The organism is Nitrospira sp. (assembly GCA_015709715.1).
GTDB lineage: Bacteria > Nitrospirota > Nitrospiria > Nitrospirales > Nitrospiraceae > Nitrospira_A.
On sequence record CP054184.1, the window covers coordinates 1,660,684 to 1,776,026 of the forward strand.

At 61.5% G+C, this 115,343-nt stretch carries 108 protein-coding genes and 3 pseudogenes (2 of these 111 only partly in view); 45 read left to right on the top strand and 66 right to left on the bottom strand.

Annotated elements, in window-relative coordinates; translation table 11 throughout:
• The 4 genes from HRU82_07880 to asnS all read right to left on the bottom strand — a co-directional run.
• Nucleotides 1–708 carry the beginning of a penicillin-binding protein 2 gene (locus HRU82_07880; GenBank protein QOJ34867.1) on the bottom strand. It extends 1,011 nt beyond the left edge of the window, so 708 of the gene's 1,719 nt are visible here — the first part of the coding sequence; its start codon is at nucleotides 706–708; its stop codon lies off the left edge, out of view.
• Nucleotides 708–1,040, bottom strand: coding sequence for a cell division protein FtsL (locus tag HRU82_07885; GenBank protein QOJ34868.1), 333 nt, complete (start codon nucleotides 1,038–1,040; stop codon nucleotides 708–710). The genes HRU82_07880 and HRU82_07885 overlap by 1 nt, the downstream gene beginning before the upstream one ends.
• The gene (gene rsmH, locus HRU82_07890; GenBank protein ID QOJ37149.1) at nucleotides 1,037–1,942 is read right to left on the bottom strand and encodes a 16S rRNA (cytosine(1402)-N(4))-methyltransferase RsmH; all 906 of its coding nucleotides are present in this window, start codon (nucleotides 1,940–1,942) and stop codon (nucleotides 1,037–1,039) included. Before rsmH ends, HRU82_07885 begins: the two co-directional genes overlap by 4 nt.
• 325 nt (nucleotides 1,943–2,267) lie before the next feature.
• A complete protein-coding gene (gene asnS / locus HRU82_07895) occupies nucleotides 2,268–3,560 on the bottom strand; it encodes an asparagine--tRNA ligase (protein QOJ34869.1) in 1,293 nt (430 codons plus the stop codon).
• A gap of 136 nt (nucleotides 3,561–3,696) precedes the next feature.
• Between asnS and HRU82_07900 the strand changes: the two genes are divergently transcribed.
• Nucleotides 3,697–4,788 carry a hypothetical protein gene (locus tag HRU82_07900; protein ID QOJ34870.1) on the top strand — a complete coding sequence of 364 codons (1,092 nt, stop codon included), beginning with the start codon at nucleotides 3,697–3,699 and terminating at the stop codon, nucleotides 4,786–4,788.
• A gap of 17 nt (nucleotides 4,789–4,805) precedes the next feature.
• On the opposite strand, the gene HRU82_07905 is transcribed toward HRU82_07900, so the two are convergent.
• The 9 genes from HRU82_07905 to HRU82_07945 form a co-directional block, all read right to left on the bottom strand.
• Nucleotides 4,806–5,834, bottom strand: a complete 1,029-nt coding sequence (locus HRU82_07905) for a hypothetical protein (GenBank protein QOJ34871.1) — start codon at nucleotides 5,832–5,834, stop codon at nucleotides 4,806–4,808.
• A 4-nt stretch (nucleotides 5,835–5,838) separates the two neighbouring features.
• Nucleotides 5,839–6,336 carry a YajQ family cyclic di-GMP-binding protein gene (locus HRU82_07910; GenBank protein ID QOJ34872.1) on the bottom strand — a complete coding sequence of 166 codons (498 nt, stop codon included), beginning with the start codon at nucleotides 6,334–6,336 and terminating at the stop codon, nucleotides 5,839–5,841.
• 48 nt (nucleotides 6,337–6,384) lie between these two features.
• The gene (locus tag HRU82_07915; protein ID QOJ34873.1) at nucleotides 6,385–8,394 is read right to left on the bottom strand and encodes a carbon starvation protein A; all 2,010 of its coding nucleotides are present in this window, start codon (nucleotides 8,392–8,394) and stop codon (nucleotides 6,385–6,387) included.
• Nucleotides 8,395–8,460: 66 nt separating this feature from the next.
• Nucleotides 8,461–9,453: a flippase-like domain-containing protein gene (locus HRU82_07920; protein ID QOJ34874.1), complete on the bottom strand. Its 993-nt coding sequence runs from the start codon at nucleotides 9,451–9,453 to the stop codon at nucleotides 8,461–8,463.
• Entirely contained in the window at nucleotides 9,446–10,897 is a 1,452-nt protein-coding gene (locus HRU82_07925; protein QOJ34875.1) for a CDP-alcohol phosphatidyltransferase family protein, read from the bottom strand. The genes HRU82_07920 and HRU82_07925 overlap by 8 nt, the downstream gene beginning before the upstream one ends.
• Nucleotides 10,898–10,916: 19 nt before the next feature.
• Entirely contained in the window at nucleotides 10,917–11,636 is a 720-nt protein-coding gene (locus HRU82_07930; protein QOJ34876.1) for a phosphocholine cytidylyltransferase family protein, read from the bottom strand.
• The gene (locus HRU82_07935; protein ID QOJ34877.1) at nucleotides 11,633–12,727 is read right to left on the bottom strand and encodes an aminotransferase class V-fold PLP-dependent enzyme; all 1,095 of its coding nucleotides are present in this window, start codon (nucleotides 12,725–12,727) and stop codon (nucleotides 11,633–11,635) included. The genes HRU82_07930 and HRU82_07935 overlap by 4 nt, the downstream gene beginning before the upstream one ends.
• A gap of 43 nt (nucleotides 12,728–12,770) precedes the next feature.
• The gene (locus tag HRU82_07940) at nucleotides 12,771–13,349 is read right to left on the bottom strand and encodes a sulfopyruvate decarboxylase subunit beta (GenBank protein QOJ34878.1); all 579 of its coding nucleotides are present in this window, start codon (nucleotides 13,347–13,349) and stop codon (nucleotides 12,771–12,773) included.
• Nucleotides 13,346–13,867, bottom strand: a complete 522-nt coding sequence (locus tag HRU82_07945; protein QOJ34879.1) for a sulfopyruvate decarboxylase subunit alpha — start codon at nucleotides 13,865–13,867, stop codon at nucleotides 13,346–13,348. Before HRU82_07945 ends, HRU82_07940 begins: the two co-directional genes overlap by 4 nt.
• 128 nt (nucleotides 13,868–13,995) lie before the next feature.
• On the opposite strand from HRU82_07945, the gene HRU82_07950 reads away from it, so the two are divergent.
• The 4 genes from HRU82_07950 to HRU82_07965 all read left to right on the top strand — a co-directional run bounded on the left by HRU82_07950 (nucleotide 13,996) and on the right by HRU82_07965 (nucleotide 19,692).
• On the top strand, nucleotides 13,996–14,538 hold the full coding sequence (locus HRU82_07950; protein QOJ34880.1) for a hypothetical protein: 543 nt from the start codon (nucleotides 13,996–13,998) through the stop codon (nucleotides 14,536–14,538).
• Between the two features lie 11 nt (nucleotides 14,539–14,549).
• Nucleotides 14,550–15,083: a hypothetical protein gene (locus tag HRU82_07955; GenBank protein ID QOJ34881.1), complete on the top strand. Its 534-nt coding sequence runs from the start codon at nucleotides 14,550–14,552 to the stop codon at nucleotides 15,081–15,083.
• Between the two features lie 214 nt (nucleotides 15,084–15,297).
• Entirely contained in the window at nucleotides 15,298–16,470 is a 1,173-nt protein-coding gene (locus tag HRU82_07960) for an efflux RND transporter periplasmic adaptor subunit (protein ID QOJ34882.1), read from the top strand.
• A 42-nt stretch (nucleotides 16,471–16,512) separates the two neighbouring features.
• Nucleotides 16,513–19,692 carry an efflux RND transporter permease subunit gene (locus tag HRU82_07965; protein QOJ34883.1) on the top strand — a complete coding sequence of 1,060 codons (3,180 nt, stop codon included), beginning with the start codon at nucleotides 16,513–16,515 and terminating at the stop codon, nucleotides 19,690–19,692.
• A 54-nt stretch (nucleotides 19,693–19,746) separates the two neighbouring features.
• Here the strand turns inward: HRU82_07965 and HRU82_07970 are convergent, their stop codons facing one another.
• Nucleotides 19,747–20,091: an SCP2 sterol-binding domain-containing protein gene (locus HRU82_07970; protein QOJ34884.1), complete on the bottom strand. Its 345-nt coding sequence runs from the start codon at nucleotides 20,089–20,091 to the stop codon at nucleotides 19,747–19,749.
• A gap of 21 nt (nucleotides 20,092–20,112) precedes the next feature.
• Nucleotides 20,113–20,556, bottom strand: a complete 444-nt coding sequence (locus tag HRU82_07975; GenBank protein QOJ34885.1) for an S-adenosylmethionine decarboxylase — start codon at nucleotides 20,554–20,556, stop codon at nucleotides 20,113–20,115.
• Nucleotides 20,557–20,710: 154 nt separating this feature from the next.
• Here HRU82_07975 and HRU82_07980 point away from each other — a divergent pair, with 154 nt between their 5' ends.
• Nucleotides 20,711–20,896, top strand: a complete 186-nt coding sequence (locus HRU82_07980; protein QOJ34886.1) for a hypothetical protein — start codon at nucleotides 20,711–20,713, stop codon at nucleotides 20,894–20,896.
• A 5-nt stretch (nucleotides 20,897–20,901) separates the two neighbouring features.
• Here HRU82_07980 and HRU82_07985 read toward each other — a convergent pair whose 3' ends face one another.
• The 12 genes from HRU82_07985 to HRU82_08040 form a co-directional block, all read right to left on the bottom strand.
• The gene (locus tag HRU82_07985; protein QOJ34887.1) at nucleotides 20,902–21,612 is read right to left on the bottom strand and encodes a hypothetical protein; all 711 of its coding nucleotides are present in this window, start codon (nucleotides 21,610–21,612) and stop codon (nucleotides 20,902–20,904) included.
• A 103-nt stretch (nucleotides 21,613–21,715) separates the two neighbouring features.
• The gene (locus HRU82_07990) at nucleotides 21,716–22,429 is read right to left on the bottom strand and encodes a site-2 protease family protein (GenBank protein ID QOJ34888.1); all 714 of its coding nucleotides are present in this window, start codon (nucleotides 22,427–22,429) and stop codon (nucleotides 21,716–21,718) included.
• The gene (locus HRU82_07995) at nucleotides 22,426–23,325 is read right to left on the bottom strand and encodes a DUF2167 domain-containing protein (protein ID QOJ34889.1); all 900 of its coding nucleotides are present in this window, start codon (nucleotides 23,323–23,325) and stop codon (nucleotides 22,426–22,428) included. Before HRU82_07995 ends, HRU82_07990 begins: the two co-directional genes overlap by 4 nt.
• 112 nt (nucleotides 23,326–23,437) lie before the next feature.
• A complete protein-coding gene (locus HRU82_08000; GenBank protein QOJ34890.1) occupies nucleotides 23,438–24,547 on the bottom strand; it encodes a DUF2914 domain-containing protein in 1,110 nt (369 codons plus the stop codon).
• A 48-nt stretch (nucleotides 24,548–24,595) separates the two neighbouring features.
• Nucleotides 24,596–25,657, bottom strand: a complete 1,062-nt coding sequence (locus HRU82_08005) for a hypothetical protein (GenBank protein QOJ34891.1) — start codon at nucleotides 25,655–25,657, stop codon at nucleotides 24,596–24,598.
• 45 nt (nucleotides 25,658–25,702) lie between these two features.
• A complete protein-coding gene (locus HRU82_08010; protein QOJ34892.1) occupies nucleotides 25,703–26,353 on the bottom strand; it encodes a hypothetical protein in 651 nt (216 codons plus the stop codon).
• Nucleotides 26,354–26,473: 120 nt separating this feature from the next.
• Nucleotides 26,474–27,103 carry a hypothetical protein gene (locus HRU82_08015; GenBank protein QOJ34893.1) on the bottom strand — a complete coding sequence of 210 codons (630 nt, stop codon included), beginning with the start codon at nucleotides 27,101–27,103 and terminating at the stop codon, nucleotides 26,474–26,476.
• A gap of 4 nt (nucleotides 27,104–27,107) precedes the next feature.
• The gene (locus HRU82_08020) at nucleotides 27,108–27,482 is read right to left on the bottom strand and encodes a hypothetical protein (protein ID QOJ34894.1); all 375 of its coding nucleotides are present in this window, start codon (nucleotides 27,480–27,482) and stop codon (nucleotides 27,108–27,110) included.
• A 12-nt stretch (nucleotides 27,483–27,494) separates the two neighbouring features.
• Nucleotides 27,495–27,827, bottom strand: coding sequence for a hypothetical protein (locus HRU82_08025; protein QOJ34895.1), 333 nt, complete (start codon nucleotides 27,825–27,827; stop codon nucleotides 27,495–27,497).
• A complete protein-coding gene (locus HRU82_08030) occupies nucleotides 27,824–28,114 on the bottom strand; it encodes a hypothetical protein (GenBank protein QOJ34896.1) in 291 nt (96 codons plus the stop codon). Before HRU82_08030 ends, HRU82_08025 begins: the two co-directional genes overlap by 4 nt.
• A 463-nt stretch (nucleotides 28,115–28,577) precedes the next feature.
• Nucleotides 28,578–29,534 carry an IS5 family transposase gene (locus HRU82_08035; GenBank protein ID QOJ34897.1) on the bottom strand — a complete coding sequence of 319 codons (957 nt, stop codon included), beginning with the start codon at nucleotides 29,532–29,534 and terminating at the stop codon, nucleotides 28,578–28,580.
• 106 nt (nucleotides 29,535–29,640) lie between these two features.
• On the bottom strand, nucleotides 29,641–29,808 hold the full coding sequence (locus HRU82_08040) for an addiction module protein (GenBank protein ID QOJ34898.1): 168 nt from the start codon (nucleotides 29,806–29,808) through the stop codon (nucleotides 29,641–29,643).
• A gap of 107 nt (nucleotides 29,809–29,915) precedes the next feature.
• Between HRU82_08040 and HRU82_08045 the strand changes: the two genes are divergently transcribed.
• Entirely contained in the window at nucleotides 29,916–30,998 is a 1,083-nt protein-coding gene (locus HRU82_08045; protein ID QOJ34899.1) for an IS630 family transposase, read from the top strand.
• Between the two features lie 149 nt (nucleotides 30,999–31,147).
• On the opposite strand, the gene HRU82_08050 is transcribed toward HRU82_08045, so the two are convergent.
• On the bottom strand, nucleotides 31,148–31,615 hold the full coding sequence (locus tag HRU82_08050) for a hypothetical protein (protein QOJ34900.1): 468 nt from the start codon (nucleotides 31,613–31,615) through the stop codon (nucleotides 31,148–31,150).
• A gap of 289 nt (nucleotides 31,616–31,904) precedes the next feature.
• On the opposite strand from HRU82_08050, the gene HRU82_08055 reads away from it, so the two are divergent.
• From HRU82_08055 to HRU82_08090, 8 genes are all read left to right on the top strand, one after another.
• Nucleotides 31,905–32,795, top strand: a complete 891-nt coding sequence (locus tag HRU82_08055; GenBank protein QOJ37150.1) for a polyprenyl synthetase family protein — start codon at nucleotides 31,905–31,907, stop codon at nucleotides 32,793–32,795.
• 104 nt (nucleotides 32,796–32,899) lie between these two features.
• Nucleotides 32,900–33,883, top strand: coding sequence for an NAD-dependent epimerase/dehydratase family protein (locus tag HRU82_08060; GenBank protein ID QOJ34901.1), 984 nt, complete (start codon nucleotides 32,900–32,902; stop codon nucleotides 33,881–33,883).
• Between the two features lie 20 nt (nucleotides 33,884–33,903).
• On the top strand, nucleotides 33,904–34,713 hold the full coding sequence (locus HRU82_08065) for a carotenoid biosynthesis protein (protein QOJ34902.1): 810 nt from the start codon (nucleotides 33,904–33,906) through the stop codon (nucleotides 34,711–34,713).
• 105 nt (nucleotides 34,714–34,818) lie between these two features.
• Nucleotides 34,819–35,436, top strand: coding sequence for a c-type cytochrome (locus HRU82_08070; protein ID QOJ34903.1), 618 nt, complete (start codon nucleotides 34,819–34,821; stop codon nucleotides 35,434–35,436).
• A gap of 20 nt (nucleotides 35,437–35,456) precedes the next feature.
• Nucleotides 35,457–35,774 carry a hypothetical protein gene (locus tag HRU82_08075; GenBank protein ID QOJ34904.1) on the top strand — a complete coding sequence of 106 codons (318 nt, stop codon included), beginning with the start codon at nucleotides 35,457–35,459 and terminating at the stop codon, nucleotides 35,772–35,774.
• A gap of 6 nt (nucleotides 35,775–35,780) precedes the next feature.
• A complete protein-coding gene (locus HRU82_08080; GenBank protein QOJ34905.1) occupies nucleotides 35,781–36,233 on the top strand; it encodes a phage holin family protein in 453 nt (150 codons plus the stop codon).
• Between the two features lie 167 nt (nucleotides 36,234–36,400).
• Nucleotides 36,401–38,218 carry a GAF domain-containing protein gene (locus tag HRU82_08085; GenBank protein ID QOJ34906.1) on the top strand — a complete coding sequence of 606 codons (1,818 nt, stop codon included), beginning with the start codon at nucleotides 36,401–36,403 and terminating at the stop codon, nucleotides 38,216–38,218.
• Between the two features lie 129 nt (nucleotides 38,219–38,347).
• Entirely contained in the window at nucleotides 38,348–38,716 is a 369-nt protein-coding gene (locus HRU82_08090) for a hypothetical protein (GenBank protein QOJ34907.1), read from the top strand.
• A 56-nt stretch (nucleotides 38,717–38,772) separates the two neighbouring features.
• Here the strand turns inward: HRU82_08090 and HRU82_08095 are convergent, their stop codons facing one another.
• From HRU82_08095 to HRU82_08150, 12 genes are all read right to left on the bottom strand, one after another.
• Nucleotides 38,773–39,366, bottom strand: a complete 594-nt coding sequence (locus HRU82_08095) for a DNA-3-methyladenine glycosylase (GenBank protein ID QOJ34908.1) — start codon at nucleotides 39,364–39,366, stop codon at nucleotides 38,773–38,775.
• Nucleotides 39,350–40,327 (bottom strand): deoxyhypusine synthase family protein, encoded by a 978-nt coding sequence (locus HRU82_08100; GenBank protein ID QOJ34909.1) that lies wholly within the window; start codon nucleotides 40,325–40,327, stop codon nucleotides 39,350–39,352. Before HRU82_08100 ends, HRU82_08095 begins: the two co-directional genes overlap by 17 nt.
• 24 nt (nucleotides 40,328–40,351) lie before the next feature.
• Nucleotides 40,352–42,376: a TonB-dependent receptor plug domain-containing protein gene (locus tag HRU82_08105; protein ID QOJ37151.1), complete on the bottom strand. Its 2,025-nt coding sequence runs from the start codon at nucleotides 42,374–42,376 to the stop codon at nucleotides 40,352–40,354.
• A 42-nt stretch (nucleotides 42,377–42,418) separates the two neighbouring features.
• Entirely contained in the window at nucleotides 42,419–42,850 is a 432-nt protein-coding gene (nikR, locus tag HRU82_08110; GenBank protein ID QOJ34910.1) for a nickel-responsive transcriptional regulator NikR, read from the bottom strand.
• An 87-nt stretch (nucleotides 42,851–42,937) separates the two neighbouring features.
• Nucleotides 42,938–44,011, bottom strand: a complete 1,074-nt coding sequence (locus tag HRU82_08115; protein ID QOJ34911.1) for a response regulator — start codon at nucleotides 44,009–44,011, stop codon at nucleotides 42,938–42,940.
• A 63-nt stretch (nucleotides 44,012–44,074) separates the two neighbouring features.
• A complete protein-coding gene (locus tag HRU82_08120) occupies nucleotides 44,075–46,843 on the bottom strand; it encodes a response regulator (protein ID QOJ34912.1) in 2,769 nt (922 codons plus the stop codon).
• Between the two features lie 15 nt (nucleotides 46,844–46,858).
• Nucleotides 46,859–47,446 (bottom strand): prepilin-type N-terminal cleavage/methylation domain-containing protein, encoded by a 588-nt coding sequence (locus tag HRU82_08125; GenBank protein QOJ34913.1) that lies wholly within the window; start codon nucleotides 47,444–47,446, stop codon nucleotides 46,859–46,861.
• Between the two features lie 7 nt (nucleotides 47,447–47,453).
• Nucleotides 47,454–48,089, bottom strand: a complete 636-nt coding sequence (locus tag HRU82_08130; protein QOJ34914.1) for a methyl-accepting chemotaxis protein — start codon at nucleotides 48,087–48,089, stop codon at nucleotides 47,454–47,456.
• Nucleotides 48,086–48,427, bottom strand: coding sequence for a hypothetical protein (locus HRU82_08135; protein QOJ34915.1), 342 nt, complete (start codon nucleotides 48,425–48,427; stop codon nucleotides 48,086–48,088). The genes HRU82_08130 and HRU82_08135 overlap by 4 nt, the downstream gene beginning before the upstream one ends.
• A gap of 201 nt (nucleotides 48,428–48,628) precedes the next feature.
• Complete coding sequence (locus HRU82_08140) at nucleotides 48,629–50,068, bottom strand: Do family serine endopeptidase (protein QOJ34916.1); 1,440 nt, start codon at nucleotides 50,066–50,068, stop codon at nucleotides 48,629–48,631.
• A 55-nt stretch (nucleotides 50,069–50,123) separates the two neighbouring features.
• Entirely contained in the window at nucleotides 50,124–52,778 is a 2,655-nt protein-coding gene (locus tag HRU82_08145) for a heavy metal translocating P-type ATPase (GenBank protein QOJ34917.1), read from the bottom strand.
• Nucleotides 52,779–52,806: 28 nt separating this feature from the next.
• On the bottom strand, nucleotides 52,807–53,451 hold the full coding sequence (locus HRU82_08150; GenBank protein QOJ34918.1) for a thioredoxin domain-containing protein: 645 nt from the start codon (nucleotides 53,449–53,451) through the stop codon (nucleotides 52,807–52,809).
• Nucleotides 53,452–53,546: 95 nt separating this feature from the next.
• Here HRU82_08150 and HRU82_08155 point away from each other — a divergent pair, with 95 nt between their 5' ends.
• Complete coding sequence (locus HRU82_08155) at nucleotides 53,547–54,095, top strand: Slp family lipoprotein (protein QOJ34919.1); 549 nt, start codon at nucleotides 53,547–53,549, stop codon at nucleotides 54,093–54,095.
• 79 nt (nucleotides 54,096–54,174) lie between these two features.
• Here HRU82_08155 and HRU82_08160 read toward each other — a convergent pair whose 3' ends face one another.
• The 20 genes from HRU82_08160 to HRU82_08255 all read right to left on the bottom strand — a co-directional run bounded on the left by HRU82_08160 (nucleotide 54,175) and on the right by HRU82_08255 (nucleotide 76,491).
• Entirely contained in the window at nucleotides 54,175–54,654 is a 480-nt protein-coding gene (locus tag HRU82_08160) for a hypothetical protein (protein ID QOJ34920.1), read from the bottom strand.
• Between the two features lie 18 nt (nucleotides 54,655–54,672).
• Nucleotides 54,673–55,017 carry a hypothetical protein gene (locus tag HRU82_08165; GenBank protein QOJ34921.1) on the bottom strand — a complete coding sequence of 115 codons (345 nt, stop codon included), beginning with the start codon at nucleotides 55,015–55,017 and terminating at the stop codon, nucleotides 54,673–54,675.
• A gap of 241 nt (nucleotides 55,018–55,258) precedes the next feature.
• The gene (locus tag HRU82_08170; protein ID QOJ34922.1) at nucleotides 55,259–55,567 is read right to left on the bottom strand and encodes a hypothetical protein; all 309 of its coding nucleotides are present in this window, start codon (nucleotides 55,565–55,567) and stop codon (nucleotides 55,259–55,261) included.
• A 202-nt stretch (nucleotides 55,568–55,769) separates the two neighbouring features.
• Nucleotides 55,770–56,300 carry a hypothetical protein gene (locus tag HRU82_08175; GenBank protein QOJ34923.1) on the bottom strand — a complete coding sequence of 177 codons (531 nt, stop codon included), beginning with the start codon at nucleotides 56,298–56,300 and terminating at the stop codon, nucleotides 55,770–55,772.
• 71 nt (nucleotides 56,301–56,371) lie between these two features.
• Nucleotides 56,372–57,490 carry a tetratricopeptide repeat protein gene (locus HRU82_08180; GenBank protein QOJ34924.1) on the bottom strand — a complete coding sequence of 373 codons (1,119 nt, stop codon included), beginning with the start codon at nucleotides 57,488–57,490 and terminating at the stop codon, nucleotides 56,372–56,374.
• A gap of 474 nt (nucleotides 57,491–57,964) precedes the next feature.
• A complete protein-coding gene (locus HRU82_08185) occupies nucleotides 57,965–58,210 on the bottom strand; it encodes a helix-turn-helix domain-containing protein (GenBank protein QOJ34925.1) in 246 nt (81 codons plus the stop codon).
• 245 nt (nucleotides 58,211–58,455) lie between these two features.
• Nucleotides 58,456–58,791: a hypothetical protein gene (locus HRU82_08190; protein ID QOJ34926.1), complete on the bottom strand. Its 336-nt coding sequence runs from the start codon at nucleotides 58,789–58,791 to the stop codon at nucleotides 58,456–58,458.
• Between the two features lie 114 nt (nucleotides 58,792–58,905).
• Nucleotides 58,906–61,137, bottom strand: a complete 2,232-nt coding sequence (locus HRU82_08195) for a TonB-dependent receptor (protein QOJ34927.1) — start codon at nucleotides 61,135–61,137, stop codon at nucleotides 58,906–58,908.
• A gap of 109 nt (nucleotides 61,138–61,246) precedes the next feature.
• Complete coding sequence (locus HRU82_08200) at nucleotides 61,247–63,223, bottom strand: S9 family peptidase (protein ID QOJ34928.1); 1,977 nt, start codon at nucleotides 63,221–63,223, stop codon at nucleotides 61,247–61,249.
• Nucleotides 63,224–63,391: 168 nt separating this feature from the next.
• Nucleotides 63,392–65,650: a TonB-dependent receptor gene (locus HRU82_08205; protein QOJ34929.1), complete on the bottom strand. Its 2,259-nt coding sequence runs from the start codon at nucleotides 65,648–65,650 to the stop codon at nucleotides 63,392–63,394.
• 71 nt (nucleotides 65,651–65,721) lie between these two features.
• A complete protein-coding gene (locus HRU82_08210) occupies nucleotides 65,722–67,095 on the bottom strand; it encodes an amidohydrolase family protein (protein ID QOJ34930.1) in 1,374 nt (457 codons plus the stop codon).
• A gap of 2 nt (nucleotides 67,096–67,097) precedes the next feature.
• Nucleotides 67,098–67,292, bottom strand: a complete 195-nt coding sequence (locus HRU82_08215) for a helix-turn-helix domain-containing protein (GenBank protein ID QOJ34931.1) — start codon at nucleotides 67,290–67,292, stop codon at nucleotides 67,098–67,100.
• 61 nt (nucleotides 67,293–67,353) lie between these two features.
• Entirely contained in the window at nucleotides 67,354–69,681 is a 2,328-nt protein-coding gene (locus HRU82_08220; GenBank protein ID QOJ34932.1) for a TonB-dependent receptor, read from the bottom strand.
• A 425-nt stretch (nucleotides 69,682–70,106) separates the two neighbouring features.
• Nucleotides 70,107–70,649 carry a TlpA family protein disulfide reductase gene (locus tag HRU82_08225; GenBank protein QOJ34933.1) on the bottom strand — a complete coding sequence of 181 codons (543 nt, stop codon included), beginning with the start codon at nucleotides 70,647–70,649 and terminating at the stop codon, nucleotides 70,107–70,109.
• A 12-nt stretch (nucleotides 70,650–70,661) separates the two neighbouring features.
• Nucleotides 70,662–71,924: an exo-alpha-sialidase gene (locus tag HRU82_08230; protein ID QOJ34934.1), complete on the bottom strand. Its 1,263-nt coding sequence runs from the start codon at nucleotides 71,922–71,924 to the stop codon at nucleotides 70,662–70,664.
• A 30-nt stretch (nucleotides 71,925–71,954) separates the two neighbouring features.
• The gene (locus HRU82_08235; GenBank protein QOJ34935.1) at nucleotides 71,955–73,166 is read right to left on the bottom strand and encodes a TonB family protein; all 1,212 of its coding nucleotides are present in this window, start codon (nucleotides 73,164–73,166) and stop codon (nucleotides 71,955–71,957) included.
• A 32-nt stretch (nucleotides 73,167–73,198) separates the two neighbouring features.
• Nucleotides 73,199–73,657 (bottom strand): hypothetical protein, encoded by a 459-nt coding sequence (locus HRU82_08240; protein ID QOJ34936.1) that lies wholly within the window; start codon nucleotides 73,655–73,657, stop codon nucleotides 73,199–73,201.
• Nucleotides 73,658–73,699: 42 nt separating this feature from the next.
• A complete protein-coding gene (locus tag HRU82_08245; protein QOJ34937.1) occupies nucleotides 73,700–74,977 on the bottom strand; it encodes an exo-alpha-sialidase in 1,278 nt (425 codons plus the stop codon).
• Between the two features lie 89 nt (nucleotides 74,978–75,066).
• A complete protein-coding gene (locus tag HRU82_08250; protein ID QOJ34938.1) occupies nucleotides 75,067–75,372 on the bottom strand; it encodes a hypothetical protein in 306 nt (101 codons plus the stop codon).
• Between the two features lie 66 nt (nucleotides 75,373–75,438).
• Entirely contained in the window at nucleotides 75,439–76,491 is a 1,053-nt protein-coding gene (locus tag HRU82_08255; GenBank protein QOJ34939.1) for a tetratricopeptide repeat protein, read from the bottom strand.
• A gap of 242 nt (nucleotides 76,492–76,733) precedes the next feature.
• On the opposite strand from HRU82_08255, the gene secA reads away from it, so the two are divergent.
• From secA to HRU82_08335, 16 genes and pseudogenes are all read left to right on the top strand, one after another.
• Nucleotides 76,734–79,436 carry a preprotein translocase subunit SecA gene (secA, locus tag HRU82_08260; GenBank protein QOJ34940.1) on the top strand — a complete coding sequence of 901 codons (2,703 nt, stop codon included), beginning with the start codon at nucleotides 76,734–76,736 and terminating at the stop codon, nucleotides 79,434–79,436.
• A 184-nt stretch (nucleotides 79,437–79,620) separates the two neighbouring features.
• Nucleotides 79,621–80,790, top strand: a complete 1,170-nt coding sequence (locus HRU82_08265; GenBank protein ID QOJ34941.1) for an SAM-dependent methyltransferase — start codon at nucleotides 79,621–79,623, stop codon at nucleotides 80,788–80,790.
• 12 nt (nucleotides 80,791–80,802) lie between these two features.
• Complete coding sequence (gene ndhC / locus HRU82_08270; protein QOJ34942.1) at nucleotides 80,803–81,174, top strand: NADH-quinone oxidoreductase subunit A; 372 nt, start codon at nucleotides 80,803–80,805, stop codon at nucleotides 81,172–81,174.
• A gap of 84 nt (nucleotides 81,175–81,258) precedes the next feature.
• The gene (locus HRU82_08275; GenBank protein ID QOJ34943.1) at nucleotides 81,259–81,738 is read left to right on the top strand and encodes an NADH-quinone oxidoreductase subunit B; all 480 of its coding nucleotides are present in this window, start codon (nucleotides 81,259–81,261) and stop codon (nucleotides 81,736–81,738) included.
• Nucleotides 81,739–81,765: 27 nt separating this feature from the next.
• Nucleotides 81,766–83,517 (top strand): NADH dehydrogenase (quinone) subunit D, encoded by a 1,752-nt coding sequence (gene nuoD / locus HRU82_08280; protein QOJ37152.1) that lies wholly within the window; start codon nucleotides 81,766–81,768, stop codon nucleotides 83,515–83,517.
• Nucleotides 83,518–83,640: 123 nt separating this feature from the next.
• Nucleotides 83,641–84,177: an NADH-quinone oxidoreductase subunit NuoE gene (nuoE, locus tag HRU82_08285; protein QOJ34944.1), complete on the top strand. Its 537-nt coding sequence runs from the start codon at nucleotides 83,641–83,643 to the stop codon at nucleotides 84,175–84,177.
• A gap of 10 nt (nucleotides 84,178–84,187) precedes the next feature.
• Nucleotides 84,188–85,495 carry an NADH-quinone oxidoreductase subunit NuoF gene (gene nuoF / locus HRU82_08290; protein QOJ34945.1) on the top strand — a complete coding sequence of 436 codons (1,308 nt, stop codon included), beginning with the start codon at nucleotides 84,188–84,190 and terminating at the stop codon, nucleotides 85,493–85,495.
• A gap of 20 nt (nucleotides 85,496–85,515) precedes the next feature.
• Nucleotides 85,516–88,185, top strand: a complete 2,670-nt coding sequence (nuoG, locus tag HRU82_08295) for an NADH-quinone oxidoreductase subunit NuoG (protein ID QOJ34946.1) — start codon at nucleotides 85,516–85,518, stop codon at nucleotides 88,183–88,185.
• Between the two features lie 24 nt (nucleotides 88,186–88,209).
• Nucleotides 88,210–89,277 carry an NADH-quinone oxidoreductase subunit NuoH gene (gene nuoH / locus HRU82_08300; protein QOJ34947.1) on the top strand — a complete coding sequence of 356 codons (1,068 nt, stop codon included), beginning with the start codon at nucleotides 88,210–88,212 and terminating at the stop codon, nucleotides 89,275–89,277.
• A 9-nt stretch (nucleotides 89,278–89,286) separates the two neighbouring features.
• A complete protein-coding gene (gene nuoI / locus HRU82_08305; protein ID QOJ34948.1) occupies nucleotides 89,287–89,862 on the top strand; it encodes an NADH-quinone oxidoreductase subunit NuoI in 576 nt (191 codons plus the stop codon).
• An 81-nt stretch (nucleotides 89,863–89,943) separates the two neighbouring features.
• Nucleotides 89,944–90,453, top strand: coding sequence for an NADH-quinone oxidoreductase subunit J (locus HRU82_08310; GenBank protein QOJ34949.1), 510 nt, complete (start codon nucleotides 89,944–89,946; stop codon nucleotides 90,451–90,453).
• 13 nt (nucleotides 90,454–90,466) lie between these two features.
• Nucleotides 90,467–90,772, top strand: a complete 306-nt coding sequence (gene nuoK, locus HRU82_08315) for an NADH-quinone oxidoreductase subunit NuoK (protein ID QOJ34950.1) — start codon at nucleotides 90,467–90,469, stop codon at nucleotides 90,770–90,772.
• Entirely contained in the window at nucleotides 90,769–92,664 is a 1,896-nt protein-coding gene (gene nuoL, locus HRU82_08320) for an NADH-quinone oxidoreductase subunit L (protein ID QOJ34951.1), read from the top strand. Before nuoK ends, nuoL begins: the two co-directional genes overlap by 4 nt.
• A 13-nt stretch (nucleotides 92,665–92,677) precedes the next feature.
• Nucleotides 92,678–94,147, top strand: a pseudogene (locus tag HRU82_08325) (NADH-quinone oxidoreductase subunit M).
• A gap of 95 nt (nucleotides 94,148–94,242) precedes the next feature.
• Entirely contained in the window at nucleotides 94,243–95,718 is a 1,476-nt protein-coding gene (locus HRU82_08330; GenBank protein QOJ34952.1) for an NADH-quinone oxidoreductase subunit N, read from the top strand.
• Nucleotides 95,719–95,751: 33 nt separating this feature from the next.
• Complete coding sequence (locus HRU82_08335; protein QOJ34953.1) at nucleotides 95,752–96,576, top strand: YihY/virulence factor BrkB family protein; 825 nt, start codon at nucleotides 95,752–95,754, stop codon at nucleotides 96,574–96,576.
• Nucleotides 96,577–96,604: 28 nt separating this feature from the next.
• On the opposite strand, the gene HRU82_08340 is transcribed toward HRU82_08335, so the two are convergent.
• On the bottom strand, nucleotides 96,605–100,018 hold the full coding sequence (locus HRU82_08340) for a DEAD/DEAH box helicase family protein (GenBank protein ID QOJ34954.1): 3,414 nt from the start codon (nucleotides 100,016–100,018) through the stop codon (nucleotides 96,605–96,607).
• Entirely contained in the window at nucleotides 100,015–100,821 is an 807-nt protein-coding gene (locus HRU82_08345) for a Fic family protein (protein ID QOJ34955.1), read from the bottom strand. Before HRU82_08345 ends, HRU82_08340 begins: the two co-directional genes overlap by 4 nt.
• Between HRU82_08345 and HRU82_08350 the strand changes: the two genes are divergently transcribed.
• The 4 genes and pseudogenes from HRU82_08350 (at nucleotide 100,702) to HRU82_08365 (ending at nucleotide 103,321) form a co-directional block, all read left to right on the top strand.
• Nucleotides 100,702–100,998 (top strand): transposase, encoded by a 297-nt coding sequence (locus HRU82_08350; protein ID QOJ34956.1) that lies wholly within the window; start codon nucleotides 100,702–100,704, stop codon nucleotides 100,996–100,998. The genes HRU82_08345 and HRU82_08350 overlap by 120 nt on opposite strands.
• Nucleotides 100,995–101,588, top strand: a pseudogene (locus HRU82_08355) (IS3 family transposase). Before HRU82_08350 ends, HRU82_08355 begins: the two are co-directional and overlap by 4 nt.
• A gap of 43 nt (nucleotides 101,589–101,631) precedes the next feature.
• A complete protein-coding gene (locus HRU82_08360) occupies nucleotides 101,632–103,005 on the top strand; it encodes an IS30 family transposase (GenBank protein QOJ34957.1) in 1,374 nt (457 codons plus the stop codon).
• 13 nt (nucleotides 103,006–103,018) lie between these two features.
• Nucleotides 103,019–103,321: a transposase gene (locus HRU82_08365; GenBank protein ID QOJ34958.1), complete on the top strand. Its 303-nt coding sequence runs from the start codon at nucleotides 103,019–103,021 to the stop codon at nucleotides 103,319–103,321.
• A gap of 30 nt (nucleotides 103,322–103,351) precedes the next feature.
• On the opposite strand, the pseudogene HRU82_08370 reads toward HRU82_08365, so the two are convergent.
• From HRU82_08370 to HRU82_08385, 4 genes and pseudogenes are all read right to left on the bottom strand, one after another.
• Nucleotides 103,352–103,906, bottom strand: a pseudogene (locus HRU82_08370) (Fic family protein).
• Between the two features lie 221 nt (nucleotides 103,907–104,127).
• The gene (locus tag HRU82_08375; GenBank protein ID QOJ37153.1) at nucleotides 104,128–105,228 is read right to left on the bottom strand and encodes a restriction endonuclease subunit S; all 1,101 of its coding nucleotides are present in this window, start codon (nucleotides 105,226–105,228) and stop codon (nucleotides 104,128–104,130) included.
• Nucleotides 105,229–105,326: 98 nt separating this feature from the next.
• Nucleotides 105,327–106,880: an SAM-dependent DNA methyltransferase gene (locus HRU82_08380; GenBank protein ID QOJ34959.1), complete on the bottom strand. Its 1,554-nt coding sequence runs from the start codon at nucleotides 106,878–106,880 to the stop codon at nucleotides 105,327–105,329.
• A gap of 60 nt (nucleotides 106,881–106,940) precedes the next feature.
• The gene (locus HRU82_08385; protein QOJ34960.1) at nucleotides 106,941–108,125 is read right to left on the bottom strand and encodes a site-2 protease family protein; all 1,185 of its coding nucleotides are present in this window, start codon (nucleotides 108,123–108,125) and stop codon (nucleotides 106,941–106,943) included.
• A 74-nt stretch (nucleotides 108,126–108,199) separates the two neighbouring features.
• On the opposite strand from HRU82_08385, the gene HRU82_08390 reads away from it, so the two are divergent.
• From HRU82_08390 to HRU82_08430, 9 genes are all read left to right on the top strand, one after another.
• Complete coding sequence (locus HRU82_08390; GenBank protein ID QOJ34961.1) at nucleotides 108,200–108,916, top strand: polysaccharide deacetylase family protein; 717 nt, start codon at nucleotides 108,200–108,202, stop codon at nucleotides 108,914–108,916.
• Nucleotides 108,883–109,374 carry a GNAT family N-acetyltransferase gene (locus HRU82_08395; GenBank protein QOJ34962.1) on the top strand — a complete coding sequence of 164 codons (492 nt, stop codon included), beginning with the start codon at nucleotides 108,883–108,885 and terminating at the stop codon, nucleotides 109,372–109,374. Before HRU82_08390 ends, HRU82_08395 begins: the two co-directional genes overlap by 34 nt.
• Nucleotides 109,375–109,393: 19 nt before the next feature.
• Nucleotides 109,394–109,792, top strand: a complete 399-nt coding sequence (locus HRU82_08400) for a VOC family protein (GenBank protein QOJ34963.1) — start codon at nucleotides 109,394–109,396, stop codon at nucleotides 109,790–109,792.
• A 104-nt stretch (nucleotides 109,793–109,896) separates the two neighbouring features.
• Entirely contained in the window at nucleotides 109,897–110,766 is an 870-nt protein-coding gene (locus HRU82_08405) for a diaminopimelate epimerase (GenBank protein ID QOJ34964.1), read from the top strand.
• Between the two features lie 64 nt (nucleotides 110,767–110,830).
• Nucleotides 110,831–112,648 carry an excinuclease ABC subunit UvrC gene (uvrC, locus tag HRU82_08410; GenBank protein ID QOJ34965.1) on the top strand — a complete coding sequence of 606 codons (1,818 nt, stop codon included), beginning with the start codon at nucleotides 110,831–110,833 and terminating at the stop codon, nucleotides 112,646–112,648.
• A gap of 228 nt (nucleotides 112,649–112,876) precedes the next feature.
• A complete protein-coding gene (locus HRU82_08415; GenBank protein QOJ34966.1) occupies nucleotides 112,877–113,509 on the top strand; it encodes a hypothetical protein in 633 nt (210 codons plus the stop codon).
• Nucleotides 113,510–113,544: 35 nt separating this feature from the next.
• A complete protein-coding gene (locus tag HRU82_08420) occupies nucleotides 113,545–114,255 on the top strand; it encodes a hypothetical protein (GenBank protein QOJ34967.1) in 711 nt (236 codons plus the stop codon).
• Between the two features lie 11 nt (nucleotides 114,256–114,266).
• Nucleotides 114,267–114,788: a hypothetical protein gene (locus tag HRU82_08425; GenBank protein QOJ34968.1), complete on the top strand. Its 522-nt coding sequence runs from the start codon at nucleotides 114,267–114,269 to the stop codon at nucleotides 114,786–114,788.
• Nucleotides 114,789–114,810: 22 nt separating this feature from the next.
• Nucleotides 114,811–115,343 carry the 5' portion of a hypothetical protein gene (locus HRU82_08430; GenBank protein ID QOJ34969.1) on the top strand. 235 nt of this gene lie beyond the right edge of the window, so only the first 533 of its 768 coding nucleotides appear in the window; its start codon is at nucleotides 114,811–114,813; the stop codon falls past the right edge of the window.

Here is a 115,343-nt window from a genome sequence, read left to right on the forward strand (position 1 = left end):
GGATCGGCTCACCGACTCATCCAGTTCTTTCTCCGCGATATATTGGATGACTTCGTCCACGGTGAGGGTCAGGCTGTGCCCCGCCGCCGCTCCCTCCTCGTTCAATCCTTTCGGAAACACGGCGCGCCCCAACGCATCCCGTTGCAGCACGACCGACCGCTTTTCGCCCCGCAGGTATTGCTCGTACCGCAGTTCGACCCCTTCCAACCCACGGTCATCCATCCCGGCAAACCCCAACACATGGGACAGCAAAGGCCCCTTGGGATAGAAGCGTCGTCCTTCCATGACAACCCCGACCCCGTCGAGCGAAAGCCGCTCAAGACGCCGCCCCTGCTCCGGCTCCAACTTTCTCGCCAGCCAGACGAAATGCTTTTCCTGTTTCAGCTTCTTCTCGATCTCGGTCGTTTTCACATGCAGAATCGGCGACAGGTCCCGTGCGGTCTGCCCAGGATTGCCGAGCGAAGTCGGCACGCCGAACACGGACGGCACATCCATATTCATCGCCAACACCTTGCTGTTGCGATCGTAAATCGTGCCGCGCGCCCCCTCCAAGACAATATTTTTTTGATGCTGCCGGTCGGCCTTCATCCCCAGCTCGGTAGCCTGCAAGACTTGAAGATGGACCAGACGCACGATGACCAACACGAATCCCGCGACGAACCCACAGCCCACCACGATGTGGCGCAGTCGACGGGGAGAGACAGCCACTACCGCCCCCTCCGAGCCACAAGGTTCTGCGCTACTCGTATCTCCCCCTCTGCGACCATCGGCGCGGCCGGCGCCTCCGGCTCAACATTCACGACCACCACCTGCCCCTTCTCCGGCTGCACCATTCCCAGCTTGTCGCTGGCCACCCGTGCGAGCCGCTCGGGCGCCGTGTAGGTCGAGAGCTTGACGCGCAGTTCGTCGCGCTCCCGCTCCAGCAGAACTTTTTGCGCCTTCAATCGCTCGATGTGATACCCGATGCGAACGATGTCTACACGTTCCCAGACAAACAGCAGTATCAACGAGGTGACCGCCGCAAATGCTACCGCCTTCATCGAACCCCCTCCTTGGCAAGCCGCTCTCCGACGCGCAATTTGGCGCTGCGAGAGCGCGGGTTACGGCACCTCTCCTGTTCGGACGCCACAATGGGTTTTTTGGAGACGATCCTGAAGCAGCCCTCCGGCGAAGCCGCCAGAGATCGAAACGTATGCTTCACAATTCTGTCTTCCAGCGAATGGAACGACACCACGCAGACCCTTCCGCCGGGCATAAGAATGTCGACCGCATCGCGAAGCGCCGGTTCGAGCACATCCAACTCTCCATTGACCGCAATTCGGAGCGCTTGAAAGGTGCGGGTTGCACAGTGAATTCGACCGTGGCGATAGGAAACCGGCACAGCTCGTTCGACCACGGAGGCCAAGGCTCGCGTTGTTCTGATATCGCCCTCGACTCTCGCCTGTACGATGGCCCGCGCAATTCTCCGCGCATACCGCTCCTCTCCAAGCTGATAGATCAGATCCGCCAAGGCCGCTTCCGAGAGCTCGCGCACGAGATCCGCTGCAGTTCGCCCTTGCCCCTGATCCATGCGCATGTCCAAAGGCCCGTCCTCGCGAAAACTAAATCCACGCTCGGCTCGATCGATCTGCGGAGACGAGACGCCTAAATCGAACACTATTCCGTGAACCTCATGCACGCCGCTTTCGGCCACACACCGCTTGAGATCGGAGAAGTTCCCGTGCCACAAACGAACACGAGGCAAAAAATCCCGGAGACGAATTCGTGCACTGGCCAACGCTGCCTCATCCCGATCGATCCCCACGAGAATTCCATCCGGCACAGTACGCTCAAGAAGGCGCATTGCTAGTCCTGCATAACCAATGGTGCAATCGACAAAGACGCCGTTCGGCCTGCACCCAAGCGCGGCGATAATCTCGTCCACCAAGACTGGAACGTGCAGGTCACTAGTCGAATAATTAAATCCACTTTCATCCACTTTTACCCACCTTGAGGCTGGAGTATACACTCAACGGAATGACTGTCAACAGAATTAACCCCTATTTATCAAGAATTTTGCAGCAAATGAATTCAGAATGAAATGGAATCATATTGTTGCAAAGAATTTATATCCACAGCTGTTGATTACCCTGTGGGAAACTATCCCACTAAACCCATAAGTCCAGGCCACCACAGGCGACCAAGAGAGTCCTCGCTGCTCCGGGGCATTGAGGAGCAACTGGTTTATATGGAGGGGATAACCGGTGCAAAACCTGGCGAGAGGAGCGTCACGGATAGAGCCGATAGAGCATTCGAGGAAAGGGAATTGTTTCTCTGACATGCTCAAGCCCGCAAATCCATGCCACCGCGCGCTCGATCCCCATACCGAAGCCTGCATGCGGCACGGAGCCGAATCGTCGAAGATCGAGGTACCATTGAAACGCCTCAACGGGCAGGTGGTGTTCCTGTATTCTCGCCAGCAATTTGTCGTATAAATGGATGCGCTGTCCCCCACCGACAATTTCCCCATACCCTTCGGGGGCCAGCACATCCATACAGAGAGCAAGGTCCGGCCGATCCGGATCCGCTTCCATATAGAACGCCTTGAGGGAGATGGGATATCGATGCACAATCACGGGACGATCGAATTCATTGGAAAGCAACGTCTCTTCATCACCGCCAAAGTCATCGCCGAGAACGGTTGGATTCCCCCGTTGGTGAAGGAGGTCCACCGCATCTTCATAGGTGATTCGCGGAAATGGCGTCGTGACACGCTCTAACTTTGCCACATCACGCCCCAGAATCTGCAGTTCAGCCTGACGCGATTTCAGCACAGCCGCCACAATTTCAGCCAAGAACTGCTCGGCGAGATCCATCGCATCTGACAGCCGTGCAAACGCCACTTCAGGCTCCACCATCCAAAACTCCATCAAATGGCGCCGCGTCTTCGACTTTTCGGCACGGAACGTCGGCCCAAAGCAATACACCTTCCCAAACGCCGCGGCTGTCGCCTCACTGTACAGTTGTCCGCTCTGCGTCAAATAGGCGGTTTCATCGAAATATTGCGTCTGGAACAGCGTCGTCGTCCCCTCGCACGCATTGGGAGTAAAAATCGGCGCATCAACCAACGTAAACCCGCGCGTGTCGAAAAAATTCCGGCAGGCACGAATGATCTCATGGCGAATGCGAAGCACCGCATGCTGCCGGCTCGAGCGAAGCCACAGATGCCGATGCTCCATCAGAAATCCCGTGCCATGCTCTTTCGGCTGGATGGGGAATGGCTCGGCCACTTGTAGGACATCCAACCGCGAGACATCAAGCTCATATCCGCCAGGAGCCCTGACGTCCTGACGAAGGGCTCCCGTCACGACGAGACTCGACTCCTGCGTCAATTCGGCCGAACGCGCAAACTGCTCCTCCCCAACCGTCGCTTTGCTCACCACAGCCTGAAGATCACCGGTGCCGTCACGCAGAATGAGAAAGTGCAGCTTGCCCTTATCGCGCCGACTGCGAAGCCACCCGCGAATCGTCACCTCTTGCCCGACGTGTGCCGAGGCTTCATCGATATAGATCACAGGCATGAGTCGCCTCACATGTGGAATACGCTGGTCCATCCAGCCAGGATCGGCAGCCTAGCGAACCACGGTAGGCATTTCAAGCAGGCCCAAATCGTCCGTTTCGTTGACACCCCGTATCCCCGAGCGCATCATCACTCGCATGATGCACGTCAAATCACTCTTGCCCACCACAGCATGTGCCATGGCAGCGATGGCCTTCCTGGCGCTGGTCGCGTCGGCCGTCGAAGCAGGTGAATTCCGATCCGACAATCCGCTCAACAAGCCGGGAAAAATCTATTGGTGCCCGAACCGGACGGCCGACAAACAGATCTCCGCCACGCCTGACCCAGGCTGCACACCCTTGTATGATCCCGATCGCGACAGCCCCAAAACCGGGTCAAGCGATACGGCCGATCCGGGTGACACGACTGCCAAAGAACCACTGAAGATTGTCGATATTCAAAATGAAGCTGCCCGGTTCACTCGGGAATATCGAGAGTTCCTGGATTGTTGTGCCGGCGAGTTGGATTCCCTCGAACGGGCCGATGAGTTGCTGGAACAGTCCAATCACATCCTCATGTCGGTGCAACAAAAGGGCATCTACAACAGCGCCGGGTTCGGCATCGGAAGCGGAGCGAGCGGCTTGGGCGGGGGGCCAGGACAGTCACCGAAACTCGGCACCTTCGCTCGACAGTGGACTCTCAACGAAATCGTCGGCACGGTCGCCATCGCGCGAGATGACCTCACGAAAATCAAAACCAGGCTCACGGAACTCGTTCAACGCTCAGAGCAGCTCGAGAGACTCGATTACGAACAACGTGCAAGGGAAGCACGGCGGATCGAAGAGGACCGTGACGCCATCGCCCGAGAAATTCGGCCGAAGCGGCCTCCCTCATCGGCCCCCACGGGCATGGAAATTCAGGACACCACGATCCCGACCAGGATCGGCGGAGACATCGAGAACACGAACCTCAATCGCTCGCTCAACCCAAGCTTCGGCGCGGACATCGGCACGACCGTCTCACCCTATAGCACGGTGCATGAATCCCTTCGTCCGCGCCGGGGCGAAGACCTCAAGGAAAGCACCCTGAGCGACCGCGTCGGACCTCACACGCAGGACACCACCTTGCCCAATGCCTTCGGCTTTGAGATCAACGGTCCCGAGGACGGAGAGCGCGCGTCATCTCTGCCGATGCGCGGCGTCGGTCCGGCGATCGGAGACTCCTCCCTCAATAACCAACCACGCCGATAGTCTGCGTCTACGTTCTATCACTCTTTCGGAAAGACCGATGGCATCGGATCCCATCGCATTCCACCGTTCGTACTGCGATAGAGGCCGCTGCCGTTCGTGCCCGCATACCAGATCGTGGGATCGATCGCGCTCTGCACCAGGGATCGCACATTGGTCGTCGCCAGTCCCTCATTGAGCGCGACCCAGGAGCCTCCTCCGTCTTCAGTACGGTGAATACCGTCCCGTCCTGCCACATACACGACCCCGGACTTCGCACGATCCAGCACCATCGCCACGATCATCTGATCGGGCAACGCCTCACCGATACGCACCCAGGAGGCTCCGCCGTTCGTCGTTTTGTACAACCCCGCCAGTGTAGCGGCATACACCGTCTCGGGAGAAAAGGGATCGACCTGCACGGAGGTCACCCCCAACGCCCTCGACGTCTTGACCATCTCCGGCGGCACCAAGCCCTGATTCACCTGCATCCAATGCGCGGCTTGATCGACCGTCTTGTAGACACCGCCGCTCGTCCCGGCGTAGAGGACGGACGAACGCGTGGGGTCCATCGCAAGGGTGACCACCATCAGCACTTCTTTCATCCCCTCCATGCGTTTGGACCACGTCTCACCGCCGTTCTTGGATTCGAAAACACCCATGGTCGTGGCCAGGAAGAGATGCGTGTCGTCCGCCGGGTCGAACACGAACTGATTGACGACGGACGAGATGGTGGCATCGTCCAATCCCGCACGCAGCGATGTCCACCGCTGGCCGCCGTCATAACTCTTGTAGATCGCATCCCCCTTGGTCCCGGCGAACACCGTCGCGGGATAGGTCGGATCGACCGCCATGGAAATGACGCGGGAATGGCTCATCCCCTTCGACAGGTTGGCCCAGGTTTTTCCACCGTCGCGCGTTTTGTAGATGTAGTCGTTCGTCGCGACGTAGATGATGTCGGGATTCTTCGGATGCAGCTGAATGACGACGATCGGATCACTCCCCCCGCAACCGGCGAGAGCAAAGACGCACAGCAGGACGGCGCTGAATAAGTGGACCACACGCCGCATGAACCTAACGGTAGTTGGTGAACTGCAGATCAATCCCGAAATCTTTCCCCTTCAGCAACGCAATGGCGGCTTGGAGTTCATCCCGGCTCTTGCCGGTGACGCGAACCTGTTCACCTTGAATTTGTGCTTGCACCTTGAGCTTCGACTCTTTGATCGCCTTCGTAATTTCTTTGGCCTTCTCCGATGGAATTCCGCTCTGGATCTTGATGACCTGCCGCACCGTCGCACCCAGCGCCTCTTCGACCTTGCCGTAGTTGAAGGCTTTGAGCGATACGCCTCGCTTGACGCATTTGCTCTTGATGATCTCGATCACCGCGTTGAGCTTGTACTCGTCGTCGGAGCCCACGACGAGCTCCTTTTCTTTCTCCTTCAGCGTCAGTTCCGTCTTCGAATCCTTGAAGTCGAATCGCTGCTTGATTTCCTTGGTCGCCTGATCGACCACATTCTTCATTTCCTGCATGTTCACTTCCGATACCACGTCAAACGACGATTGATCAGCCATCGGCGCCTCCTCACATGACTCGCATCGTGCTCATCGGTTTCCTGTCGCTCAGCAACAACCGCCGCCGTGCGGAAGGCGGAATCCCCGCTGCGGCTCCTCCTTCGTGATGGTCGTCTGCATGCCTCCGGGGGCACTTCCTCCGGCAAACACCACGACTTCGCTGCTCGTGAACGGTTTCTTCAGGAACACGTAGCCGTACCATTGCCTCAGGCTGTCGCTCAGTACGATGACGCCGAGCACCGCCACCACTGCCACTAACATCGCATCCAGGTAGAGAGCAAAGGCCTGTCCCGACGCCATCGACGCCGCCCGCTGCATGAACATCCCGAACATCTCGTACGAGCCCACCAGCGTGATGCCCCCGACGAACAGCATCGGCACCGCAGTCACCCAGAGGTACGGAGACTTCCACATCTTGATCAACACCGTCGTGCCGATGCAGAGCGCGAGCGTCCCCAACAATTGGTTGGCTGCTCCAAACATCGGCCAAATGGTGGAAATACTCCCCGTCCCGATCAAATAGGCCCAGGCCCCTACGACAAATCCGCTGCTCAACAGGACACCCGGCCACCAGTTCATGCGGCGAAACGGGGCATACACGCGTCCTGCCATTTCCTGGATCAGATAGCGTGCCACCCGCGTCCCAGTGTCGATCGTCGTCAGAATGAACAGCGCCTCGAAGACCAGCGCGAACTGATACCAATAGGCCATCAGCCCGGCCATGCCCGGTAGCGCCGAAAAGATGGATGCCATCCCGACGGCGAGCGAGACCGCTCCGCCCGGCCGCCCCGCCACATCTACTTCGACCAAGCGCGACAGCTCTGCAATGCGTTCCGCTGCAAATCCCATGGCCGCCAGCTTCTCGGGCGGCAAGGTCGTATTGATCGCCAGATAGTCACCGGGGATCAAAACCGACGCTGCGATCAGTGCCATGACTCCCACGAAACTTTCCAGCAGCATCGCCGCATAGCCGACCGTCGCCTGCGATTCCTGCTCGATCATTTTCGGAGTCGTCCCCGAAGACACCAGGGCATGGAACCCCGACACCGCCCCGCAGGCAATCGTGATGAACAGAAAAGGAAACAGGGCGCCGGGGATGATCGGCCCGCCGCCGGCGGCGAAAGTGGTCACACGCGGCATCTCGATCGTCGGGGCCATCAGAATGACACCCAGCCCCAGCAGCACCACCACCCCCAACTTCATGAAGGTCGAGAGGTAGCCGCGCGGCACCAGCAACATCCAGCCGGGCAATACCGAGGCCAGGAAGCCGTATCCGGCCAAGAGCCAGACCAGGCTTGTGCGCTCGAATTCAAACCAAGGCGCGAATGACGACTGCGCGACGACGCGCCCGAGCAAGACGGCTGTCAGCAGAAGCGCCACCCCAAGCAGCGACACCTCCGCAATGTGCTTCGGGCGAAATCGCTGGAGATAGAACCCCATGAGGAGACCGATGGGAATCGTCATCGCAATCGTAAACGTCCCCCAGGCGTTCCGATGCAGCGCATTCACGACCGCAAAGCCCAATCCCGCGAGCGCCACCACCACGATGAACAGTACCGCCACCGCCGTCGCCGTACCGGTGATCGATCCGAGTTCATCATGGGCGATCTCCGGCAAGGACCTCCCGTTCCGCCGCATCGAGGCGACGAGGATGATGAAGTCCTGAACCGCCCCCGCCAGCACCGCGCCGATCACGAGCCAGAGGAATCCAGGCAGGAAACCAAATTGCGCCGCCAACACCGGCCCCAGCAGAGGCCCGGCTCCCGCAATCGCGGCAAAGTGATGCCCGAACAGCACGACTCGATTCGTGGGGTGAAAGTTCACCCCGTCGTTGAGGCGCACCGCCGGCGTGACCCGTTGATTGTTGAGTTCGACGACGCGGCGAGCGATCCAGCGGCCGTAGAACCGGTAGGCCAACACGTAGCAGCAGGCGGCTGCCACCACCAGCCAGAGACCGTTCACTTTTTCGGTCGGATGGACGAATCCGGTCACGAATGCAAGGGCGGTTGCCCCGAGCAGGGCGAGCGACACCCAGAGGAAATGCGCCAAGGCTGACATGCGCGGCATCCTAACACAAAACAGCGGCAGGTAATCCCTCACACCACCGTCAAGGAGGCCGCCGCGTCACTGGGCGGGAACCGCACGGTCGTCGCCCTTTGTCATCGTCGCCAAACAGGCGAGTCCTAGAGCGATCCAAACAAATTCCCGAAACCGCCGCAGCAGCGCAAACGTGATTCCAGTCACATCCCCATACCCGAACGCCGTCAGGAGCAATAAATTCCCCGCGTCTTGCGCCCCCAAGCTGCCCGGAATAAAGAAGGTCCCGCCCTTGATGAATACCGAAAGCGCGCCGATCGCCAACGCCGACAAGACCGTCACCGGCTGGCCGAGGCACAGGATCATGACGAACACTTCCAACGCTTCCGCGAGCCAGCCGAGTAGGAAGAACAGGGTGGAGACAAGAAAGGCCGAGCGCTCCGTCGAATAAAAGCGGGCGATGGTGCGATCCAGGTCCAGCAGCTGCTGCTCCCGCGATTCCAAATACCCGATCCGCACCCCCACTCGCCGCAAGATCTTCAGCATCCAGCCGAACATGCCTTGCCGCTGCACCAGCACGAACGCTCCGACACCGAACCCCAACAGCCCTACGGAGACCAGGCCGGCCATCGCGGTGTTGCCCGCCGACCCTCCCGCTCCGAGCAGCCCAAAAGCCAAGCCGATACCGGCCAGAATGAACAGAATTTGGGCGATCGTCATCGTAGTTTTGGCCGTCACCACCGAAGCCAGCCCTTCCACAATGGGGATACCATGGCGCTTGAGCAGGAACGCCTTGAGCGGTTCACCGCCCACGTAGGCAGGGGTCGTCATGTTGACCACCTCGCCGGCTGTGCGGATAGCCAGGATTCTCCAGAACGGCACGTCCTTCGCCCAGGTGCCGAGCGTCACTCGCCAGCCATAGGCCTCCAGGATGTACATGAGCAATGACGGGAGCAAAATCACCAGCATGGCGGCAGGACCGAGCTGCGTCACCGCTTGGTAGATCCGTCCGATGCCGATGTGCCAGACCAATACCGAGAGGGTCAGAGCCCCGAGGAGAAGGAGAACGGCCTTAAGCACGGGCCTGCGCCGAAGGTCGGATGACCCACACCATCAACAGCCAAAATACCGTCGATCCGATAGCGGCCATCCAGAGAAACCAGTCGAGTCGATCCAATAGGGCAAACAGGAACACCACCACGGAAAAATCCCGGCTTGCAACATTCTTCAGAATGAAGTCCGACCAAGCAGCCCGACTGGGTGTACTCCACCCCTTGGTGGCACCGATCTTTTGCGCTTTGGTCACCAGCCAGAACGACATGGCATTGCCGAACACGGCAGCCGCGCCGAGCGCGAGTGGTATCCAGGCATGCTCCGATCCGGCCTGGCGCACATAGGCTCCGCAGGCGATCCCGGCAAAGATCGCCATGTGCACCACGTTGTCCATGGCGATATCCAACCAGGCGCCGAACGGCGACTCGGTAAAGGTCAACCGCGCGACTTCGCCGTCGCAACAATCGATGACCGCCGCGAACTGAAAGAGAAGCGCGGCAATGATCCCAGCTTGATAGGTTCCCAACCCAAATCCGACGGCCGACAGCAGCCCCACGGCAGTCGCAATCAGAGTAATCGCATTGGGCGAACATTTCATGAGCAGGAAGATGCGGGTCAATAGGCGGGAAACCGTGCGGTTGAAATATCGATCGACGAATCCTTCGGCCTCGCCCTTCAACGACCGGAAGAGCGTCTTCTCCGCCACCGCCGCACTCGCCTGGCCCCACACGTCGCGATACCACAGGCTCGGGGCCACGGCCGGCACGATGCGCACGCGCCCTTCCGCCGCCGCCCGCTCCAACCAACGGCGCACCGGAACCGCTCCCGACGGCTCGTGCGTGTCCGGCCGCTCCGCGTTTTCCGTTCCGTTGGGCGGACTCAGAATGTTCGCCGGCAACACCACGAGATCGGCCGCCACCTGATAGCCTTCCGCCGTCGTCTGGTTATGAAAGGACACCAACCGTCCTTGCTGCAAGGCGACCGCAGGATTCCGCCTAGCGATGGCCGGCTCGACCGGCACCAGTTCGCGGGTGACCACCAACGCTTCGCCGTCGCGCACGGTCTGCCGCAAATGTTCGATGAGCCCCTTCGAAAAGACCGACTGGACTCCGGCGATCAAACAAAAGCCGCGCACCTCCGTCGCCAACGCCTCCCAGGTTCGCAAATCGTCCAGCGGGAATTCGCGCACCGGCATCCACCGGACCGGGATCGTGACCCTGGTTCCCCGCGCCAGCGCATGCTTCAGCAGCTCCTCATCGGCGCCCGCCAACACAATCACCTGGCGAATGCCGGCCCGCTGCAAGGTCAACACGGTACGCTGGAAGAGGCTCAGCCCACCGATGGTCGTCAGCGGTCCCACGTCCGTCAGGCCACGGCCCACCCGTTCACCGAAGAGGCCGGTGCCCGTCAGTAAGATTGCCGTACTCAGCCCCTGCAGCTCGGCACCGCGTTCCAAAATCCGTTCACTCATGCATCCGAATCCTTGCCGGCTAGAGCTGCGGGAGAATCTCTCGCTCCGCCTTGGTCACGTCCTCGGGAAAATCGATTTCCGTCCAGGGCAACCCGCCGATTTTTTCGTGCCCCACCTTCACCTGCTGAAAATAGGGCAGCAGAGCGTCCTCATACTCCATATCCCACCGGCCCTGCTCGATGAACCCCCGGAGAGATTCGACGACATGCCCCGTATCGGCACGCCGCACTTTCAGAAACCCCACGCCTTCTCCCGCGACATCGTACCGCTCGGGCATCTGCTTGCTCAAGGCAATGACGCGGCCGCCCTGGACCACGACCATACATTCCTCCCCGGTCTGCTTGACTGTATCGTCCATCAGCAGACAATTCGGAAAGGGCGAGGCGACCAAGCGACGGAGGATTTCTCGGTGAAAGAGCACATCCGCATCCATGATGATCACATCGTCGTTCAACGACGTACGTGCGATCCACAAAGAGGAAATGCTGCCGCGATGAAACTCCTCGTTCACGAGATAGGAGATTTCCACTCCGCGACACTCGCCGCCCACGGCGGCCCTGATCATCTCCTGCTTGTACCCCACCACGATGGTGGCCTGTCGAATGTGGACGCCGGCCAGCGCTTCGAGATAGCGTGACAACAGGGTCCGCCCCCCGATTTCGATCAGGCACTTCGGTTGGTGTTGTGTAATCGGCCAGAGGCGCTTCCCCACCCCGGCGGCGAGAATCACGGCTTTCATGAGCGACCGGCGGCGCCTGCCAGCACCTGCTCGAAGGCCGATAAAAAGCCTTCGATCTGTGACTCGTTCAAGGCCCCCATATTGGCGATGCGGAAGGCTTTCGATTCCAATTGGCCTTGACCGGCATAAATCACGTAGCCGCGAGCCTTCAATTGATCATGCAAGATCTGGTAGCCGACGCCGTCCGGCAGGTGGAAGGCCGTGATCGTGTTCGACTGGAACTCCGGCGGCAAGATCGCCTTGACACCGAGCCGGCCCATGCGTTCGCGAATCTGCGTGGCGACCTGACGATACCGCCGCGCCCGATTGGCCACCCCTTCCTCTAATAGCTCATCCAACGCGGCCTCAAAGGCATAATAGACTTGGACCGCCGGAGTGAACGGGATAGTCCCCCTCCCCTGATCATCCACATAATGGGTCAGGTGCAGATACCACGAACGCTTGGGGTAGGCTCGCATCCGGTCCAAGAATCCCTTACGCAGCAAGACGAACGACACCCCGGGGAATCCTTGGATACATTTCCCTGCGGTACCGGCCACCATATAGATGTGCGAGCCGGCGATGTCGATCGCTTCGCCGCCCAATCCGCTCACGGAGTCCACGACAAATACGCGGTTTTGGCTGTCGACGACCTCGGCGATTTGCTTGACGGGGTTGAGGAGCCCCGTGGTGGTTTCATGGTGGACCATCGCCACCGCATGGACTTCGGGATGTTGCCGGAGCGCCAGCCGCAGCCGCTCCGGGTCTGGACGCGTCGTCCAATCCATTTTCAATTCGGACACACCGAGCCGATGCAGACCGATCATGTTCGAGATGCGCTCGCCGTAGACGCCGTTATTGAGCACCAGCATGCGCTTCCCGATCGGCAGGCATGACATGACGGCGGATTCCACGGCAGCGGTGCCGGAACCCGTCAAGATCACGGCGACGTACTCGCCCTCGGCGCCGGGCACGAAGGCCGTCAGCAGCTTCTGTTGGATGCGACCGAGCAGCTCAGAGAATTCCGACTCACGGTGGCAGATATCAGGGCGCAACAGCGCTTGCCGCACCCGTTCGGACACATTGACGGGACCGGGATTGAGTAAGATCACCTGCGAACTCCATTCCACATGCGAGATGGGACTGACGCCGTTATTATTCGATGGCTTTCATGAACCGAGCGGTGATGGCCGGAGGATCGAGCGCGATGCGGCCCGCGTCTTCCACGAACTCGTTGACCTTGACCAACAGCATGCTCGGCCCGTCCTTTTTCAGCAGATCCTTGAACTCGTAGACTAGATCGTCACGATCGAGCACGCGCTCGACATGGACGTAACCGGCTGCCTTGGCCACCTTTTCCAACGGCACCACGTTGGAAATCGTCGGCTGATTTCCCGTCGTCCCGTAGACTTCATTGTCGAACACCACATGAATGAAATTCTTCGGCTTCAGGGCTCCGACCGTCGCCAACGTGCCCATGCCCATCAACACGTTGCCGTCGCCGTCGAACACCACCACCTGCTTGTTGGGCTTGGCCAATGCGACGCCCAGGCCGATCGCCGGCGCGTTGCCCATGGAGCCGATCATGTAAAAATGCGTCGGGCGATCCGCGATCTTCTGTGCTTCACGCGAAGGAAATCCGTTGCAGACGATCACCGGCTGGTCGGTCAGGAGTTCCAAGATCGCCGCCATGGCCTGCGCCCGGCTTTGCATGGTGCCTTCTTCTGGTCTCATGGATGCAACCCCCTGACGACGCCTTTCTTGATGACCAAGGCCACGGGAATCCGTTGTTTCATAAAGGTCTGGCCGATCCAGCGCAAATCCTCCACCATCGTGGCTTCCGAGAGCACACGGTAGGGGATCTTCACCGTATCGAGCAGCTGTAACATGGTTTCCCCCATGACCAAATGTTCCGGCGCATCTTTTCCCTGAAAACCTCGCCAGGAGACGATCAGGATGCACGGCTGCTGATAGATCATGTTCAGGGAAATGAGCGCATTGAGGGAGGTGCCGAGCCCGGAGTTTTGCATCAACACCGCCGGGACTTTTCCAGCCATGTAAGCGCCGGCCGCCATGGCCACCGCTTCATCTTCCCGCACGGCGGGTGTGTACAGTTTTCTCGTCAGAAGCTCTTCGATGATGCCGCCCAGAATGGAATCGGGCACACCTGTAAAAAAATCGGCTCCCATGTCCTGGAGCGCTTGGACGAATACGTCGCTATCGATCATAACCACGGCCTCGCTGAACGCCATCGCGCCCACAGGGCGCGCACAAAGCGCGCATTATAGCCAAGGGAGGCTGCATTCTCAAGAACGCAGGACCATGGTTGCCGTCCTATCGGGAACCGTGATAGCGTGCCGGCTGGACTGCGTGATTGACCATGTGCGATGCGCCTGCCAAACGGTCCTTCCGTCCGGCGCTCAGCCGCCTGCTTCTCCTCTGCGCCCTCACCATAGGCTGGCCGTCGGGAACCTTCGCCGTCACGATGACCGACGACCCGCGCGGTTTTCAAAACATCCCCTGGGGGGCGCCGCTGACGGATCGGCCGGATCTGATCGTCGTGAGGGCGGACACCCACACCACAGACTACGCATTTCGGGATCAGCCTCCGGTCTATGCCGACATCACGGTCGACAACATTCAACTTTCGACCGTCGATGCGCAGTTTGCGCGCGTCACCATCCGCTATCGCGGCTCCCAAACCCACGCGCAGATGATTCGGTTCCTCGAGCGCACCTACGGAGCCATCGAACGGATTCCCGGCCAGATGATGCGGGGACTCAACCAACAATATACGTGGCGGGGACCGGATACGGAGATCAGTTTGACCTATGAAGGGGCGCGCGATCGCGGGTTCGTCTTCATCGAAAGCCGCACCTTGGCCCCGCGCTTCCAGGATCTCATGTCGGATACGGCAGAATGATGGAGGACACGATGCAACGACCATCACCCATCACTCGATCTCGGTCCCTCTTCGCAACCCTGGTGCTCGGCGCGGTCCTGTGGCCGCTCACGCTTGCCTTCGCCGTGATGATGCAGGACGACCCGAACGGCTTTGAGGGCATTCCCTGGGGGGCCGAACTTGCGGGCAGGGACAGGCTGACCAAGGTGGAAGATGCGGGCCGTGTACAGACCTACGAGCTGAAAGGGGGCCCGGCGCTGCGAGAGATTCCCGTCGATGTCCTGCGCTTCAGCGCGGTTGATGGCCAATTCGCACGGGTGATGATCCGATACAGCGGGAAGGATACCCATGACAAGATTCTCGACCTGCTCCAACAACAGTACGGCCGGCTGGAGCGCACGCCCGGCCTGACGACCGGCGGCATGGTGAAGTTCTTCAATTGGCTCGGGACCGACAGCGACATCACTCTGCGCTATGACGCCCGCACCGGCCAAGGGGTCATTTTCTTCGAGAGTCAGGTCTTCCGTGCCAAGTTTTCGGAGGGCAACGCACCTTCCGCGTTTTGACCTCGATCAGGCCACTTTACGATCGGTATAAACCAGGCCTCTCCTTGTGGAGCCCCGGCGGCGCGTGATAGCCTAGGTGAGTGCGTGATCACGCACTCACCGCCCGAGGTTCCCTTGCCTGCTTCCCACGACGACGACGTCGCCAGAGATATCCTTCTGATCTTGAGCAGACTCAGCCACCCCGCCGGTGCCGGCAGGAAACGAGGTCCCGCGCGTGTCGGCTAATCCCATCACTCGGCATCCGATCGTCACATTGGGCGTCATTCTGTTTTTTGCCGTGGCGGCGTTGGTAGTGTTTCGACTCAGCAGCGGTGCCAAGACCGATCCGAAGAAAGTCCGCGTCCTCACGGTCGGAACGAAGATCCCTCTCAAGCAGGATCTCGATATTCACCTCTCCTACACGGCCGATCTGATCCCGAACCAACTCGTGAACGTCTTCTCGCGCGTGGACGGCTATATCGCCAAGATCCATGTGGACAAGGGCGACTTCGTGAAGGCCAATCAGTTGCTCGTCGAAATCGACCATACGGATTACATCCACGCGGTCAACCAGGCCAAGGCCAACCTGGCCTCGGCCAAGGCGAAGGTCGTCCAGCAAGAGGCGGCCGTGAGGAACGCCGCGCTCACGTTCGACCGCATGCAGGCCTTGATCAAAGACCAGTTCGTCTCGCAACAAGACCTCGACAATGCCCAAGTGAACCGCGACGCCGCCGTCGCCATGCAGGATTCCCTGCGGGCCCAAGTGCAGCAAATGGAGGTGGCGCTCGCCCAGGCCGACACCAATCTGGCCTATTCGTACATCCGCGCGCCCTTCGCTGGGTATATCGCGGAGCGTAATCTCGATCCCGGCTCCTATGTGAGCGGCACTACCGCCAGCACCTCCACCATGTCGCGCGGCATCTTGAGCATTCACGACGTGGACACGGTCCGCACCCTGATCGAGGTCGTGGAAAAAGACGTGCCGCTGGTGAAGGTGGGGCAACGGGCGGAGGTTCGCGCGGAAGCCTATCCCCATGAAACGTTCGAGGGCAGGGTCACTCGCGTGGTGCAAGCCTTGAATCGCGCCACCCGAACCATGACGGTGGAAGTCGACCTCCCCAACAGGGATCATCGACTGAAGGGCGGGATGTTCGCCCGGGTCGAAGTCCTGGTCGGTACCCACGCAGGGGCGGTGCAAATCCCGCTGGATGCCGTCAGCCGATTGGAAGACTTCCAGTATGTCTATGTCGTCAAGGAGGGCAAGGCTCACCAGGTTCCGGTGGAGTTGGGCGTCCGGGTCGAGAACCGCGTCGAAGTCCTGAAGGGGCTACAGGGCGATGAACCGGTGATCGTGTCCGGCAAAGACCTGGTCAGCGAAGGAACGACCGTCCAGGCTCAACCGCTCTAAGCCGCGCTCCCGCGTCGCATTGAGCCGTTTCAATTCGTCACTATGTGGCTGACACTCCTCGCGCTGCGTAACCGCATCGGCATCCTGATGTTGTCCCTGGCCATGGTCATTCTGGGGGCGACCTCGCTCGAGCGGCTTCCGGTCGACCTCTTTCCGAACATCCAAGTGCCGGTGGCCTTCGTCGGGGTCATCTATAAGGGCGCACCGCCGCTGGACATCGAACAGAGCGTCATTTACCCGATCGAAAAAGCCGTCAGCTCGGCCTCCAACGTCGAGCACGTCGAATCGTTCGCCAAACAGGGCATCGGCGCCGTGCAGGTCTGGTTCAACTGGGGCGCCGACATCAACGTGGGGCAGATGGAGGTGATGCAACGCATCACCCAGATCCTCAACAGTCTCCCGCCCGGCATCCTGCAACCCTTCATCGTCAAGTTCGATGTCTCGAACATCCCCGTCGCCTTCGTCACCGTGTCGGGCGGCAACCTCGATGAACGGGCGCTCTACGATGTGGCCTACAACACCATCGCGCCGCAGATCGAGCAGATTTCCAACGTCGCCGCCGCGACGGTCGAGGGCGGAAAAATCCGCCAAATCAACATCAATCTGGATCCGTCGCTCCTCGAGGCGCGGGGCCTCTCCATCCTCGATGTAGTGAAGGCCGTGAAGGCCTCCAACCTGATTCTGCCGTCGGGCGACATCAAGGCCGGCAACCTCGACTACAACGTCTTCACCAACACCCAGTTCAAGACGGTCGAACCCATTGCCGATGTCGTGGTCAAAATCGACCCACGCGGCAACCCCGTGCGGGTGCGGGACGTAGGCACCCTGGCCGATTCCTCCGACATTCAAACGAATGTCGTTCGCACGGACGGCAAACGGTCCGTCTACCTCCGGGTCAACAAACAGCCGATCGCCAACACCGTGGAAGTGGTCGATGCCCTCCGCAAGGCCATCCCGAACATGATCGGCATTCCGCCGGGCGTGCAATTGGGCATTTCTTTCGACCAATCGGTCTATATCCGGCAGTCGATCCGGAACCTCATCGAGCAAGCCTTCCACGGGTCGCTTCTCGCGGCAGCTGTCATCCTGGTGTTCTTGCGCAACGTGACCAGCACCCTGATCATTTCCGTGGCGATCCCGCTCTCGATCCTCGTGACCTTCATCGTGCTCTACTTCACCAATCAAACGCTCAACGTCTTTACCATGGGCGGCCTGGCCCTCGGCATCGGCCGGTTGGTGGACGACTCGATCGTCGAGTTGGAGAACATCCAGCGGCACCTGAACGTGGACCGCAACCGCTGGGACGCGATCGTCAACGCCGCCCGCGAGGTCGCCATGCCGATCTTCGCCTCGACGGTCACGACGGTGGTCGTCTTCCTGCCCATGTTCTTCGTCGTGGGCATCGCGCGGTTGCTGCTGATCCCGTTGACCCTGACCATCGCCATCGCGCTGTTCACCTCGTTTTTCGTCTCCCGCACCGTCACCCCGGCCCTCTGTTATCGTTTCCTGAAATCCGAAGAAGAGGCCCATCGCAACCTGCCGAGGTGGTTCGTGAAGATCATGCAATGGAGCGAGCGGCGTTACGCCGCCCTCGACGAAGGGTATGAACGCAGCCTCCGCTGGGTGCTCGGCCATCGACGCGCCCTCCTCGTCACGGTGGTGACCATCTTCGTGGGGACGCTCGGGCTGCTCCCGTTCATCGGCACCGAGTTTTTGCCCGTGTCCGACGAAAGCCAATTCCGCATTGTCTTGCGCGCTCCAGTGGGCCAGCGGGTGGAGAGAACCGTGGAGCAGGTCGCCGAAGTGGAACGGGTGCTGCGCGAACAGATTCCTCCGAACGAACTCGAAGCGATTGCCTCCAGCACCGGCGTCCTGGCGCAGGGACGATCGTCGCTGTTCAACCCTAACACGGGTCCGCACACCTCGGTCATCTCCGTCTATCTGGCCTCACCGGACAAACGCCGCCGCAGCCAAGTCGAGATCATGAACCAGGTCCGTCCGCTGGTGGTGAAGTTGTTTCCCGGCGTCGCCATGTTCTTCGACCCGGGCGGCCTGGTGAAACGCGTGACGAGTTTCGGCTCGCAAAAGGCCATCGACGTCGAAATCTACGGGTACGACTTCGAAAAGGCCCGCACCCTGATCCGCCAGGTACAGGACAGCATGCAGAAGATTCCAGGCATGGCCGACATCGAAGTCAGTCGGGAAGAGAACTATCCGGAAGTCAACGTGGTGGTGGACCGGGAAAAGGCCGCGTTGCTGGGCGTGAGTGAGACCGATGTCGCCAATGCCGTGCTGTACTCCCTCAACGGGAACGGCCAGACGGACCCGATCATTTTCACCGATCCTCAGAACGGCAACGAATACTACATCAGCGCCTGGCTGGCCGAAGAACATCGCAAGGATCTGGCGGACATCGAACGGGTCCTGCTGACGACGAAGACCGGCGAACCGGTGCTGCTCAAAAATCTCGCAGCCCTGAAGCTGAATGCCGGGCCGGTGAAGATCGAGCGCAAATACTTCCAACGGGTCGTGCACATCACCGCCAACCCCGTGGGCCGCGATCTCGGCACCATCGCTGAGGATCTCGAAGCAGCCTTCGCCGGCCTGCAGGTCCCGCCGGGCTTCAGCATACGCTTGGCAGGCCAAATCCAACAACAGCGGGAAACCTTTCAGGGACTCCTGTTCGCGAGCCTGCTGGCACTGGTCCTCGTGTATATGGTCATGGCCGCGCAATTCAAATCGCTGATCGACCCCTTCATCATCATGTTTTCAGTGCCGATGGGCGTTCCGGGCGTCATCATCATGCTCTACCTGACCAACACTACGATCTCGACTTCATCCATGATGGGCATCATCATGATGCTCGGCATCGTGGTCTCGAACGGCGTGCTCCTGGTGGATTACACCAATGTGTTGCGGCGTCGCGGGCAGCCCCTCGCCGCCGCCGTCCTCACCGCGTCGCGTACCAGGCTCCGTCCCATCCTGATGACCTCGCTCGCCACAGTGGTCGGATTGATTCCCATGGCCCTCGGCCTCGGGACAGGAAGCGAGACCAACGCGCCGCTAGCCCGCGCCGTCGTGGGCGGCCTGACGGTCTCGACGATCCTCACGCTGTTTTTGGTACCGACCGTCTACACCATGCTGGAGGAACGCTTTCCTCGACAAGCGGAAGAATTAGCCGAGGCAGACCCGTCCCCTGAAGGGTCCTGCGTGCAGCAGTGAGGGGGAAAGGGGAAGCCGAAGGGGAAGGAAACGACGCGGGGCGTCTGGCGAGGGCTACGGCCTCAGGCTGGGAAACAACGAGGCCAGCTGCAACGCCAACCCCATATCGCCGGTGATACGGAGCCGCCCGGACATGGCCACGGCGGCTCCGCTCACTTGACCGTTCAAGACCCGCAAACAGTCCTCCCCCGACATGGCGAGGGTGACCTGGGGATCCGGGTGGACACCTTCCGACACGCGGCAGGCCCCATCCCGAATCAGCAGTTGATACTGGCCTCCGTCGGTACCGTTCAGATCGAACTGGTACACGGCATCCAATCCTTCCGCCGCCTCCGGATCCAACTTTCCGGCAAGGGTCGCAAAGAAGGCCCGCACCGTTTTGGGGGAGTCCTGTGTCATGGCTGTCGCCCGAATCCTCTTCTAGTACCGCAACATCGCCCGGTGGCTGGACCGGCGGGCGCCGAAAAAGGCTTTGGAAAACTCTTCGACCACAGCGGGATCATACCCCTTGCAACTGAAGATATCGAGATAGGCGTTGTTGGTATCGTTCGCAAAGTGCCCGCTGATCAGCGAGGTTTCGATCAACTGCACCATGCTGTAGCCCGCCACGCGGCCTTCGCCGAAGTGGACGATCTGACAGGCGCCGTAACGCTTCATCTGGATCAATTCACAGAGCTGAACGACGTAGGCTTCGATCTGCTTCGCATCGCGGATACGGTCGGGGATGCAATCGTGGAGGTCGACGGAAGTGCAAATACCCCAGGCTTTGCCGGGCCCGACGGAGTCGGGGTGGATGGGTGAGTCAGCAAGCCTGGCTGAAGATGATGAGATGTCGTCGGAGGTGGCACCTTCGGCGTTCTGCATAAACGATACGACCTTTCTGTTGGGGTTGGATGGAGTGGAGCGACATACATTTGCAATATACTGAACGTTCAGAACCCTGTAAATGTTTATCTCCGAAAATTCTGGTCACGACGTGCATTGACAAACTCTCAAGCCCTTCGCCAGAATGCCGCCCATGACCGACAGCCCCGCCTCACCCTCTCCCAGCCCGACCCACCTGGCGGAATTGCCCGACCGGCTCTGCACCTGGTGTAAGGTCCCCATGGCCAAACGGCTGGTTGCAGGCGGGCAGTTCATCCATTACACCTGTCCCAAGTGCGTCTTCCAACACACCACCAGGCGCACCCCGAAGATCGAGTAAGCCTGTTACTCGTCGTAATACTTTTCCCGATAGATCGGACAGAGTCCTTTGGCATGAAGCCTGGCCGTCACATCCGTGATCATGCCGCTCCCCCCGCAGAGATAGACGGCGAGGTTTGTCACAGATTGGACCTGCCGGTCGATCAGATCGGTCACGCGCCCGCTGGTGCCTTCCCACCCTGGGCACGGCCTGGAAAGAGTGGTCACGAAAGAAAAGTTGGGGTGGGCCAGAGCCAGTGACCTCAGTTCATCCTGCAGGTAGAGGTCCCGCTGGCTGCGGAGTCCCCAGAACAGGGTGACCGACTGCGAAGAAGCGCGCTCCAGCTGAGCCAGGATCATGCTGCGGAGCGGAGCAATCCCGGTTCCGGTGGCGACGAAGAGCAGGCCTCTTTCCTGGTCATCCCGCAGATAAAAGGCGCCGGCCGGTCCCTTAAACTCCGTTCGCGATCCTTCCCGCATGCTGAAGAGATAATTCGAGCCTGGTCCGTCCTTGACCAGATTGAGGATCAGGAGGAGCCGGTCCCGCTGACTCGGCGGGGATGCGATGCTATAGGGTCTGGTGACGGGGCGAGGGTGCCCTTCCTTCGGCACCTCGAACGACACGAACTGCCCGGCCTTGAATGTGATGGGACCAGGCTCCAGAAGTCGCAATTCGATCGCGCGCACGTCGTGCGTGAATGTTTGGATGCGGCTCACTTCAGCCGTGAACTGCTGCACGGCACCTCCCGGACAAAAGATGGTACAAACCGCCCCGCTCTGCGCTCGACAGCCGTGAGGCGCGATGCAGCTTTCGCCCCCTCGCCTCGGTTGTCCGATTGAGTCAGCCTTGGGCGGCAGGCAACAACAGGTGCGTCTCGTAACTCATGATACCAAGAAACGCCGCGAGGCCAAGGTAGTACAGGCCATAACTCACCCTGGTCCCCATCGGCACCTCGTAATAGCGTTCCGGCAGACCAGAAGGCCCTCCCCTGAAGGTAGCCATCACATGCGGGATGGCCATGATCGCGACCAACAACAACATGGGGCTGTGATTCACAATGAACAGGCCGATCAGGATCGGCACGCCCAGCCACCAGACCTTGGGCGAAATGATGGCGGTGATACGCCCGCCGTCCAACGGGGACAGCGGTATCAGGTTGAACAGATTGATCATGAACCCGGCGTAGGCCAAGGCCAGCAACAGCGGACTGTCGGTGTATTCGGCGGCATAATAACAGGCGACAGCGGCGACCGTGCCGGCCACCGGCCCGGCGATGCCGACATAGGCCTCGGTTTCCACATCCATCGGTTGCTCCTTGAGCTGAATCCAGGCGCCGACGAAGGGAATGAAGGTCGGGGCCCCGACGTCCAGATTGCGCTGCTTGGCGGCGGCGTAATGTCCCAGTTCGTGGAACAGGATCAGCAGCACGAAGCCCACCGCGTACCACCAGCCGAACACAAAGCTGTAGGCCACCATCGACAGGAGCATCGTCCCGCCGGTGAGCGCCACCTTCCCCAGCTTGAGCCCCGAGAGGAGCAGCAGGAGGACCTTCACGACGGAAGCCCTCCGTCACCCCGCATCGACTCCACCTGCGGCTTTTTCTTGAAGTACTTCGCCGCCAGGCCCCCCAGCGCGATCACCAACAGCATCAGGAATTTCTTGCCCACCATCAGCAGGGGCACCACGAACGCCCATAACTTCGCCAACAGCCCCGACTTGATCGCCGCCCCTGCAATGAGCGCCGACAACCCGACGGCCGCCACCTTGTCGGTCGTGCTGTTGAAATCGCGGTACCGTTTCCCCTCGACGAACTCCACATTCCCGAGCAGCTGTCCCACATGCGGCTTCAAGGTCGGCAGGGCTTCCAAGGGCCCCACCATGTTCATGCTGAGGTAGCCATGCCGTCCGAGAGCCAAAGTGTTGTAGTTGACCCCCACCGTCTCCTGCTCCTGCGCTGAGATGGCCCACACCACCTTGTGCGCCGCCCTGTCGTAATGCGGCTTTTCCTCCCACCCACGGATGATCAAGGGCGGTACTCCCTGTGCGTGCCTGGCCTTATTGTCTTCCTCCGTGCCTTCCTTGATCGCAGCCATGAGGGCATCGGCGTCCCATTCGGCGGCCTCGTCGTCCTTGACGTAGCCGGCATCGACATAACGTGCGACCAAGAACCAGCCTTCGCCTTCCTTCGTGGAGGTGATCAGCGCCAACTCCTGACCGGACGGAAAGTTGCCCATTCGCTTGAGCAACTGTTGCGTCGCCTCCGGCCCCAGAAACCGATAGCCGGAAGGCAACTTCAAGATGGCCTGGTCACCCAGCGGCACGTCCGTCGGCCCCACCTGCCAGTCTAGAGCCGGACGAGCAGCCTCCTGAGCCCTAGCCGGCACTAGCACGCTGTACAGGCCGAGGGCCAGGACGACCATACCGACCATGAGCCTCAACGCCCACCCCATAACACCGACCTCCTCCCCCTGTATCTACCGATTTCCATGCAGAACCTCATGAGCCTGTCCTGTCATCATACAGGTTTTCGGACGCTTGCAGGGTCCTGCCAGCCGTTCCCGGTCAATAGACGATGGTCGTGACCGACCGCGGACTTTCTTGATCGGCAGTCACCTGTACGCCCACGCGGCCGATGACGCGGCCGTCTTCGGTTTCTACATCGATCCGCCACTCTCCCGGATCGAGCCCCTGTTTGAAGGTGTAGGCTCGATACCCTCCCTCTCGCCCCCCGACAATCTTCAAGGCGATGCGATCGGCGGACACGAAGGGCCGGCCGGACTCCGGCCGGAAGTACCAATGGTGGTAGACCGTCGTTCGGAGCGCGACCGGGGCAAAGACGGCGGTGAAACAATACAACGGTTCGTCCGCCGCGATGGTCGAGGCGGAGTGTTTCCAAGGTTCGTACCATTGTCGCTCGAACGACAGTTCGAAGTGGTCCCCGGCTCGTTTGACTTCGTGGTACATCCCGCCGAACTTCAGCGACAGCGGTACCGGCGGGATCCAGTTGAGAATGTAGAACCCCACCAGCAAGGCAATGACCGCCATGGCCGGCGCCGTCGTCAAGGTCGCTTCACGCCGGGTTCGGTCCTCGTTGCCGCGGTAGATCAGTTCCACGACCCGCAAAGTCACCAGCACACTCAGCACCGCGCCCGCCAGAAACATCGCCTGGTTCATCCAACCGGTCATGACCGGCAGAAAGAAGGTGAAGAAGGCGAAACAGACCAAGGCATAGAGCCCCACCAGGAGCTGTAGATTGGAGAGACGATCGCGCAAGAACTCATTGCCGACCAGCAGCCCCACCAACAGCACGAAGAACACGGCCGAGCCGGTCCAGGTCGCACTTTTCCAATAGAAGATCGTATAGGCGCTGAAGAGGCTCCCGAATAGAAACTGGATGGCCATCGGCGCATAGGGTCCGGCCTGCAGGGCCCACCGAATGGCCTTGGGGGTTTCCGGCGGCAAGTCCTCCGGCGCCATCCGGCTCGTCCCCAGGCGGCCGGTCAGGACGATCAGAAAACCCAGGAGCAGCAAATAGAGCAGGAGCAGCAGATTGCCTTGCAGGCGATCAATCCGGCTGAGGGTGAGGGTGTCATAGGTCACCCCCGAGAGGAAAAAGAGCGGCGGCAAGTAGGGTTTGCCCAAGACCGCCTGCACCCGTTGCATCGACACCATGGAGGCTAGAGTTCAAGATCGCCTCGTGATTGTCAAACGAAGAGTCGATTACACGAAGGGAGGTAACGGGGCGTACTTCACCGACATGCCGATCACGCGCTCCAGCCAGGGGGCCATGGCCTCCTCCTTGAGCGGCGCGCGATTCAACCGGGCTTCGATCTGAAACCCGCCGACAGTCCCGACCAGGCCGATGATGGCCGAGGCCTCTTCCGCTTCCGGCAGCAGCTCCTGCGTCTGAAACTCGCAGAGGGTGCTGTACAGCCGCCCTTGCGGCTCGATGATACGCAGCACCTCCGGCAGTTCGCTCAAACGGCAATGGACGGAGCAGCGGTAGACCGAGCGCGCCCCGGTCTGGACGGCGGCGAATTGTTCCAATGCAGATTCGGAAAATCCCGTCAGATAGGCCCGCACCGACGCGGCTTGCGGGACAAAGGTGGCGGCCAGTCGGCTTGCCGGCACCAGAAACTCAAAGGCATCCGAGGAATTGTATTCGAACTGACAGGGGCCGAAGGCATCCGGCCAGGAACAGAAAAAAGGCGTAACAGGGTCCGCCGGCGTCAACACCAGCCCGCCCTTCTCCACGGAGGTTTCGACCGGCAAGTCCAGAGTCGTGATGGCGTCGAGGAAGATGGCCCGCCGCTCATCGACCCAGTCGTTGCGTCTGGCCTCTTCCCGCGTTTCTCCCGGCGTCACCACGTCGAGGGTCTGGAGCCGGACGCGGATGAACGCGTGGCTGTGCCGGAAGCCAAGCCACAGCATATTGACGGGGTGATGAAACCGGAGGGGGCCTCTGGTTCGCCAGGGATGGCTGATGGAGCAGTAGGTGCCGACGCTCTGATGTTGTTGATAGACCGTATGGTACCCGCCTGCCAGGAGGAAAAAATCTCCCTGCCACCCCTCGCGTGCATGGATCAGCGTGACGTCTTCAGTCGCCCACTGATCGAGCCGGTCGAACTCCGCCGGGGAGTCGACCGCCCAATCCTCTACGTAACAGATCACGTCTTTGACAGGCTGCGCCGATTTGAGCCCCAAGGCGGCCAACCGTTCCCCGACCGCCAGCGCATCACGGAAGGTCAGACGTCCCGCTGTTTCCCACCGCCGCTCACGCATGACGCTGCTCCCAAGACGCTCTGCAGCTCTGGTCGGCGGCCTGGCTCACTTGATGGACTTCAACACGCGGCCCTCGATCTTCGTGTCGCTGATGAAGCGGTCGATCGCATCCTGCATCAGCCCGGACATCATGCTTTCGATATCCTCGCTGGTGAACCAAAAGACGGGCTTCGATTCTTGCCCCTGCGTGTTGCGCTGCGTCGTGCTCTCGTCCGTCAGGTTCTTCACCTTGAAGGCCAGTCGGCTTTCGCCGGTCAACTTGGTGTTGAACACTCGGCTCTTGGCGGTCGCAAAAAAGTCGCGGATTTCCCCGCTGATCACGATGTCGGCCCCGGCGACCGCCACGCCCGACTGCACGACTCGCGCATCCCAGCCGCGACGATTCCAGGCGCGCTGCCGCAGCGTTTCCGCCAAGGCTTCCGCAATCGTCACCCCCGGCGACCCGCCGGGCACGTTGAAATAGGTCACCCCGCCGCCCAGATGCGACCGCTGGCCGATCTTCGATTTGTCCGCGCGCAGATCCTCGAACGGTTCGATGACGATCTTCACCGGCTCCGGCTGCCCACCCTGCGCCATCAGCTGTTGCGACTGCAGATTGACCGACACCATCTCACCGGTACCGGCGCAGCCCCACAGCAGGGCCAGGCCCACCGCGACACAGACCTGACTCAGAATTCGACATCCCTGTGCAATCACACGCTCCTCCCTATCGGTAAGTGGGTCCTCGACAAGACGGGCCCCAGTCTACCCAATCTGCGAGCCGGATGACAAACGGGAATGGCCCGGCGAAGTACCGGCCTGGCCTGGAGGAAACGGTTAGGGCGTGAGCAACGGAAACAGGCGGCGAAAGGTGTCCCGTCCAAGGTCGGGCAAGCCCCCTGCTTGCACGGCGGGCGCATCCAGTGGAACGAATCGCGCGATCTTGAACCAGGCCCGCCCCGAGAGCACCGCCGCTACTTGGGCTTTCCGATCGTGGGTGATGGGCAGCGTGTACCCTTCGCCTCGCTTCCATTCCCAAAGGGTCGGGGCAAGCGAGAGTTCTAAATCATGACCGGCCAGTCGATGGAAGCGGTCGACCAGGTTCTTCCGATACTGTTTGACCAGCCCGCCCTCCACGATCAACGCGAAGACCAGATGGTGCCCCCACCAGCAGAGGGAACGGAAGGTCAACTTCTCGTCGCCGCGAAAATGTTTGGGGTAGTCGAGGTATTGGTACGGGCAATGCTCCAGATGTTCCCCTTTGACCATCTGTGCCTTGGTAGGATCGAACTCAGCGGGAAGCAGCAACCTGACCTGGGCCAACTCCGACTGGAGGCCCTGATGCAACCGGACGAGTTGCTCGCGCACCTTCACCACAATCCGCTCCTTCGCCCGGAACAGGTCGCGATCGGTCAACAGCTTCACTTCGTCGGGAGCAAACAGGGGCGTCTCGGCAAGTGGGTCCACGTGGTTAGGATTTCTGATGGGATTCGAAGGCGGACACCCGGAGGTCGAAGAGACGGCGGCATTCGGCGCAACGCAGACCCGCGCTGTCGCGAATCACGTCCAACTCCCGGATCGTGACCGCCAAGGCATGGGCCTGCAGGCAAGCCACGAGCCGGTCTTTCGGGGTCGTGACGGCCGCCGCCGGGATCAGGTCCCCGTCAAGCGGCACTGCGGCCACGCGCGCGATGACCTCGTCGAGCGAGAGGGAATGCACCATCCGGCAGGAGGTGCAGGCGACGAGCAGCCGCCCTTCGTCATCGATACGTTTCAGAGAGAGGCACAGGGGATGGACGGCAAAACATTGCTGGACGAAGGCCCCACTGTAGAACCGTTGCCCCATAGGCGCACCAGATTACAGCTTGGCCAGCGCCAACATCAGGAGCGCGCCGACCGCATAGGGAATTGCGCAGGAATACAACACGGCCGCCAACGCCCGATCCGGCGAAGTCGCCCGCACCGTCTGGTCCTTGTAGATGAACTCAAATCCCAGGATGAGCAGGGTCAAGGTCAGCACGAACACGCGGCTGGTCCTGGGCCAGCTGTAATGGCCGCTCACGATAAAATTCGCCGTGAAGAAGCCGCTGGAGAGGAACAGGAGCGGCGCCAGCACATACCGCAACGCGTGAGACAGGAAGACATGCCAGGAGGGCCTGGCCGACCGTTGTTGCGGATCGACGAGCGTCATGACCCGACGGCAGCGGGTTGGTTCGAAGAGGAAAGCGTCCGTTGTTTGGCCTGCTCCTCGACCGTCCGGCAGGTCTTGCAGATGCGGGGACGCGCCTTGAGGAAGCTGACCTTGCCGCTCGCGAGACAACTGTAATGCACGAACTCATCGCAGACCGTGCAACGCGACCAGCCGCCGCGCAACATCGTCTTATCGCGGTAGAGGCCCTGCTGACAGACCTTGCAGAGGCGGGGTTCGATCCCCAGCAGCATGGGCTCCCATTCACCCGCAGCTTTCCGAATACTCATAGCGCGTGAGTATAACGAAGGGGTCGAAGGAAAAACAAGGAGTCCCCGGGCTCACTGAATCTTTCGGGAGACCCAGTAACCTGGTTTACGCCTCAAATGCATGACCGCAGCCACATAAATAGTCTGCCCTTCTAAGGCATAGATCACTCCATAAGGGAAACTGCTGAACGAGGTACCGTCGGAATCTTCCCGTGAGGGTGCGCGAAAGGGTCGGATGTTGCGGATATTGGTTAAAAGCGGCCTCAACAGCAACGAGAAATTCTTCGCCGAGACCTTCGCGGCAATCCTCATAAAAGAGGGCGGCTTGACTTAAGGAACGTCTGATTAATTCGCGTTTCCACGAAGCAATCTGTTTCTCGGTGGATCAAGACGGGCCATCAGCTGGGAACCCGCTGGTCCGAGAGCGCCTTTCTCGGATTCCTCCGCCGTCAGGCGGCCCGCGCCCCGTTCGCACCCCCGTCCGCTAGGCTGCCGCCAGCAAGTGCCGGCGTGCTACATACAGATTCGCCAAGCCGCAACTGATAGACAACCAGTGCGCATTCTTCGCGAGCCCCCGGTACCGCACTTTGGCCCACCCGAAGATCCGCTTGATCACCAAGAACACATGCTCGACTTTGGCACGAACCTTCGACTTCGTCCGATTGCGGGCCCGCTCCGTCTCGCTCAAGGGCCGATGGCGATGGGCTTTCGTCTGGACGAAGCTCTTGGCATGGGGAGCATGGTGCTGAATCATGTCGCGTTGCCCGCTATAGGCGGCATCGCCCCATACTCGTGTCTCCTGTCCATGCAGCAACTCCGGCAACACCTGGCTGTCATGGACATTCGCCGCCGTGGCCGCCACTGAGTGAACCAGCTTCGTCCGGCTGTCCACTCCAATATGCGCCTTCATGCCGAAATACCACTGGTTCCCCTTCTTGGTCTGATGCATCTCCGGATCTCGCTCTTTCTGGCGATTCTTCGTCGAACTGGGCGCATTGATGATCGTGGCATCCACGATCGTGCCCCGGCTGACCTTCAGCCCGTGGGCAGCCAGATACGCGCCGATCCGCGCAAAGAGCTGTGCGCCCAAGTGGTGGGCTTCCAGCAGATGCCGAAACTTACAGATGGTGGTTTCATCCGGTACGGGCTCGCGGCCCAGATCAATCCCCACGAACTGCCGCATGGCGTGTGAGTCGTACAGCGCTTCCTCCACCGCCGGGTCCGACAGGTTAAACCACTGTTGCAGACAATGGAGGCGCAACATGCGTTCGACACCCACGGGCGGACGCCCTGGGCCCTCGGCCTTGGGGTAGACCGGCTCGATCGCCGCTACCAATTCCGCCCATGGAACAACCTGGTTCATCTCGTTGAGAAACTGCTCCCGGCGGGTGGGCTTGCGATACTGTTCAAACGAGACTTCGGCAAACGTCTGTTGCTGCATGGGGCACGCCTCCAGTTCAGTGCTGCGCTACCCTTAGCACATCATGCAAAGAGAATAAATCAGACCTTCCTTAATTCGGCTTTCGCTGCCGGATCAAGAAGCAACCTCAACGACGGAGATCCTTCCGGATGTCGCGTAATGCCTTGACGGCTGAAACCGGCTTCGTGAGCTTCCGCTTCCAGGCAGAAAGTCGTCGTTCTGCCTCGGCGCCCCACGCTTCATCCACCGAAGTCAAACGTTCGCTGTTCATCTCAGCGATAAGTCGCTCGACCAACCGTTCACGCTCCGTCGGCGAGAGCTTCCAAGCTTGTTTTTCTATCGCTAGTGTTGTGTCTCACAAATAGATTGACAATATGATCGCAGTGGCGTACATGGTCGAACATGTGGGACTCCGCTCCAAGATTGACCATAAGCCTGGAGCAAGCCGGCACGTTGCGGAGGTGGGTTCGAGCCCACCACACTCCGCAGCACGTCGTGATGCGGTGTCGCATCATTCTGATGGCGGCCGAAGGCCTGTCCAACAACCAGATCGCCAAGCACTTGGGAGTGAGTCGGCCCACCGTCATTCTGTGGCGTGAACGCTTCGCACAAGCCGGCCCACCAGGATTGACGGAAGTGCGCAAGGGCCGCGGACGCCGGCCCTCGATTTCGCCGAAGAAGGTGCAGCAGATTGTCGAAGCGACGCTGCACACCAAACCGAAAGGGGCGACTCATTGGAGTTGCCGCACCATGGCCCAGCAGCACGGCGTCAGCGCCGCCACGGTCCAGCGCATCTGGGAGGCACACGGACTGCAACCTCATCGAGTCCGGCGCTTTAAGCTGTCGCGTGATCCGCAGTTTCTCCAAAAGCTGACGGACGTGGTGGGCTTGTATATGAATCCGCCGGATAAGGCCTTGGTCGTCTGCGTGGATGAGAAGAGTCAAATCCAGGCACTGGACCGAAGCCAGCCGGGCTTGCCCATGAAGCCAGGGCGGTGCGGCACGATGACGCATGACTACAAGCGGCATGGAACAACCCCGTTGTTTGCCGCGCTGAATGTCCTGGAAGGCACGGTCGTGGCCGATTGTATGCCACGTCATCGCCACCAAGAGTTCGTGAGATTTCTCCGGAAGCTGGATCGAGAATTCCCCCCGTCCCAGGACCTGCACCTCATCCTGGACAACTATGGCACCCATAAACATCCCACCGTCCAGCAATGGTTGGCCAACCGGCGGCGCTTCCACCTGCACTTCATTCCGACCAGTTCATCGTGGTTGAACCTGATCGAACGGTGGTTCGCCAACCTCACCGACAAGCAGATCCGTCGGGGCACCTTTCACCGCGTCCCCGCACTGATTCAGGCCATCAAAGAATTCGTGGCGGTCCATAACAAAACCCCACGGCCCTTTGTCTGGACAGCCTCGGTAGAATCCATCATGGATAAAATCAATCGTTGTAAGTCCATTTATGAGACACAACACTAGGGCAGCTGCGACCGGAACATACGGCACGGCTTCACCAAAGCGACGCGTGACCTCCCGGAAGGCGGCATCCAGCTTCTTGGTCTGGGCGGCCAGACGAAAGAAATCCCGCAGCGAATCCAACACCCGCTCCTGATAGTCTGTGAGCGTGATCACGCCTCGCCTTTCGAATAGAAGCCAATTCGGCGTTTGGGAGCATCCGGAGGCGGCTGCAACAGCGGTAGCAGCTTCTCGTATACATCCAGCAAGGCCGAGCCGTGCTCGAGCAACGTCCGGTCAATTTCGGCCAAACGTTTCAGAATGGCGTGATTCGCGGCAACATGCTCGCGCAGGCGGACAAAAGCCCGCACCACAAAGACACTCATCTGGACCGCCCGCTCGCTGCGGAGAATGTTCGCAGCCATCCCGGCACCGTGTTCGGTAAAAGCCCAGGGGCGATAGGTCGCACCTCGATGACGGCTGGAACTGGTCACAAATTGTGACCAGTTCAGAGCGTTGCTCTTTTGGGGTGAACTCATCGAAATTTGCGATGAGTTGCCCGTACCAGTTGAAGCGTCAATGCCTTCTACCTGTGAAGCCACAATATGTGACTTCACATCGGCAAATTCCTTGTCGGTCAATCAGGAAATCAATCGACAGCCTCTCAAGTATCTTTAGCCATGCTTCTTCCAAGCTTGCTGGTCCCCTTCCCCTCAAAGGCTGACCTCCGGCGATCCTCAACTGCGCGCGTCGAACGAGGGCATTCCGAGGCCGCGCGTTCCGCGAGCAAGAGGATGCGGGAGGTCAGCCCTCTTCCCTTCTTCGTTTGACACTCCCTGAACCCCTTTGCTACTCTCACGCGCACATGAAGACCCACGGCTTCCCAGTCGCCTCCGCATGAGCCCCACGAGCCAACTCTCTCCCACAGGCATGGACATCCGCGAATACCTCGAACGCAAGCGCGAGGAGGTCGACCGCTATCTGCAATCGGTGATTCCGAGCGCGGAGACGATGCCGACCACCCTGCACGAGAGCATGCGCTATAGCCTCTTCGCAGGCGGGAAGCGGGTACGGCCCATTCTGGCCATCGCCGCCGCTGAAGCGGTCGGCACGGCAGGCCAAGCCGTCTTGCCGGTGGCGTCTTCTCTGGAATTGATCCATACCTATTCACTGATTCACGACGACCTCCCGGCGATGGACAACGACGACTTTCGCCGCGGGAAGCCGACCAACCACAAGGTGTACGGCGAGGCCATGGCCATTTTGGCGGGAGATGCGCTCCTGACCATGGCGTTCGAGCTGTGCGCGCGAGCCCACGGGGAATCTGGCCTCGACGCGGCCCGGCAAGTCCGGCTGATCCAGGAACTGGCGGTCGGGTCCGGCAACGTCGGCATGGTCGGCGGACAGGTCCTCGACATCCAGGCGGAGAACAAGGACATCGACCTCGCCACGCTGCAAACGATCCACAAACACAAGACCGGCATGCTGATTCGCGCCGCCGTCCGCATGGGTGCCATCACTGCCGGCGCAACGTCGAGTCAGCTCGACGACCTCACGGTCTACGCCGAAAACATCGGCTTGGCCTTCCAGATCGCCGACGACGTGTTGAACGTAACCGGCACCCGCGAGGAATTGGGCAAGAACCCGAATACCGACGCGCAGCGGGGCAAGAAAACCTACCCGACCTTCTACGGCGTCGACGGCGCCAAACAATTGGCCGAAGACTGTGTCACTCGGGCCAACGATCGCCTGGCCTCGTTCGGAGCCAAGGCCGACCCGCTCCGCGAACTGGCGCGCTACATCACCTGGCGGAAAAACTAACCGTCCTTCGTGAACGGCCCCGTGACTCCACTCGCTCACCGTCCCCATCGCTTGCCTCGCAGGCGCATGATGCGGCATCCTGCCCCCATGAAGGACTGCTTCCAGTGAAAGCCCTCGTCACCGGCGCAACCGGATTCGTCGGCGGAGCCGTGGCCCGCGCCTTGGTCAAGGCCGGAGTCGAGGTGCGCGTCCTCACCCGCAAGGGGGCCGACCTCCGCAACCTGGCCGGTCTGACGGTCGAGCAGGTCCATGGCGACTTGCGTGATCGCGCATCGCTCCGTACGGCCTTGGCCGGCTGCCGACATCTGTACCACGTGGCGGCGCATTACGCCCTCTGGGCGAAGGACCCGTCCATCTTCTACGATATCAACGTGACCGGCACGAAGACCCTGCTGGAAACGGCCCGCGAGGTCGGCATCGAGCGCACGGTCTACTGCAGCACCATCGGGGCCATCGGCTTGCCGCCGGAGGGAGGGCCGGGTACGGAGGAGACGCCGGTCTCGTTGGAGCAAATGGCCGGCCATTACAAACGGTCGAAGTATCTGGCCGAGCAGGAAGTGCTCAAACTCGCGCGGGAAGGCTTGCCGGTCGTCATCGTCAATCCCAGCGCACCGGTCGGCGAGGCCGACGTGAAACCGACTCCCACCGGCCAGATCATCGTGGATTTCATGCTGGGCCGGATGCCCGCCTACATCGAAACCGGCATGAATCTCATCGACGTGGACGACGTGGCCCAGGGGCATCTGCTCGCGATGGAGCGGGGCCGCCAGGGGGAGCGGTACATCCTGGGAAACCGGAATCTGTTGCTGAACGAAGTGTTCCACATCCTCAGCCGCCTCACGGGGGTGAAGGCGCCCACTATCAAGCTGCCGCGCGCGGCCATCTTGCCCTTGGCCTATGCCAACCAGTGGTTCGCCAATGTCACCGGCGTCCCGCCGCGCATCCCGCTCGAAGGCGTGAAGATGGCCAAGTACAAGATGCATTACGACTGCAGCAAGGCGATCCGAGAACTGGGCCTGCCACAGACACCGGTGGACGTGGCGCTGGAAAAGGCCGTGCAGTGGTTTCGGCGTCACGGCTACGTCTAATCGAATGCTCAACTCGCCCGATGGAATTCGCCCTCCTCTTCTTTAAGACCATCGCCTTCCGCCCCTACGTGTTCGCCTTCCTGGCCGCATTTCTGGTTGCCGCCGTCGCGCTGATCGGCTGGCCCCGCACCTGGCGCTTCTGGCTCATCAGCTGGGCCACGGCCTTCGTCTGCGAATATTCGTCCACCCGCACGGGTATCCCCTTCGGTTGGTACCATTACAACGGTTCCACCGTCGGGCAGGAGCTGTACTTCTCGAATATCCCCTTCATGGACTCGATCTCGTTTTCCTTCCTCCTCTACGCCAGCTATTGCCTGGCGCTTCTGCTGCTCTTGCCGATCCGGTCGGATAGTCGGGGTGCGCGATGGCGACTTCCCGACATGCAGTTCGACCTTTCCCTGCGCACATCCTGGTCGGTTTTTGCGCTGGCCGTGCTCCTGTTCGCCTTCATCGATATGGTGATCGATCCGGTCGCGCTAAGGGGGGACCGCTGGTTCCTGGGCAAGATCTATTATTATCCCGACCCGGGCGTGCATTACGGCGTCCCCATGGCCAACTATGTCGGCTGGGCCGTCGTCGGTGCGATGTCCCTCTGGGCCTATTTCCCGCTCGACCGCCGACTCGACGCATCGCTTCCCCCCCATACTCCTTCGACGACCCACCGCCTGCTCCTGGGTGTCGGACTCTACTACGGCGTGCTGGCCTTCAATTTGGCCGTCACCTTCTGGATCGGTGAAGCGTTGCAGGGCACCACCGGGCTCCTGATGTACGTGCCCGTCACTGCGCTCCTGCTCCTGCGCCTGTTCATGCCTGCGACACACTCTGTCTAAACGCACCCCGAGCCCGCCGCTACGCGGCGCTGCGATTGGCATTCATTCGGCCAAGACGGTATAGTGTGGAAAGGCGTGACGCCCGGGGTGGAAGGTTCGTCTCTGATGAAGAAACTGTGCGGACTATTGATGATTGGATTCTTCGCCATGCTGGGAATCTTCGGATGGTTCGGCTACCAATCCTACTCGACCGGTTTCAGCGCCAAGGCGGAACCGAATGAGCTGGAAGTGCTGATCGCCAGACAACTCCGCCATCTGGCCATTCCCTACGAGAATCGGCAGTTGCGAAACCCGTTGCCCGTCACGCAGGAGCTGATGAAAGAAGCGCGCGCCCACTTCGCGGACCACTGCGCCAGTTGCCACGCCAACAACGGCAGCGGGGAGACCGTGATCGGCAAGAACGTCTATCCGAAAGCGCCGGACCTTCGGCTGCCGGACACGCAGACGATGTCGGACGGTGAATTGTTTTTCATCATCCAGAACGGCATTCGATTCACCGCCATGCCCGGCTGGGGCACCGGCGATCCGACGAAGGACAGCGGCAGTTGGCAGCTGGTGCACTTCATTCGTCACCTCCCCAGCCTGACCGAAGAAGAGCTGGAAGAAATGCGCAGCCTGAATCCCAAGACCAAGAAGGAACTGGAAGAGGAAGCCCTCATCGACCAATTCCTCGGCGGAGATGACTCCGCTGCCCAAAAGGCCACCGACTCCCACCACCATTGAATTCAACGAAAGGACGACCCGTGACTGCTCTGCGACTCCTCATTGCCGCCCTGTTCCTGATCGCCACCCCGGTGCTGGTCTTGGCCCACGGCAGCGGCCAGCATGTGCTGGGCGTCATTTCCGCCATCGATGCTACCCATATCGAGGTGAAAACCCCGAAGGGTCAACTGGTGTCGGTGCGCCTGACCGATAAGACCGAGTACAAGGTCAAGAATCTCAGCCGGCCCAAGAGCCCGCCGCAAGTGGGGGACCGCGTGGTGGTGGAAGCCGAAAAGAGCACGGACGGCTTGGTCGCCACCGAAGTGCATTATTCCGATTCCGCCAAGGCCAAACACTGAGAAGGGATGCGCGTGTTTCACCTCCAACACGTCCACCAGACCGGCGGCGACGGCCTGCGCCCTGTCGTCATGCGGGTGCTGGTGACCGGGATCGCGGTATTCTTGGCCGTGACGGTGGTGCCCGGCATCGAGTCGAACAGTCTCGGCGCCGGGCTCGCGGCGGTATTGGTGCTCACCCTGCTGAACGCGATCATCCGTCCGCTGCTGTATTTTCTGTCCCTGCCCCTGATCGTGGTCAGCCTCGGGTTCTTCATGCTGGTGATCAACGCCCTGCTCTTACAGCTGACCGCCGCCCTGGTAAAGGGCTTCAATGTGGCCGGCTTCTGGGCCTCGTTCTGGGGCGCCTTGGTCATCAGCGTGGTCAGCGCCGTTCTGAACATCGTGCTGGCCATCGAGCAGACCAAAGCCCATACGATCGACCCTCCTCGCCGCCCCCCCACGATCATCAATCCCGATTGACGACGCTTTCCTTGAGTTACCCCGGTGGCACTGCTACAATGCGCCCCGACGCTCGACCGGACCGTCGAGAGCGTACGAGCTTTGAATTCTAACCAGCGCGTGTTTCGATCGGGCGCGAGGCCCCGCCGAGGTTTCCTGCCGGTGCGAAGTATGCTGCAAAGAGGTCGATGAGCCCTTCACCTGAACAAGCCAAAGCCGCCGCGGAAACCCATCTTCAACGGACCCTGACTTCGGTACTGAACGGATTACCCGCCGACGCGGCCTTGGCCGCCGTATTTCATCAGGAGCAGGGCCCCCTCACAGCACAGGTTCACCGTGGATTTACGCCCCGCGACGTGCAGGCCATCGTGCGGACCCTCTCGTCCCAAAAGGTGCTGACCGCCGTGCCCGCCGATGCGGAGGCTTCGCGCACCGTCCGTCTCCGCCTGGTCACGCCAGGGGCCAAGTCGCTCCTGGGTATGCCGCTTCGCCACCGCCAGCGCACCTACGGCTTCCTCGTCATCGGACGGAAAGACAACGCCACCTTCGCCAAGAAAGACAAGGCGATGTTGGAACAGGCCGGGGACGACATCACCAAAGCCCTCGAACGGGACAGCCTCTTCGACCTGAACATGCTCCTGAGCCGTCCCTTAGTCTCGAAGGAACCTCTCCCCTCACCCGCAACCGTCGAGGCCTTCACCGCCCCGACCTCCCATGCCACGCCCGAATTGCAGGAAAAGGTCGTGGCGCTTCTGAACGAGCTAGGCCAGACCTTGCCCTTCGATCGCGCCTGGATCGGCGCCTATGATCCGTTGGCGGGAAACGTCGAGGTCCTTGGTATCGCTGGCGAACACAAGACCGATCCGAAGGACCAAAAGAAAGACCTCAAGGCAGGCCAGCGCCTGGCCTTGGACGCGTCCGCCGCGGGGTGGGCCGTGCGGCACCGCAAACCGCGCGTCGACCACGACCTGGCCTCGACCCAAGGGCGGTTTCTCGATCACAAGTATCTGTACAAAGACCGGTTCCAATCCTCGCTGGTCTTGCCCTTTTTTCTGCGCGGCCAGGTCGGCGGGATCATCACGTTAGCCTCGAAAGAGGCGGATCGCTTCACCGTGAGTGATACGCGGCTGCTGGAGCCGATCAACCTCAAGCTATTGGACCTTTTGCAGGCCGCGCCCCCCGCGCCGTCCACCGCAGTCAAAGCCGAGGGAGCCCCGGAGGCCGAGGCCGGCGCAGTTCCGCAAGCCCCGGCGGAACCGGTCATCCGTAAACAAGAGCGGCAGGCAGCCATCGGCGAGTTCAGCGCCTTCCTGGCGACAGAGATTCGCGAACCCCTCGCCTCCATTCGGGCTCAGCTGGAAGAGGTGACTGCGGAAGGCATTCTCGACTTCGACCCGCAAACGCGCGTCGAAAATGCCATGCGCGACCTGATCCGCATCGAAGCCATCCTCAACGAGATCTTGGACTTCGCGAAACCGTTGGATCTCAACCGCCGGCTCTGTCGGGTGCCTGAAATGGTAGAAAACGCCTTGACCGTCGTTGCGACCGAGCTGGAAGCGACCAGGATCCAGGTCATCAAGGATTACGCCTCCGTCCTCGCCCCCGTGCGGGCCGACGAGGCCAAGATGCAGCAGGTGTTCTTGAGCATCTTCAAGAACGCCATCGAGGCCATGACGCCAGGCGGCATCCTGACGATTTCCATCAGCAACCAGCGGGCCGGACGACACTTGGAAGTACAGACCCTCATCAAAAACAACGGCACGCCCATTCCTCCCGAACATGTGGACAAGGTCTTCGAGCCGTTCTTCACGACTAAACGGTCCGGCACGGGATTGGGCTTGGCTACGGTGAAGAAAATTGTAGAGGAGCACCAGGGCACCATCGCCATCGCCGGCATTCCCGGCGAAGGCACCACTGTCACCATGCGGATGCCCGGCGTGAGCCGCGGACCGGCCCATCGTTATCGCGGACGAGGCCGCCGCCCTCCCCGCCGCCCGACGGCCTGACCCAAGCCCCGCCTCCCCCTTTGTTCTTGACAGGGCTTGTCCGGGCAGCTAAGATTCGCGCACTCTTTGGGCTTTTAACGACTTATCATCGACCACCATACATTCACATTCTTTCAAAGGAGTAGGGGTATGAAACTCGCGATCGGCACCGTAGCGACCCTTGCAGGCGTGTTGTTTGTATTCTCTATGGCCTCAGCAAATCCGGCGCTCCTGCCGAAGCACGAAGGCTATCCCATGAAGAACGACGGCAGCCCGGTCAACGGACAGCCGACGGCCAATGACCCCGGGCAGAAGGATGCCCGCGGGGAATCCACCCTACTCAAGTCTGCCGAGTCGTCCTCCAAGCACTCGGAGCAGAAGCTGATCAAGACCGACAATGCCCGCATCACGGAAGGCCAGGGCGCTGGCCGCTTGCCGAACGTGCAGGGCCCGCAGATCAAGATTGAGCCGCCTGTGACCTCGGCCACCAAGATCACCGGCGAGCGTAAGATCGACTAAGTCTGCAGCGAGAGATCGAGCGAGGGGGTCACCGTCCCAAGGCGGTGACCCCCTTCTCATTTTTGGCGGGCCGAGCGACGTGGAGGACGATCGGACGCGGCCGGTACCGACCGAAACCGCCAGGGCTTCTTCGCCCAGAGCCCCGCATACTCGACGCCGATTCGCGGAAGGGCCTGAACGGACCCCTCTGGCAAGCCCGCACCGCGATCCTCGAACCATAGGCCTTGGCCGCTGGTCAGGTCCAGTCGGTTCAACGTTCGGTCGATGTTGAACTCCCGGCAGAGGCGCCCGGGCCCATCGATCAGACGTCCGTCGATCTCGATGGCGCGAATCAGCACCGCCGCCGGGAAGTCCTCCGCTTCCGTCACCACGTTCAAGCAATGGTACATACCGTAAATCAGATACACGTAGGCCACTCCAGCCGGACCGAACATCACATCGGTGCGCGCCGTTCTTCCCTTGGACGCGTGGCAGGCCTTGTCTTCCGGTCCGACATAGGCCTCCACTTCCACAATACGGCCCGAGACCACCCCTCGCTCGCTCTCGCGAACCAGATATTTCCCGATCAGCGACTGTGCGACTTGCACGGTGGGGCGGACGAAGAAGGCTCGTGGCAACGGCCTCTCGATGGACTTACCAGCCGAGGACATGGGCGAAGATCAGCGGAGCGACGATCGTCGCGTCCGATTCGATGATGAATTTCGGCGTATCGACACCCAGCTTCCCCCAGGTAATCTTTTCGTTCGGCACGGCCCCGGAATAGGACCCGTAACTGGTCGTCGAATCGCTGATCTGGCAAAAATAGCCCCACAGCGGCGTATCGGTCTTACGCAGGTCTTGCCGCAGCATCGGGACTACGCAGATGGGAAAATCCCCGGCGATGCCGCCGCCGATCTGGAAGAACCCCACGGAGCACGCCTTCGTCACCTCCTGGTACCAGTCGGCCAACTGCATCATATATTCGATGCCGCTTCGCACCGTGTGCACCTGTTTGACGGCGCCGACCATGCACTGCGCCGCATACATATTGCCGAGCGTGGAATCCTCCCACCCTGGCACGTAGAGCGGCAGGTTGCGCTCCGCCGCCGCGCACATCCAGCTGTCGACCGGATCAATCTGATAAAACTCTTTCAGCGCACCGCTCCGCAGGAGTCGATACAGAAATTCATGCGGGAACATCCGCAAGCCGGCCTGGTCGGCGGACAGCCACTCTTTGGCAACCGCGGCTTCGATGCGACGCATCGCTTCAGCCTCCGGGATACAGGTATCCGTCACCCGATTCAAATGCCGCTCCAGCAAGCGTTGTTCGTCTTGCGCCGTCAGCTCACGGTACCGAGGGATCCGCTCATAATGCTTCTGCGCCACGAGGTTGAAGAGGTCTTCTTCGAGATTGGCGCCGGTGCAGCAGATCCCATGGACCTTGTCCCGGCGAATCATCTCCGCCAACGACAGCCCCAGTTCTGCCGTACTCATCGCCCCGGCCAGCGTCACCAGCATCTTGCCGCCCCGCTCCAGGTGCGACCGATAGGCCTGTGCCGCATCCTTCAGCGTCGCGGCGTTGAAATGCCGAAAGTGACGATCGATGAATTGGGAAATAGTTGGGGAGTTCATTCCTGTGTAGCCTCCGGCAAAATACTAGAAATACCATGCGAGCCCGCCCATGACCAACCGTGGATTGCCCGGTACGAAGTGACTGTCGTTCACCCCGGAGACCTCGGCCCGCAGGCGTGATTCGAACGCGAAGGTCGCCTGCTCCCACTTCGTGTCGAGCAGGTTTTGGATGAAGAGAAACGCTTCGAGCCGCCCATGTGTGAGTGTGATCGGCAACTCATATCGCTCAGACAGATCCACCGCGATCCAGGACGGTGCGCGAATGCTGCGATCCTCCGTCAGGGGCCGGACTCCCAGATAGGTGGCCTGCAACTGGGACGTCACTCCCTGTGGCCACCTGAGCAACAAGGCCCCATAGGCGGTGACTTCCGGAGCTAAGGGAATGGCATCACCGTTCCGGAATTCCGCCTTGGTCCAGGTGATGCTGCCGTTGAAGAACCACGGTCCCCAGACCTGCCCACGGGCCGCAACCTCCACGCCCTGACGGCGGGAGGCTCCGCGGATCTCGGTTGTGCCTTCGTCTCCGACGAACACCAACTCCTGCTTCAAGTCCAACATCCAGAGTGTGGCGATCAACTCCACGCCCTCCGCTCCCCACGGTTTGGACCTTAGGCCGACTTCGTAACTCTTGGCCCGTGCGAGCGGGGAGGCCGCCAGCGCCACTGCCGACCGTGCGTCGTTGCTGTGAAATCCTTCCCCGTAGTTAGCAAAAAATTCCGTCCGGTGCCAAGGCCCCAGAGTCACATTCGCTTTCGGCAGCACGAGTCCTGAGCGGCTGCTGCCGGACGGTTGTACGGCGCAGGTCGCGCAACGGTTCCGGACATCGAAGGTGAAGACCTCACTGCGAACGCCGCCCGCCAGTCGCACCCAGGGCAGCGGCTGCACCTCAAGCTTCACGAAGGGCGCGTAGGAGGCCTCGACAATTTCACTGTCGGTCGTGGTACCCAGCGGGTTCCGCATAACCTGCGGACCAAGACGCGCATGAATCCGGTCGACCCGCGTTTGCACCCCCACCGTTGCCGCGCCGTCGAGATCGAATAACCGCCCCGCCTGTCGATAACCCACGGCCCCGCCGTACATCACGCGACGATCAGCCTGCTGGAATCCGTCTCCATTGACCGGGTCGGTCAGAAAAAAGGTGAAATTCGTGAAGAGATCGAACCGATAGTACTGAGCATAGACGTCGGTAAAAAAGCGGCCGCCCGAGATCGTGTCGTAGTGGTAATTCAATCGCCCCGTGCTTCGGAGGGTCCGACCGCCTTCAGACGGATCGACGGCGCCGAACCGATCCAATGAGCCGGCCTGCACCGCTCGCAAAGGCAGTTCCCCTGAGCCGTTCCATTGAGACTTGTGAAAGGTCCCGGTGATCGCCAATTCAGACCGAGGCGTCGGATTCATCGTCGCCTTGCCGAGCAGGTTGCCCCGAAAATACCGGTTGTCGTGTTGAAAGGGCCCGTCGGTGTAGTACCCCTCGGCGGCAACGAGGGTCCGCACCTTCTCCTTAGTGGGCGAGAACATGAGCAGATGCCGCTGGGTATTGAACTGCCCACCGGCCGATTGCACGACATGCTCCCGTACCACCTCGCGCGTTTTGAAATGCACCGCCCCGGCCGTAGCAAAGTCTCCATACTCGGGCAGATAGCTGCCCTTGTGGACGTCGAGCCCTGCGACCGTTTCAGGGATGATGAAATTCAGGTCGGTATAACCCTGGCCGTGAGCATGGGAACGCAGATTGATCGGCATCCCGTCGGCGAAAAAGGCCACATCGGTGCCGTGGTCCGCATCGAACCCGCGAAGGAAATACTGATCGGCCTTGCCGGCGCCTCCCGAATGCTCCACGGCGATGAAGCCGGGGATCAGGCGCAGGACCTGGGCCGGGCGGCCTTGCGGCTGCAGAAGGTATTCCTTGTCGAGGATGAACTGCTGCGATGACGCCGCCACCGGGCGGTCCGCATGCACCGCCACATCGGGCACATCGATTTCAGGAATATCAGGATCGTGGGCCGAGGCGATGCCATAGGCTGCAAGCGTGATCCCGATCGTGCACAGCCATCGTCCCCACGTTCCGTTCCGCACCCTCCGCAATCCCTATCAGAGACTCAGTCCCTTGCCGGTCGTGGTCATGGTCAACTTTCCATGCTTCACGCCCTTCACGCTCAACAGGGCATCGGCGATGTGACGGATATCGGCTCCCTTCCCCTTGGCGACCAGAACTTCAAGACAATGGTCATGGTCGAGGTGTACATGCAGGCCGGCCAGAATTCGTCCCTGAAAGTCATGTTGAATCGCCGTCAGTTTCCTGGTGAGATCGCGCACATGGTGGTCGTACACGAACGTGATCGTTGCGACCGTTTCCTTATTCTGATCCCATTCCTGCTCCACCAGGTTGTCGCGAATCAGATCGCGGATCGCTTCCGAACGAGTCGCATACTTGCGCCGCTGGATCAGCCGGTCGAATTCCCCGAGCAAGCGCCCGTCGAGCGACACGCCGAACCGGACGAGTTGTTTGGCTTGCTTCTTCATCGTGGCACGAATATGAAATTCGTATCACGGATACTACGCGGCGGCCTCATTCGGCGTCAACCCGGAATGCGGCGATGCATGCAAGCGCTAGGCAACCAGCCTGACGGGACTCGCTTCGGAGAGCAGCCGATCACCTTCGCGGTCGATCAGCTGCAGAAAGACATTCACCAGGGTGGGATCGAATTGTGCGCCGGCCTGCCGTTCAATTTCAGCCTTGGCTTCCTTCAGTGGCATGGCCGGTTTATAGGAAGACGGGTGCGTCATGACGTCGAAGGCATCCACGAGAGCGACGATCCTGGCAGAAATCGGGATCTGCGCTCCCTTGACGCCATGATAGCCGGTGCCGTCCCACCGCTCGTGGTGCATCAACGCGATTTCGCGCGCCATGACGAACAACGGCGCCGTGCTACCCGACAGCAGCTTTGATCCGATCTTCGTATGTTGCTTGATTGCATCGCGATCCTGGGCATCATAGGGAGTGGTTTTCATGAGGGTCCGGTCGGGAATGCCGACTTTGCCGAGGTCATGCAGAGGCGCCGTCCTCTTGATCAACTCGACCTGCGCTTGTGATTGTCCGCTGAGTTCCGCCAACCTGGCTGCCAGATTGCCCACCCGCCAGGCATGGGACCCGCTGGTATCCTCTCGATAACACGAGGCCAGGGTCAATCGGTACAACAGATCCAGCTGCGTCTGCTCCACGACCTTCGTGCGAAGCAACACCTGCGCCTCCAAGTGCTCGTTGTGGAGGCGCAATTGCTGATGCAACACCCTGGTCATCAACTGATTCTTGATCCGCAGCACCACCTCGATGGGGTCCACAGGCTTGTTGAGGAAGTCCTTCGCGCCCTCCGCCAAGGCCCGATGCTTCGTGGCCGCGTCCAACTCTCCGGTAATCATGATGATGGGAAGGTAGTCGTCGGGGTCGATCATCGGCAGCAACTGCCGCATCACCTCGATCCCGTCCATCACCGGCATCTTCATATCCAGCGCCACCAGGTCCGGCTTCACCTCCTCATAGAGACGGATGGCCTCGCGAGAGTCGTTCGCCATCGTCACCTGTTCAAATCCGGCTTGCCGAAGGATCGCCTCCATCAATTTGGTGCAGCGGAGTTCGTCGTCGATGAGGAGAATACGGAAAGAGGTGTGGTTGAGGCTCTGCATTGCCTGATCCTAGTAGTGGAATGATGCGTGGGTTACCTGAAGCTCGCCATTACGATATCACCGTCAGGCAGCCTCACCAATTTCTTTCCGGCTCCCATCGGACGACGCCGACGGAATCACCATCCTGGAAAGGGCTTTCCGGAGCGACGCCATTGTCACCGGCTTGGTGAGAGCGGCATCCACGGCATCGGACGGGTGATCCTCTCCCTCGGTTTCGTCTCCGCCGGTCAACAACAGGACCGGGGTCTGGGGAGAGACCTTCTTGATCACCTTCGCCAACTGCCGCCCTGTCATGTGCGGCATACCATGGTCGGTCACGACCAGATGCACCCGATCGGGATGAAACTGCGTGATCGCCTCGGCGGCGCTCCCCACCAGCTGCGCGTCATGGCCGGCCACACGAAGGTATTCGCTGGTCACGCGTCCCACCAACGGGTCGTCATCCACCACCAACACCTGAAGCTTCCGACCATCCAGACTCTGGCCCTCGGACTGCCGAGCGGCCGACAGGTCCGATTGAATCGGCAACCGGAGACTGAAGGTGGTGCCTTGCCCGACCGAGCTGGTGATGTCGATCGTGCCGCGAAGGCGTCGGATGATGCCGTACACCATCGCAAGACCCAGCCCCGATCCCTTTTCGCCCTTGGTTGAGAAAAACGGTTCGAGGCATCGTCGGCGCACCTCGTTGGTCATACCGGTCCCGGTGTCGGTAACCTCGACGCGCACGTGGTCGCCGTCGACCTTGGTGCGGATGGTGATCGACCCGCTCTTCGGCATCGCGTCGACCGCGTTGAACACCAAATTGGTCAAGACCTCGCGCAACTCCGATTCATGGCCGGCCACCGGCGGCACGGCATCCACCTCCACATGCATCTCGATTGCGATTCCATTCGCCAGAGCTTGATCCTTCCACTTCGGCTGACTCAGCTTGACGGTTTGCTCCACCAAACGATTCAGGTCGACGATGCCGGCCAAATCCGCATCCACGCGAGGCCGGTAGAAATCTCGCAGACGGCTCACGACCTTGGCTGCATCCTTGGCCGCAAGATTGATCGTCTGCAGATACTCCTTCAACTGAGCGTCGTTTTTGGACAGGTTGGGGTCGATCAGTAACAGTTCGCTGAAACCGACGATAGGCGAGAGCGTATTGTTGAAATCGTGCGCGATGCCGCTGGCCATCTGCCCCAGCGCCCGCAACCGTTCCTGCTGCACCATCTGTTGCTGCGCCGCCTGCAACTCGTTCAGCGCCGCTTCGAGCTTCACATTGCTCTCACGAAGGGAGGTTTCCGCCCGCTTGCGCTCCCCCAAGTCCGACGCATTGCTCAAGGCCACGGCGACCAGATCGGCCAGCTGACGCAGTTGCAAACGGCGCTCCTCATGCAACACCGGCGTCCGCAGATAGGCGAGGGCGATTGCCCCGAGCCGTTCATTCGCACGACGCAACGGGAGCAGCACGAGGGCGCCGGCTTCCGGCACGGCCAACTTGGCCAGAACACCCGACACGGCCGACGACGGAATGACCCATGGCTCCTCCAGGTCCTTCAAGAACGGCCCATCTTCGTCGCCGAGCGTGACAGCCTCCATGGCGGTATCCGTACAGTCCTTCCCCAGCCTCGTATAAAACCAACCCTGGGTCGCAGCAGACGGATCGAGCAGCAGCACCGCGATGGCCTCGCACGGGAATACCTCGCGCACACGGGCCAACACCGTATCGACGATGCGGCTGGGATCGAGGACGGAGAGGACGGACCGGTCGATTTCATGGATAGTGGCCAGTTGCGAAAATTGCCGATTCAACCGTACGGCCATGGCGTTGAACGATTTGGCCAACTCCTCGAACTCATCGCCGCTGTGCACTCGGACGGGAGTCGAGAAATCACGGCGCGCGATCCGCCTGGTACCCTCGCCCAACCGTTCCAACGGCACCATGGTTTTGCGAATCTGGCCCACGCTCAACAGGGTGACACAGAGGACCGCCACCAAGACGATCAGGCTGAATCGCGTCTTAAAGGTTGCCAGAGGCGCCAACACTGCGGCACGCGGCTCGCTGAGCACAACGGTCCAAGGCGGAACCGAAAATTCATACCGCAGCGGAATCGACCAATAGCCGGCGATGTACGAATCCTGGCCATCGTGCCATTCAAACACCGACGGGCGATCCACCTGTTTCTGCTTGACCCACTGTCCCATTAATCGGCCCGTCGGAGACTCCGTGCAGAATAGGATTTCCGCCGCGTCTCCGAACACGCACATCGCTAAATCCGTCGGAAGCGCAACCTCCCTGACTGTCCCCCACAGATAGTCGCCGTTGATTTCTGCAAAGACTGCCTGTTCCTCCGACAGGCGGGAGCCCAACAGCCGCGCCAGAAACAGCCGCCTGGGTCCCCCTGTCTGCGCCGCCGTAACCAAGAGGGTCTTTTTGTCGTGGAGCAGTGCCCACTGGGCAGGCGTCAGGGAAGGTAGCTCCCCTCGCCCACCGAACGGCTCTTGCGCCACTCCTCCCTTCGGCACCTGAGCCAAGGTCAGAAACAGCGGTATGTTGGGCATCGCTTCTTGTAGGGAACCAAACGACCCGGAACTCGCCGACTGGCGCTCGTGAGTCGTCAGAGACAGGAACTCTGATTCGAGAAAGAGCAGTCGTTGATAGACAGCCATACCGACGACCTTGCTTTCCTGGCGCACGCGCTTCTCGACTTGTTGCGTGAGTTGGTCCGTGACGTCGGTAAAGGCAACGAGGCTCAAGGCCCCGACGGGCAGTAAGGCGCAGAGGATGAAGAGGGCGAACACCCGGCGGGCGACACGGCTACTGAGCGGCGAGTAGTCGATTTGCACGGTACGTTGGTCTCGCTAAAAATCCGCCGCCAAGCCGACAAAACTCCCATCGTTGGCCCGGATGACATCGTCATAACTTTTTTTGGCTGTCAGCGGCTCGACACTTTCTCCGTCTTTGCCTTTGCTATACAGGTCGTAGTCGGAATTGATCGGATGGAGGAACCGGTCCTTCCTCGGCTTCCCCTTGTCCGAATTTCCATTACCGGCTGCATGAGCCTCGTCGGGTAAGAGCCAGCCCCAGGCCCCGGATTTGTTTCCACCACCGTTCGCATGACCGCCACCACCCACATTCCCGTTGTTGCCCGGCAGGGAGAACGCCGCGATGTTGAGGTATTCGTACGGGTTCCCCCAGGGATCGACCATCTCGCCCGCCCCCGCTTCACCCAAATTGTTGGGGTAGGCTCCGTTGACCTTCTCATAGGCGTTCACCACTCGCTCGATCGAACGAATCTCGACAATACAGCGGGCGATCCGAGCCTTATCCAGGTATCCCAAATACGCCGGCATCGCCAATCCTGCCAAAGCCCCCAGAATGGCCATGACGATCAGCAGTTCGATGACCGTGAAACCGGCCTGACGTGAGGTACCAGATGGTTGCGACATATCGAGCCTAGAAGCCTGAGACACGAGGTAATGCGGTAGGCTGATCAGCAGGGACCTGTGCCTGGGTCCGGAACGATTCCATCGAGTGAGAGAGTTGCTCTACAGCCTGGCGCAACCGTTCTGTTTCCTGCTCGACCTCGCGGCAGGCCCCTCGGCCAGCCGCCTGCTGCAGGCGGTCGAGATGCGGCAGGATCGCCGCGCGTTGAGTCTCAATGAGAGCCAGGCGCTCGCGCAGCGCATTTACCATCAACCCCAGACATTCCGCCTCCGCCTGAAGGTAATCCCCCTTTCGGATCGTCGTCCGCACCGTCAGGTCACCCGCGGCAACATCCTGGAAGATCCGTCGGAATCGGTATAGGGGTCCCGCAATCCGATGAGAGAAGAATATGCCGTGAATGACCAGGAGGATACAGACCGCTACCACGGCAGGCCAGAAGCGGTTGTGCAGCAGGAGGAATTGATCGGCCACCGTCAGCGTCTCTTCCGAAGATAGTGGGAGACTGTCCAACTTCAACATGATCGGCAAAAACAGCGCCGCGGCAACCGCGCCGATCACGACGCCCACGTAGCACATGTTCATCGTGAGGAATCGGGGCTGCAGGCTGTCCCACAGAAAATAGCGGCGCACACGCGGTCGGCTCACGACACCGGCTCCTTCCTGGTCCAGGTCAGGTGGTTCTGATTCTTGAAGGTGATCCGCCCACCGTGCGCCGGGTCGTAATAGAAGGCCAGCTGCGATCGACCGTCGTCCTCACCGCGATACGAGATGACGTACAACATCCGTGTGCCGACCGGCTCCTGCGTGACCCGCTCGATGACGTATCCGGTTGCAGTGGTCACGTTGGTGCCGAACCCGATCCGATGCCGGTCGATGAAGATGCGTTGGTCGGCATAGCCTTCGTTGTGAGTTTCCCAGACCCCAAGGAGCGAGGCAGGAGCCGTATCCGGCTTCACTTCACAGGCCACACAGAGAAGTGCCATCAGGCCGAGCGTCAATTTCGGAAGCCAGGGTCTCATGCGGACCTCAAGAGAAGGCAGATCGACCCATCACAAATGTGACGGGATCAGTATGCCCGAGATCGTCGTGAACGCAATGCTTTCGCTTGTTTTGGCGAGCCGGGGAAGGGTCTCTAGGGCTGACGATCTAGTCCATCAAGGAGGCACATCATCGCTGCAGAAACGCTACTCGGCTTGGATGGGAATGTAGATGACGTTGCCTTGGCGATTGACCAGCAAGAGCGCCAAGTCGGTGGGGCGAAGGGGTTCGGCCACACGTTGAAAGGTGGCGAAATTGGGAATCGGCTGACGGTTCAATTCCAGAATCAGATCGCCGGGCTGCAACCCGGAGACTTCCGCCAAGCTCCCCTCTTCGATATCCGTGACGACGAGACCGCTGTTGACCGGCAGATCCATCTGTCGAGCCAACGCCGGGGTGACTTCATCGACGATGACCCCCGTCAGAGGATGGGCGGAACTACCGGTCGCCTCGGAGGGCTGCGCCTTCTTCACCCGTTCCCGCGGCGCTTCTTGCACCGTGAGTTCGGTCTGCAGGACCCGGCCTTCACGGACCAGCTCCAGCCGATGTTTGCTGCCGATGGCCGAGGCGGCCATCAGGTTCCGTAGGTGTCCGCTGTCCATGACATCGCGCCCGTCGAATCGTACGACGACATCGCCGCGTTTCAATCCGGCCCGCTCCGCCGACCCCTTGGCCTGGAGATCGGTCACGATGGAGCCCTTCACGTCGGGCAGACGGAAAATCTTGGCCAGCAGCGGGGTGACATCCTGCGTCGACGCGCCCAGGAACCCGCGTACGACGCGGCCGGTTTTGATGAGGCTCTGCATGGCCGTTCTGGCCATATTGCTCGGAATGGCAAACCCGACCCCCACACTGCCGCCGGTCGGGCTGGCGATAGCCGTATTGATGCCCACCAATTCGCCGTTGATGTTCACGAGCGCGCCGCCCGAGTTTCCGGGATTGATCGGCGCATCGGTCTGAATAAAATCCTCCACGTCGGCCACTCCCACATCGGCCCGTCCGACCGCGCTGACGATGCCGAACGTCACCGTGCGGCTGAGTCCCAAGGGATTGCCGATGGCCAACACGAAATCCCCGACGGCCAAGGCGCTGGAATCTCCCCAGGCCACGCTCGGCAGGCCGCTCGATTGGATCTTCACCACGGCCACATCGGTTTTCGGATCGGTTGCGACGACGCGGCCCTTGAACTGGCGGCGATCGGCCAGAATCACCTCGACGTCCACCGCGTCCGCCACGACGTGATTATTGGTAATGATGTAGCCGTCGGGAGACACGATGACCCCCGAGCCCTGCCCATACTGGCGGCGAGGCGGCCCATCCTTGAACATGCCGAACGGCAAGCCTTCATCGCTGAACACCTGGTCGTGTACGACCACAGTCGAAGCGATGCTGACGACAGCGGGAATGACCTTGGCGGCGGTGGTCCGGACCTGGGTCTGCAGATCGACGATCGCGCTGACCGGCAATGGCCTGGCTGAGCCCGAGCCCGCAACCGCCTCCGCAGAGCAAAGTGCGACCACCAAGCCGAGCAGCCAGCAGAGCAGGATTGATGGGGGTCGTGAGGACGCAGCGATCACGGTATCCATCCTACGCCAAGGTGGCGCCAGGATGCTACGCAGGACGCGATGCCAGGCCACGGATTCATAGGTCGGCATGCTGCAGTCGCAAGGCATTCGAGATCACGGACAGAGAGCTGAACGTCATGGCAGTACTCGCCAGCATCGGGCTCAGGAGAACCCCGAAGAACGGGAACAGGACGCCGGCAGCCACCGGGACACCGATCATATTGTAGACAAAGGCGAAGAAAAGGTTCTGCCGAATGTTGCGCATCGTCGCGCGGCTCAGCCGCCGAGCCCGCACGATGCCGCGCAGATCGCCCTTCACCAGCGTCACCCCGGCATGTTCCATCGCCACGTCGGTGCCGGTGCCCATGGCAATCCCGACATCCGCCTGGGCCAACGCTGGCGCATCGTTGACGCCGTCTCCGGCCATCGCCACGACACGGCCTTGCTGCTGCAGCTCCTGCACGATCCGCCCCTTGTGGTCCGGCTTCACACCCGCCAGCACTTCGCTCAAGCCCAATTCCTTCGCCACCGCCTGGGCCGTGGCCTCATGATCGCCGGTCACCATCACGAGCCGAATCCCCTCCTCGCGCAACAGACGAACGGCTTCCGCCGTGGACCCCTTGATCGGATCGGCCACGCCCAGCAGACCGGCCGGACGGCCATCGATCGCCACGAACATCACGGTCTGTCCGGTCCGCCGCATCAACTCGGCGTCGGCTTCCAGACGAGCCAGGGCATCATCGTCGGCCTTGATCTCGCGCAATAGTTCCACCGTGCCGACCGCCACCCGTTTCCCCTCGACCGTGGCCACAACCCCCTTGCCGACATGCGACAGGAACTCTGTCGCGGTCGTCGGGGAAATTCCTCGCCCCTGGGCGCCGGCCACAACGGCCGAAGCCAGCGGATGCTCACTCCCCCGTTCAACCGACGAGGCCAGCCGCAACAACTCTGCTTCGGACCATGGATCCAGAGCGCTGACAGCTCGTAATTTGGGCTTGCCTTCGGTGAGGGTGCCGGTCTTGTCGAAAATCAGGGTGTCGACTCGTTCAATGGTTTCGAGCGCTTCCGCCTGTTTAAACAGCACACCCGCAGCCGCACCGCGACCGGTGCCGACCATGATCGACATCGGCGTCGCCAATCCCAGCGCACAGGGGCACGCAATGATCAACACGGCCACCGCATTCAGGAGGGCATGGGCCAGGCGCGGCTCCGGCCCGAACAGGGCCCATGCAAGCCCGGTGACGATCGCCACCCCGACCACGATGGGCACGAAATACCCGGCCACGACATCGGCGACCCGCTGAATGGGCGCGCGGCTGCGCTGCGCCTCGGCCACCATCTGCACGATGTGCGCAAGCAGCGTGTCGGCCCCCACCCGTTCCGCCCGCATCACGACCGTGCCCGCGCCGTTGATCGTACCGCCGGTCACCCGGTCACCCGCCGCCTTTGCAACCGGGAGCGATTCCCCCGTGATCATCGATTCGTCGATCGCCGTGCCGCCTTCGAGCACCAGCCCGTCCACCGGCACCTTCTCGCCGGGCCTGACCCGCAACCGATCTCCTACCACCACCTGATCCAGCGGCCGGTCTTCTTCTTGGCCATCCTCGCGCACGACGCGCGCCGTCTTCGGCACGAGGCCGAGCAACGCCCGAATCGCCCCGGTGGTGCGGCTCCTGGCCCGCAATTCCAGCACCTGCCCCAGCAACACGAGTACCGTGATCACGGCGGCCGCTTCGAAATAGACCGGGACCGCGCCGCTGGGCAAACGAAAGGACTGGGGAATCCACACCGGCACCAGCGTGGCCACGACGCTGTAGAGGTACGCCGTGCCGGTTCCGATTGCGATCAGGGTGAACATGTTCGGGCTGCGGTGGCGGATCGACGCCCACCCGCGCTGAAAAAAGGGCCATCCCGCCCAAAGCACCACCGGCGTGCTCAGGATGAATTGCACCCAGGCCGACTGTTCATCCGGCAAGATACGCTCGAGCGGATGCCCCGGGAGCATGTGCGACATAGCCAGCACGAAGACCACCGCGGCCGGCCCCAGCCCGATCCAGAACCGCCGGGTCATGTCGACCAACTCCGGGTTCTGCTCTTCTTCCACCGTGACCGTGCGGGGCTCGAGCGCCATCCCGCAGGTCGGACAAGACCCCGGTTCAGGCTGCACAATCTCCGGATGCATGGGACAGACGTACTCGGTCTTCAACGGCAACGGTGAGGCCGGATCCAAGGCCATGCCGCACTTGGGACAGGGCACCGGCTTGTCCTCCAACACCTCCGGACACATGGGACAGATGTACTTCGTCCCAGGGGGTGCCGGTGCCTTGGGCGCGGTCGCCGCAGTGGAAGGCGAGAGGTACCGCTGAGGGTCGGCCTGAAACTTCGTCAGGCAACCCTGGCAGCAAAAGTAATAGGTCGTGCCGTGGTAGGGAAACGAGCCTGCCGCGGTGGCAGGCTCGACCGTCATGCCGCAGACCGGATCGATCACGCCGGTCGTGGTCTTGCTCGGCGCAGGCGTCATCATCATGGGCAACGTCTTACCCCGGGAGGGGCGGTTGCCCAGCTGAATCAAGGTCGGAGCCGAGTTGAAGTACCGATCCGGATCGGCCCGGAACTTCTCGAGACAACTCGTCGCGCAGAAGTAGTAGGTCGTACCGGCATGGGTGAACTGCCCCGCCGCCTGCTCCGGCTCTACCGTCATCTTGCACACCGGATCGATCGCCATGGCCATCCTCAGAATCGCTGCCTGATCGCGCCGATTATTTCTTCCCGTCACCGCTCAAAATGCTGTGGATGATGACCTTCAGGTTTTCCGGGTCGATCTGTTCGACCTTGATGTTGCCGTCCAGCAACACCGTGGGCGTTTGCTGAATCTTGATGCGATCGCCCCATTTCCGACCGTCCTCAAAGGCCTTGGCCGGTTTGGCGCTCGCCAGGCCCGCCTCGAACGTGGCCGGGTCCAACCCCACCTCACGGATCAGCAACTCGCGAATCGACCGATCGATGATGCTGATCTTGTCCTGATGGATCGTACGGAAGAGGGCTCGCTTCATCTCATTCCCCTTGCCCATGGTCTTGGCCTGCTCATACATATCGAACGCGGTGGGCAGTTTGCCTGGAATGACGGGATACCCCACCATGACCACGTCCAGCTTGTTGCCGAATTCCTTTTCCAAGATCGCCAACCCTTCGCCATCGAAACGGTGACAATGCGGGCAATAGAAGTCGGCAAACTCCACCAGTTGCACCTTGCCGGGCTTGTGCGTGGACGCCTCATCCTTCAGCACTTCAAAATTGCCCTTGAGTTCCGCCTTGGCGGCCCAAGCCGCGCAGACCCCCACGACCCCCATCACCATTGTCATGATCGCCACGACATTCCATCGCCACCCTCGACTCCTGACCATACGCTGCGCTCCTTTCATCGCTCCATTCATGCCTGCACCCGCATCGGCATTATAAACAATGCTCGTCACTTTCCCTGTCTGTTATAATGCCAACGATGAGGGGCAAACTTCCACCAATCTTCGGCGCCCTCTTCCTGGGCACGTTCCTCGCGGCCTGCGCGACTTCCGAACATCAACCTTCATCCTCCCCCACAGTCCCGTCCGGCCCAGCGTTTTCCGAGATCAAGACCACGCCCGATTCGTTCCGAGGCCAGACGCTCGTCCTGGGGGGACAGGTGCTGCACGCCCGTCGCTTGCAAGACGGAACCAGGATCGAAATTTTACAGTTACCCCTCACCGAGAGCCAGCAACCCACGCCGGACCTCACGAAGTCTCAGGGGCGCTTCATGGCCGTTCAGCGAGAGTTTCTCGATCCGGCGACCATTCCGCACGGCACCTTCGTGACGGTGACCGGCGAGCTCACCGGCAGCATGACCCTGCCCTTGGACGAGACCGAGTACACCTACCCCGTTCTGGACATCAAAGACCTGCGGACCTGGGTGCCGGATTACTCCTTCCCACGCATCCGGCTGACACCCTACTACAGCCCCTTTTGGCATCCCTACTGGGGCCCCTACGGACGCGGCTATCCCTACTTCTGGTAAACCGAGCCCTGAAAACAGCACACCCCGTCCATCCTGAGATGAACGGGGCGTGGGGTATCACCGCTGAAACTCGTGCGGCTTACTTCACCATGATCAGTTTGCCGCCGGGCTGTTTCGGATTGAGGTGATCGTGATACTTAATCGTGTTGCCCTGCGTCGCATAGAACAGGTCGCTGGTCGGCACACCGATGTACTTCGTCTCGCCCGGCTTCAAGACCACCTCGGCCTTGAGCACGAACGGCGAGCCCGCATTGACCCGATCGGTCATTTGGAAACCGCGCTCGCCCGACGACATGTTCGTCACCTTGAACAGCAAGGGGCGGCCGGGCCGCACTTTGAAGTCGATGACCGTCGTCGGCGGATACCAGGTCTTCAAGGGACCCAACTCCACCGCGAACAATTGCACGTCCACTTCCAATTCCTTGAACGGTTGTCCCGCAACCGACCCGCTCTCCAAATCACCGACTTCCACACCGCCGGCCTGCAGCGCCCAGGCCGAGGCTCCGAACGACAAGGCACCCCACAAAGCAAATGAAAGGGCCGCAATCCTACTCCGCATACACAACCTCCTGTCGGGTTAAAGGGATGATGACGGACGATGCTCCTGGGCCAGGCAAGGCGGAAGGCCGGTGCCCTCCAAAATCTGGCCGCCGATGATGCGATTGTCGACGATCAAAAACAGGACCTTCAGGCGCTTGATATTATTGGAAAACTTTCCGCTGGCAATAGCCAACACTTCGTGCGAACCGTCGACTTGCTCCTGATCGGCTTCAATGACGACATAGTAAGACTCGAACCCTTCGAACTCGCGATTGAACGCCTGCGCGCGCAGCAACCGTTCGAGCGACTCATCGCCCGCAGAGGCACGGGCGCCGCCGGTCAACAGCAGGATCTGAACGATGGCGACCAGCAGGATAGGCATGGACCCCTCCCCTCAGGCCAGGTGTTATAGTCCCGGCCGATCACGCCGTCTACAGACGGACGCTCACCAATACCAACGCGTGCTACAAGATGTTCCGCCGACCGGAAGGGGCGCCGACGCCCCCTTGGGAGCCTCTGACTGGGAGATTCACGGACTGGATCAAAGCGGGTGGACGGGAAATAGGCAGGGGAGGCACCCCAGGGGGAGCCTCTGTCGGCACTCCCCCTGGCATAACCATCGACTACTCCTTCTTGCCCTTCCCCTTGCCCTTGGCTTGGGAGGCCTGCTCCGCATGCGCCAGCGACTCCTCCGCATGCTTGACCGCTTCCTTCGCATGCTCCAAGGCTTCCTTGGCGTGGGGATCGTTGCTGGCCTTCACCGACTCTTCCAAGTGCTTGATCGCTTCCTTCTCGTGTTCGACCCCCTCCTTGGCATGTTTGATGGTTTCCTTCACATGCCCGCCGCCGTCGGCCAAGACGGTTCCCACCGGCCCCACCGCCAACAGCCCTACTGCAGCCACCGCAACAATGCCCGCGCGTACCGATGTCATGACAGAGCCTCCTTGATAAAAAGTGAGTGGTGCACGAGATCGGAAGAATTGTACCGCACTCCCGCCTGCTTGTTGAGAGGGAAGATCGGCCTGGATAGAGGCGGGGAAAAAGGTGGGAGAGGGAAGCGTATGGACGTACGCTCCCCTCCTCGGGACTCACTGCGTGGTCAGCGCAGTCCAACCGTCGAGTCCCGTCCACCGCTCACATCACTTCAGCGGATACCGTCAGCGGCAGGCGGCAGACTCCGCAAGCACCAGGCTCGTCCTCCGTCGAGCGACCATGCGCATCATATCGGGCATAGATCCACGACTCCCCGCTGCCGACTCCCGGTTCGCCGGAGCAGACCCCCACGCACTTTTCCATGACGAACAAGGAACCGCCACGCCGCTCGGCGCTGTCATCCGACACCCAAGGGGACGACTCCACGATGAAGACCGTCCCGACGGGAAACGAGTCCTGATCGCGTGTAAACAACCCCTTGCCCCCGACGTAAAATCTCAAGCGAAAGACCTTCCGGCCCGACTTCACCACGGTGGTCACACAAGGCCACTGTCGATACCCGACGGGAATCGGCGGAGCCGATCCGGATGGTACGGACGCGCTGCCCTTGCTGATCGTGAGGGCCACGGCCAACAGTCGCACCACCGTCACGTTCAACCCCGGCTGAGCCGGAGTAACCGAGTCTCTTGTCGAAAGCCTCTTCGAGGCCGCCGTTGCCATTGTTCCCAACATCGGTCACCTCCTTACCCTGTTACCCGCCGGCGCAGAGCGCCGCTTGCATCGTCGGCGCACCTATCCGAACCCTATCGCGGAGCAACCGACTCTTCCTGCAATCGAATCGATGCCGCACGAGCCGCAAAGAGCCCGGCTTCGACCGGACGCCCCGCATAGTCGAGCACCCGCGCGTAGCGATCGAGCAAGAGCCCCACCATCGGATGCCGCAAACCCAATTGCTGCTGTTGAATCACCAGCGCCCGTTGATACAGCAGCTGCGCGTGGGTCACGAGTCCCTGCTGGTCCGCCAGAAACGCCAAATTTCCCAAGATGGTGCCCGTCAGCGCGGCCTGCGAACCCACGGCCCGTTCCGCAACGGCGAGGGCCTCGTCCAATGCCCGCTGCGCGGCGGCGTAGAGCCCCTGAGCTTGATAGAGACAGCCAAGGTTGTTCAGGCTCATGGCCACCGCGGGATGGTCGTTGCCGAACCGCAGGCGCCGCACCTTCAGGGTGCGCTGATAAAACGACTCCGCCCAGGTGTACAATCCGCGCCCCTTATAGAGGACCGCCAAATTGTTCAACACCGGCCCCAGATCCTGATGGTCGGTGCCCTGCGCCTGCTCCAACACGGTAAGGGCCAGACGGTAAGACGATTCCGCCGCACTCTCCCGCCCCTGCTTCCGATAGAGTTCAGCGAGGTTGTTGAGGGTGATGCCGACATCGGGATGCCCGCCCCCCAAAACCCGCCGTTCGATGGCGAGGACACGCCCATACAGCGGTTCGGCCTGATCCCACGCCCCTTCGGCCTGAGCAAGTTCAGCCAAATTGTTCAGCACGGCCGCAACCGCTTCACTCTCCTCCTCCGACTGGCCCTGCCGGATGGCCAAGGCCCGTTCGTAGAGCGCGCGTGCCGCTCCGAGCCGCCCTTGGTCGTGATACAGGAGTCCAAGGTTGTTGGCGGCTTCCGCTACCCGTCCGCCGTTCGGTTGGTCATGCTCAGCCTCTTGGAGCGCCTGCGAGAGGAGCCGCTCCGCCACATCATACCGAGCCTCCTCCCTGGCTTTTCCGCCTTCATCCACCAGAAGGACCCAAGGATCGGGACTCGACTCCGCGACAGCCTGGCCCAGGGCACAGACGAGGACCACACACAGGGTCAGGCCGACAGCCGACCATCTGATGATGACGTTTCTGGTACACAGCCTGGTCATCCTCTCCTCATCGATCGGGCCTCTCCCACCAAAAGGGCCGGGGTGAGGGGGGAGGCCGCCCCTCTCGCCCCGGGAGGCAGGTCCTGAAGAAGGGTGCACAACTTCGGGACCCGGTCTACATCATGTCGCCAACGCATCGCCGCCAAGAGCCTATGGGTGGGGAGCGGCCAACCACCGCTCCCCGATGGGTATCCTGCGAGGAGGTAGGTCAAGACCCACACACAGGCCCCATATGGCTTCCGTTTCCGTTGCGTCCAGCTACCGGCTAATGGGCCTGGTGGCTTATGGGCTTCGTCATCGATCTCCACTCCTTGATGGAGCCATCAGATCGTTTCCGATACCGACTCCCTCAATCACCCCGAGGGGCCGGGACGAGGGGGGAGGCCATCCCTCTCGCCCCGGAGGCAGGTCCTGAAGAAGGGTGACTCACTCCAGGGACCCGATTGCATCTCTACCCGCCGCAGCAACGGACGTTTACCGCTGCAGCGACCGTCTGTCGCTCAACCGCGCAACCTTCGCCGACATGAAGGGATCGCCGGACCTGCCATCGGTGCGATTGGCATCCACCAACGCCATAACCGAGAGCCGAAAGATCCGCAGACTCCCGCCGCCGATCTTGGTCGCCTCCAAACGTCCTTCGTCGATCCAACGATAGATCGTCCACTTGCTGACCTTGAGTAACTGCGCGGCCTCTTTGACCCGTAGGAGCGGCTGATCCATAGCCGCACCTCCTTTACGCTCCTTAAGGCTCGGCAGCGGAGGTCACAGGATACGCGCCTGCACTGCCGAGCTGTCCGAGCTGGGGGGCATACCGAACCCGGACAAGACCAATTAGTGAGTGAAATAGCTCAGGCCGAGCGCCGATGATGTGGAGCTTCGTAGCCGACGGAGTTCCGCGGAAGAAAAATTTTCCGCGACAAGATTTCCATCGGCTGGCTGAATGGGCGACCTGCGCCCCGCCCGAACTATCCCCTCGCAGGGATCGGCGGCGCGCGACCGTAACGGGACGAGTGGTCCCAGGTGGCAAGAAGGGGTGGAACAGGAAGCGGCGTGTGAGCCTGAGCGACCCAGACCATGCCGTGATCACCGTGAGAAGCGGGACCGACATCAGAGGTTGCTTGGCAGGCCCAGAAGCAGAGAGTGGAGTGCGATTCCGTGCCGGAGTGTTGATGGTGTCCGGTCGACGGCGTCGCGTGAGCGAAGGAACAACCAGGAGCGACGAGCGCCAAGGCCAGATAGAGCCACGCAATCCCCAGTGCGACGACGGTGACGGCTGTCTTCTTGGTGGATGATCGCATCATGGGTGAGAGTCTTCGCTGCTCAACCGTCTACGCCCTTTGACGAAACTTGTCTACCGACGGATGCTCACGGATGCTACAGATTCCTTTTACCGCCTCTTTCAGTTCCGTCATGGCCTAGTCGAACACATAGCGGATCGACAGGCCGCCGAAGACGTTGCGGCCGATGAACGGTCCGAACGCCGGCGCATTGGCGGGGTTCAACGTGGCGAATGCATAGTTCTCGTCGAAGATGTTGTCGAGGCGGGCAAAGGCTTCGATCCCCCAATGTTTGCTCACCATCGTCTTGTAGCCGCCCTTCAGATTCGTGACGGTGTAGCTGGGGTTCTTCTGCCCGTTGAGCGGGGAGGTCGATTCAAGATTGGTATCATTGAGGAAGTATGCGGTCTGGTACTGCCATTCCACACCGGCAAAAGCGCCGGCCAGCACACCCTCCAGCTGTTCATACGTCAGGTCGACGACCAATCGATGGGTAGGGACACCGGGCAGGGTGCGCCCGGACAATTGCGTGCCATTGACGACGTGGTCTCGAAATCGATAGTCGGCATAGGTGTAGGCCACCTGCATGGTCACCGGTCGGATCGGCTTGTAGGCTAAGCCGACTTCCAGTCCGTCATGATCGCTCTTGCCTGCGTTTCGAAAGCAAGGCGCGAAAACATTGCAAGGACCGGCGAGGCCCGTACTGAATCGCAGCAACTCATCCGTGAAGTGCTGCCGATACAGCGCTACGTCATAGTAAAAAGACTCACCCACGGTACCCTTGACGCCGATTTCATAATTCGTGGACTTCTGCGGTTGAACAGCGGGGTTCAACCCGGCGCCGTTGGCAGTGAGCGGGTTGCGGAACTCCGACCCAGTCGGGGTTTCGAACGACTGTCCGACGGTGACGTACAGATTGGCCCAGGGCACGGGACTGTACCGGATGCCCCCGAGGCCGGTCGTTTGAGCGAAATTGCGGCGGCTGGACGCATCGATGCCGCCGGAGCGAAGGTGGTCCGACACCTTGAACCGAACCTGACTGTACCGCACGCCGCCGACCAGCTCGATGTGGTCGGTGAGCTTGAACTCGTTTTGAAGATAGACGCCGTCCTGGTTGATCCGCTCTTGCGTATAGGACTGGAGCGGCCCCGGCGAGCCGAGGACATTCGCAAAGTTCTTATTCACCGAATTCTGATCCTGCCAGTCGTACCCGATGATCAACCGGTTCTCATGGCCGAAGATCGGCACGGTATTCGTGTATTTGGCGAAGGCCGCGTTCTCGATGCGGGTGAGCGTGATGAAGCTGCTGTTGAAACAGCAGAGCGGATGATGCAGGTCGCGGGTCGCGAAGAAGCCGGTGAGGGTAAGCTCTTGATGCTCGCTGATCTGATTCCGATAGGTGAGAGCGGGGCGAAACCGCTCATCCTTCCGGAACGGCTTAAACGCCGCATAGGGCGTATTCGCCGGGAACGTGGCGGGCGGAACCGCGTGTAGCGTCTGCTGCTGGAGCCGGGGGGTGTTCTCAAACTCCGACCGGAAGAGGCTGCCCGGAATGTCGCCGTCCATCTGGCCATAGGTCATCACCAGCGACAAGTCTGAATGCTCGTTGAAGGTATATTTGAACTTGCCTAGAAATCGCTGATTCCTCGTGACGGATTGGTCGCGATAACCGCCGTAATCCAAGAACGAATAGTTCGCCATCCAGCTGAACGTGTCGTTCGCCCCGGCGGCCTTCAGACGGTACTTCGAGAAGTCATAGGACCTGAAGACGAGCCGGGGCTCCACATAGCGGTTGTCCTTGCTCCCCTCCTCCAACACATAGTTGATGACGCCTGCCGAGGCGTTGCCGTACAGGGTCGAGTTAGGTCCGCGCAGCACTTCCACGCGGGCGACGGCGTCCAGATCGATCGGCTCCAACCTGGTCTGCCCGTCGACTTCGGTGAGGGGAATGCCGTCGATCAGGATGCGCACGCTTCGCACCCCGAATGTGGAGCGGACGCCGCTGCCGCGGATCGAGATGCGCACATCATCAGGCCCGAACCGCCGCTCCGTTTGCACGCCCGGCACGATCCGCAAGGTTTCATCCACCCCGACGGCGGGCCGCCCCTGCAGAATTTGTTTTTGATCGATGACCGACACCGCGCCGGGAACTTGCGTCAGTTGTTTCGGCGCGCGCGTGGCCGTCACGACCACGGGGTCCATATAGACCAGCGGCGCATCGCGGTCGGCGCTCCGGCGAATTTCCTTATCGTATTCCTCCTGCAAATTCTGACGGGCCGAGCCGGTCGAATCGTCGGCCCACGCGATCCCGACCACCCACGCGAACAGCAGAGCAACCCCGCTGCAGACTCCGATTGAGCGCCTCCGCATCCCTCTCCTCGACTCGAAACGCCGGTTGATGGAAACGGCGCGGAGCGTAGCAAAGCCCGGCGCGGCGCTCTACCGATGGTCGCTCACCGCTGCTACAGATGTGACAGAATCAATTGAGCTGGGAGGATAGAAAGGATTCGAGTTCGGAGAAGACCTGCAGGCGGTCTTCTTCCCGACTCAGGTCGTGGTCGGCGAACGGCAGTTCGACGTACCGAGAGGTGGTGACGTGGGCAGCCTTGAGGGATTCGGCCAGCTCGCGACTGTGCTCGACAGGTACGGCACGATCCATCGCTCCATGGATCAGCAAAAGGGGTCGGCGCAAGGCCTCGGGATGGGTGATGGGCGAGAGGTCATGCAGGCGATCCCGATCGTGCCACCAAGATCCGATCCGCGCTTCCACCATCGGTTTCTGGTTCAGGTACCAGCGGCTGTCCGCTGAGAGCTTCCGCAAGTCCGTGATGCCGCCCAGGCTGACCGCGCAACGGTAGAGATCCGGCGTCTTCACCAGTCCCATCAACGCCGCATAGCCGCCGTAGTCGGAGCCGAGCAGGCAGATCCTATCGGTATCGGCCAGGCCGGCGTGAATCGCCCACTGGGCCGCATCGCTCAAATCATCCTGCAGTTCCAAGTTCCAGCGCTGGAATCCGGCCCGGAGAAACTGCTCCCCATACCCCTCCGCCCCACGAAAGCTGACCTGCAACACGGCCCATCCCCGGCTCGCCAGCCATTGGGTCCAATAGTTGAAGGCATCTCGCTCGCGCGAGGCCGAACCTCCATGGGGGAACAGAATCAGCGGAAGGTGATCGGGCTCCCGGTGCAACGGGATCGTCAGGAGGCCGTGTAATTCTTTCCCGTCACGCGCCGTGAAGGTGACCGGCCGTGACGCCGGCAGGTCGACCCCTTCCAGGTCCGGATAGGCCTTGCCGAGCAACAGCATCCGTCCGTCCTGTTCGTCATAGATAAAATATTGCGGGGGATGCGACAGGCCCGCCGACTTCACGATGTGCAGCCGACCGTCGTCGCTGCTGCTATGGATGACGTTGGCCCGGCCGAGAATCGCGCGATCGATCCGCGCCTGCAGCCGCTGCGCGTCAAAGTCCCAGAACAGGACGCGCAGATCCTCGGCGCTGTACCGCACCCCGATGACCTTGCGACGGCCCGGCGCATAGACGAGTTCGCCCGCCAAATCGTACTTCGGATCCGACGCCACGAGAATGCGGTCCACCGAGGGGTCGCCGGCAATGTTCACCTTGAAGATCGCCGCCCGTCCTCGGTGCCGATCGCGCACGTACAACCAGGTCGGGTCGGCGTCGAACGCGAGGGGTACCAACCCGGTTTCCTGCGCGGCGTCGTATTCGACGAACGTCCGCCAGGTCTTGCTCTCGGGTGGTTTCACGATCACCCGCACGGTCGTTTCAAATTGACCGACGCCCGCGCGCACCTCCCCCTCCCGATCCGCAATCCACTGCAACACATTGCGGGGTCCCGGCTTCAGCCCGGGATTCGTCTCTACCAACCGACGTTCGCCGCTGTACACATCCAGCGCATACACATCCGGCGAGTTCGGACGTTCGATGTCGAGGGCGATCAAGACATGCTTCGCATCACCGGGAATGGTGCCCACGAGGCGATCCTGAAACTGGGGGAGATGTTTCTTGCCGAAAATCGAGGTGAAGGAGGTCTGCCGGAGGAGATTGCCGTTCTGCTCTGTGCCGTCTCGATTGATCGCCAGAAGCCTGGTCTCCACCCACTCGATCCTGTCACGGCTGTCGGCGAAGGACACGGTCACGAGCACCCGTTCGTCATTGATCCAGCGGAAGGAGGTGATGAGAGAGTCCCGATTGTCGGTCGAGACGAGTCGATGGACATCCTGTCCGGTGACGGTTTGCGTGCCCAGGTAGGTCTTGCCGTCATGGTTGCGGAGCACCGCCAGATGACGACCCGACGGGGAGATCTGGATGGATTCGATGCGCGGGAGCGAGGCAAAGGCCGCCGTAGGCGGGAGGCCGCTCGGCTGGTCCGCTTGCGCGGTACCCAACCCTACGACAAGGAACAACAGCACGACGAGTCCATACATGGCCGGCACGGTGTCTATCCCTGATACCACCAGGACATGCCCATCCGGGTACGCCAATACCAGCCCAGTTATCACATGTTCGTACGGCGGGCGTCCACCCCCTTGCTTGGCCCGAAGGGGCACATGATGCCCCTCCGGGCACAGCAGGCTCCGGCACGATGTCGTGCCGGCTCTCGATTAGAACTTATACTCCACGCCCGCAAACCCGCTGATCCCCAGAGCCGGATTGGCATAACGGTTGAGCGAATCGTTCACCACGACCGCACCGGCATAGGTCTTGTCGGTGAGGTTGCGCCCCTCGGCGAAGAGGATCCAGTGGTCGTTGATGTTATAACCGGACCGCAGGTTGACGACGAAATAGGACGGGTTCTTCACCGTGTTCTGGTAGTCGACGTAGAAACCCGACAGCGACCATTCAAAATTCGGCGCGATCCACCAGCCGGCCGGATGGTCGTAACGCAGTTCCAGGCTCATGCTGTGTTCCGGCGCCCCGGCGACCGTATTGCCGTCCTTCGCGATCAGGACGTTCGGGCCCACCGCGCCGCCCGCGCGCACGTCGTCGGTGAATTTGAAGCGCGACCAGGTATAGGCCACACGGGTTTGCAGGCTGTCTTCCCGCCCTGCGCCGCCCTGCGCGAAGAGGCCCTTCTTCAGGGCCATGGCGCCGCCGGCCTCGACACCGGTATGCCGCGTACCATTCGCGTTTTGGAACGTGCTCTGGTTGTTGATGACGGAGGCCAAGATCTCCTTCTGCATTTCCAGGTTATAGACCGTCAGGTCCCAGCTATAGCGCCGATCGGCTGAGGTGCCCCGGTGTCCCAACTCCACCTGCCAGGCGCGCTGCGCATCAAGGTTGAGAAATCCCGTATTCGGCGTGCCGTTCGCATTGACCGAGGAGAGCAGCTCGAGGTTGAGCGGCGCCTCGTAGGCCCGGCTGGCGTTGAAATAGAGTTGCGAGGTCGGTGTCGTGCGGTAGACGAACCCGATCTTGGGACTGATCGCATCGAAATGTTGCAGCGGTCGATTCGTGCCGGTCGGTGAGGACGGCGTATTGGGGTTGAACGGACTCCCGGCCGGCCCGAAGTTGTCGACCGTCGCCTGGCGGCCGGTGTAATCCCACCGCCCGCCGATCACGATCGTGAAGTCTTTGGTGGCATCGAAGGCATCTTCCGCATACATGCCGAAGTACGTCGTCTTGGCCGTGTAGTTCTGCGTCATCGCGCCGATGTTGCCGTTGATGTTCACGAATCGCTGCTGCCGTTGATTCCCATATCGCGGTTGGAAACCCATGACGAACGAGTTGTTCTTGCCGAACAGCGGATTCGTGTTCACGTAGCGGAATTCTCCGCCGACGTTGTTGTTTTCCTGCCGGATGGTCTGGAAGATCGGATGGTCCACGTACTGATTCGAGAAGTAGGGAATGATTTCGAAGTATTGATTGGGCGCGAACTCGTTGTGATAGGCGATGCCGATCCGCTGGAGGTTGTAGTAACGCCCGTAATTACAGGTCTGATTGTTCAGGTTACAGGCGAAGAAGGGCGGGGTGCCCGCCGGGCTCTGTCCGCCTGCCTGCTGCCGGTTGAAAAACAGCTGCTGGGTGGTGAGGGAGCCCGGAATCCGCTCCGCCACGTTCGCCTGCAGAAAGTAGGCGCGGATTTCCTGATGGTTACCGAGTTGGATGCCGATGTTCGCGTTCACCCGCTCGCGCGCCTGCTGACTGTTGTCCTGAAAGCCGTCCTGCCGGTTGCCGGACACGCTGATGTAGTAATCCATGGTCGCGCTCATGTTGCCGACCTTGAAAGGTTGGGTCACCTTGCCGCTCGACACCTGGCCGCTCACCATGCCGAAGCTGCCGGCCAACATGCGCATCTGCAATGTCGAGGCGTTGTACCCGGTGCGAGGCACAAGGTTGATGGCGCCGCCGATGCTGTTCGCGCCGTAACGCAGAGCGTTGGCGCCCTTGTAGATTTCGATCCGCTCATAGGCCAGCAGATCGATGGACTCGAAATCCGAAAACCCATCCGCATCGCCGAAGAAGATGCCGTTGATCAGGATGTTGATGCCGCGATGGTGAAAGTTGTTGCGCAGCGACGTGCCTCGGATTTGGAACTGGCCTTCGTCGGCCCCGAAGCGCGATTGGAACCGAACGCCCGGCGCGAATTGCAACACATCCTGCAGGTTGACCGCCCGTGACTCCGTGATCTGCTTTTCCTCGATCAGGATATTGCTGCCGGGACGGCGGGCGAATTCCCGCTTCACGTCCTCGACGTTCTCGATCCGTTTTCCGCTCACCTCCACCGGTTCGACCGCGATGACCGGCACGTCCTGCTCCAACGGCTTCTCGGCCGCCCACGACGCACCAGGCAGCGCTCCCACCAACAACAGGGCTGCCAGGCAGCCGACTCCCGCCGCGCCTCGATAATGTCCCCGCCTCATTTCCGCACTCCTTCCTCTGTCCAGACCGTATAAATGAATGACTGCCGCGATGCCGGTTGAGGACATCGCGCCTACTGCGCCCGATGACCGTCCACGACGACCCCTTGCTTGAACCTGATCCGAATGTTCTGCACCTGGGAAAAATCTTCGACCGGATCCCCCCCTAACCCCAGGAAGCTCGCTTCGTAGCCTTCTTCGAATCGCCCGATCGCCCGGCCGGGAAAGATGGCCGCCGGTGTCGCCTCGCACCAGAGTTTCACCAACGTAAGGTTGTCGAACAGATCGAGCGAATGAAGGTGGAGCGCCTCCGCCAACGGCGTGTCGGCATGGTCGCTGCCGATCGCCAGGGACACGCCCGCCTGGTGGAGCAACCGAAGGTTGTCCTTGAGCACCTGCGTGACAAACTCCTCCAGAACCGGTCGTCCATGCCCCCCCTGCGCCGCCTGGTGACCATAGGCATGGTGCGCCGCGGCTCCCGGCATGGCACGGCCGGCAACGGTCGTGGTGACCACGCGTACCTTCCGTTCCGCCGCCGCACGCGCATCCGCCTCTGTCAACCGAACGCGGTCCACATCGGCCGCCTGCTCGACCAACCAGCCCGGTACATGCGCGACTTCATCCACGCCCGCCCGAATCGCGTGACGAAAGTCGGCCGCAGTTTCCACATGGGCCGTCACCTGTAGCCCCATCGCATGGGCCTTGGCCACGATGGCGGGGATCAACCTCGGATCGAGGCCGGTACGCCCCGTGCCCGGTGTGCGAGCGTGCGCCTCCCCATCCGAATGGACGAGGTAGACCTTCAGAAAATCCGGCCGCCCGCTCGTCACCGATGCCCACTTCTCCTCCACGTCGTGTTCGCTCTCGATCACGACGTAGGCTCGATTCTCGAACCACCCGCGCGGGAGCGGACCCACAGCCGGCTCATAACGGCTCGTGCGCAACACATCTTCGTACAGAAGGATCGGGTGACCGCCGCGTCCGGTGAGGCCCGCGTGGGCAAACACCACGTCCGGGCTCGCCATCCCCTTCAGCACCTCCCGGCTGACCAGCGCATACTCCCGCACGTTGTTCGGAATCTTCACGTAGAACACTCCGTCATGCAGGTATCGGTCGGCTACCGGCGCGAGATTCCAGCTTCCCTCGATGTTATGGTTGTGGGCTTCGCCGAACGGCGGCACGATGAACAACCGTGACAGGTCGATGACCTCCAGTCGGCCCTGCGGCGGATTGCGCGTGAGGCGACCCGCGACCGAGTACCAGGTGGCGGGCTCAAACCCCGTGCCGTTAAACCATCGACCGTTGACCAACGCATACTGCCTGGCCGCAGGCTGTGTCGCAGCCTGGGCCGCAGCAGGCGGCGCCACCCCGGAAGGAGTCGCGCAGCCGGCCAAGAGGACGAGGAGGCCGGCAAAGACGAGCGGCCATCGCCTACACACACCCTGCATGTTCACACCGTCAGTTTGAGTTCTTGTGTCTTGTTGTTCTGCACCAAGCGGTCGAGCGAGGCACGAAACACCCGCAGGCTCCCACGCCCGATCTTCGTGCCTTCCAGCCGACCCTCCTCGACCCAGCGATAGATCGTCCATCGGCTGACCGCCAAGGCATCCGCCGCTTCTCCGACCCGCAAGAGTTGTTTCGTCATGGCGACCTCCTTCTCGAATAGGGGCACGGGAGCACCGGCCTGGGCCCCTCGTGCCGCAGAGCTAAAAGAGTCCCAACGTCACGCCCGCATACACCGCCCGTCCGTAGCCCGCGAAGAACAGGGTTTTGTTCGCATCCGCGGTGCTGTCCGCCACCACGTTGCCGGACGCCGCGTACTTCTTGTCGGCGATGTTGTCCACCTCCGCGAAGAACTTCGCGAACCGCACCCATTTGTTGTTCGGAAACTCAAAATTCTTGTGGACGTTCAGGTTGACGATCCAATAGGCGGGAATGCCTACGGTGTTGTTGTTGTTCAGGAAATAGCTGTTCATGTAGTTGGCTTCGACCCAGCCGCCCCAGCCGGTTCCTCGATGGTCGTACTCTTCCTTGAAATTGAGGACGTCGGTCGGCACGTTCGGCACAAATTTGCCGTCCCGCACGAAGGCGGTCGGCACGCCGCCCACAAGAAACCTGTCGCTGAAATTGATATAGCGGGCGTCGATGTGGGTGTAGGCGCCCGACAGCCGCAGGCCGTCCAGAGGCCGCCAGTCGTAGAACAACTCGATGCCGCGGTATTGGGAAGAATCAGCATTGATCGACGCGGTGCCGCCCGTGGTCGAGACGACCTGAGTGATGATTTCATCCTTCACGAAGGTCACAAACCCCACCAATTGAACCAGGAAGGTCTTGTGCAGCCGTGACTCCGTGCTCAACTCCACATTCAAATTCTTCTGCGGTTTTAAATCGAAGTTCGCGCCGGCCAACCCGGTGAAGGGGTTGGTCAACAGATTGCCGAAACCCGGGATCGCGTAGCCGGTCGACGCCCTCGCCCAGTGGCGATACCCTTCCGCCGGCTTCCACGTGATCGACATTTCCGGCGCCCAGTTGCTGAAGCTCCGGTCCGCGTTGGCGCGACCGCTCACGGCGCCGCCCGTATAGCTGATCGTCTGCACACTCACCTGCGACTGCTCGAAACCCAGCCCTGCGGCCAACGTCCACTTCGGGATGAATTCCAATTCTTCCCGAATGCGTCCGCCGATATTGCGGATCGTGCCCCGGCTGTTCTGCGCCAGCGTGCCGCGAGTGCCGAAGAAGTCCTGCAGGTTGTTGAATGTCTGCCCTTCCTGCTCCATCTGGTTGACGAAGAACCCGACGTAACTGCGCAACGGCATGTCGAAGATCCGACCGTCGTGACGCAGGTCGGTGTAGTGCTTGTAGTTCGGATTGATGTTGTCCGAGATCTGCGTGAAGGTCTGATTGATGTCCTTCACGTCGTAATCGGCTTCCATCGTCAAGACGGTGTTGGCGTCGAGCTGGCGCTCGTACATACCGCCGATGATGTTCCGACGATCCAATCGTCGTTGCGCCAACAACACGGCATTGGTCGCGTTGCTGATGCCGCCGGCCTGCCGGTGGTCGGCGTTGAACTGATTGATCGTCAGCCTGGTCGGCACACGCGCGTCCAACCAGTTCGTGATGGCCTTGAAGTAGAGGTTCTGTTTGTCGTCGACCTTCACACGAAAATTGAAGTTCAGCGTTTGCGTGCTGTAGTCGCTATGCCGAATGAAACCGTCTTCGATGACGTTGCTCGCGAAGAGGGACACGTCCACGTTGGTGTACTGCTTGCCGACGGCAAATCCGTATTTCTGGTAGCCGAACGATCCGCCGCTGAAGAAGGCTTCCATGCCGTTGATGTCCACCCCGCGCTTGGTGCGGAAATGCACCATGCCGCCGAGCGCGTAATTGTCGTACAGCGAGGACGAGGCCCCGCGCATCACTTCGACACTGCGCATGAACCAAGGATCGTGGATGTCCAGGCGCGACAGACCGTCCGACTGCGTCTGGATGAACCCGTCCTCGTACATTTTGATTTCCCGCACCGCGAAGGTCGTCTTCACGCCGGATCCGCGAATGGAGATGCTGAAGTCGCGCGGGCCGTTGGCTTGGCGCAAGACCACGCCGGGCAAGGATTCCATCGATTCCTTGAGGGTCCTGGTGGGCTGGGAATCCGTTTCCGACTGCTCGGTCGCCGAGAGCGTGATGCCCTCCGGCCGCCGCTGCACCCGGCTGCTGACGATGCTCACGTCGGCCAACTCATACTGGGGAATCGCCTCCGGCGATGATTCCTCGGCAGCCCCCGTCGTCTCCTGCACCACGGACGGTTGGACCGGCGCCGCGGTGGCTCCCGCAGCCGGCTGCTGGAGTTCTTCCAGTTCATGCAGGATCTTCTGCATCTGTTCCCTGAGTTCCTGTTCGCGCGCCCCCTTGTCCACGACCGATCCCGACGCCCCCTCCTGCGCGAGGGCCGGCGGCGCGACGGCCTGTGCGCCTAAGACCACGAGGGCGATAACCACGAATGATGTAGTGAATGAATACCGAGCACCGCACATACCAAACCTCCTGACAGCACGACACACACGGCAGTGGAGACACACCCCTCCCGCCCCTGCCCGATGGGACAAGAAGAGGGCTAGCCCGACTAGCGATAATGGATGGACTTACGAGAGCGCGGGAGGCGCACGAGAGGCGGCGTGGAACAGGCCTCGGCCAGTGAAGACACTCGGGCTCTGCTCGACGAGCAAAGCGACTGCGGGAAGCGAATGGAAAACAAATGCGGAGGGTCCGGCATCCGATGGGGGGTTAACCTGACAGGCCCAGGCGCAGACATCGGAGTGGGAAATGACGCCCCCATGGTGATGACCAGGCGGACGCGACTGGTCATGCTCGAAGGCGCAGGAGATCGCAAACAGGGAGAGAACCAGATGGGTCAGAGCCAGGATCGAGGCAAGGCCGCTGAACGATTTCGCGCGACGGGTCATGGCACCAACCCTTGCAACCATTCCACCGTCTGGGGCGCATCCCACTCGCGCGGCCCCACGGCGCGCCCGACCAGGAACCCCTGTCCGTCGATCAACACCGTCGTGGGCAGAGCGCGCACCAGGTAGGCACGAGATACGTCTTGCTCCTCGTCGAACAACACGGGCAATTGTACGTTCAGGCTGGCCAAGAACTGCCTGATCCCTTCTCGCTGCAGATCGGTGGTGATCGAGAGCAGCGCCACCCGTTCCGGATCCAGCTGCCTCCGCAACCGCTCGAAGGCAGGCATCTCTTCTTTACAGGGTCCGCACCACGTGGCCCAGAAATTCACCACGAGCACCTTGCCCTTGAAGTCGGACAACTGCACCGACCGCCCATCCAGCGACTGCAGGACAAACGGCGCCGCGACGGTTCCCGGTTGAACACGGGTGATTTTCAATGCCGTCATGGCATCCGCCGCCCACCCCGGCAGGGCGAGCGACCACAGGATCAGCGCCACCAGCGCCATGCCTGCCACGCTCTGTCGCAATCGACCGTCCATCGTCGTTTCCGCCTACCGGGTCGCCTCGGACGCCGCCAGCGCCGACGGCAGCCGCAAGGTCTGGGTCACGATCTTGTGCCCCGGCATGCCGTGCTCCATCCAGGCCAAGGCAAAGAGGCCCTGACGGTTCACCGCCACTACCGGCGTCTGGCTTTTCTTGTCATTGAGTTTCTGCGGCTTGGAGAAGGTCTGCCCGCGGTCCGTGGAGACGCTCACAACGACATCGCGCTTCACCGGCGCCTGTTCCTCCCACACCACCACGATCCGCCCGTCCGAATCGACGGCGATCTGCGGATGGTCGGGAAAGGTGTTGCGGGCCACATTGAGCGGCCGCTTCCCTGAAAAGGTCTGCCCGCGATCATCGGAATAGGCGAGGTAGACCGCAGGAATTTCCTCCGTCCCTTCGCTGTACCAGACCACATAGAGGCGGCCCTGCTTGTCCACGCCCATCGAGGCCGGGCGATGCGGACAGGCCGGGAACACCCACCGATCGTTTCCAACGATCACCGGCGCACCGAACGTCTCGCCCTGGTCGGTGGAGCGAGCAACGACGGTTTCGCGCACATTGCCCTCGAAAATTTTCCGCCAGGCGACATAGACCGTCCCGTCGGGACCGCTGGCCAGCGCCGTACGGCAACAGACGCAGGTCCCTTCATCCACTTTCAGGTTCTTCGTAACGCTCAGGCCCTTGTCCAACGACCGAGCCACATAGGTGCCCGGCTCCTTCTTGCCTTCGCGCGCGTCGATCCACGACAGGTGCAGACGGCCCGCGGCATCGCGATGCAACGCATCGAAGGTATGTTGAATGACCCCGGGATCGTCGTTCACCAACACCGACGCCTCGAACGTCCGCCCTCCATCGGTCGAGCGGCTCAAACGCAGCTCGGTCGCCAGCGGTTGCTGCGGCGTGGCATTGGGATGAGCTAGGCCCCAGGTCACGAACACCTCGTCGCCCGCGACCGTCAACGCCGGCGCCTCTTGTCTCCAATACGGGATTTCTTCCGAGCGATTGATCCGCACCGGCGTACCCATCGGCCCGCCAGGCGCCGTGCTGCGGGCGTACAAGACCGACCGCACGTCCTTGTCTTCTTCCATCCAGGCCAAGGAGATGATCCCGGCCTCGTCGATCTGAATGGAGGGGCCGACCAGGCTCTTCACCCTATGTTCCGTCACGAGCTTGGAACCCAGCTCGCCGGGCACGGAGGCGTCTGCGTAGACGAGCGACGCCGTCGAGAGCAGGCCCAGTAACAGCCCCGTGAGGTGACGCTTGGCCATGATGGAGGGGTGACGCACGGCTCGCTCCGACTATCGATTCAAGCTGTAACTCACCGGCAAATGCAGCACGACCATCGGCGCGGCCAATTCGTGCTTCATGTGCAACGGACAGGCGCGGCGCACCGCTTCCATCGCCGCCTGGTCGAGCGCGTCATATCCGGAACTCTTTACCACTTCGACATCCTTCAGTTGGCCGTCCTTCTTGATGGACACCTTCAGGACGACCTTCCCTTCCCACCCGTTCAATCGCGCCGTGCTGGGATAGTGCCGCAACTCGATGATGCGGCGGTGCAGGGATTCCGCCAACCAACCATAATCGGCCTTGGTGGCCGGTCTCGGCGTGGCCATGCGGGCAACCACCTGATGTTCCTGCAACGTCGCAGGATCAGGCTGCGCCGCCACGGCAGGGGCCGGCGGTGCGGTAACCGGTTCCACAGGAGCCGGAGGAGCCGCGACCGGCTCGCTCGGGGCAGCGGCCACCGCCTCAGCCACCGGGGCCGGAGCCGGTTCGGTCGGCGTCGACGCAGGCAGGGTCGGATCGGAAGGCGGAGCGGTCCGCTCCACCGGCGCACTCGCCGTCACGACCGGTTCAGACCTTGTTTCCACGGCAGCCGGCGCCGTCACCACCGGCTGAGCGGCATAGGTCTGCGCCGTGACAGGCGCCGATTCGACTAGGGTCTTTTCAACCGCCGCCACCGTTTCCCGCGTGACTTCCGCCGGGGCCGTCGCCTGCATCACCGGTTCGACCTGACGGGTTTCTTCACGCTCAACGTGCTTGACCGCTTCCCGTTGAATCACTTCCTTCGGCGGCTGGACCTGCTCCTGCGGGCGCACCGCTTCCACGACCGGCTGCGGTTCCCGCTGCACCGCCTGCACCACCCGCTCCACCGGCTGCACGACCCGTTGAACCGGCTGCGGCTCGACCCTGGTTTCGACTTGCCGTTGCACTGGTTGCGGTGTCGGTTCGACCGTCTTCACCGGCTCGCGCCGCGGCTTCACGGGGGCCGGGGCAGGAGGCTGCACCTGCGCGACGGGGGCCGGCTCTTCCTGACGCACGACCTCGCGCGGCGGCTCGACCATCGCGACGTCCCACTTAAAGGGTTCCTGCTGCACCAGGACGGTCATTTTCGGCATGAGGCTCAGCGCGACCATCGCGAGGCCGGCATGCAATAGGCAGGACACGCCCCACCCCTTCATCCTGTGCCGGGAGTCCCAGGTTTGCGCCGTGAGTCCTTGGTTCATGTGCAGCCCCCTTCCGATTCGAGAAACCTGCCCTACTTGAAGACCACCTTGGAGATGGAACTGACCGGCACCTCGACCTGCCCGAAATCCGAATCGCCCTTGAAGCTCCCGCTCACCGCCGGCACGAAGTCTCCGGTTTTGCCGTTGGTCAAGGTCACGCTCATGCTTGGCATGGCCTTGTCGGCGCCGGGCTTCATCTCGATCTGCTTGATCTGATCGAACTTGATATTGACCGTGGCCGTGCCCCGCTTGGCCGGCAGGTGCCGGAGTTCATGGGGAACAAATGAGGTTTCGCTCATTTTCTCTTCCCAATAGAAGATGCCGTTTTTGAGTTCGGTTTCGACGCCCTGCTGGTCCGTCACCACGATCTGGAACGCCTTCTCGCCCTTGTTGTCGGCCAGCGACAGACCCGGCATCCAGACCGACAAGACCAACGCCGCCAGTCCACAGATTCCGCCCCACTTCCCACTCCGAGACCACTGTGTCTTCATGACTCCTCCACATCCTCCCGCGAGATACAGGCGCAGCCCCGCCTAGGGCGCCGCCGCGCCCCGCCATCGGCCCTGTTGCACTACGATTCTGTTATGGGGAAACGCATGTTCGGTCCAGCCGATTGCGACCTTCCCGTCCTCATGGAGGGCCACCACCGGATGTTCGGCCTTGGAGCCGCCGGTCAAGGTCTGCATCGGCGCGAAGGTCTCGCCCCGATCCGTCGAGACCCGCATCACCACTCGTTTACGCACCCCGGTGGCCTCTTCCCACACGGCCACCACCAGCCCGTCCCGCTGAACGGCCAGGTGCAGATTATCCGGCAGAGACGTTGCGGCCGTGTGCAACACAACCGGCTGGGAAAAGGTCGCACCCTGATCATCCGAATGGGAGACGAACAGGCGCGGCTGCTCATCCTTGCCTTCCGTGTACCATCCGACATAGAGACGCCCCTTGCCGTCGAAGGCGATCGATGGCCCTCGATGGGGACAGGCGTCGAACACCCAGCCATCCTGACTCACGAGGATGGGCGGCGAAAAGGTGCGCCCCTGGTCGGTCGACCGAGCGACCACGATATCCCGCACATTGCCTTCGAACGTCTTGCGCCAGGCGACCCATAACGATCCATCCGGCGCCTGGGCCAACATGGGGCGACAGCAAGGGCAGGCCATTCCGTCCACCACTAGATTCTTGTCCATCGTCGCACCGCCATCCCGGGAGCAGGCGAACAGGAGACCGGCACCGCTGCGGTCCTTGTTGCGACCGTCGAGCCAGGAGAGATATAGGTCGCCGTTCCGGCCGACCAACACATCCTCGAAGGTGTGCGAGATGGCCAGCCCGTCGTCGTTGACCTTCACCGGCGACTGAAACGTCGTCCCGCCGTCGGGCGACTTCGTCAATGTGAGGTCCGACGCGAAGAGGGCGCCGGGAGCCCGGTTGGCGACAGACCACGTGATATAGAGCGCTCGGTCGGACCCGATGGCAAAGCCCGGTGATTGGTGGATGGCCTCCGGCCCGCCGCCGACGGAACGGCTCTGGGCCGAACCGGCTGTCGATTCTCCGCTTGCGATGACCGCGGTCTTGACCTCTCCCGTCTGCCCCTTCTTTTCGACCCAGGTGGCATGGAGAACCCCGGCGGCGTCATACCGCAAGGCGGGCGGAGAAACCGTAGTGGTCGTTTCCACTATCTTGGTGGGCGGCGTGAGGACCAGGGCGGAGGGAGCCTCGTCGCCGGCCCGGACGGGAGCAACCACAAGGCCCAGCAGACAGAGACTACCGGTGACCTGCCGCATCGCCTGTCGATGAAATGACGTAAAGAACATGCGCCCTATCCTGCCGATGAAACGCCGAATGAAAGCGGACCACCCTACGCCGTCACGGGCGAGGGGGACCGACTCGGGAACGTTCAGGGTTAGGCGGAAACGGGCGGCGCGCGAGGCAGACTGGGAAGGGGCCGCGGCGTGAGGAAGATGCCGTCGGAGGATACGGGCACGTGGCCGACGACTTCGAATACCTGGGTCAGGTGGACGGGCGTGACGACGTGGACGCCGGCTGTCGCGCACATCCATGAGCAAATGCTCGAAGCATGCATGCCGGCCCCGTGGTGGGCGGCATGTTGCAACTCATGCGCGACCGCCCCGCCGGTCGTCGTGGCCAACAAGAGGACCACGGTCCCGACGAGCACCCACACGATCGTCTTGAACGATTCGTATCGCATAACAAACCAGAAGAAACCAGGTCGGTATGCTAACAAAACGCTTTGTGAACCGTCAACGCACGTTTCTCAAGGCCCTCCCCCGATGATTCGCTCCACCCGCTCGTCTCGTCCGCCGAGATCACGATACCGGCGATATTGGGCCAGGGCCTTGCCCATGTCCCGGCGTTGCAGCTCGTAAAACACGCCGAGATTGTAATGGGCTTCGGCGGAATTGGGCTTGAGCGCCACCGCCCGCTCGTGCTCCTTCTCCGCTTCGTCCAGACGATTGAGGCTCGTATAGACCATCCCCAAATTCAGGTGGGCTTCGGCATACTCCGGTCTGTACCGAATGACTTCCAGGAATTCGCGTTCAGCCTCGGCGAGCCGGCCTTGACTCCGGTAAACGAAGCCCAAGTTGTAATGGGCGTCCACGAAGTCCGGTCTCGCGGCGATTGCCTGCTGAAAGGACGCCGCTGCTGCATGGAGGTCGTTGCCACGCTCGGCCAGACGCCCTTGCAGGTACCAGGCATCGGCATGGCGGGGGTTGGCCTGGGTGAGATGCGCGAGTTGCTCGCGGGCCATCTTGATATCGCCTTGGCTGTCGTAGAGATTTGCCAGGTGATAGAGGGCCTCGGCATGGTCAGGACGGACACGCAGCAGAGACTGGTACATTTTCACCGCGTTCGGGAGGTCGCGCCGCTCCTCGTAGAGTCGAGCCAGGTCGAGATGCGCCTCTTCGTTCCCCGGCGCAAGATCGAGCACCTGGCGCAGGGCCTCTTCCGCCTCGGAGCCACGCCCCTGGGCCAGGTAGACATCGGCCAAGTCGTTGAACAATTCTCCGGAAGGCGGCCCCACCTTCAACGCCTGTTTGAAGGCTTTGATGGCTTCGTCGGGATTCCGTTTGCTCTGGAAATAGACCAGGCCCAGGACGTGATAGGCCTCCGCGAAGCGGGGATTTTGCGCCACGGCCTTCTTGAGCGCCTCGATGGCGGCATCGGCATCTCCCTCGCGGAAGAGCGCGACACCCTGTTCATAACTCCGTCTGGCCGAATCCGATGGAGGTGAGGAGGCAGCCGGCGCCGCTTGGGGACCACAGAGCGCCAACACCATGAAGAGCGAAAGGCTCGCCGCTCGTCGCATCCAAACCCGTGGTGGAGTGTGGAGATGATGAACGTCGCCGGCGGCGGCGACCTGTCCGCCCCACTATAGACGCCGAGGGAATCGAAAGCAACGACGGAGCCGCGCGAGCGGACCGAGACGGCCGCACAGTTGAGACCATCGCCGCGGTTTGGGTAGGATTCCCATATGAATTCCTGTATACTCCGCCGCCGAACGAGCGGCTGGCTTTCGAGCCCGGCTCGAAAGAATGAGGGTCTGCCTGCATGCTGACACAAGTCCTGAACATCATTTTCGGCAGCAAAAACGACCGCGAGATCAAGGCGTTGCGCCCCATCGTCGAGCGTATCAACGGATTGGAGTCCAGCCTCACGCCGCTCTCCGACCAGGTCCTGGCCGAGAAGACCACGGAATTCAAGAAACGGCTCGAAGACGGGGCCACCCTGGACGATATCCTGCCGGAGGCCTTCGCCGTCTGCCGGGAGATGTCTCGGCGCCGGTTGAACATGCGGCACTTCGACGTGCAGCTCATCGGCGGCATGATCCTCCATAAGGGCCGCATCGCCGAAATGAAGACCGGTGAAGGCAAGACGCTGGTCGCGACCCTTCCCCTCTACCTCAACGCGCTGGAGGGCAAGGGCGCCCACCTCATCACCGTCAACGACTATCTGGCCAAGCGCGATGCGCAATGGATGGCGCAGCTCTACAGCGCCCTAGGGCTCTCGGTCGGCATCATCCAACATGATGCCTCTTTTTTGTACGATTCGACCTACGATGCGGCGGACAAACGGCTCCAGCATCTGCGGCCCTGCTCCCGGCAGGAGGCCTACCGCGCCGACATCACCTACGGCACCAATAACGAATACGGATTCGACTATCTCCGTGACAACCTCATCGTCAGCGACCTGAGTCAATGTGTACAACGCCAGCTGCACTTCGCCATCGTCGACGAGGTCGACAGCATTTTGATCGACGAAGCGCGGACTCCCTTGATCATCTCCGGTCCGACCGACCAGACCACGGACCTCTATTACCGCGTCAACGCGATCATTCCGCAGCTCAAGCCCGAGCAGGACTACACGATCGAGGAAAAGACCAAGACCGCCACGCTGACGGAAGACGGCAACGTGCGGGTTGAAAAACTGTTGGGCGTTGACAACCTTTACGACTTGCAGCACATGGATCTCGTTCACCACGTCGTAAAGGCGCTGCAGGCCCATGCCCTCTACAAGCGGGACGTGGACTACGTCGTGAAAGAGGGCGAGGTCATCATTGTCGACGAATTTACCGGCCGCCTCATGCCGGGCCGACGCTGGAGCGACGGCTTGCACCAGGCCGTGGAGGCGAAGGAGGGCGTGAAGATCGCCAACGAAAATCAAACGCTGGCGTCCGTCACCTTTCAGAACTATTTCCGCATGTATAAGAAACTCGCCGGCATGACCGGCACCGCCGACACCGAAGCGGGCGAGTTTGCCAAGATTTACAACCTCGACGTCAACGTCGTCCCGACCAACCGCACGATGATCCGCAAGGACTACGCCGATGTCGTCTTCCGGACGGAAAAGGAAAAGTTCAACGCCATCGTCGAAGAGATCAAGGAATGCCACGAACGCGGACAGCCGGTGCTGGTCGGCACCATCTCCATCGAAAAATCCGAACGGCTGTCGGGACACCTGAGCCGCAACGGCATCAAGCACAACGTCCTGAACGCCAAGTTCCATGAAAAGGAAGCCGAGATCGTCGCCCAAGCCGGGCGAAAAGGCGCCGTGACCATCGCCACCAACATGGCCGGCCGCGGCACGGACATTCTGCTGGGCGGCAACGCCGACTTCCTGTTCAAGCGGGTGCTCTATCAGGATGAAACCATCCCGGAAGAGAAGAAGCTGGCCGCCTTCGAGCAGATCAAGGCCGACTGCGAAAAGGACAAGCAGGAAGTCGTCGCGCTGGGGGGACTACACATCCTCGGCACGGAGCGGCACGAGAGCCGCCGTATCGACAACCAGCTCCGAGGCCGCGCCGGTCGCCAAGGCGATCCGGGCTCCTCGCGCTTCTACCTGTCGCTCGAAGACGATTTGATGCGCATCTTCGCCTCCGAGCGCGTCTCCCAATTGATGCTCAAGTTGGGAATGGAAGAGGGCGTGCCGATCGAACACGGCATGGTCACCCGCGCCATCGCCAACGCCCAGAAGAAGGTCGAGGCGCATAACTTCGAAATCCGCAAACAGCTGCTCGAATACGACGATGTGATGAACAAGCAGCGGGAAGTGATCTACCAGCATCGGCGCGCCGTGCTGGCCGGCGAACACATCCAGCAGGACATCTACGACATGATGAAGGATGTCGCCCACGCCTTCGTCGACACCTATTGCCCCGCCGACCAGTATCCGGAAGAGTGGGACTACGCCGGGCTCGGCGAGGCGCTGCAAGGCCAGTTCGCGCTGGACATCGCCCAGGGCCGCGGGACCGTGGCCGAACACTTCAAGGACGTCGGACGCGACGCCATCATCGAAGAGATCCTCACCCACGTACACCGGGCCTACGAGATCAAAGAGCAGGAACTCGGACCGGAGCTGATGCGGTATCTGGAAAAGATGCTGCTGCTCCAGGTGATCGACCACCATTGGAAGGATCACCTGCTCGGCATGGACCACCTGCGCGACGGGATCGGCCTGCGCGGCTACGGGCAAAAGGATCCGCTCATCGAGTACAAGCGCGAAGGCTTCGACATGTTCTCCACCATGATGGACCGGATCAAGTCGGACGTCTTGGAGCGGCTGTTCCGTGTCCAAGCGGTGCGTGGCGAACAACCCCCGCCGCCGCCGGAACCCATTCCGCCTCCCCAACTGGTGCTGAACCGCAGCGACGAACCGGCCCCGCAACAGGCCCAGCGCCAGACCGACAAGGTCGGACGCAACGATCCTTGCCCCTGCGGCAGCGGCAAAAAATACAAGAAGTGCCACGGAAGCTGAGCGGAAGAGGACAGCTCCCGTCACTCACCGTTTCTTCATGCCGTATGGGGTCTTTTCGCCTTGACTTGCCGCCGAGCCAGCGGCTAATCTAACCCCCTCTTTTCCCTAAAGAATCCGGTAGCAGAGCCATTGCCTACGACAACCTGCGTAGCCCGGCTCCACTACCGACAAGGGTGGTGTCACTTTGAGCGGCGGACATCCACAACTCGTGGCGGACATCAAGGCCGAGATCGCGGACGAAGGCGCGATTTCCTTTGCCCGTTTCATGGAGTTGGCCCTGTACCATCCGCAATATGGCTATTACGTGCGCCCCGCCGACGATCCCGAACAGGAACGGATCGGCTGGTCGGGTGACTTCTATACCAGTTCCGACGTTCATCCGCTGATCGGCCAGGCTCTGGCCACCCAAGCCCTGCAACTGGATGCGATCCTGGGGCACCCCGATCCCTTCACTGTGGTGGAAATGGGACCGGGAAAGGGCCTGCTGGCGCGCGACTTTCTCAAGGCGGCCTGCCGAACCCCGTTGGGGGAGCGGCTGCGGTATCTGCTGATCGAACGAAGCGCCGCCATGCGCGCGGCCCAGCAGCACAGCCTGGCGCCCTGGATCGGGCAGGCAGGATGCGTGACTTGGATCGATCGGTTGGCCGACCTTCCCCCGGAAAGCGTGACCGGGCTGTTCTTCTCCAACGAACTCGTGGATGCGTTCCCCACACACCGCATCGCCGTGATGGACGGCATTCCGCAAGAAGTCTGCGTTGAGGTACGCGAAGGGCGATTCTGTGAAGTCTACCGACCGCTGTCCCCCGAACTGACGGCCTATTTGCGCGAGGCCGACCTCACGCTCCCCGACGGCTACCGCACCGAAATCAACCTCGACGCGCCCAAGTGGATGCAGCAGGTCGCGCAGGCCATGGCGCGGGGTCTGGTCATCACGATCGATTATGGCCATACGGCCGATGATCTCTACGGACCGGAGCGCAGGAACGGGACCTTTCTCTGTTACTACCATCAGACCGCTTCGGAAGATGCCTACCAGCGCATCGGTGAACAGGACATGACGGCCCACGTCGACTTTACGGCGCTGGCCCGTGTCGGGCAACGGAACGGACTGGAGGTCACGGGCTATACGAACCAGATGAGTTTCCTGATCGGCCTGGGTGCGGAGCAGATCCTGGAGTCACTGCCGCCGGAGTCGCCGGAGTTTTATGCCGCCATTCACCTGTTGCGGCCGGAAGGCATGGGCCGAACGTTCAAAGTGCTGGTCCAGCACAAGGGCATGGACAAGCCGGACCTGGACGGCCTCAAGTACCAACCCTTCTTCGGATCGGTCTTGGCGGCCAAATCGGCCGCGTAAGCAGGGAGCCCCATGGGGAGTGAAGCAGCACCGCTGAATTACATTCCGATCCTGATCTTCATCGTGATCGCGTTTGCGTTCGGCGCGGTGCAGTTGCTGGTCGGACGCATCGTCCGCCCGAGCCGCCCTTACCGAGCCAAGCTCGCGCCCTACGAGAGCGGCAGCCCGCTGTTTTCAGATGCGCGCGTCCAGTTTCCCATCCGCTATTACATCATCGCGATGTTGTTCGTGATCTTCGATATCGAGATCGTCTTCATGTTTCCCTGGGCGGTGGCCTTCAAGAAGCTAGGGTTGGTGGGGCTGATCGAAATGGCCCTGTTCATCGCGATCCTGGTGGTTGGCTTCTGGTATGCGTGGAAGAAGGGGGCGTTGGAATGGGATTGAGTGGGTCCCTTTCGTGCGGGCGGATGGGCGCCCTGGTCGATGCCGCCCAATCAATCCCGTCCCAGATGTGGGGGTAAACGGAAGATGAGCTTTTTAGAGCGACAGCTGGATGCGAACGTGCTGACGACGAACCTGGACGCGTTCGTGTCCTGGGCCAGGAAGTCGTCGCTGTGGCCCATGACCTTCGGCTTGGCCTGTTGCGCCATCGAAATGATCGCCAGCGTGTCGTCGCGCTACGACATCGACCGTTTCGGCGCCGGCGTCTTCCGCGCCTCCCCGCGCCAATCCGATCTGATGATCGTGGCCGGCACGGTCACGCGCAAGATGGCCCCGGTCATCCGCCGCATTTATGACCAGATGGCAGAGCCGCGGTACGTGATCTCCATGGGATCCTGCGCCACCTCGGGCAACCACTACAACAGTTATGCGGTCGTGCAGGGTGTGGACCAGATCGTCCCGGTCGATGTGTACATTCCCGGCTGTCCCCCACGCCCCGAGGCGTTGTTGGACGGCTTGCTGAAATTGCAGGAAAAAATTCAACGCGAGAAGGTATTCGTGCGCTAGTCCGTTCCAGGCTCTTCGATGAGTGCGATGCAACCGTTGCTCCAACGACTGATGACGGAATTTCCCGACGCGATTCGCGCCGTGGAGGCCGATACGGCCAGGAACGAAGTGACCGCTCGCGTGGCGGCCTCGCGCATCGTCGATGTGGCGCGCTGGCTGCACGATACGCCGGAGGCCGCGTTCGACCACATCACCGACATCTGCTCCGTGGATTACCCGGACGACCCGGAACGGTTCGAGGTGGTCTATCAACTACTCTCGTTGCCGCACCGTCGCCGCATCCGGTTGAAGGCCCGCGTCACCGAGGACAAGCCGGAAATCGCTTCCGTCACCGGCATCTGGAAGGGCGCCGAGTTCATGGAGCGGGAGGTCTACGACTTGATGGGGATTACCTTCGTGGGCCACCCCGACCTGCGCCGCATCCTCTTGCCCGACGACTACGAAGAGGGCCATCCGCTGCGGAAGGATTTCCCCGCCGAAGGGCGCGGCTGGCGCAGCTCATTTCCATTCATTCCACGGCTGGACGAAGCCCCGATGGAACAGACGGAAGGCGAGTTCACCGAACAGGAAAAACAAACCTTCCTCGCCACCGAGCCTCAAACACCGAATCGACGGCGCGAGGAGCTGCTGTTGAACATGGGCCCCCAACATCCCAGTACCCACGGCGTGCTGCGGGTGGTGCTCGAACTGGACGGCGAACGCATCGTGAAGGCCACGCCGGACTTGGGCTACCTACATCGCGGCGTCGAAAAGCTCGCCGAGGGCCTCCATTACATGCAAGTGATTCCGCATACCGACCGGCTGGATTACGTCTGCGCCATGGCGAACAACTATGCCTATGTGCGCGCGGTGGAGAAGCTGCTGGCCATCAGCGTACCGGAACGGGCGGAGTACATCCGCACGATCGTGGCGGAGATGCAGCGCATCATCGGCCACCTGTTCTGGCTGGGAACGCAGGCCCTGGACATCGGCGCGATGACGGTCTTCTTCTGGACCTTCCGCGAGCGCGAAGTGTTGCTGGACATGTTCGAGAAGTTGTGCGGAGCACGCCTCACGCTGAACTACTACCGCATCGGCGGCGTGGACAGCGACTTTACGCCCGACCTGGCCGCGAAGCTCAAGGCGTTTTTGAAGACCTTTCCCGACAAGGTCAGCGAATACGACCAACTGTTGCTCTCGAACCGCATCTGGGTGGGCCGCACGAAGAACATCGCGGTCATCTCGGCGGAAGATGCCATCAACTTCGGCCTGACCGGTCCGACGCTGCGGGGCTCCGGCGTGGATTACGACATCCGCAAGTACGAACCCTACGGCGTCTACGACAAGGTCGACTGGGAAGTGCCGGTGGGCAAGCAAGGCGACACCTACGATCGGTACTGGGTGCGGATGGAGGAAATGCGGCAGAGCGCCCGGATCATCTCGCAATGCCTCGACCAGATGCCCGAAGGGGCGATTATGGCCGATGTCCCCCAGGTCATCCCTCCGCCTAAGGCCAAGGTCATGCGGGACATGGAGAGTCTGATCCACCACTTCATTATTTTCACGCAGGGCTTCAAGCCGCCGAAGGCCGAAACCTACTGTGGAACGGAAGCGCCGAAGGGCGAGCTCGGCTTCTTCATCGTCAGCGACGGGAGTCCCCGTCCCTATCGATTGAAGATTCGCGCGCCGTCGTTCATCCACATGGGCGCCTTCGACCACATGGCGCGGGGCTACCTGATTTCGGACATCATCACGATCTTCGGAACCTACGACATCGTGATGGGAGAATGTGATCGGTGAGTCGATGAGCCGTTTACTTCCTGTGCTCGCGCAACGCGCGGTCTCAGAAGACCCTCGTTGGACGCGCGCAGGCGGAAGCACCCGGCTCACGCCTCACCGGAGCTGAAGCGTGGAGTGAGAGAGATGTTGAAGGAAAAATATCAGGCGGAAATTGATGAGATTCTCTCCCGCTATCCGGTGAAGCGGTCGGCGTTGCTGCCGTTGCTCTACCTCGCGCAGCGCGAGCTGGGCTACATCACCGAGGCGGCCATGCAGGAAATCGCCGCCATCTTGAAGCTGACACCGCCGCAAGTGTATGAAACGGCCACCTTCTACACGATGCTCAACTTGAAACCGGTGGGCAAGTTTCACATTCAGGTCTGCAAGTCCCTGATGTGCGCGCTGGTCGGCTCGGATACGGTCATCGGGTGGATCGGCAAGAAACTCGGCATCAAGCCGGGAGAGACGACGCAGGACAAACTCTTCACGCTGAGCGCGGTGGAATGTTTGGCCGCCTGCGGGACCGGCCCCATGATGCAGATCAACGACGACTATTACGAGCGGTTGACCGAGGAAAAGGTCGATCGCATTCTGGCCGACTTGCGGCAGACCGGCAGCTGCACATTGAAGACCGGTCCCTTTATGTGGCCGGAACCGGCTGGAACCCAAAGCCAAGGGTAATCGCGACACTATGCCGACGTACGAACCGATCCTGCTGAAAAACATGTTGCAGCCCGGGTACCGCGGATCGCTCGCGGACTATGAACGGGTGGGCGGCTATCAGGCGCTGCGCAAGGTGCTGGGCAAGGTCAGCCCCGCGGACGTGACCGCAGTGGTGATGAAGTCGGGCTTGCGCGGACGCGGCGGCGCCGGATTCCCGACCGGCGTGAAATGGGGCTTCTTGCCCAAGGATTACCAAGGGCCGCGTTATCTCTGTTGCAACGCCGACGAAAGCGAGCCGGGTACCTTCAAGGATCGGCAGCTGATCGAGCGGGATCCCCACCAACTCATCGAAGGTATCCTGATCGCCTGTTACGCCATTGGCGCAGCCAGTTCCTACATTTACATCCGGGGCGAATTCGTCCTGGGGGCGAAGATCCTCGAACAGGCGATCGCGGAGGCGCGGGCGGCTGGGTATGTCGGCAAGAACATCCTCGGTACCGGCACCTCCGTCGACGTGTGGGTCCACCGCGGGGCCGGCGCCTACATCTGCGGCGAGGAAACGGCGTTGCTGGAATCGCTCGAAGGGAAACGCGGCCTCCCGCGCGTGAAGCCGCCCTTTCCGGCGACACACGGCCTCTACAACAAGCCGACCGTCGTCAACAACGTCGAGACGCTCGCCAACCTGCCGCACATCCTGATGCGCGGAGCCGAATGGTTCGCCTCCATCGGCTCGCCGCCCAAGAGCACCGGCACCCGGGTGTTTTGTGTGAGCGGCCACGTGGCGCGCCCCGGCAACTACGAAGTCCCGATGGGGATCACGTTCCGTGAGTTGATTTACGAGCACGCCGGCGGCATGCGGGGCCAAAAGGCTCTCAAGGCGTTCATTCCAGGCGGCGCCTCTGCGCCGTTCCTGACGCCCGAGCATCTGGACGTGAAGATGGACTTCGAGTCCGTCGCCCAAGCCGGATCCATGTTGGGATCTGGCGGCGTGACGGTCATGGAAGAGGGCACGGACATGGTGTGGGCCGCCCTCCGGCTGATGGAGTTTTTCTATCACGAGTCTTGCGGCAAGTGCAGTCCCTGCCGAGAGGGCAGTTCCTGGCTGGTCCAAACGATGCGCCGGATCGTCAACAGGCGCGGCCGCATGGCCGACCTCGAAACGTTGACCGACCTGTGCAACCACATCGCCGGACGCACGGTCTGCGCCTTCGGGGACGCGGAGGTCTCGCCGATCTTGAGCACGTTGAAACATTGGCGACATGAATACGTTACCTATATCCACGCCGCGGAGGCCGCAAACTTGATTCGGCCGGAACCGGTCGGCACGAAACAGTAGGGCCTCGAACCGGTCACATTATGCCCGATTCCAAACCAGACACTGTCCGCCTGACCATCGACGGCACCACGATCGCGGTCCCCAAGGGAACGCTCGTGATCGAAGCGGCGCGCCGCGTGGGCGTGATGATTCCGCATTTCTGTTACCACCCCAAGCTAAAGCCGGACGCCAATTGCCGGATGTGCCTGGTCGAGGTCGAGAAGATGCCGAAGCTGCAGACCGCCTGCAGCACGCCGGTCGCCGAAGGCATGGTCGTCCGCACTGCCACCACGGTGGTGGATGACGCCCACAAGTCGGTGCTGGAATTCATCCTGGCCAACCACCCGCTCGATTGTCCGGTGTGCGACCAAGGCGGTCGCTGCGACCTGCAGGACTTCTCGCACCAATACACGCCCACGACCAGCCGCTTCATCGAGACCAAACGGATTTTCCAAAAAGAATACTTCAGCCCCGTCATCGAAACGCAGATGAACCGCTGCGTGCAATGCCTGCGTTGCGTCCGGTACTGCGACGAGGTGATGGATGTGAAGGCCCTGGCCCCGGTCGGCCGCGGCACCATGACCGAAATCAAACATTTCGGCCCTCACGAGCTCGATTGCGAGTTCTGCGGCGGCTGCGTGCAGATCTGTCCGGTCGGCGCCATCACCAGCCGGCTGTCGATGTATGAATATCGCCCCTGGATGCTCAAGCGGGCCGACACCATCTGCACCTACTGCGGCGACGGCTGCCGTATCACCGTGCAGACGAAGGACAACCAGCTCATCGAGGTAAATTCCTCCCATGGCGCCGGCCGGAACAACGGCGACCTCTGCGCCAGAGGGTTCTTCGGGTACCACGCAACCAGCCATCCGGATCGGCTCCAACACCCCCTAATCCGTCGGGATGGAACGTTGGTCGAAGCGACCTGGGAAGAGGCCCTCGAATACGTGGCCGAACAGGCCACCCGCTTGAAGCTCGCGCATGGGGCCGACGCCTTCGGCGGGCTCATCACCTCCCGCTGTACCAACGAAGACCTCTACGTCTTCCAAAAGTTCATGCGGCTGGTGATCGGCACCAACCACATCGACAGCGGCGCGCGCTACGGCCACCTCCACGGCATCCAGGCCTTGCGTCGAGTCCAGGGCACCCACCGCTGGACGGTCGCCTTCGAGGACATCATCTCCGCCGACACGCTCCTCCTGGTCGGCACGAACGTCACGGAAACGAGTCCGATCACCGGACTCAAGGTCAAGGAAGCGGTCAAGAAACGGCAGGCCACCTTGGTCACGATCGAGACCCTCCAGCCCGCAGTGGATACCCTGAGCAACATCGTGAATCTGGCCACGCATCACTTCCCCACGCATCCGACGCAGTTCGGCAACCAGGTGCTCGGCCTGACCAAGGCCCTGCTCGAACAGAACCTCGTCGAGCCGACCTTCGCGCAGCACGCGCCGGAGTTCCTCCAGAAGATCACGGCGGCGCTGCAGAACGTTGCCTGGGAAACCCTGGAGGCAGCGACAGGGCAGACGAAGACCCACTGGAGCGAGGCGGCACGGGCCTTGGCGTCAGCCAAACGGCTGGTCGTCCTGGTCGGTCCCGGCGTGTTGCGCCATCCCGGCGCGCAGGGCACAGTCACCAATCTGTTGGACCTGTTGCTGCTGCTCGGCAAACTCGTGACACCGGGGTGCGGCGTCGCGCCGTTGGCCGAAGAGAACAACGACCAGGGCGCGGTGGAAATGGGCGCGGTGGCGGAATTCATCCCGGGCCCTGCTCCGGCCGGTGACCAGGCGGCGCGGGACCGTGTGGCTTCATTGTGGCGCGAGGACCTGCCTCGCACGCCGGGAGCCTCCTTGCTGCCCATGTTGGCCTCCGCAGACAAGGGCACCTTGAAGGCCCTGTTCGTGGTCGGAGAAAACCCGGTGGGCACGTTGCCCGCCGCAGCCAAGGCCAAGGAAGCCCTCGCCAAATTGGATCTCGTGGTCTGCCAGGAACTGTTCCTCACCGAAACCGCGGCCATGGCCCACGTGGTCCTGCCCGCCTGCTCGTACTTGGAAAAGAACGGCACCTTCACGAACTCAGAAGGGCATGTCCAAACCGTGCGCCAAGCCATCGACCCGGTGGGAGAAAGCCGCCCGGATTGGGAAATGTTCTCCGCCCTCTCGGTCCTCATGGGGACGCCCCTTGAATATGGAGACGCCCGGGAAATCCTGAAGGAGATTCGGAACGTCATTCCGGGATACGCGCTCTTGGGACCGACTCCGACCTCTCCCAAGGTGGACCAGGTCCAGTTGCAGCGCTACCTGGCCGAGGGCTTCGCGCCGGATGTCGCCGCGCGGTATACCACGGCTCCGGCCCCGCCTGCGGGACAGGATGCCTTCACGCTGTTGTTCGTCCAGACGCTGTTCCACTCGGGGAAGCTCTCGACCCGTTCCAAAGGCCTGCTCCAACTGCAGCAGGAGGGTTTCCTGTCGATCAACCCGGCCGATGCCGCTCGCTTGGGCTTGGCCGACGGCGGACAGGTGCGGGTCTCGAACGAGCGCGGCTCGTTCACCACCACGGTGAAGCTGCGTGAGCGGGTGCCGGCCGGCGTCGTCTGGTTCCCGGAACATTTTGACGGCGAGGCCAAGCAGCTTGCCGATTGGACGATTGATCCTCAGACACAAATCCCCTATTTTAAGCGCGCGCAGGTGTCCCTCGCGAGGGTCTCGTAGGACGGGACGAGGAGTATGGCTGTTATGGAAATCGGATTGCGACTGGCAGTGTCGTTAGCTCAAATCGCCGCGGTCATGGGCGTGGTGATGTTGACCGTGATGGTCCTCACACTCGCCGAGCGCAAGGTCCTCGGCTGGATGCAGGACCGCATGGGCCCCATGGAAGTCGGCCCCTACGGCGTGCTGCAACCGATCGCCGATGGCTTGAAGCTCTTCTTCAAGGAAGACATCGTCCCGGCGGGCGCCAACAAATTCTTGTTCAGCCTCGCCCCGATCCTGGCGCTGGTCCCGGCCATGATCGGGTTTGCGGTCATTCCGTTCGGGCCGAGCCACACGGTCGAACTGTTCGGTCTGCAGATCAAGCCCTTCATCATCAGCGACATCAATATCGGCATCCTCTACATCCTGGCCTTCGCCTCCATCGGCGCCTATGGGATCATCCTGGGCGGCTGGGCTTCCAACAGCAAGTATTCGCTGTTGGGCGGCCTCCGGTCCGCGGCGCAGGTCATCAGTTACGAATTGAACGTCGGCCTGGCGATCGTGGGCGTCATCCTCCTGTCCGGCTCCTTGAGCCTGGTGAAAATCACCGAAGCACAAGCCGGAGGGTTCTGGAATTGGTACGTGCTGGCCCTGCCGTTTCCGCAGATCTTCGCCTTCGTGGTGTATGTGATTTCTTCGGTGGCGGAAACCAACCGCGTCCCGTTCGACTTGCCGGAAGCGGAGAGCGAACTCGTGGCCGGCTTCTTCACCGAATACAGCGGCATGCGGTTCGCGTTCTTCTTCATCGCCGAATACGCGAACATGATTCTGGTGTCTTGCGTCGCGGCGGCGCTCTTCCTCGGGGGCTGGAATGCGCCCTACCCCGGCACCCTCCTGGGGCACCTGGGGCTGGAGAGCATCGCCTGGGTGGAAAACGTCGTCTGGTTCGCCGCCAAGGTCTACTTCTTCCTGTTCCTGTTTTTCTGGCTGCGGGCGACCTTGCCGCGCCTGCGGTATGACCAACTCATGCGGTTCGGCTGGAAGGTTATGCTGCCGATCGCGCTAGGCAACATTGTGCTGACCTCGATTGCGGCCTACATCTTCCCGCGGTAAGGGAGCGGCATGAACGGAGCGCTGTCCACAGGGGCCGGGCGAAAACTCTCCTTCAGCGACTGGCTGAAGACGTTGACCTTCTACGAACTCCTCGTGGGGATGAAGGCCACGTTGAAACATTTGCTGAACTACAAGCCGATCACCCTGCAATACCCCCATGAGAAGCGTCTGCTGCCCGACAACTACCGCGGCATGTTGTCCCTGCTGCGGTACGACGACGGCACCGAAAAGTGTGTGGGCTGCGACCTCTGCGAGGCCGCCTGTCCGTCGCGGGTCATCCGGGTCGTGAGCGCCGAGGTGCCGGGCGAACCGACCAAGCGGTATTCCAAGGAATACTATATGGACATGACGCGGTGCCTCTTCTGCGGGCTCTGCGTCGATGCCTGCCCCGTGGATGCGCTGGCCATGACCAGGGAATTCGAGTGGTCCGTCTACGACAAGCGCCAGCTACACCTGAACAAGCAGCAACTGCTCGCCATCGGCGACCGCGCCTTTCCCGTCAAGGAAAAGCGCATCGAGCTGCAACACCCGAACGTGGCGTTTTTCAACGTCACCTTCAAGCATCTTCCGCAAAAGGAGCACTGACCGGGTGTCGGCCAACTCTTGCGGCATCCCGGGAGGCCGGACGATGGAACGGTGCGCCCGTTCCTGATCGATCGACGGACTATGGACCAGCTTTTCTTTTTCTACTTCGCCGGCATCATCGCAGCGACCTCGCTGCTGGTGGTGGCGTTACGCAACCCCGTCTACAGCGCGCTGGCCCTGTTGATCATGTTTTTCCATGTCGCCGGGCTTTACGTGACGCTGCATGCGGAGTTTCTCGCCGCGGTCCAGATCATCGTCTACGCAGGCGCCATCCTGGTGCTGTACCTGTTCGTCGTCATGTTGCTGAACGTGAAGCGGGAGGAGCGCTACCACAACCAGCTGCCGGTCGCCGGCCTGCTGGGGGTCATGCTGTTCTCCGAGGTGCTGCTGCTGCTCATCCAATCCCGCACGGCCGCCTCGACCACGGCCGCCGCGGATGCCGCCGAGACGGCGGGCAATACGGAAACGCTCGGCGAGGTCCTCTATTCGACCTATTTGTTTCCCTTCGAAGTGGCGTCCTTGATTTTGCTCGTCGCGATGATCGGCGCGATCATCCTGGCGAAGAAAGACATCTTTGAACGGGCCGATTAACCGGCGGTGACCCATGGCTGTGCCCCTGTCGTACTACCTGATCCTGAGCGGCTTCGTGTTCCTCACCGGCGTGGTGGGGGTGCTGATTCGACGGAACATCATCGTCATCCTGCTCTCGGTCGAGCTGATGTTGAACGCCACGAACATCAACTTCGTGGCCTTCTCGGAATATTTCCACCATGTGGCCGGACAGGTGTTCGTCTTTTTCGCCCTGACGGTGGCGGCAGCGGAAGTGGCCGTCGGCCTGGCGATCATCATCGCCCTGCATCGAGCCAACTCGACGATTTACGTCGATGAACTGAAGTTGTTGAAGTGGTGATCTACGCCCTTATCCCGTTGCTGCCCCTGTTCGCCTTTGTGATCGTCGGCATCGGCGAGCAGTGGGTCAAGGACCGCGCGCACCTCGTCGCGGTGCCGGCCATGATCGGCTCATTCCTGCTCTCCCTGTCGGCGCTGTACGACGTCGCCACCGGCTCCCCGATCCACGTCCCCCTCTACACCTGGCTCACGTCGGGCACCCTCGACATCCACATCGGCATCATGATCGATCGGCTCACCGCCGTCATGCTGGTGTTAGTGACGACGGTCAGCATGCTGGTGCACATCTACACCATCGGCTACATGCAGGGGGAACCGGGGTACGCCCGCTTCTTTTCCTATATCGCCCTCTTCACCTTCTCCATGTTGATGTTGGTGATGGCGGACAACCTGCTGCAGCTCTTCGTATTCTGGGAGGCGGTGGGCCTCTGCTCCTACCTGCTGATCGGCCATTGGTACGACCGCCCCAGCGCCTGCGCCGCCGCGACCAAGGCCTTTCTGGTCAATCGCGTGGGAGATTTCGGGTTCATTCTCGGCCTGTTCCTCGTATGGTTGACGTTCGGTTCGCTCGACTACGCCGCGGTCTTCGCCCAGGTCGAGGGAGCGGCAGGCCAGACCCTCAATCTGCTCGAGCCGTTGGGCGGCAGCTGGACGGTCTCGGTCATGACGCTGATCTGTCTCCTGCTCTTCACCGGGGCGGTGGGAAAGTCGGCCCAGGTCCCGCTGCATGTCTGGCTGCCCGACGCCATGGAAGGCCCGACGCCGATCTCAGCCTTGATCCACGCCGCGACCATGGTCACCGCGGGCGTCTTCATGGTGGCTCGGCTCGCGCCGCTCTACAACCTCTCGCCCACGGCCATGACCGTGGTGGCGCTGGTCGGCGGCCTGACGATGATGCTGGGGGCGACCATCGCCCTGACCCAAACCGATATCAAGCGCGTGGTGGCCTATTCGACCATGAGCCAGCTCGGCTACATGGTAATGGCCTGCGGCCTAGGCGCCTACAGCGCGGGCATGTACCACCTGCTTACGCACGGGGCCTTCAAGGCCCTGCTGTTCCTCGGCTGCGGCTCCGTCATCATCGCGCTCCACCACGAACAGGACATGCGCCGCATGGGCGGCCTGAAGGACAAGCTCCCGTTGACCTATTGGACGTTCCTGGTCGGCTCCCTGGCCTTGGCCGGTTTTCCGCTCACGGCGGGGTTCTTCAGCAAGGACGACATACTGGTCTCGTCTTGGTCGGCCGGTCCGCTGGGCCAGGTCCTCACCGTTTGCGGATTGCTCACGGCGGGCCTGACCGCTTTTTATAGTTTCCGCCTGGTGTTCGTGACCTTCTGGGGCGCATCCCATGTCGATCCGCACCACGCCGGTCACGTCCATGAGCCTTCGACCACGATGACCGCGCCGCTGATGGTATTGGCGGTCCTGAGCATCGTGGCGGGCTACCTCGGCATCCCCTCGTTCTTGGAGCCGGTGTTTCACGGCGAAGGCGGCGGCCACCACGAGAGCGCGGCGGCCTACGGCATCATGGGACTGGCCACGTTGATGGGTTTTGCCGGCATCGGCGCCGCCTACTATCTCTATGTGCTGAATCCCGGCCTGCCGGATCGGCTGGCGCAACAATGGCGTGCCGCCTACGAATTGTCGCTCCACAAGTGGTATGTCGATGAGGCGTACGATCGGCTGTTCGTCCGTTCGACCATGACGGCGGCCACCCAAATGTGGCGACATGTGGACGTCGCGATCATCGACGGTGCCGTCAACGGCGTGGCCCGGGCCATCGCCTGGAGCGGCTGGTTGATGCGCCTGACGCAGAGCGGGCAGACCCAACATTATGCCTTGGGCATGACCCTGGGAGCCGTCGTCATTTTAACCGTCTACCTGTTGATGTAAGGGATCGATCGACGTGAGCGCCTTTCCCTGGCTCAGCCTCATCGTCTTCGTGCCGCTCCTCGGGGCGCTGATCTGCCTGTTCGTGAAGGCGGAGTCGGCCCGCTGGGTCGCCTTGGGGTTCACCCTGGCCGATCTGGTGATTTCGCTGCCGCTCTGGTGGCTCTTCGACCCGTCGACGGCGGCCATGCAGTTCGTGGAACGCGCCTCCTGGATCACCTCGCCGCCGGTGCAATACAGCCTCGGGCTGGACGGCATCAGTTTCCCGCTCGTCCTGATGACCACCGTCCTCATGCCCTTCTGCGTCACGGTCTCCTGGTCGGCCATCGAACAGCGTGTGCCGCTGTTCATGTCGATGCTCCTGGTCATGGAGACGGCCATGCTGGGGGTCTTCGTCGCGCTGGACTTCATCCTGTTCTACGTGTTCTGGGAAGCCATGTTGATCCCGATGTACCTGCTGATCGGGGTGTGGGGCGGGCCGAATCGGCTCTATGCGGCAATCAAGTTCTTTCTCTATACCTTGGCCGGAAGCGTCTTGCTGCTGGTCGCCATCCTGGTCCTGTACTTCCAAGGCGGTCACACCTTCGACATCCTGGCCTTGAGCCGCGGCAGCTACAGCGCCACCCTGCAAATGTGGCTGTTCCTCGCCTTCTTCGCCGCGTTCGCGGTGAAGGTCCCGATGTTCCCGTTCCATACGTGGTTGCCGGACGCGCACGTCGAGGCCCCCACCGCCGGGAGCGTAATCCTTGCCAGCGTCCTGTTGAAGATGGGCACGTACGGCTTCCTGCGTTTCAGCCTGCCGATGTTGCCCGACGCCACGGTGCTGTTCACGAAGCCGATGATCGCCCTCTCCATCATCGCGATCATCTACGGGGCCTACATGGCGCTGGCCCAGGCGGACATGAAGAAACTGATCGCCTATTCTAGCGTGAGCCACATGGGCTTCGTCACCCTCGGCATCTTCGTCTTGAACATCCAAGGCATCGAAGGCGCGGTGATGCAGATGATCAACCACGGCATCACCACCGGCGGCCTGTTCCTCTGCGTGGGGATCATCTATGAACGGACCCACAGCCGTCAGATCATGGACAACACGGGCTTGGCCGGCCCCATGCCTCGTTATGCGGTCTTCCTGATGATCTTCGCCCTGTCGTCCTTGGGTCTGCCCGGCACCAACAGTTTCGTAGGTGAGTTTCTCGTGCTGGCCGGCACCTTCGTCTGGAGCAAAGGCGCCACGGCGCTGGCGGCCCTCGGGGTCATTTTGTCGGCAGCCTACATTCTGTGGCTCACCCAGCGGGTGGTCTTCGGCACCCCGGCGCCGGCCCATCGCGCGCACCTGCTCGACCTGAATGCCAGAGAGACCGCGACGCTCATTCCCCTGATCGTCCTGGTCTTCGTCATCGGGATCTTCCCCAACCCGCTCTTGAGCCGCATGCATGCCAGCGTCACGCAGCTGCTCGCGGGACAGAAGGCACCGGCCGTCGCGACACAAGCGACTCCGGCTCCCGGCCAACCACGACCGGCCACTGCCTCTCTGGCCACAGCGTTCTCCGCTTCCCCTTCCAACCAGGCTGTGACGAAATGACGATCCCTCTACAGGACCTGCTGGCCATCCTCCCCGAACTGATCGTCATCGGGGCGGCTTGCCTTATCCTGGCCCTAGATCCTGTTCTTGAGGCCTCCAAGAAGGAGGTCTTGGCCTGGCTCACGTTGGGTACGCTCGCCATCTGCATCGGCTACACGTCCTCGCACATGACCGGCCGTGTCACCGCGTTCAGCGACTTGGTCATCATCGATTCCTATGCCGCCTTCTGGAAGTTGCTGATCTACATCGTCACCGGGCTCACCGTGTTGTTGTCCTTGGCTTACCTCAAGGCGGAGCGGCTCAACATCGGCGAATATTACGGCTTCATCCTGCTGGCCTTGGCCGGCATGATGGTCATGGTCTCCGGCGCGGACCTGCTGACGATCTACCTCGGCACGGAATTGATGTCGCTCTCGCTCTATGTCATGGCCGGCCTCAAACGGAGCGAGAACCAGTCGCTCGAAGCCTCTGCCAAGTATTTCGTGCTCGGCGCCTTTTCCTCCGGCATCCTGCTGTACGGTATTTCCCTGCTCTTCGGTCTGGCGGGCAGCACGCGCCTGCCGGTCATCGCCGAGGCGATCGCCGCCCAAGGTACCGGCAACCCAATGCTCTCGCTGGCCCTGGTGCTGTTGGCCGTGGGCTTCGGCTTCAAACTCGCTGCGGTGCCGTTCCACATGTGGACCCCCGACGTGTACCAGGGCGCGCCGACCTCCGTCACCGCCTTCATGGCCGTCGCCTCCAAGGCCGCGAGTTTCGGCGCCTTCCTCCGAGTCTTCACGGAAGGGTTGGGCGGCGTGAGCGCCGACTGGTCGGTACTGTTCACGATCATCTGCCTGGTAACCCTGGCGTTGGGCAACCTAGTGGCGATCGTCCAGACCAACATCAAACGCATGCTGGCCTACTCCAGCATCGCCCATGCCGGGTATGCGCTCATCGGGGTGATCGTCGCAGGGAAGCAGGGCGGGGAAGCGGCCTCCACCGGCTTTGCCACCGTCTTGCTCTACATCGCGATCTATTCCTTCATGACGTTGGGGGCCTTCGCCTTGGTCGGCATGTTGCGCAAGCAGGGGCAGGAAAGCGACCAGATCGAAGACTTCGCCGGGCTCGCCAAGCGGGAGCCGCTGGCCGCCTTCTTCATGCTCATGTTCCTGGTGTCGTTGGCCGGCATCCCGCCGACCGCCGGCTTCATCGGCAAGTTCTACATCTTCATGGCCGCCGTGCATGCCGGGCTGGCTTGGTTGGCCGTCGTCGCGGTCATTTTTGCCGCCGTGTCCGCCTTCTACTACCTGCGGGTGGTCATGGTCATGTACATGCGCGAGGCCGACGGCGCCGCCGAGACCCACTCACGGCTGGAAACCTCGCCGGCCCTGTCCTTCGTCTTGGCCTGCGCGCTCGCAGGCGTCGTGCTCCTGGGCCTGTTCCCGAACGGCCTCTGGTCCTTGGCCACCCAGGCCGCACCGCTGCTGAAATAGCGACGCCGTCCGGAAGGGTTCCCGCGGACGCACATGATGGGCTGGTCGTTCCTCTCTCGGGTGTTCGACACCTTCCGCCGTCGCGGCTGCCCGAGCCTTGCGGCCTCACTGGCCTTCTATTCGCTCTTGTCGCTCTTTCCCCTCGTGTTCTTGCTGCTCTACGGCATCAGCTTCATCGTGAGCCAGGATGTGATCGGCTACCAGTTTCTGCTGGGGTTTCTGAAGGGATTCCTGCCGAGCTTGGGGGAACGGTTGGCGGTGGATATTCGGCGGGTGGCCGAACAAAATGAAGTCCGTTGGGTGGTGTTTTTGACCTTCGGCTGGTTCAGCGCCCTGGTGTTTTACGAACTGGATTATGCGGTGAATGCCGTCTTCGGCACGGCGGCGAAACGGCATCCGTTGATTTCGACGTTGGTAGCCATCGCGTTGATCTGGATGCTGGGCTTCCTGACGCTCATCTCCTTCGTGGCCACGCAGGCCATCGAACTTATGACCGCCTATGCCCCGCGCCTCTGGGGCCTGAACTTCATGGCGCTCTCCGCCCACGACTTCCTGATCGCCTATTCCCTCCCCTTCCTGCTGGCCTTCGCCTCGGTGACCTGCCTCTATCGCTACCTGCCGCACCAGCGCCCGACCTGGCGCGGCGCCACGATCGGGGGCGCGGTGTTCAGCCTCTTGTGGATCGCCGCCAAGGCCCTGTTCGTCACCTACCTGGAAGACGCCGCCCTCTACACGCAGCTCTACGGCTCGTTGCTGGAGGTGGTGCTGCTCTTGCTCTGGGTCTACTATTCCTCAACCCTGGTGCTGTTGGGCGCAGTGGTCACGCACGAATACCAGACCGTCGAACCGCCGGCCTGATGTGATGAGCCTTGAGCGAGATCGAGCCTCACGCCGCCAAGGCGGTGGCGCGCACGGCTTCCAGCGCACGCAAGAGATCGTCCAGCTCTCCGGGCTTGAATAACGCGTCGGGCCCATGCGGACTCAGATCGATGAAGGGTGATTCGTAGAGCCGAGCAGGTTCCATCACCCCGTGCTCGGTCAGGTGGTCCACAACCAGATTGATGAACTCAAGTTGGTTTGCAGTGAAGGTTTTGCCTGCGATGAATCCCGCGAGTGCCTCCTTGGCCGCACTCCGCTCCATCCCCACCAGCGATCGCACGAAGAGGCCTAGGCCTTGGGCTTCATCTGCTGCCCAACGGATGTCGTCCGGCCCGCCCGTGCCGCTTTCTGCAAGCACGCGCTCCAGCTCGGACAGGTCGGTGGCGGTGAGCGGCTTGTTCGTGCGAAGCTTGGCAATTACGACGTGATCGAGGTGTTGACACAAAAAGGCTCGCACTTTTGCGAGAAACTTGGCGTGATCAGTTCCCACCGCAAACCCGGGCAGGGTGACGGTACTCTCGCTCCCCATCAGGTCCTCGAAATCTGTGTACACGGGCTTGCGCTGACGCCTGTCGATGAACTGCACCAACCCGCGCAACCGGCGGCGCATGGCCTCCAACATCGGCACCGTGATGTCTTGCCACCATTCATCGCGCTGCACGTCCTGGATCAACGCCATCTGCCCGCGGACCATCGGGGTCGCGCGCTTCTCTTCAAGGAGTCCCGCAATCTCCTTGACGCGGTCGCGCAAGCGCGGGAATCCCGGCTCAGCGCGGAGCAAGGCAAGCTGAAGGCTCAGAGCCAGGAGGTCGAACCGCTTGGCCTCTTCCTTTTCGGGATCGAGCTCAGTAGGTAATCCGGCTACCTCGCGGGAGAGTTCAGCCAGGGCTTCCTTCGAGAGCACCACCCAGGACCCGGGCTTCGCATACTGTTCGACCAGGCGCCGATGTGGACGGACCACGAAGTTATTCACGTTCATCGCCGCCACCTCGACTTGCAACAGCTCCGCGACGGATCGACGCACCTCTTCCTTCGTCGCCGGATCTCCATAAGTTGGCAGCACCTCGTGAGTCGCCGAGACCGGCGGCTCGTGGGTAGCGCCATCCAGCGCAGCGATCAGTTCCAGCCGTGCATTGAAGAGCCGCTTGCCAAGTGACTCTGCCGCCGCGCCCTCAGTGGCGGGAAGGTCCTGACTGAAATATTCCAGGTTCTGGCAATAGTCGAAGAGGTAGAAGCACTCTTTGTGCTGATCCGGCCCGAACAGATCCGGACACAGCCGCGTGCCGCGACCGACCATCTGCCAGAACTTCGTCTTGGATCGCACCAGCTTGAAGAAAACGAGATTCACCACCTCCGGCACGTCGATCCCGGTATCCAGCATGTCGACCGAAATCGCCAGATGAGGCGCCTTGTCCTTCTGTGAGAACCTGTCGATCACGCTTTGTGCATACTCGGTCTCGAAGGTGATCACCCGCGCAAACTCTCCCTTGAAATGCGGATAGTTGGCGTTGAAGCGCTCGGCAATGAAGTCCGCATGTTGCTGATTCTTCGCGAAGACGATGGTCTTGCCGAGTCGGTCGCCGCCGGCCACCTTGAGGCCCCTGGTCATCACATGCGCAAGGACCTTATCCAGGGTATCTTTATTGAAGAGCCACTTGTTGACCGCCTCAGCCTCCACCCTGGTAGGGACCGTACCGTCGTCGTTCCACTCAAGCGCATCCCATTGATCCTTCTCGTCTTCCGACAGTTCGTCGTACGTGATGCCTTGGCGCTGAAACCTGAGCGGGACCGAGACCGCTCGTGGCGGCACGAGAAAGCCGTCGCGCACGGCCTCCTCAAGCGAGTAGGCGTCGGTCGGCACCCCGTTCTCAAGGTCAAACAGGCCATAGGTGTTACGGTCGACTTCGTCCTTCGGCGTCGCGGTGAGCCCCACGAGGAGTGAATCGAAATAGTCGAATATGGCGCGGTACTTCTGGAACACCGAGCGATGCGCCTCATCGATGATCACCAGATCGAAATGCCCCACACCGAAACGTCGCTGGCCGTCAGCCGCCTCATCGATCAGTCCCATCATCGTGGGGTACGTCGAGACATACACGCGGCCCTCGCCGTCTTTCTCCGCGACCAGATTCACCGGTGATGCATCGGGCAGATGGGTCTTGAACGCATTCACGGCCTGGTTCACGAGTGCCACGCGGTCGGCGAGGAAGAGGACCCGCTTGGCCCAGTTGCAGCGCATGAGCAAATCTGCCAGCGCGATGACCGTGCGTGTCTTGCCGGAACCAGTGGCCATCACGAGTAACGCCTTGCGGTCGTGGTCGCGCTCGAACGCCTCGGCGACACGGCGAATGGCGCGAGTCTGATAGTGCCGCTCGACGATGGTTGAGCTGATGGGCGCCTGTGCCGGTGAGCGCCGGGTCTCGCGCCGATGGATCAGGAGTTCGAGTTCGGCCTTCTTGTAAAACCCCTGCACCCGGCGCGGCGGGTAACTGGTATCGTCCCAGAGCCAATGTTCGTAGTCGTCTGAATAGAACATGACCGGCCTCTGGCCGTACTGCCGCTCCAAACAATCGGCATAGAGCTTCGCCTGCTGCTGCCCCACCCGGGGATCTCGCCGGGTACGCTTGGCCTCCACCAGCCCCAGCGGTTTACCGTCGTCGCCCCACAGCACGTAATCAATGAAGCCATGTCCCTCCTGATTGGGCATGCCGCTGACCTCATACTCTCGATCGCGAGGTTGGTCGAGCGGCCAGCCGGCCTCCTTGAGCAGCAGGTCGATGAAGTAGTCGCGGGTCTCGGTCTCCGAGTAATCATGTGGGTCGGCCTGGGCGGTTGCCGCCTTCTTTGCCTCAGCCACCTCGGCGCGCAGCCGCTTCAGCTCCTCATCGAGTGCGGTCTTGCCGGTCAGCAGAGCCGCGAGGCTCTCGTCCTTTTCTCGCAGGCGCGCGTCCAGCGTCTGCAACTGCTCGGCCGTCCGCGCCGTCATCGTGGCCAAACGCGGAAGCGCGGCGGCCTCGAACGTGAGCGTCGGCGCAGGCCGTCCTGCCCGTGCATAGGTACGCGCGAACCAATAGGCGACGTGGAACAGCTCGCGGACAGCAGCAAGCGCATCCGACTCAGGCACCGGGCGATGGCTGTGTACGGCGCGGTTGCCGAGGGTGTTGATCACCCGTGCTTTGCTGAACACGGCCTCCCCAGCCGACTGTTTGAAACTGGGGTCGTGGATCAGGGCGGAAAGGTTGTCCTGGTACGGGAGCCTGAGGAAAGCGTCATGCTTGTAGGCCCAGCGTACCGCCAGTTCCAACGCTCGGCGGGTATAGAAGCAGGCCGCCCGAGGATCGCCGTACACTGCCGCTTCCGCCTTCGATGCGGCCTCGAACACAGCGGCCCATTCGCGCTGAAGGAAGGTGAACTGGCTCATGGCGCGGCCGATGGGCCTTCGTTGAACAATGCGATGTAGGAGGCGTAGCGGAAACGTCGGTTGCGGGCATAACCCGTCATCTCGCTGAGCACCCCAACTTTGGCAAGGCGTGTAACCAGACTGTTCGCTGCGGCGAAGGTGGTCCCAGTGATCTTGCGCACATCGCTGACGGAAACGATCGGACGATCGAACAACGACTCAAGCACCTTATGGCCGTTGCCGGCCGCGCGTCCGAGATGCTCGGTGATCGCACGGCGATGCTCCTCGCGTACGGACAGTATGTTTCGCGCGGTGACAGCCGCCTGCTCGGCAACCTCGGTCACGCCGCGCAGAAAGAACGCAAGCCACTCTTCCCAGGCGCCGTGAACGCGTACGGCCTGCAAATGATCGTAGTAAGCCTGCCGATGCGCTTTGAAATAGTGCGAGAGGTAGAGCACAGGTTTGTGGAGCACGCCACGCTCGGTCAGCAGGAAGGTGATCAGCAGCCGGCCCACCCGCCCGTTGCCGTCGAGAAAGGGATGGATGGTCTCGAACTGCACATGCGCGAGCCCGATCTTCACGAGTGGTGGTAGCTCGTCCTTCGCATAGAGGAATCTCTCCAGGTCGCCGAGCGCCTCTGGTGACCTTCCCCCGATTTCAGAGACACCTGTATAAGGAGGAACAGGATGAAATCGGAGGACAGCGTGACCACCAAGACACGACGGCGATACACGGAAGAATTTAAAGCCGAAGCAGTCCGATTGGTACGAGACTCGGCACAGCCTGTCGCACACGTGGCCAGAAATCTGGGCATTGCCGACCATCTGCTCTACCGCTGGCGGGCGGAGCAGCAACAGGCGGAACACCAGGGGCACACACGCCAGTCGATGCGTGCGGGACAGGAGGAACTCGCACGGCTAAGACGAGAAAACGCGACCTTGAAACAGGAACGGGATTTTTTACGACGTGCGGCGGCGTTCTTCGCGAAGGAGTCGCGATGAGATATCACGCCATTCAGGAACACGACCGTCGCTATCCGATCCGCTTGATGTGCCGCGCACTGGCGGTCTCCCCCGCGGGGTATTATGCCTGGCGGGGACGGCCCGAGAGTCGACGGGCGGTGGCCAATCGAGACCTGCTCACCGCGATTCGTCAGTTTCACCACGACAGTCGCCAGACCTATGGGAGTCCCCGGATCTGGCGGGCTCTCCGCGAACAGGGCCATCGGGTTGGGGAACATCGCGTGGCGCGGCTGATGCGCCACGATGGTCTCCGGGCTAAGGCCGCGAAGAAATGGCAGGCCACAACGCATTCGTCGCACTGCTTACCCGTGGTGGCGAACACGCTTCAACGCCAATTTACGGTGTCGCAGCCCAACCGGGTCTGGGCAGGCGATATTACCTACGTCTGGACCATGGAGGGGTGGTTGTATCTGGCCGTGTTGTTGGACCTGTACTCACGTGCCGTCATCGGCTGGGCGATGGGCCCTCGCTTGACCGGAGATTTAACCGAACAGGCCCTCCGCATGGCGCTCAAAACCCGACAGCCCCAAGCCGGCCTCCTGCATCACTCCGACCGAGGGAGTCAAGGTGGACTCAAGTGGTCGTCGCAACATCTTGACGAAGGAGGTTGCGATGAACATTCGAAAGCGGCGTTCGGATCGGTCTGGGCGGCCACCCTTGCGGTCACCAGGTCGACCGCCGGTGGCAGGAGGAGAGGTGCGGCGACGGTTCTGGGCGGCGATCGCGGCAGGCATGGCCAGTGAGGATGCCGCAGTCAAGGCCGGGGTGTCGCAGCCGGTAGGAACACGATGGTTCCGGAAAGCAGGCGGCATGCCCCCAGCAATGTTTGGACTCTCGGCGCGGCCACTCTCCGGCCGGTATCTCTCGTTTGCAGAGCGAGAGGAGATCGCGCTCCTTCGCGTGCAAGGCTACTCGATGCAGGAGGTCGCTCGCCGACTCGGGCGGGCAGCATCGACGATCTCCCGGGAGTTGCGGCGCAACGCCGCCACCCGAAGTGGCGGGCTGGAATATCGCGCGACCACAGCGCAATGGCACGCCGAGCGAGCCGCTCGCCGTCCCAAACAGGCGAAGCTTGCACAAAACGCGAGATTGCGGGCTTATGTGGAGGAACGACTGGCTGGCGTCGTCGTCGCGCCAAACGGTACTCCTGTGCCCGGCCCGGCCGTGCTCTGGAAAGGCCGTCGGCATGGAGCGCGGCAGGATAGGCGGTGGGCACACGCATGGAGCCCGGAGCAGATCGCCCGTCGCCTGGCGGTCGACTTCCCGGAAGATGAGACCATGCGCATCAGCCATGAAGCCATCTATCAAGCGCTGTTCGTTCACGCTCGAGGTGCGCTGCGCCGCGAGCTGGCGGCCTGTTTGCGCACCGGGCGAACGTTGCGGATGCCGAGGGCGCGTACGCACAGGAGAGGCAAGGCCTTCATCTCGCCCGAGATCATGATCAGTCACCGTCCGGCAGAGGCAGCCGATCGCGCCCTGCCGGGCCACTGGGAAGGGGACCTCATTCTGGGGCTGAGCAGCTCCGCGATCGGCACCTTGGTGGAGCGTACGACGCGCTTCACCCTACTGCTGCACCTACCTCGCATGATGGGCCATGGCCATGAGGCTCGTGTGAAGAACGGGCCCGCGCTCGCCGGACACGGTGCCGAGGCCGTGCGTGACGCCATCACGCGCACGATCATCACCTTGCCCGAGCAGCTTCGCCGGTCGTTGACTTGGGATCAAGGGGCTGAGATGGCCCAGCACGCACGCCTGACGATCGACGCAGGCGTGCAGGTCTACTTCTGCGATCCTCACAGCCCATGGCAACGCGGCACCAACGAAAACACCAATGGGTTGCTGCGCCAGTACTTCCCGAAAGGCACCGATCTCAGCGTACACAGCGCCGAGGAGGTTGCGGCCGTGGCGGCTGCCCTCAACGCCAGGCCTCGAAAAACGCTGGATTGGAAAACGCCTGCAGAGGCGCTTGACCAGTTGCTCCGATAGGCCAACAAAGAATATGTTGCGACGACCACTTGAATCCACCCAGTATGCCGCCACGAGCTACCAGCGGCGACTCACGGAGTATGGCCTCATCCCCAGTATGAGCCGCAAAGGCAATTGCTGGGACAACGCCTGCGTCGAGAGCTTCTTTGGCACCTTAAAACGGGAACTCATTCATCATCGACAGTACCCCACACGAGACGAGGCCAAGCAGGAGATCTTTGAATATCTCGAAGTGTTTTATAATCGGCAACGCCGCCACTCCACCCTCGGCTATCAGTCCCCTGCCGAGTTTGAAGCACGGGCGGCTGTCGCGTAACCCGGTGTCCACGAAATCAGGGGAAGATCATGGCACGACGTGATGTGGGGGTGGAACAAACGTCGCTGTGTTGAGCGTGCAGCCAGTGGGGCCAACCCAGTTCTGGCTTGTGCGCAGCTCACCGGGTTGAAGGCGCCCGCCGCGAACGCCCTGCAAGAGCTTCTCGTGGATCTCGCGAATGAGGCGCACGGAGACCGGCAGCTCGGGAAGGCGGGCGAGCCCGTGATTCATCGCATGCACATAATTGATGACCGCATCTACGTCTTTCGGCAGGTCTTGATCGAACAACTTCGCTTCCGCGGCGAGGAGATCCTGCAGCGAACTCTGCGTTCCCTCGATCTGGCTGGAGAGCACGGCTTCCTTACGCACGTACATGAACACGAAGAGGTCTGGATTGGGCAATGTGAGCACGGACCCATCAAGTCGCCCAAGGGCGCGATCGGCGGCCGACAGCAGCCCTTGTAGATCGCCGGTTAGCGAAAGAGGGGGTTGCGGGGGGAGCGGCGCAGGGACGAATGCCCGATAGCCTGTGGGCTGATCGACGTAGCGACCCACGCGTATCGAGGCATTTGACTTCGCCGCCATGCGTCTTGCTCCCTTTCATAAGGGATGGAACGGAGGCCATATGATAGGTAGCCTTTAACAAGACTGCAAGGGGCGGCGCTTATTTTAGTTTCTTATGAGCTTGAAAGACTTGTCTGTTGGTCTGTCAAAAACAGGGCAGGTTTTCTGGCATGAATGGGCGCTGAGCATAGGTTAAGACATCGCCAAACCTTAACTTTGTGACCGAAGATCGCCATAGAGAGCTACAGCTCTCCCCGGAAGGCGCGGTGTTGGAGAGAGGCGAATGCATCATCGAACCTTGATAGCGAATTGCGCTGTGCTGCTCCTACAAGGTCGATCTCGGCGAGACGCGTCGCAAACCGTCGCTGCAACTCTACGGGTGGAAGCAGGAGCGGAAAGCTTCGAAGCTGGGTCATATTGATGGTGGCTATGCCTGTGGTTTGCTTCGCAGAACGAAGAAAATATCGTTTCCCCCGCGTGCTACCGATAAGCCACTCAAGAAAGGTAGGCTCGACCGCGTCAGACGTGAGCCGGACACGGAAGACATGGTTCTGATGAATGCATTCTGGCAACTCGTTGTCCCAAAGCGTGCCGCGGCCGAGTTTGTCGGGATCTCCTCCCTCAGTAAGCAACAGATCACCCTTCTGTAGACGATACCGCCTGATCTCTTCCTCCGTAGCCTCGATCGTTTTTACCGTCGCGAGATTGAGCGCTCGGTCCTGGACATTGATTACGGCAAGATACGGCACTACCCGCGTCGTCTTTCCGTTGAGCTGCCGACCCTTGGTGATTCCTGAGACAATGTCGGCGACTTCCCCCAGGCAGGCGATCTCTGACCACCCCTTTGGATTCGTGGCTGGGTCGCCAAACATGTCGAGGAAAATAGACTGGGTAAGGCGGTCGAGCTTGGCGAGGGCGGCGCGGCGTTTGCGTCGCAGTTCGTCTGCCTTGTCTAGGATCGCCGCAATCCGCCGCTGCTCGAGAAGCGGCGGGAGAGGAAGTCGAAGATTCGCCAGAAAGTGCTCCGGGACTCTGCGCTGACCAGCGCTGCCAGTCATCTTCCGTTCACCGTCCTTCCGAACGCGTTCCTGCCTTAAAAAATGCACGAGGTAGCGCGGGTCGAGATCATTGACGTGCGGTCGAATGACGTGAAACTCGGTGGACCCGAAGCCAAATCGACGCGTAGGCTTCGCCTGCGCAATCTTTCCATTTTCAAAGCAGGGCGTGATCTTCGCGACCAATACATCGTCGAAGATAAAAGGCGTGTAGCCCTTGCTCACCTCGTTGAACAGTCGAGTCTCACCGTCAACCGCCTCAACTTCTTCAGCATCGACCGCTGACATTGGAAGGAATGAGACGACTTCGTCCGTTGCGGGTACCGCGCTTAGTGGTGGATTGATAGCCGCCACGTCCTGAAGCCGAGCCAGCGGTTTGGCCGTCTTCATCCCAGCATCCCCTCCAGCTCCTTCATCCCCCGCTGAATTTCTTCTTCCAGTTTCGCCAGCTCGGCCAGGATCTCTTTCGGCGGGCGGTGTTCGACGACCTCGTGCACCACTTCCTTGTAGCGGTTGAGTGACAAGTCGTAACCCTGCGCGGCGATGTCGGCCTTGCGCACGCAGAAACTCTGTGCGGTGCGCTCTCGCGCTCGTTCGCTACCTGAGCGCTTGACCCAGCGCGCGAGTACGTCGGGCAGGTTGTTCTTCGCGTGCTCGTCGGCGGCGAGGGGTATCGTGGGCACTGGCCCAAGCTTGTCCTCTGACAGGAGCGGCGTGCGCTTGTCGTCCAGGCTCCAGCCGTCGGCCTCCACATCGTAGAACCAGACGAAGTCGGTGCCGCCGGAGTTGGTCTTGGTAAAGACGAGGATGGCGGTCGAGACGCCTGCATAGGGCTTGAACACTCCGCCGGGCAGCTTGATCACGGCGTCGAGCTTCTGGTCTTCCACGAGGATGCGGCGCAGCTCCTTGTGCGCCTTGCTGGAGCCGAACAACACGCCGTCCGGCACGATGACGGCGGCGCGTCCACCGGGTTTGAGCAGCCGTAAAAAGAGCGCGAGGAAAAGCAACTCGGTTTTCTTGGTCTTGACGATTTGGAGCAGATCCTTGGCCGTATTCTCGTAGTCGAGGCTGCCGGCGAAGGGCGGATTCGCCAGCACCAGCGTGTACCGCTCCTCTTCACCCGCGTGGTCCTGCGCGAGCGAATCGCGGTAGCGGATGTCGGGGTTTTCCACGCCATGCAGCAGCATGTTCATGCTGCCGATGCGCAACATCGTATTGTCGAAGTCGAACCCGTGGAACATCTTGTGATGGAAGTGCTCTCGTTGCTTCGCGTCGCGCAAGAGTTTTGGATGCCGCGCTCGCAGGTACTCTCCCGCCGCCACCAGAAAACCGGCCGTCCCGCAGGCCGGGTCGCAGATCACGTCGGTGGGCTGCGGCGCGGTCAGCTCGACCATGAGCCGGATGATGTGACGCGGCGTACGGAACTGGCCGTTCTGCCCGGCGCTGGCGATCTTGGCCAGCATGTACTCGTACACATCGCCTTTGGTGTCGCGCTCTTCCATGGGGACGTGGTCAAGCAGGTCCACCACCTTCGCCAGCAGCGCCGGCGTGGGAATGGTGAAGCGCGCGTCCTTCATATGGTGCGCGTAGGTGGAATCGCCGGTGCCGAGCTGGCGTGCGAGATCGGAGCGGAGGTAGGGAAAAAGATGTTCTCCGACCAGGCTGTACATGTCAGCCGGCGCACAGTGCTTGAAGCGCGACCAGCGGTAGTCTTCGTAGGAACGGCCCTTCCCATCCTTCCCTGTTGGGAAGATGCGCCGGGCCATCGGCTGCTTCAGCCGGTTCGCCTTGTTTTCTTCCAGTGTATGGAGATCGTCGAGACGGCGGATGAACAGCAGGTAGGTGATCTGCTCGATCACCTCCAGCGGGTTTGAAATGCCGCCTGACCAGAACGAGTCCCAAATACGATCGATTTGGCTCTTGATGTCGCCCGTGATCATGCGGTCAGAAGAATACCGACTTTGCGGGGAGAAATCATCCCGAGCAGCCAGCCCGGGCAGTCAGGAGGACGCTGAGGTCGAGGAGCCCTTGCCCGAAGGGTGGCGCTGTTCGATGAAATGACCGATAGAGGCTCTCGTGAGCAGGCCCAGCAGCCGGCCGTCTTGGACGACCACCAGACGCTCCGCGCCCATCGCCATCATCTGTTCCAAGGCCTGCATCGCGGAGAGGTCGGGCGAGACGAACATGTGCTCCCCGGTCTGCTGCATGACCTCGTCCACGCGGCGAAAGCCCCACAGGTTATTCCGGATCGCCTGCACGTCGCGCACCGCCAGCACGCCCACCAACCTGCCCTCGTGCGCCACGGGAAATTCCCCATACCCATAGGGCAGAAAATACTGGTTCACGGCCTCTTCCAAGGTGAGGTCCGGCGTGAGGGCGATCACGTTCGTCACCATCAGTTCACGTACCGGCACGGAGGCCAACGAGGCGCGGATGACGGCCTGCTTCCGACTGCCCTTCGCTGCGGCAAAGAGGAAGGCCCCCAGGAGAATGATCCAACCTCCGCTGCTTCCGGCGGCGTTCGACAATTGACCGGAAATGGATCCGGCCAAAAGAAAGGCCCCGAACAGGCCGAAGCAAAGCCCGAAGAGCAGCCCCACGAGAGCCGCCTGACTCGTGGCGCGATAGAAATCCTTGGTCCAGGCCCAAAGGCCGGCCCGCAGCGCGCGCCCACCGTCCAACGGAAACCCCGGGATGAGGTTGAACAGCCCCAGCTGTGTGTTGACCGTCCCCAGCAGGGCGCCCAAGGCCAGGAGTCCGCGCATCGACGGTTCGGCTGATGTCGATTCGACCCAGGCCACCAGCCCGAGACAGATCCCGGCCAGGAGAAAACTCACGATCGGACCGGCAATCGCAATCAGGAACTCCGCGCGGGGGTGCGGCGGCTCCTTGCGCATCTGCGCCACGCCCCCGAAGATGAAGAGCGTAATTTGGCCGATGGGAATACGGTACCGTAGCGCGACCACCGAATGCCCCAACTCATGGAGCAGGACGGACCCGAACAAGAGCAAGGCCGACACCCCGCCCATCGCCCAATAGCGAGGCTCGGAAAGGCCGGGCAACATATCCGGCAAATACCCGGTGGCAAGCGACCAGGTGACGAAGAAAAACACGAACAGCCACGAGGCGTGAACGCGAATGGGAATGCCGAGAATGCGGCCGATCTGCCAGTCTGGTCCTTGCATGGGGTCACGGTAGCAGCCGCTCGGACAAAGCGTCAACTATCACCGCCGCGCGCCTTCGGGTATACTCTCCGGCGATGACACGCGCGACATTCATGCTGGCGGTAGGGCTCGTCTGCGGGCTCTCGCTCGTGCCACGCCAGACCGTAGCCCAGGTCATCAAGGCCGGTCCCGCCTCCTGCCCGGCGGTGGCCCTGACCTATGACCTCTGCCCTGTCCGCTCCGCCTCGGGATTCGATGCCGAATTGATCGACTTTCTGATCACCAACAAGATTCCCGCCACCTTTTTCATGTCCGGCCGGTGGATGGCAAAACATGACGCCGAGGTGAAGCGGCTGCTGGCGGTTCCCTTTTTTGAGGTCGGGACGCACGGCGAGGTCCATGCCCATCTCCCCCTGCAGGAGGTCGAGGAACAGCGGCGGGAAATCATGGGGCCGGTCAAGGCCCTCCGAAGCAAGTATGGACGCACCGCCCTGCTCTTCCGCCCGCCCTACGGGGAATATGACGATCGCACGGTAGACACCGTCAATGCGCTGGGCCTTCAATTCATCCTCTGGAATATCGAGTCAGGCGATCCCGACCCGACGCTCTCGGCCGAGGCCATTCAGGCGCGCATCCAGAAGCGGCTCAAGCCCGGCAGCGTGATCGTGCTGCATGCCAACGGCAAGGGCACACATACACGCGCCGTCACCGAAGCCCTGGCGGCCACCCTCTTACCGGCCAAGGGCCTCACCCCCATGACCGTCTCGGATCTTTTGCGATGCCACCAAGCGACAGCCGCCCACCAGCCCTAATTCGCGAGATGCGGGCGGATGATCGCGACGCCGTCGTCCGCATCCTGGTCGATTCCGACCCCTGGAAACGCCTCGGCTTCACCGCCGCGGACTGGGACCGCATCTTTACGCCGCTCCCCCAAGGGCGCGACACCTTCGTCATCGGACAGGACGGCCCGGCACTCGGCATCGCCATCGTCCGGAGAAAGTTCCTCTTCGGCGATTACCTGGAACTCCTCGGCATTGCCCCCTCAGCCGTCGGTCAGGGCCTGGGAAGCCGCCTGCTGTCCCATGTCGAATCGCTGACCTTCGCGCGCGCCAAGAATCTGTTCGCCTGCGTGTCGGATTTCAACGAGGGCGCCCGCCGCTTTTATCGCAAGCAGGGGTATCAGGAAATCGGCCCCATGCCGAACTTTCTCATTCCGGGGTATGCTGAGGTTCTGCTCCGCAAAACCATCGGCCCAGCAAGAACCACGTGACGGCGAAGGAGTCCCGGCCATGAAGGTCACCAAACTGTTGCACACCCGCATGCGGGTCAGCGATATGGACCAAACCATCCGCTTTTACCAGGACGTGTTGGGCCTGGAGGTGCTGGAGCGCAAGGTCTCCCCGCGCGGCTCGCAGCTGGCTTTTCTGAAGGTCCCGAACAGCGAGGAACTGATCGAACTCTGCAGCTTTCCCGCGAGCGGCGCGGTGAAGGTGCAGGAAGATTTGGTGCACCTGGCCTTTCAGGTGGAGAACCTCGATCGGACGATCGAGGCCCTCAAGGCCAAGCAAGTCCCCATCACCGACGGCCCGACCAGCACCTCCTCAGGCAGCCGGTTCATCTTCATCGACGCGCCGGACGGATATGAAATCGAACTCATCGAACGTCCGCCCGGCAGCGCGCTGGTGTAGGGGCCGGTCGGCGCCTCGTCCCCATTGACGAATCGCGTGCGGGCCACGTATTGTTCCTCCGCTTTCCGATCCATCACCAACAGGCGACGAAAAGGAGTGTGCCGATGAAGAACGGGTTTTTTCGCGGGCATGGGCTGGGCAACGACTACGTGGTCATGGACCCCACGGAGCTGACCTTCAAACTCACCCCCGGGAAAATCCGCGGCATCTGCGATCGCCATTGGGGCCTCGGCAGCGACGGCATCCTGGCCCTGGTCCCGTCGAAGAAGGCCGACTTCGGCCTGCGCATTTACAATCCCGACGGCAGCGAAGCCGAAAAGTCCGGCAACGGCCTGCGGATCTTCGCGCGGTATCTCCATGCGACCGGCAAGACGAAGAAGAAACAGTTCACTGTCGAGACCAAGGGCGGCCTCGTCTCGATCACCCTGCATGTCGATCGCCACGGCGACGCCTCGGCGGCCACCGTGGAAATGGGCCAAGCGACCTTCCGACCAGCGGCGCTGCCCTGCACCCTGTCCGTCGAGGAACTCATCCAGGCGCCGATCGAAGCGGTGGGCCGCTCACTCCAGTTCACGGGCGTCAGCGTGGGCAATCCCCATTGCGTGCTGTTCAAGCCCACGGGCCAGACCTGGAGCCGGGAGGACCTGCTGACCCTGGGACCGGCCTTGGAGAACCATTCCCTCTTCCCCAAACGCACCAACGTGCAGCTCGCCGTACCGACCGGCCCCAAGGAAATCTACATCCTCATTTGGGAACGGGGCGCGGGAGAAACACAGGCCTCGGGGTCGTCCTCCTGCGCGGCGGCCAGCGCCGCCGTGAAACTGGGACTCGTCAAGAGTCCGGTGACGGTAAAAATGCCCGGCGGGATCTTGAACATCGACGTGGCTGCCGACTTCAGCCTCACGATGAAGGGTCCTGTGGCGGAAGTGGCGCGCGGCTCGCTGAGTCCCTCGTTCGTGCGTACGCTCAAGTAAGTCCCGCTGCCGCCTGCTGGAGCCGCAGGCTTGGTTCCTGTTATCCTGCCACGATGGTGACGGCATGATGACGGAACAGCTGCAATCCAAGCTCGCGCGCCTGCCGGAGCAGCCGGGCTGTTACCTGTTCCGAAACGAGAAAAAGGACATCCTCTACGTCGGGAAGGCCGCCGTCCTGGCGGACCGGGTCCGCTCCTATTTCCAAAAGGGCAGCGACCAAAGCCCTAAGACCGCCCTCCTCGTCAACGAGGTCGCCGATCTCGAAACCATCGTCACGCGATCCGAACTCGAAGCTCTGATCCTCGAAAGCAACCTCATCAAGCGCCATCGCCCGCGATTCAACATCGTCTTGCGCGACGACAAGCAGTATCCCTACCTTCGCTTGCCGATCAAGGAAGACTTTCCCCGCCTCTCCATCGTCCGGCGGGTCCAGAAGGACGGCGCGCTTTATTACGGCCCCTACACCCCCGCCGGTGCCCTGCGTGAAACCCTGAAGGTGATCCGGAAGGTGTTTCCGCTGGCCACCTGCGAGATCGACATCGACGGCCAAGCCGACCGCGCCTGCATCGAGTTCGAGATCAAACGCTGCATGGCGCCCTGCATCGGCAACCAGTCTCGGGAGGAGTACCATGCCATCGTGAGACAGGTCCGCCAATTCCTGGAGGGGCGCGATCGCGAATTGCTCGACGGTCTGCGGGCGGAAATGGAACGGGCGGCGGAACGGGAGGCCTTCGAGGAGGCCGCAAGGTTGCGGGACCGGCTGTTCAGCGTCGAGCGGACCTTGGAGAAACAACGCATCACCCAGATCACCGCCGTCGACCAGGACGTGGTCGGCCTCGCCCGCCAAGGAACCGCCACCGACCTGCAGCTGCTCTTCGTGCGCGGCGGGCTGCTGATCGGGCGCAAGGACTTCTTTTGGCCGCAGTCCGATGAGACGAGCGACGAAGAATTGGTCCGCTCCGCAATCGAGCAATTCTATAACAAGGAGGGCCAGCCGCCCAAAGAACTCCTGCTGCCCACGGCACTCGACGACACGCCCCTGATCGAGCAATGGTTGAGCGACAAAAAAGGCGAGGCCGTCCGCATCGTCGCGCCGGAGCGGGGGACCAAGCATCAGTTGGTGCTGCTGGCCGAAGACAATGCCCGTGCCGCAATCGCCGCCCACCTGCGCAACGAAGCGCTGGATCGCCAGGCCACGGCGGAACTGAAGCGGCTGCTTCGCCTCGACCAGGCTCCGAACCGCATTGAGGGCTTCGACATCTCGAACATCATGGGCAACCAGTCCGTCGCCTCGATGGTCGTGTGGGAGGACGGACAAGCAAAGAAATCGGACTACCGCAAATTCCGAATTCAGACCGTGGAAGGCGCCAACGACTTCGCCAGCATGCACGAGGCCGTGGTGCGCCGGTACGGCCACACGGAAGACCTTGCCAGGCCGGACCTCATCTTGATCGACGGCGGCCTCGGGCAACTGAGCGCCGCCCTGGAAGGCTTGAAGCAGGTGGGGCAGGAGCACATCCCGATCATCGGCCTGGCCAAGGCCCGGGGCGAAAAGGAAGAACGCATCTTTTTGCCAGGCCGAAAAAATCCCATCTGGCTCCGGCCCACCTCTCCCGCCACCCACCTGGTCCAGCGCATTCGGGACGAGGCCCACCGGTTCGCCCTCACGTATCACCGTACCCTTCGCGGCAAGGCCCTTCTGGCCTCGCAGTTGGATGAGATCCCGGGCATCGGCGCAGTCCGCCGGCGACGACTCTTGAAACAATTCGGCAGCCTGCAACACATCGCCGAGGCCGGCGATGCGCAACTCAAGACGGCAGGTCTCAGTCCCGCCACGATCGCAGCCCTTCGCAAGGCCCTCGTTCCCTCCTCCGTGGAGTGATCGCCCTCCGTCAACACCTGTATTGCCTTCGATACACCCGTATCGGATTGGGTACGCCGTCGGGCCGATCCCCTGGACCGTCTCAATCCTGATCCACCGCGGATTTCCCGCTTGCAGCGTGGAATTTCTCCGGCTACCCTGGCGAAGCCATTGCGGCTGGTTACCAGGTACGTAGCTTGCCTCTACGTAGCGCTGTCTGACCCACGACGTTCACTGGGAGGCGTCCCGATGAGGATGTTGCGCATATTCAGTCTCTTCCTGCTCGCCTCGGTCGCCGCCTGCACCACCCCGCCCGAAATCAAGCAGGCGTTGGCGGTCAAGGACCAGGCCTACGCCGAGAACGAACAACTCATGCAGCAGTACCGCGAGCTCGTCAGCCGGATCACCACGCGCCATCAGCTCTGGTACCGCCATATTCAAACCAGGCTCAAGCTCAATTTGGCGCTCCAGTGGGCGACGACCAACCCGAGACTCATCGAGGTGGCGGACCCCGACCTGGCGCTGGATGATGCCGCTGTGCTGGGGCCCGAGGTCATGGCTGTGGTCAACGATATCCGCCTGAAATCATTGCCGGAACGCAAGGGCCCGAACGGACAGCCGCTCTTCCTGGCCGGCACGGGCGACATGAGCAATCTGGTTCAGAAACTGCCTGAACTGATTTCCAGAGTGGAGCAGCTGGTGGAGCAGGATTCCAAAAAGCCCTCCACCCTCGACCTCTCCGCCTTCGACCGGTACCGCACCAACGTCCAGGCCCTGCGCCGGATCAACGGCATGATCAAACATTACCTCGATATCGACGTCACCCTTGACCGGAGCGAAGTCCAATCCCTGGGCGAAGCGCTGCAGCAGGTGCGCCGATGATCCTGCGAACCTCGCGCGCGCGGAAGGAGTCTCCGATGGTCGGACGCAATCTGTCCCTGGTCGCCCTCCTTGGGCTGCTCCTCACGGCCTCCGGGTGCCACTCGATCCACAGCGGGTCGGTCCGCGACCTCATCCAACTCGAAGGCACGAAGATCGACGCGGCCCAAACCAACATCGACACCTTTCAGAAGGAAACGGAAGAGCGCATCAAACTGCTCGAGCAGGCGCGTGCCCAGCTGCACGTGAGTTTCAAATCCCTGCAGACCATGGAAGCCAAACATCGCTTCGCGCTCGGCGCGTTTCGGAATGTGACCAACCGAAAGGGCGAAGCTGCGTTTGCCGCCGCCTATCTCTTGAGCCTCATCCACATGGCCGACGCGCAGGGGCTGGAGAAGGCCGTGTGGGATCAATTTGAGGAGGACTTCTGCGGGCTCCGAGACACGGCCAATGCGCTCAACGATTCTTGGAAACGGACCGCCACCCTCCACGCCGAGATCCAGCGTTTCGCGAAACAGTCGGCCCTGGCTTCCGTGGATCCCGAACTGGTATCCGCCCTGCTGGATCAGGCCCCCGGCAGCTCGGAACGGATCATGGAAGTCCTGGACCATTCCCGCACGGTCAATGACGCACTGGAGGAAGTGGTCGGGGCACGGATTCTTCGCATCGGCGGCTTGGAGCGCGCGCAGGGCCTGACCGCCGATCTCGTGGAACTCCTCGACCGAATGCAGCGAGAAGAGGGACAGTAACGGAGGCCTCCATGAACCGCAGCATCGAGGGTGTGGTTACCTTTCTTCAAGACAACGACAATCTCATCAAGCAGTTGATGGAGACCGCCGAGTCCGCCACGACGCAGGTCGAGCAATTGGCCACGCAGGTGGACCATGCCCGCGAGGAAGCGCGCGTGCTCGTGGACCAGCTCGGAGCGGTGGAATTCAGCGTCGGACGGGAAGACGACACCAAGGTCCGGCAGACGGCGCTGCTTGAAGCCGTGGCCGCCCTGCGCAAGAAGTTCGAAACCTACAAGAACGACCCTCTACGGCGCGGCATCTATGCGGCCGAAATTGCGAACCTGTACCTACAGCTGGCCAATACCTTCAACAACGAGACCGTCGCGCGCATCGTGCCGTTCGAAGCAGAGGAAATCACCGGCTACAAAGATCTTTTGAGCAAGGCCGTGCTGGATGCGGCCACGCGCAAGCGGCGAGCCGCGGTGATCAAGGCCGCCGCGCAGGTCTCCAAACTCGCCCTCGGCGTCGCCGGGAAATTGGCGCTGGCCTGACATGATGAGAACTCACCTCGCCATGTGGATATACCTATCGTTCCTCCTGGTCGTCGGCGCCGGCTGTACGCTCGATGCAGGCTCGCGGGGGCCGTTCGGCCCCGAAGACCCTGAAACCGCCATCCCGAAACAAGCGCTGCCCGCGCAGGTGCCGGCCAGACATGGGGTCGCCTTCACCGCCGATGAAACACCGGGACAGCATCTGAAACCAGCGATGGCCGGCACGGTTGCAGCGCCGCTGCTGACACGATCCCCGAAGACGAACGCGATGCTCACCGCCGCCGAGATCGCCGCCCTCAGAAAAGCCGCCGAGGCCGATCCGCGCGTGGCCTCGCTCCTGGGAGCCCGTTGGGGCTTCATCGAGGCGGATCGAATCGCGCCTGACGGCAAAGCCTCATTCGGTTGCTGCCGAGACGACGCGCAGTTCGCCAGACTCCTCTACTTCAGCTACAGCGGAAATGTCGCGGTCGAGGTCAGGTTGAAGGAGCAGCGGGTCATCGAAGCCACGCGCCGAGATGGGTACCTCCCGCCGGAAGGGCCGCAAGATGTCCAGCG

Excerpts from the sequence above, each read along its gene's own strand:
- HRU82_07885 (QOJ34868.1), bottom strand. The coding sequence starts at position 1,040 with ATGAAGGCGGTAGCATTTGCGGCGGTCACCTCGTTGATACTGCTGTTT.
- asnS (QOJ34869.1), bottom strand. The coding sequence starts at position 3,560 with ATGCCTGTGATCTATATCGATGAAGCCTCGGCACACGTCGGGCAAGAG.
- HRU82_07900 (QOJ34870.1), top strand. The coding sequence starts at position 3,697 with ATGATGCACGTCAAATCACTCTTGCCCACCACAGCATGTGCCATGGCA.
- HRU82_07905 (QOJ34871.1), bottom strand. The coding sequence starts at position 5,834 with ATGCGGCGTGTGGTCCACTTATTCAGCGCCGTCCTGCTGTGCGTCTTT.
- HRU82_07910 (QOJ34872.1), bottom strand. The coding sequence starts at position 6,336 with ATGGCTGATCAATCGTCGTTTGACGTGGTATCGGAAGTGAACATGCAG.
- HRU82_07915 (QOJ34873.1), bottom strand. The coding sequence starts at position 8,394 with ATGTCAGCCTTGGCGCATTTCCTCTGGGTGTCGCTCGCCCTGCTCGGG.
- HRU82_07925 (QOJ34875.1), bottom strand. The coding sequence starts at position 10,897 with ATGAGTGAACGGATTTTGGAACGCGGTGCCGAGCTGCAGGGGCTGAGT.
- HRU82_07930 (QOJ34876.1), bottom strand. The coding sequence starts at position 11,636 with ATGAAAGCCGTGATTCTCGCCGCCGGGGTGGGGAAGCGCCTCTGGCCG.
- HRU82_07940 (QOJ34878.1), bottom strand. The coding sequence starts at position 13,349 with ATGAGACCAGAAGAAGGCACCATGCAAAGCCGGGCGCAGGCCATGGCG.
- HRU82_07945 (QOJ34879.1), bottom strand. The coding sequence starts at position 13,867 with ATGGCGTTCAGCGAGGCCGTGGTTATGATCGATAGCGACGTATTCGTC.
- HRU82_07950 (QOJ34880.1), top strand. The coding sequence starts at position 13,996 with ATGTGCGATGCGCCTGCCAAACGGTCCTTCCGTCCGGCGCTCAGCCGC.
- HRU82_07955 (QOJ34881.1), top strand. The coding sequence starts at position 14,550 with ATGCAACGACCATCACCCATCACTCGATCTCGGTCCCTCTTCGCAACC.
- HRU82_07965 (QOJ34883.1), top strand. The coding sequence starts at position 16,513 with ATGTGGCTGACACTCCTCGCGCTGCGTAACCGCATCGGCATCCTGATG.
- HRU82_07970 (QOJ34884.1), bottom strand. The coding sequence starts at position 20,091 with ATGACACAGGACTCCCCCAAAACGGTGCGGGCCTTCTTTGCGACCCTT.
- HRU82_07975 (QOJ34885.1), bottom strand. The coding sequence starts at position 20,556 with ATGCAGAACGCCGAAGGTGCCACCTCCGACGACATCTCATCATCTTCA.
- HRU82_07980 (QOJ34886.1), top strand. The coding sequence starts at position 20,711 with ATGACCGACAGCCCCGCCTCACCCTCTCCCAGCCCGACCCACCTGGCG.
- HRU82_07995 (QOJ34889.1), bottom strand. The coding sequence starts at position 23,325 with ATGGGGTGGGCGTTGAGGCTCATGGTCGGTATGGTCGTCCTGGCCCTC.
- HRU82_08000 (QOJ34890.1), bottom strand. The coding sequence starts at position 24,547 with ATGGTGTCGATGCAACGGGTGCAGGCGGTCTTGGGCAAACCCTACTTG.
- HRU82_08005 (QOJ34891.1), bottom strand. The coding sequence starts at position 25,657 with ATGCGTGAGCGGCGGTGGGAAACAGCGGGACGTCTGACCTTCCGTGAT.
- HRU82_08020 (QOJ34894.1), bottom strand. The coding sequence starts at position 27,482 with ATGGGGCAACGGTTCTACAGTGGGGCCTTCGTCCAGCAATGTTTTGCC.
- HRU82_08025 (QOJ34895.1), bottom strand. The coding sequence starts at position 27,827 with ATGACGCTCGTCGATCCGCAACAACGGTCGGCCAGGCCCTCCTGGCAT.
- HRU82_08030 (QOJ34896.1), bottom strand. The coding sequence starts at position 28,114 with ATGAGTATTCGGAAAGCTGCGGGTGAATGGGAGCCCATGCTGCTGGGG.
- HRU82_08035 (QOJ34897.1), bottom strand. The coding sequence starts at position 29,534 with ATGCAGCAACAGACGTTTGCCGAAGTCTCGTTTGAACAGTATCGCAAG.
- HRU82_08045 (QOJ34899.1), top strand. The coding sequence starts at position 29,916 with ATGTGGGACTCCGCTCCAAGATTGACCATAAGCCTGGAGCAAGCCGGC.
- HRU82_08055 (QOJ37150.1), top strand. The coding sequence starts at position 31,905 with ATGGACATCCGCGAATACCTCGAACGCAAGCGCGAGGAGGTCGACCGC.
- HRU82_08065 (QOJ34902.1), top strand. The coding sequence starts at position 33,904 with ATGGAATTCGCCCTCCTCTTCTTTAAGACCATCGCCTTCCGCCCCTAC.
- HRU82_08070 (QOJ34903.1), top strand. The coding sequence starts at position 34,819 with ATGAAGAAACTGTGCGGACTATTGATGATTGGATTCTTCGCCATGCTG.
- HRU82_08080 (QOJ34905.1), top strand. The coding sequence starts at position 35,781 with ATGCGCGTGTTTCACCTCCAACACGTCCACCAGACCGGCGGCGACGGC.
- HRU82_08085 (QOJ34906.1), top strand. The coding sequence starts at position 36,401 with ATGAGCCCTTCACCTGAACAAGCCAAAGCCGCCGCGGAAACCCATCTT.
- HRU82_08090 (QOJ34907.1), top strand. The coding sequence starts at position 38,348 with ATGAAACTCGCGATCGGCACCGTAGCGACCCTTGCAGGCGTGTTGTTT.
- HRU82_08095 (QOJ34908.1), bottom strand. The coding sequence starts at position 39,366 with ATGTCCTCGGCTGGTAAGTCCATCGAGAGGCCGTTGCCACGAGCCTTC.
- HRU82_08100 (QOJ34909.1), bottom strand. The coding sequence starts at position 40,327 with ATGAACTCCCCAACTATTTCCCAATTCATCGATCGTCACTTTCGGCAT.
- nikR (QOJ34910.1), bottom strand. The coding sequence starts at position 42,850 with ATGAAGAAGCAAGCCAAACAACTCGTCCGGTTCGGCGTGTCGCTCGAC.
- HRU82_08115 (QOJ34911.1), bottom strand. The coding sequence starts at position 44,011 with ATGCAGAGCCTCAACCACACCTCTTTCCGTATTCTCCTCATCGACGAC.
- HRU82_08125 (QOJ34913.1), bottom strand. The coding sequence starts at position 47,446 with ATGTCGCAACCATCTGGTACCTCACGTCAGGCCGGTTTCACGGTCATC.
- HRU82_08135 (QOJ34915.1), bottom strand. The coding sequence starts at position 48,427 with ATGGCACTTCTCTGTGTGGCCTGTGAAGTGAAGCCGGATACGGCTCCT.
- HRU82_08140 (QOJ34916.1), bottom strand. The coding sequence starts at position 50,068 with ATGGATACCGTGATCGCTGCGTCCTCACGACCCCCATCAATCCTGCTC.
- HRU82_08145 (QOJ34917.1), bottom strand. The coding sequence starts at position 52,778 with ATGGCCATGGCGATCGATCCGGTGTGCAAGATGACGGTAGAGCCGGAG.
- HRU82_08150 (QOJ34918.1), bottom strand. The coding sequence starts at position 53,451 with ATGGTCAGGAGTCGAGGGTGGCGATGGAATGTCGTGGCGATCATGACA.
- HRU82_08155 (QOJ34919.1), top strand. The coding sequence starts at position 53,547 with ATGAGGGGCAAACTTCCACCAATCTTCGGCGCCCTCTTCCTGGGCACG.
- HRU82_08160 (QOJ34920.1), bottom strand. The coding sequence starts at position 54,654 with ATGCGGAGTAGGATTGCGGCCCTTTCATTTGCTTTGTGGGGTGCCTTG.
- HRU82_08165 (QOJ34921.1), bottom strand. The coding sequence starts at position 55,017 with ATGCCTATCCTGCTGGTCGCCATCGTTCAGATCCTGCTGTTGACCGGC.
- HRU82_08170 (QOJ34922.1), bottom strand. The coding sequence starts at position 55,567 with ATGACATCGGTACGCGCGGGCATTGTTGCGGTGGCTGCAGTAGGGCTG.
- HRU82_08175 (QOJ34923.1), bottom strand. The coding sequence starts at position 56,300 with ATGTTGGGAACAATGGCAACGGCGGCCTCGAAGAGGCTTTCGACAAGA.
- HRU82_08180 (QOJ34924.1), bottom strand. The coding sequence starts at position 57,490 with ATGACCAGGCTGTGTACCAGAAACGTCATCATCAGATGGTCGGCTGTC.
- HRU82_08185 (QOJ34925.1), bottom strand. The coding sequence starts at position 58,210 with ATGGATCAGCCGCTCCTACGGGTCAAAGAGGCCGCGCAGTTACTCAAG.
- HRU82_08190 (QOJ34926.1), bottom strand. The coding sequence starts at position 58,791 with ATGATGCGATCATCCACCAAGAAGACAGCCGTCACCGTCGTCGCACTG.
- HRU82_08195 (QOJ34927.1), bottom strand. The coding sequence starts at position 61,137 with ATGCGGAGGCGCTCAATCGGAGTCTGCAGCGGGGTTGCTCTGCTGTTC.
- HRU82_08205 (QOJ34929.1), bottom strand. The coding sequence starts at position 65,650 with ATGAGGCGGGGACATTATCGAGGCGCGGCGGGAGTCGGCTGCCTGGCA.
- HRU82_08210 (QOJ34930.1), bottom strand. The coding sequence starts at position 67,095 with ATGCAGGGTGTGTGTAGGCGATGGCCGCTCGTCTTTGCCGGCCTCCTC.
- HRU82_08215 (QOJ34931.1), bottom strand. The coding sequence starts at position 67,292 with ATGACGAAACAACTCTTGCGGGTCGGAGAAGCGGCGGATGCCTTGGCG.
- HRU82_08220 (QOJ34932.1), bottom strand. The coding sequence starts at position 69,681 with ATGTGCGGTGCTCGGTATTCATTCACTACATCATTCGTGGTTATCGCC.
- HRU82_08225 (QOJ34933.1), bottom strand. The coding sequence starts at position 70,649 with ATGGACGGTCGATTGCGACAGAGCGTGGCAGGCATGGCGCTGGTGGCG.
- HRU82_08230 (QOJ34934.1), bottom strand. The coding sequence starts at position 71,924 with ATGGCCAAGCGTCACCTCACGGGGCTGTTACTGGGCCTGCTCTCGACG.
- HRU82_08235 (QOJ34935.1), bottom strand. The coding sequence starts at position 73,166 with ATGAACCAAGGACTCACGGCGCAAACCTGGGACTCCCGGCACAGGATG.
- HRU82_08240 (QOJ34936.1), bottom strand. The coding sequence starts at position 73,657 with ATGAAGACACAGTGGTCTCGGAGTGGGAAGTGGGGCGGAATCTGTGGA.
- HRU82_08245 (QOJ34937.1), bottom strand. The coding sequence starts at position 74,977 with ATGTTCTTTACGTCATTTCATCGACAGGCGATGCGGCAGGTCACCGGT.
- HRU82_08250 (QOJ34938.1), bottom strand. The coding sequence starts at position 75,372 with ATGCGATACGAATCGTTCAAGACGATCGTGTGGGTGCTCGTCGGGACC.
- HRU82_08255 (QOJ34939.1), bottom strand. The coding sequence starts at position 76,491 with ATGCGACGAGCGGCGAGCCTTTCGCTCTTCATGGTGTTGGCGCTCTGT.
- secA (QOJ34940.1), top strand. The coding sequence starts at position 76,734 with ATGCTGACACAAGTCCTGAACATCATTTTCGGCAGCAAAAACGACCGC.
- ndhC (QOJ34942.1), top strand. The coding sequence starts at position 80,803 with ATGGGGAGTGAAGCAGCACCGCTGAATTACATTCCGATCCTGATCTTC.
- HRU82_08275 (QOJ34943.1), top strand. The coding sequence starts at position 81,259 with ATGAGCTTTTTAGAGCGACAGCTGGATGCGAACGTGCTGACGACGAAC.
- nuoD (QOJ37152.1), top strand. The coding sequence starts at position 81,766 with ATGCAACCGTTGCTCCAACGACTGATGACGGAATTTCCCGACGCGATT.
- nuoE (QOJ34944.1), top strand. The coding sequence starts at position 83,641 with ATGTTGAAGGAAAAATATCAGGCGGAAATTGATGAGATTCTCTCCCGC.
- nuoF (QOJ34945.1), top strand. The coding sequence starts at position 84,188 with ATGCCGACGTACGAACCGATCCTGCTGAAAAACATGTTGCAGCCCGGG.
- nuoG (QOJ34946.1), top strand. The coding sequence starts at position 85,516 with ATGCCCGATTCCAAACCAGACACTGTCCGCCTGACCATCGACGGCACC.
- nuoH (QOJ34947.1), top strand. The coding sequence starts at position 88,210 with ATGGAAATCGGATTGCGACTGGCAGTGTCGTTAGCTCAAATCGCCGCG.
- nuoI (QOJ34948.1), top strand. The coding sequence starts at position 89,287 with ATGAACGGAGCGCTGTCCACAGGGGCCGGGCGAAAACTCTCCTTCAGC.
- HRU82_08310 (QOJ34949.1), top strand. The coding sequence starts at position 89,944 with ATGGACCAGCTTTTCTTTTTCTACTTCGCCGGCATCATCGCAGCGACC.
- nuoK (QOJ34950.1), top strand. The coding sequence starts at position 90,467 with ATGGCTGTGCCCCTGTCGTACTACCTGATCCTGAGCGGCTTCGTGTTC.
- HRU82_08330 (QOJ34952.1), top strand. The coding sequence starts at position 94,243 with ATGACGATCCCTCTACAGGACCTGCTGGCCATCCTCCCCGAACTGATC.
- HRU82_08335 (QOJ34953.1), top strand. The coding sequence starts at position 95,752 with ATGATGGGCTGGTCGTTCCTCTCTCGGGTGTTCGACACCTTCCGCCGT.
- HRU82_08340 (QOJ34954.1), bottom strand. The coding sequence starts at position 100,018 with ATGAGCCAGTTCACCTTCCTTCAGCGCGAATGGGCCGCTGTGTTCGAG.
- HRU82_08345 (QOJ34955.1), bottom strand. The coding sequence starts at position 100,821 with ATGGTCGGCAATGCCCAGATTTCTGGCCACGTGTGCGACAGGCTGTGC.
- HRU82_08360 (QOJ34957.1), top strand. The coding sequence starts at position 101,632 with ATGAACATTCGAAAGCGGCGTTCGGATCGGTCTGGGCGGCCACCCTTG.
- HRU82_08365 (QOJ34958.1), top strand. The coding sequence starts at position 103,019 with ATGTTGCGACGACCACTTGAATCCACCCAGTATGCCGCCACGAGCTAC.
- HRU82_08375 (QOJ37153.1), bottom strand. The coding sequence starts at position 105,228 with ATGTCAGCGGTCGATGCTGAAGAAGTTGAGGCGGTTGACGGTGAGACT.
- HRU82_08380 (QOJ34959.1), bottom strand. The coding sequence starts at position 106,880 with ATGATCACGGGCGACATCAAGAGCCAAATCGATCGTATTTGGGACTCG.
- HRU82_08385 (QOJ34960.1), bottom strand. The coding sequence starts at position 108,125 with ATGCAAGGACCAGACTGGCAGATCGGCCGCATTCTCGGCATTCCCATT.
- HRU82_08390 (QOJ34961.1), top strand. The coding sequence starts at position 108,200 with ATGACACGCGCGACATTCATGCTGGCGGTAGGGCTCGTCTGCGGGCTC.
- HRU82_08395 (QOJ34962.1), top strand. The coding sequence starts at position 108,883 with ATGCCACCAAGCGACAGCCGCCCACCAGCCCTAATTCGCGAGATGCGG.
- HRU82_08400 (QOJ34963.1), top strand. The coding sequence starts at position 109,394 with ATGAAGGTCACCAAACTGTTGCACACCCGCATGCGGGTCAGCGATATG.
- HRU82_08405 (QOJ34964.1), top strand. The coding sequence starts at position 109,897 with ATGAAGAACGGGTTTTTTCGCGGGCATGGGCTGGGCAACGACTACGTG.
- uvrC (QOJ34965.1), top strand. The coding sequence starts at position 110,831 with ATGATGACGGAACAGCTGCAATCCAAGCTCGCGCGCCTGCCGGAGCAG.
- HRU82_08415 (QOJ34966.1), top strand. The coding sequence starts at position 112,877 with ATGAGGATGTTGCGCATATTCAGTCTCTTCCTGCTCGCCTCGGTCGCC.
- HRU82_08420 (QOJ34967.1), top strand. The coding sequence starts at position 113,545 with ATGGTCGGACGCAATCTGTCCCTGGTCGCCCTCCTTGGGCTGCTCCTC.
- HRU82_08425 (QOJ34968.1), top strand. The coding sequence starts at position 114,267 with ATGAACCGCAGCATCGAGGGTGTGGTTACCTTTCTTCAAGACAACGAC.